General features: G+C 45.8%; 101 protein-coding genes and 3 rRNA genes (2 of these 104 cut by a window edge). 78 read left to right on the forward strand and 26 right to left on the reverse strand.

Features of this window, described 5'->3' with window-relative positions; translation table 11 throughout:
• From BMX69_RS21250 to BMX69_RS21360, 23 genes are all read left to right on the forward strand, one after another.
• On the forward strand, positions 1-32 hold the 3' portion of the coding sequence (locus tag BMX69_RS21250) for a beta-glucoside-specific PTS transporter subunit IIABC (RefSeq protein ID WP_100043449.1). Its footprint begins 1,840 nt before the window's first position; only the last 32 of its 1,872 coding nucleotides appear in the window; its start codon lies off the left edge, out of view; it ends in the stop codon at positions 30-32.
• 21 nt (positions 33-53) lie between these two features.
• Positions 54-1,493: a glycoside hydrolase family 1 protein gene (locus BMX69_RS21255; RefSeq protein WP_100043450.1), complete on the forward strand. Its 1,440-nt coding sequence runs from the start codon at positions 54-56 to the stop codon at positions 1,491-1,493.
• 228 nt (positions 1,494-1,721) lie between these two features.
• Entirely contained in the window at positions 1,722-3,350 is a 1,629-nt protein-coding gene (locus tag BMX69_RS21260) for a response regulator transcription factor (RefSeq protein ID WP_160117893.1), read from the forward strand.
• Positions 3,334-4,773, forward strand: coding sequence for a sensor histidine kinase (locus tag BMX69_RS21265; RefSeq protein ID WP_242941313.1), 1,440 nt, complete (start codon positions 3,334-3,336; stop codon positions 4,771-4,773). The genes BMX69_RS21260 and BMX69_RS21265 overlap by 17 nt, the downstream gene beginning before the upstream one ends.
• Positions 4,774-4,947: 174 nt before the next feature.
• A complete protein-coding gene (locus BMX69_RS21270; RefSeq protein WP_100043452.1) occupies positions 4,948-6,012 on the forward strand; it encodes an ABC transporter substrate-binding protein in 1,065 nt (354 codons plus the stop codon).
• A gap of 153 nt (positions 6,013-6,165) precedes the next feature.
• A complete protein-coding gene (locus tag BMX69_RS21275; protein WP_100043453.1) occupies positions 6,166-7,686 on the forward strand; it encodes a sugar ABC transporter ATP-binding protein in 1,521 nt (506 codons plus the stop codon).
• A complete protein-coding gene (locus BMX69_RS21280; RefSeq protein ID WP_100043454.1) occupies positions 7,679-8,734 on the forward strand; it encodes an ABC transporter permease in 1,056 nt (351 codons plus the stop codon). Before BMX69_RS21275 ends, BMX69_RS21280 begins: the two co-directional genes overlap by 8 nt.
• Positions 8,735-9,748 carry an ABC transporter permease subunit gene (locus BMX69_RS21285; RefSeq protein ID WP_100043455.1) on the forward strand — a complete coding sequence of 338 codons (1,014 nt, stop codon included), beginning with the start codon at positions 8,735-8,737 and terminating at the stop codon, positions 9,746-9,748.
• 238 nt (positions 9,749-9,986) lie between these two features.
• Positions 9,987-11,375, forward strand: a complete 1,389-nt coding sequence (locus BMX69_RS21290) for an MATE family efflux transporter (RefSeq protein ID WP_100043456.1) — start codon at positions 9,987-9,989, stop codon at positions 11,373-11,375.
• A gap of 430 nt (positions 11,376-11,805) precedes the next feature.
• On the forward strand, positions 11,806-14,010 hold the full coding sequence (locus tag BMX69_RS21295; protein WP_100043457.1) for a DNA topoisomerase III: 2,205 nt from the start codon (positions 11,806-11,808) through the stop codon (positions 14,008-14,010).
• 210 nt (positions 14,011-14,220) lie between these two features.
• Entirely contained in the window at positions 14,221-15,195 is a 975-nt protein-coding gene (locus BMX69_RS21300; protein WP_092240895.1) for a LacI family DNA-binding transcriptional regulator, read from the forward strand.
• 48 nt (positions 15,196-15,243) lie between these two features.
• Entirely contained in the window at positions 15,244-16,350 is a 1,107-nt protein-coding gene (locus BMX69_RS21305) for a phosphate/phosphite/phosphonate ABC transporter substrate-binding protein (RefSeq protein ID WP_100043458.1), read from the forward strand.
• 83 nt (positions 16,351-16,433) lie between these two features.
• A complete protein-coding gene (gene phnC / locus BMX69_RS21310) occupies positions 16,434-17,189 on the forward strand; it encodes a phosphonate ABC transporter ATP-binding protein (protein WP_100043459.1) in 756 nt (251 codons plus the stop codon).
• Positions 17,186-18,007: a phosphonate ABC transporter, permease protein PhnE gene (gene phnE, locus BMX69_RS21315; protein WP_100043460.1), complete on the forward strand. Its 822-nt coding sequence runs from the start codon at positions 17,186-17,188 to the stop codon at positions 18,005-18,007. The genes phnC and phnE (BMX69_RS21315) overlap by 4 nt, the downstream gene beginning before the upstream one ends.
• Before the next feature lie 12 nt (positions 18,008-18,019).
• Positions 18,020-18,829, forward strand: coding sequence for a phosphonate ABC transporter, permease protein PhnE (gene phnE / locus BMX69_RS21320; protein ID WP_054790998.1), 810 nt, complete (start codon positions 18,020-18,022; stop codon positions 18,827-18,829).
• A gap of 4 nt (positions 18,830-18,833) precedes the next feature.
• A complete protein-coding gene (locus BMX69_RS21325) occupies positions 18,834-20,351 on the forward strand; it encodes a bifunctional metallophosphatase/5'-nucleotidase (protein WP_100043461.1) in 1,518 nt (505 codons plus the stop codon).
• A gap of 248 nt (positions 20,352-20,599) precedes the next feature.
• On the forward strand, positions 20,600-21,835 hold the full coding sequence (locus tag BMX69_RS21330) for an ammonium transporter (protein ID WP_100043462.1): 1,236 nt from the start codon (positions 20,600-20,602) through the stop codon (positions 21,833-21,835).
• Between the two features lie 19 nt (positions 21,836-21,854).
• Positions 21,855-22,196, forward strand: coding sequence for a P-II family nitrogen regulator (locus BMX69_RS21335; RefSeq protein WP_100043463.1), 342 nt, complete (start codon positions 21,855-21,857; stop codon positions 22,194-22,196).
• A gap of 215 nt (positions 22,197-22,411) precedes the next feature.
• On the forward strand, positions 22,412-22,789 hold the full coding sequence (locus BMX69_RS21340; RefSeq protein ID WP_054790994.1) for a LytR/AlgR family response regulator transcription factor: 378 nt from the start codon (positions 22,412-22,414) through the stop codon (positions 22,787-22,789).
• Positions 22,790-23,038: 249 nt separating this feature from the next.
• Positions 23,039-25,099 carry a DHH family phosphoesterase gene (locus BMX69_RS21345; RefSeq protein WP_100043464.1) on the forward strand — a complete coding sequence of 687 codons (2,061 nt, stop codon included), beginning with the start codon at positions 23,039-23,041 and terminating at the stop codon, positions 25,097-25,099.
• On the forward strand, positions 25,099-25,545 hold the full coding sequence (gene rplI, locus BMX69_RS21350) for a 50S ribosomal protein L9 (protein ID WP_054790993.1): 447 nt from the start codon (positions 25,099-25,101) through the stop codon (positions 25,543-25,545). The genes BMX69_RS21345 and rplI overlap by 1 nt, the downstream gene beginning before the upstream one ends.
• 11 nt (positions 25,546-25,556) lie before the next feature.
• Positions 25,557-26,891: a replicative DNA helicase gene (gene dnaB / locus BMX69_RS21355; RefSeq protein WP_100043465.1), complete on the forward strand. Its 1,335-nt coding sequence runs from the start codon at positions 25,557-25,559 to the stop codon at positions 26,889-26,891.
• 402 nt (positions 26,892-27,293) lie between these two features.
• A complete protein-coding gene (locus BMX69_RS21360; RefSeq protein WP_100043466.1) occupies positions 27,294-27,953 on the forward strand; it encodes a helix-turn-helix domain-containing protein in 660 nt (219 codons plus the stop codon).
• A 106-nt stretch (positions 27,954-28,059) separates the two neighbouring features.
• Here the strand turns inward: BMX69_RS21360 and BMX69_RS21365 are convergent, their stop codons facing one another.
• From BMX69_RS21365 to pflB, 6 genes are all read right to left on the reverse strand, one after another.
• On the reverse strand, positions 28,060-28,773 hold the full coding sequence (locus BMX69_RS21365) for a gamma-glutamyl-gamma-aminobutyrate hydrolase family protein (RefSeq protein WP_054791682.1): 714 nt from the start codon (positions 28,771-28,773) through the stop codon (positions 28,060-28,062).
• A gap of 112 nt (positions 28,774-28,885) precedes the next feature.
• Entirely contained in the window at positions 28,886-29,056 is a 171-nt protein-coding gene (locus BMX69_RS21370; protein ID WP_025231031.1) for a DUF362 domain-containing protein, read from the reverse strand.
• An 89-nt stretch (positions 29,057-29,145) separates the two neighbouring features.
• The gene (pflA, locus tag BMX69_RS21375) at positions 29,146-29,919 is read right to left on the reverse strand and encodes a pyruvate formate-lyase-activating protein (RefSeq protein WP_100043467.1); all 774 of its coding nucleotides are present in this window, start codon (positions 29,917-29,919) and stop codon (positions 29,146-29,148) included.
• 21 nt (positions 29,920-29,940) lie between these two features.
• The gene (gene grcA3, locus BMX69_RS21380; protein WP_025231033.1) at positions 29,941-30,186 is read right to left on the reverse strand and encodes an autonomous glycyl radical cofactor GrcA3; all 246 of its coding nucleotides are present in this window, start codon (positions 30,184-30,186) and stop codon (positions 29,941-29,943) included.
• Between the two features lie 21 nt (positions 30,187-30,207).
• Entirely contained in the window at positions 30,208-30,477 is a 270-nt protein-coding gene (locus BMX69_RS21385) for a hypothetical protein (protein ID WP_054791681.1), read from the reverse strand.
• A gap of 12 nt (positions 30,478-30,489) precedes the next feature.
• Positions 30,490-32,550 (reverse strand): formate C-acetyltransferase, encoded by a 2,061-nt coding sequence (pflB, locus tag BMX69_RS21390; protein ID WP_100043468.1) that lies wholly within the window; start codon positions 32,548-32,550, stop codon positions 30,490-30,492.
• 252 nt (positions 32,551-32,802) lie between these two features.
• Here pflB and BMX69_RS21395 point away from each other — a divergent pair, with 252 nt between their 5' ends.
• A complete protein-coding gene (locus BMX69_RS21395; RefSeq protein ID WP_025231036.1) occupies positions 32,803-33,003 on the forward strand; it encodes a DUF1858 domain-containing protein in 201 nt (66 codons plus the stop codon).
• 80 nt (positions 33,004-33,083) lie between these two features.
• Here BMX69_RS21395 and BMX69_RS21400 read toward each other — a convergent pair whose 3' ends face one another.
• On the reverse strand, positions 33,084-33,956 hold the full coding sequence (locus BMX69_RS21400) for an AraC family transcriptional regulator (RefSeq protein WP_025231037.1): 873 nt from the start codon (positions 33,954-33,956) through the stop codon (positions 33,084-33,086).
• A 124-nt stretch (positions 33,957-34,080) separates the two neighbouring features.
• Positions 34,081-35,403 (reverse strand): alpha-glucosidase/alpha-galactosidase, encoded by a 1,323-nt coding sequence (melA, locus tag BMX69_RS21405; protein WP_100043469.1) that lies wholly within the window; start codon positions 35,401-35,403, stop codon positions 34,081-34,083.
• A 117-nt stretch (positions 35,404-35,520) separates the two neighbouring features.
• On the opposite strand from melA, the gene BMX69_RS21410 reads away from it, so the two are divergent.
• The 12 genes from BMX69_RS21410 to BMX69_RS21465 all read left to right on the forward strand — a co-directional run bounded on the left by BMX69_RS21410 (position 35,521) and on the right by BMX69_RS21465 (position 48,670).
• Positions 35,521-36,318, forward strand: a complete 798-nt coding sequence (locus BMX69_RS21410; RefSeq protein ID WP_242941314.1) for an AraC family transcriptional regulator — start codon at positions 35,521-35,523, stop codon at positions 36,316-36,318.
• 153 nt (positions 36,319-36,471) lie between these two features.
• The gene (locus BMX69_RS21415) at positions 36,472-37,809 is read left to right on the forward strand and encodes an ABC transporter substrate-binding protein (protein WP_100043470.1); all 1,338 of its coding nucleotides are present in this window, start codon (positions 36,472-36,474) and stop codon (positions 37,807-37,809) included.
• 107 nt (positions 37,810-37,916) lie between these two features.
• On the forward strand, positions 37,917-38,822 hold the full coding sequence (locus BMX69_RS21420) for a carbohydrate ABC transporter permease (RefSeq protein WP_100043471.1): 906 nt from the start codon (positions 37,917-37,919) through the stop codon (positions 38,820-38,822).
• 11 nt (positions 38,823-38,833) lie between these two features.
• Positions 38,834-39,664 carry a carbohydrate ABC transporter permease gene (locus BMX69_RS21425; protein ID WP_054791678.1) on the forward strand — a complete coding sequence of 277 codons (831 nt, stop codon included), beginning with the start codon at positions 38,834-38,836 and terminating at the stop codon, positions 39,662-39,664.
• 14 nt (positions 39,665-39,678) lie between these two features.
• On the forward strand, positions 39,679-41,895 hold the full coding sequence (locus tag BMX69_RS21430; RefSeq protein ID WP_100043472.1) for an alpha-galactosidase: 2,217 nt from the start codon (positions 39,679-39,681) through the stop codon (positions 41,893-41,895).
• 162 nt (positions 41,896-42,057) lie between these two features.
• Entirely contained in the window at positions 42,058-42,741 is a 684-nt protein-coding gene (locus BMX69_RS21435) for a helix-turn-helix transcriptional regulator (protein WP_025231044.1), read from the forward strand.
• Positions 42,742-42,943: 202 nt separating this feature from the next.
• Positions 42,944-44,158 (forward strand): dicarboxylate/amino acid:cation symporter, encoded by a 1,215-nt coding sequence (locus tag BMX69_RS21440; RefSeq protein ID WP_054791677.1) that lies wholly within the window; start codon positions 42,944-42,946, stop codon positions 44,156-44,158.
• 27 nt (positions 44,159-44,185) lie between these two features.
• The gene (sdaAB, locus tag BMX69_RS21445) at positions 44,186-44,854 is read left to right on the forward strand and encodes an L-serine ammonia-lyase, iron-sulfur-dependent subunit beta (RefSeq protein WP_100043473.1); all 669 of its coding nucleotides are present in this window, start codon (positions 44,186-44,188) and stop codon (positions 44,852-44,854) included.
• Positions 44,855-44,863: 9 nt separating this feature from the next.
• A complete protein-coding gene (gene sdaAA, locus BMX69_RS21450) occupies positions 44,864-45,742 on the forward strand; it encodes an L-serine ammonia-lyase, iron-sulfur-dependent, subunit alpha (RefSeq protein ID WP_025231047.1) in 879 nt (292 codons plus the stop codon).
• Between the two features lie 156 nt (positions 45,743-45,898).
• Positions 45,899-46,348: a MarR family winged helix-turn-helix transcriptional regulator gene (locus BMX69_RS21455; RefSeq protein WP_025231048.1), complete on the forward strand. Its 450-nt coding sequence runs from the start codon at positions 45,899-45,901 to the stop codon at positions 46,346-46,348.
• 8 nt (positions 46,349-46,356) lie between these two features.
• Positions 46,357-47,745 (forward strand): MATE family efflux transporter, encoded by a 1,389-nt coding sequence (locus tag BMX69_RS21460; protein WP_100043474.1) that lies wholly within the window; start codon positions 46,357-46,359, stop codon positions 47,743-47,745.
• A 34-nt stretch (positions 47,746-47,779) separates the two neighbouring features.
• Positions 47,780-48,670 (forward strand): alpha/beta hydrolase fold domain-containing protein, encoded by an 891-nt coding sequence (locus BMX69_RS21465; protein ID WP_100043475.1) that lies wholly within the window; start codon positions 47,780-47,782, stop codon positions 48,668-48,670.
• A 76-nt stretch (positions 48,671-48,746) separates the two neighbouring features.
• Here BMX69_RS21465 and BMX69_RS21470 read toward each other — a convergent pair whose 3' ends face one another.
• The 3 genes from BMX69_RS21470 to BMX69_RS21480 form a co-directional block, all read right to left on the reverse strand.
• A complete protein-coding gene (locus BMX69_RS21470; protein WP_025231051.1) occupies positions 48,747-49,466 on the reverse strand; it encodes an adaptor protein MecA in 720 nt (239 codons plus the stop codon).
• A 341-nt stretch (positions 49,467-49,807) separates the two neighbouring features.
• Entirely contained in the window at positions 49,808-50,287 is a 480-nt protein-coding gene (locus tag BMX69_RS21475) for a GNAT family N-acetyltransferase (protein WP_100043476.1), read from the reverse strand.
• Positions 50,288-50,388: 101 nt separating this feature from the next.
• The gene (locus BMX69_RS21480; protein WP_100043477.1) at positions 50,389-50,790 is read right to left on the reverse strand and encodes a pyridoxamine 5'-phosphate oxidase family protein; all 402 of its coding nucleotides are present in this window, start codon (positions 50,788-50,790) and stop codon (positions 50,389-50,391) included.
• Positions 50,791-50,926: 136 nt separating this feature from the next.
• On the opposite strand from BMX69_RS21480, the gene BMX69_RS21485 reads away from it, so the two are divergent.
• The 11 genes from BMX69_RS21485 to BMX69_RS21525 all read left to right on the forward strand — a co-directional run bounded on the left by BMX69_RS21485 (position 50,927) and on the right by BMX69_RS21525 (position 59,798).
• On the forward strand, positions 50,927-51,277 hold the full coding sequence (locus BMX69_RS21485) for a winged helix-turn-helix transcriptional regulator (protein WP_054791675.1): 351 nt from the start codon (positions 50,927-50,929) through the stop codon (positions 51,275-51,277).
• A 69-nt stretch (positions 51,278-51,346) separates the two neighbouring features.
• Positions 51,347-52,825 carry a serine/threonine protein kinase gene (locus BMX69_RS21490; protein ID WP_408610317.1) on the forward strand — a complete coding sequence of 493 codons (1,479 nt, stop codon included), beginning with the start codon at positions 51,347-51,349 and terminating at the stop codon, positions 52,823-52,825.
• 7 nt (positions 52,826-52,832) lie between these two features.
• Positions 52,833-53,447 (forward strand): hypothetical protein, encoded by a 615-nt coding sequence (locus BMX69_RS21495; RefSeq protein ID WP_100043479.1) that lies wholly within the window; start codon positions 52,833-52,835, stop codon positions 53,445-53,447.
• 88 nt (positions 53,448-53,535) lie between these two features.
• Entirely contained in the window at positions 53,536-53,781 is a 246-nt protein-coding gene (locus BMX69_RS21500) for a hypothetical protein (protein WP_100043917.1), read from the forward strand.
• A gap of 235 nt (positions 53,782-54,016) precedes the next feature.
• Positions 54,017-55,678: a glycosyl hydrolase family 18 protein gene (locus BMX69_RS21505; protein WP_100043480.1), complete on the forward strand. Its 1,662-nt coding sequence runs from the start codon at positions 54,017-54,019 to the stop codon at positions 55,676-55,678.
• Between the two features lie 34 nt (positions 55,679-55,712).
• Positions 55,713-57,140: a metallophosphoesterase gene (locus BMX69_RS21510; RefSeq protein WP_054791686.1), complete on the forward strand. Its 1,428-nt coding sequence runs from the start codon at positions 55,713-55,715 to the stop codon at positions 57,138-57,140.
• Between the two features lie 61 nt (positions 57,141-57,201).
• The gene (locus BMX69_RS21515) at positions 57,202-57,915 is read left to right on the forward strand and encodes an N-acetylmuramoyl-L-alanine amidase (protein WP_330387519.1); all 714 of its coding nucleotides are present in this window, start codon (positions 57,202-57,204) and stop codon (positions 57,913-57,915) included.
• A gap of 51 nt (positions 57,916-57,966) precedes the next feature.
• Positions 57,967-58,113, forward strand: coding sequence for a hypothetical protein (locus BMX69_RS24250; RefSeq protein ID WP_157724445.1), 147 nt, complete (start codon positions 57,967-57,969; stop codon positions 58,111-58,113).
• A gap of 110 nt (positions 58,114-58,223) precedes the next feature.
• A complete protein-coding gene (locus BMX69_RS24845) occupies positions 58,224-58,526 on the forward strand; it encodes a hypothetical protein (RefSeq protein ID WP_054791672.1) in 303 nt (100 codons plus the stop codon).
• 78 nt (positions 58,527-58,604) lie between these two features.
• Entirely contained in the window at positions 58,605-59,399 is a 795-nt protein-coding gene (locus BMX69_RS21520) for a sulfite exporter TauE/SafE family protein (RefSeq protein WP_054791685.1), read from the forward strand.
• A 72-nt stretch (positions 59,400-59,471) separates the two neighbouring features.
• Positions 59,472-59,798, forward strand: coding sequence for a TSUP family transporter (locus BMX69_RS21525; RefSeq protein ID WP_100043481.1), 327 nt, complete (start codon positions 59,472-59,474; stop codon positions 59,796-59,798).
• A gap of 93 nt (positions 59,799-59,891) precedes the next feature.
• Here BMX69_RS21525 and BMX69_RS21530 read toward each other — a convergent pair whose 3' ends face one another.
• Genes BMX69_RS21530 through BMX69_RS21550 form a run of 5 tightly spaced genes read right to left on the reverse strand, consistent with a single transcriptional unit; the run spans position 59,892 to position 64,846 of the window.
• On the reverse strand, positions 59,892-60,731 hold the full coding sequence (locus BMX69_RS21530) for a sugar phosphate isomerase/epimerase family protein (protein WP_054791670.1): 840 nt from the start codon (positions 60,729-60,731) through the stop codon (positions 59,892-59,894).
• A 24-nt stretch (positions 60,732-60,755) separates the two neighbouring features.
• Positions 60,756-61,583, reverse strand: coding sequence for a carbohydrate ABC transporter permease (locus tag BMX69_RS21535; protein ID WP_100043482.1), 828 nt, complete (start codon positions 61,581-61,583; stop codon positions 60,756-60,758).
• Positions 61,583-62,545: a carbohydrate ABC transporter permease gene (locus BMX69_RS21540; protein ID WP_242941315.1), complete on the reverse strand. Its 963-nt coding sequence runs from the start codon at positions 62,543-62,545 to the stop codon at positions 61,583-61,585. The genes BMX69_RS21535 and BMX69_RS21540 overlap by 1 nt, the downstream gene beginning before the upstream one ends.
• The gene (locus BMX69_RS21545; protein WP_100043483.1) at positions 62,524-63,786 is read right to left on the reverse strand and encodes an ABC transporter substrate-binding protein; all 1,263 of its coding nucleotides are present in this window, start codon (positions 63,784-63,786) and stop codon (positions 62,524-62,526) included. The genes BMX69_RS21540 and BMX69_RS21545 overlap by 22 nt, the downstream gene beginning before the upstream one ends.
• A 34-nt stretch (positions 63,787-63,820) precedes the next feature.
• A complete protein-coding gene (locus BMX69_RS21550; RefSeq protein ID WP_054791669.1) occupies positions 63,821-64,846 on the reverse strand; it encodes a Gfo/Idh/MocA family protein in 1,026 nt (341 codons plus the stop codon).
• Positions 64,847-65,479: 633 nt separating this feature from the next.
• On the opposite strand from BMX69_RS21550, the gene BMX69_RS21555 reads away from it, so the two are divergent.
• From BMX69_RS21555 to BMX69_RS21565, 3 genes are all read left to right on the forward strand, one after another.
• The gene (locus BMX69_RS21555; RefSeq protein WP_025231067.1) at positions 65,480-66,676 is read left to right on the forward strand and encodes an ROK family transcriptional regulator; all 1,197 of its coding nucleotides are present in this window, start codon (positions 65,480-65,482) and stop codon (positions 66,674-66,676) included.
• Positions 66,677-66,723: 47 nt separating this feature from the next.
• The gene (locus tag BMX69_RS21560; protein WP_100043484.1) at positions 66,724-67,782 is read left to right on the forward strand and encodes a Gfo/Idh/MocA family protein; all 1,059 of its coding nucleotides are present in this window, start codon (positions 66,724-66,726) and stop codon (positions 67,780-67,782) included.
• Positions 67,783-68,148: 366 nt separating this feature from the next.
• On the forward strand, positions 68,149-69,282 hold the full coding sequence (locus BMX69_RS21565; protein WP_166433220.1) for a methyl-accepting chemotaxis protein: 1,134 nt from the start codon (positions 68,149-68,151) through the stop codon (positions 69,280-69,282).
• Positions 69,283-69,381: 99 nt separating this feature from the next.
• Here BMX69_RS21565 and asnA read toward each other — a convergent pair whose 3' ends face one another.
• Positions 69,382-70,389, reverse strand: coding sequence for an aspartate--ammonia ligase (gene asnA / locus BMX69_RS21570; RefSeq protein ID WP_100043486.1), 1,008 nt, complete (start codon positions 70,387-70,389; stop codon positions 69,382-69,384).
• Between the two features lie 180 nt (positions 70,390-70,569).
• On the opposite strand from asnA, the gene BMX69_RS21575 reads away from it, so the two are divergent.
• The 10 genes from BMX69_RS21575 (at position 70,570) to BMX69_RS21625 (ending at position 79,928) form a co-directional block, all read left to right on the forward strand.
• Positions 70,570-71,658, forward strand: coding sequence for an L-threonylcarbamoyladenylate synthase (locus BMX69_RS21575; protein WP_100043487.1), 1,089 nt, complete (start codon positions 70,570-70,572; stop codon positions 71,656-71,658).
• A gap of 129 nt (positions 71,659-71,787) precedes the next feature.
• Entirely contained in the window at positions 71,788-72,282 is a 495-nt protein-coding gene (locus tag BMX69_RS21580; protein WP_054791666.1) for a deoxycytidylate deaminase, read from the forward strand.
• A 1-nt stretch (position 72,283) separates the two neighbouring features.
• Entirely contained in the window at positions 72,284-74,044 is a 1,761-nt protein-coding gene (locus BMX69_RS21585) for a B12-binding domain-containing radical SAM protein (RefSeq protein ID WP_054791665.1), read from the forward strand.
• Positions 74,044-74,721: an endonuclease III gene (gene nth / locus BMX69_RS21590; protein ID WP_054791664.1), complete on the forward strand. Its 678-nt coding sequence runs from the start codon at positions 74,044-74,046 to the stop codon at positions 74,719-74,721. Before BMX69_RS21585 ends, nth begins: the two co-directional genes overlap by 1 nt.
• 1 nt (position 74,722) lies before the next feature.
• Positions 74,723-75,430: a 3'-5' exonuclease gene (locus BMX69_RS21595; protein WP_100043488.1), complete on the forward strand. Its 708-nt coding sequence runs from the start codon at positions 74,723-74,725 to the stop codon at positions 75,428-75,430.
• Between the two features lie 185 nt (positions 75,431-75,615).
• Positions 75,616-77,106: a VanW family protein gene (locus BMX69_RS21605; protein ID WP_054791683.1), complete on the forward strand. Its 1,491-nt coding sequence runs from the start codon at positions 75,616-75,618 to the stop codon at positions 77,104-77,106.
• Between the two features lie 18 nt (positions 77,107-77,124).
• On the forward strand, positions 77,125-77,709 hold the full coding sequence (locus BMX69_RS21610) for an AIR synthase-related protein (protein WP_100043489.1): 585 nt from the start codon (positions 77,125-77,127) through the stop codon (positions 77,707-77,709).
• Between the two features lie 73 nt (positions 77,710-77,782).
• Entirely contained in the window at positions 77,783-78,265 is a 483-nt protein-coding gene (locus BMX69_RS21615; protein WP_025231079.1) for an Lrp/AsnC family transcriptional regulator, read from the forward strand.
• Positions 78,262-79,431: an aminotransferase class I/II-fold pyridoxal phosphate-dependent enzyme gene (locus BMX69_RS21620; RefSeq protein ID WP_100043490.1), complete on the forward strand. Its 1,170-nt coding sequence runs from the start codon at positions 78,262-78,264 to the stop codon at positions 79,429-79,431. Before BMX69_RS21615 ends, BMX69_RS21620 begins: the two co-directional genes overlap by 4 nt.
• Positions 79,432-79,436: 5 nt before the next feature.
• Positions 79,437-79,928 carry a tRNA (cytidine(34)-2'-O)-methyltransferase gene (locus BMX69_RS21625; protein ID WP_054791663.1) on the forward strand — a complete coding sequence of 164 codons (492 nt, stop codon included), beginning with the start codon at positions 79,437-79,439 and terminating at the stop codon, positions 79,926-79,928.
• Between the two features lie 92 nt (positions 79,929-80,020).
• Here the strand turns inward: BMX69_RS21625 and BMX69_RS21630 are convergent, their stop codons facing one another.
• The gene (locus BMX69_RS21630) at positions 80,021-81,427 is read right to left on the reverse strand and encodes a sensor histidine kinase (RefSeq protein WP_100043491.1); all 1,407 of its coding nucleotides are present in this window, start codon (positions 81,425-81,427) and stop codon (positions 80,021-80,023) included.
• A 310-nt stretch (positions 81,428-81,737) separates the two neighbouring features.
• Here BMX69_RS21630 and BMX69_RS21635 point away from each other — a divergent pair, with 310 nt between their 5' ends.
• Positions 81,738-81,920 carry a hypothetical protein gene (locus tag BMX69_RS21635; RefSeq protein ID WP_054791662.1) on the forward strand — a complete coding sequence of 61 codons (183 nt, stop codon included), beginning with the start codon at positions 81,738-81,740 and terminating at the stop codon, positions 81,918-81,920.
• 98 nt (positions 81,921-82,018) lie between these two features.
• Here the strand turns inward: BMX69_RS21635 and BMX69_RS21640 are convergent, their stop codons facing one another.
• Positions 82,019-82,729, reverse strand: coding sequence for a response regulator transcription factor (locus BMX69_RS21640; RefSeq protein WP_100043492.1), 711 nt, complete (start codon positions 82,727-82,729; stop codon positions 82,019-82,021).
• Between the two features lie 89 nt (positions 82,730-82,818).
• Complete coding sequence (locus BMX69_RS21645; RefSeq protein ID WP_100043493.1) at positions 82,819-85,209, reverse strand: endonuclease MutS2; 2,391 nt, start codon at positions 85,207-85,209, stop codon at positions 82,819-82,821.
• A 259-nt stretch (positions 85,210-85,468) separates the two neighbouring features.
• Between BMX69_RS21645 and BMX69_RS21650 the strand changes: the two genes are divergently transcribed.
• From BMX69_RS21650 to nagA, 5 genes are all read left to right on the forward strand, one after another.
• The gene (locus tag BMX69_RS21650) at positions 85,469-86,776 is read left to right on the forward strand and encodes a S1C family serine protease (RefSeq protein WP_100043494.1); all 1,308 of its coding nucleotides are present in this window, start codon (positions 85,469-85,471) and stop codon (positions 86,774-86,776) included.
• 48 nt (positions 86,777-86,824) lie between these two features.
• Positions 86,825-87,769: a 3'-5' exoribonuclease YhaM family protein gene (locus BMX69_RS21655; RefSeq protein WP_054791661.1), complete on the forward strand. Its 945-nt coding sequence runs from the start codon at positions 86,825-86,827 to the stop codon at positions 87,767-87,769.
• 337 nt (positions 87,770-88,106) lie between these two features.
• Complete coding sequence (locus tag BMX69_RS21660) at positions 88,107-88,820, forward strand: response regulator transcription factor (protein ID WP_025231087.1); 714 nt, start codon at positions 88,107-88,109, stop codon at positions 88,818-88,820.
• Positions 88,792-91,056 carry a sensor histidine kinase gene (locus BMX69_RS21665; protein ID WP_100043495.1) on the forward strand — a complete coding sequence of 755 codons (2,265 nt, stop codon included), beginning with the start codon at positions 88,792-88,794 and terminating at the stop codon, positions 91,054-91,056. The genes BMX69_RS21660 and BMX69_RS21665 overlap by 29 nt, the downstream gene beginning before the upstream one ends.
• Before the next feature lie 154 nt (positions 91,057-91,210).
• Positions 91,211-92,350, forward strand: coding sequence for an N-acetylglucosamine-6-phosphate deacetylase (gene nagA, locus BMX69_RS21670; protein ID WP_100043496.1), 1,140 nt, complete (start codon positions 91,211-91,213; stop codon positions 92,348-92,350).
• Positions 92,351-92,543: 193 nt separating this feature from the next.
• Here the strand turns inward: nagA and phoU are convergent, their stop codons facing one another.
• From phoU to BMX69_RS21695, 5 genes are all read right to left on the reverse strand, one after another.
• Positions 92,544-93,206 (reverse strand): phosphate signaling complex protein PhoU, encoded by a 663-nt coding sequence (gene phoU / locus BMX69_RS21675; protein WP_025231090.1) that lies wholly within the window; start codon positions 93,204-93,206, stop codon positions 92,544-92,546.
• Positions 93,207-93,241: 35 nt separating this feature from the next.
• Positions 93,242-94,006, reverse strand: a complete 765-nt coding sequence (gene pstB, locus BMX69_RS21680) for a phosphate ABC transporter ATP-binding protein PstB (RefSeq protein WP_054791660.1) — start codon at positions 94,004-94,006, stop codon at positions 93,242-93,244.
• On the reverse strand, positions 94,003-94,911 hold the full coding sequence (gene pstA / locus BMX69_RS21685; RefSeq protein ID WP_054791659.1) for a phosphate ABC transporter permease PstA: 909 nt from the start codon (positions 94,909-94,911) through the stop codon (positions 94,003-94,005). The genes pstB and pstA overlap by 4 nt, the downstream gene beginning before the upstream one ends.
• A complete protein-coding gene (gene pstC, locus BMX69_RS21690; RefSeq protein ID WP_054791658.1) occupies positions 94,901-95,839 on the reverse strand; it encodes a phosphate ABC transporter permease subunit PstC in 939 nt (312 codons plus the stop codon). Before pstC ends, pstA begins: the two co-directional genes overlap by 11 nt.
• 97 nt (positions 95,840-95,936) lie before the next feature.
• Positions 95,937-96,857 carry a phosphate ABC transporter substrate-binding protein gene (locus BMX69_RS21695; protein WP_054791657.1) on the reverse strand — a complete coding sequence of 307 codons (921 nt, stop codon included), beginning with the start codon at positions 96,855-96,857 and terminating at the stop codon, positions 95,937-95,939.
• A 386-nt stretch (positions 96,858-97,243) separates the two neighbouring features.
• On the opposite strand from BMX69_RS21695, the gene BMX69_RS21700 reads away from it, so the two are divergent.
• The 6 genes from BMX69_RS21700 to BMX69_RS21725 all read left to right on the forward strand — a co-directional run bounded on the left by BMX69_RS21700 (position 97,244) and on the right by BMX69_RS21725 (position 106,463).
• On the forward strand, positions 97,244-98,812 hold the full coding sequence (locus BMX69_RS21700) for a plasmid pRiA4b ORF-3 family protein (protein ID WP_100043497.1): 1,569 nt from the start codon (positions 97,244-97,246) through the stop codon (positions 98,810-98,812).
• Between the two features lie 483 nt (positions 98,813-99,295).
• Positions 99,296-100,827 (forward strand): 16S ribosomal RNA (locus tag BMX69_RS21705).
• Positions 100,828-101,025: 198 nt separating this feature from the next.
• A 5S ribosomal RNA gene (gene rrf / locus BMX69_RS21710) occupies positions 101,026-101,143 on the forward strand.
• 467 nt (positions 101,144-101,610) lie between these two features.
• Positions 101,611-104,502 (forward strand): 23S ribosomal RNA (locus BMX69_RS21715).
• The 16S, 23S and 5S rRNA genes sit together here, the layout of an rRNA operon.
• A 376-nt stretch (positions 104,503-104,878) precedes the next feature.
• Positions 104,879-105,376, forward strand: coding sequence for a low molecular weight protein-tyrosine-phosphatase (locus BMX69_RS21720; protein WP_054791875.1), 498 nt, complete (start codon positions 104,879-104,881; stop codon positions 105,374-105,376).
• Positions 105,377-105,392: 16 nt separating this feature from the next.
• The gene (locus tag BMX69_RS21725; protein WP_100043498.1) at positions 105,393-106,463 is read left to right on the forward strand and encodes a Gfo/Idh/MocA family protein; all 1,071 of its coding nucleotides are present in this window, start codon (positions 105,393-105,395) and stop codon (positions 106,461-106,463) included.
• Between the two features lie 63 nt (positions 106,464-106,526).
• Here the strand turns inward: BMX69_RS21725 and BMX69_RS21730 are convergent, their stop codons facing one another.
• Positions 106,527-107,750: an HD-GYP domain-containing protein gene (locus BMX69_RS21730; protein WP_147297042.1), complete on the reverse strand. Its 1,224-nt coding sequence runs from the start codon at positions 107,748-107,750 to the stop codon at positions 106,527-106,529.
• Positions 107,751-107,859: 109 nt separating this feature from the next.
• Between BMX69_RS21730 and BMX69_RS21735 the strand changes: the two genes are divergently transcribed.
• The 6 genes from BMX69_RS21735 to BMX69_RS21760 all read left to right on the forward strand — a co-directional run.
• Positions 107,860-108,741 carry an AraC family transcriptional regulator gene (locus BMX69_RS21735; protein ID WP_100043500.1) on the forward strand — a complete coding sequence of 294 codons (882 nt, stop codon included), beginning with the start codon at positions 107,860-107,862 and terminating at the stop codon, positions 108,739-108,741.
• Between the two features lie 212 nt (positions 108,742-108,953).
• Positions 108,954-111,113, forward strand: a complete 2,160-nt coding sequence (locus BMX69_RS21740) for a glycoside hydrolase family 3 C-terminal domain-containing protein (protein ID WP_054791907.1) — start codon at positions 108,954-108,956, stop codon at positions 111,111-111,113.
• Positions 111,114-111,488: 375 nt separating this feature from the next.
• Positions 111,489-111,761, forward strand: coding sequence for a sporulation transcriptional regulator SpoIIID (gene spoIIID, locus BMX69_RS21745; RefSeq protein WP_013271108.1), 273 nt, complete (start codon positions 111,489-111,491; stop codon positions 111,759-111,761).
• Positions 111,762-112,298: 537 nt separating this feature from the next.
• Positions 112,299-113,771, forward strand: a complete 1,473-nt coding sequence (locus BMX69_RS21750) for an aminotransferase class I/II-fold pyridoxal phosphate-dependent enzyme (RefSeq protein ID WP_100043501.1) — start codon at positions 112,299-112,301, stop codon at positions 113,769-113,771.
• 6 nt (positions 113,772-113,777) lie between these two features.
• Positions 113,778-114,635 carry a polyamine aminopropyltransferase gene (speE, locus tag BMX69_RS21755; protein WP_025231119.1) on the forward strand — a complete coding sequence of 286 codons (858 nt, stop codon included), beginning with the start codon at positions 113,778-113,780 and terminating at the stop codon, positions 114,633-114,635.
• A protein-coding gene (locus BMX69_RS21760) for a saccharopine dehydrogenase family protein (protein WP_054791880.1) crosses the window boundary here: on the forward strand, positions 114,632-115,343 show its 5' portion. It continues 557 nt past the right edge of the window; only the first 712 of its 1,269 coding nucleotides appear in the window; its start codon is at positions 114,632-114,634; the stop codon falls past the right edge of the window. The genes speE and BMX69_RS21760 overlap by 4 nt, the downstream gene beginning before the upstream one ends.

Raw genomic sequence — 115,343 nt, forward strand, 5'->3', positions numbered from 1 at the left:
AGGTTGGAGAGAAGCTGTTAACAATTGTTTAATCATTTTGAAAGAGGTGCCAAATGTCTGTATTTGCTGAAGATTTTTTATGGGGAGGCGCGGTGGCGGCTAACCAGTGTGAGGGCGCATGGAATGAGGCGGGCAAGGGAATCGCAGATCCTGATGTATGTACGGGAGGTTCCCATGCAAGATCCAAACGGATCACCCGGACCATCGAGCCGGATACATGTTACCCAAGCCATGAAGCCATTGATTTTTACCATCATTATAAAGAAGATATTGCCCTGTTTGCGGAGATGGGTTTTAAGGTATTCCGTTTTTCCATTGCCTGGACCAGAATTTTCCCTACGGGCATGGAAGAGGAGCCGAATGAGGCTGGTCTGGAATTCTATGACAGGGTAATCGAAGAGTGCTTAAACCATGGAATGGAACCGCTGATCACCATTTCCCATTACGAGATGCCCTTTGCCCTTACGGAAAAGTACAATGGCTGGGCTTCCAGAGAGTGCATCGGACTGTATGTTAAATATGCGGAAACGTTGTTCAAACGCTATAAGGGAAAGGTGAAATACTGGCTGACCTTTAATGAGATCAATGCAGGGACAATGCCCATGGGCGGTTTCCTTTCCTTAGGCATTTTAAATGAGGGAACAACGGATTTTACAAACCAGACGGATATTCCAAATCTCCGGTTCCAGGGTCTTCATCATCAGTTTGTGGCCAGCGCCCAGGCGGTTAAGGCCGGACATGAGATTGACCCGGACTGTAAGATCGGCTGTATGCTCTGTTATATTACGACTTATCCTTTGACCTGCAATCCGGATGATATTTTAGAAGCCCAGAGACGGAATCAGATTTTAAACCAGTTCTGCGGCGATGTGCAGGTTAGGGGAGAATATCCCAGCTTTATGAACCGTTATTTCAGGGAAAACGGGATTTCCATACAGATGGAGCCGGGAGACTTGGAAACCATAAAAGAGGGGTGTGTGGATTATTATACCTTCAGTTATTATATGTCCAACTGTGCTACCGCTACGCCGGAACAGGCAAGCACCTCCGGCAACTTAATGGGAGGAGCGAAAAATCCTTATCTGGAATCCAGCGACTGGGGCTGGCAGATCGATCCTAAGGGACTTCGTTATACGCTGAATGAGCTTTACGGACGTTACCGCATTCCTCTGATGGTGGTGGAAAACGGCCTGGGTGCTTATGATAAGAAGGAAGAGGACGGAAGCATCAGGGACGATTACCGCATCGATTATTTAAGGAAACACATTGAGCAGATGAAGGAAGCCGTTGAGGATGGTGTGGATCTGATGGGGTATACCCCTTGGGGCTGCATTGATCTGGTCAGTGCTTCCACCGGAGAAATGGCAAAGCGCTACGGTTTTATCTACGTAGAAAAATATGATGATGGATCCGGAGATTTATCCAGAAGGAAAAAGAAATCCTTTGAATGGTATAAAAAGGTAATTGAAACCAACGGGGAAGAACTGGATTAAAAGAACAGGGATGTTTTCCTTGCTGTATGAAGAGGTAAAATAAGGAAGAGGACATTTTAAGTTTCTGTATGAATCAGGAACTTTAAGATGTCCTCTTTTTGTGGTACTATGATTTTAGTATATTTTTTTACGATTGAAAATACAGGTACTGAAATTATTCTCTTATATTTCTTTTTTAGATTTTATATAATCTACTCATGAATGTGGGGCATACAGGGGGGATCTGACATGGTTAAAATTTTTCTTGCTGAGGATGAAAAAATAGTCCGTGAGGGAATTAAAAATGGTATTCCGTGGGAAAGATACGGATTTGAGTTTGCAGGGGAAGCACCGGATGGGGAGCTGGCATATCCATTGATCCTAAAGGCAAAGCCAGATATCCTGCTTACTGACATCCGAATGCCCTTTATGGATGGGCTTGAGCTGGCTGAGATGGTAAAGAGAGAACTTCCGGACCTTCGCATCATGTTTTTCAGCGGATATGATGACTTTGAATACGCAAAGCGGGCCATAAAGATCGGTGCAGCGGATTACCTTCTTAAGCCTGTCAGCAGCAGCCAGCTGCTAGAGGCTCTGGAGCGCATGAGCGAAGCCATTATCCAGGAGAAAAGCGAAAGAGGGTATAAACTGGAGTTTCTAAAGCAACAGGAAGAAAGTAAGCGGATGGAGCGGGACCGGCTGTTTGATACCATTGTATCAGGAAACTTAAGCCTTCAGGAGATCCTTATTAAGGGTCGGGAACACAGTCTGTCCTTAAGCGCTCCGGTATATAATCTGATTTTGTTTCAGGCGAGGGTTTCCGGCAGCCAGGAACAGTTTACGGACCAGGTTGTTATGTTTGATGAAATGATAAAGGACCGGTTTGAGAACAGGGCAGAGGTCATCGTATTTAACCGCTTAACAGAAGGGTATGCATTTCTGGTCATGGGAAATGACTGGGAAGATCTTGATAGAAAGGCGGCTGCCTGCTCTAAGCTTTTGGTCCGCCTTGTGGAGTCCTGTCCGGGCATGGAGTATTTCGGAGGAATCGGTGTTCCGGTATGCAGGCTCGGTGAGCTCAGAACCTGCTTTAAGGCGGCAAGCCGGGCCTATGCCTGCCGGTACATGCTGGAATACAACCAGCTTCTTACGGCAGAAGCGGCTGTCCGGCTTCATGACGATTCAGGAACCATCAGCCTGGAAGGGATGGACATAACCAAACTTAGCCGGGATATTGTTCCTAATTTCCTTAAAAACGGTTCAATTTCAGAGGTGAAGTATTTTCTGGAAGAATATTTAGAGGCTTGCGGGAATAATTTTAAGTCCTTAATCTTCCGGCAGTATTTGCTGATGGATGTTTATCTTGCTGTCATCGGTTTTGTCACTCAGCTTGGTTTTGAGCCGGAACAGGTCTTAAAGGAATTTGGGGATGGGAAGGCCTTAAAGCCTTGTGTGGGATCTGAAGAAGTGGCGGTAAAGTACGCCAGGGAGATCCTTACAAAAGCCATTACCCTTCGCACCACCTGTTCCCAGAAAAAGTACCGCCTGGTTCTTGATAAATCCAGGGATTACATTGAACGTCACTATAAGGATGAGGACATTTCTTTAAATGTGGTGGCCTCCAGCGTGAATATAAGCCCCAATTACTTCAGCACCATATTCAGCCAGGAGATGGGGATCACCTTTGTGGAATATTTAACAAAGGTCCGTATGGAAGCGGCAAAGGAGCTGCTTCTTAAGACAGACCTTCGGGCCTCGGAAATCGGATATCAGGTGGGGTATAAAGATCCCCATTATTTCAGCTACATATTTAAAAAGACTCATGGAATTACGCCGAAAGCATTCCGGTCAGGAGGCAGAAATGATGCAAAAACGTGATTCGATCAAAGCAAAATTACAATCCATGCAGGCAATCGTATTTATCCCGGTCATTATTATGATTGGGATATTGCTGTATATGATGGAATGGCAGAACGAACAGTATAGGCAAAGCATCCGGAACTTAACGATGGCTACGGAGTTTAATTTTGACTTTAAATCCAACATTGATTATAAGATGTACCGCATTGTCATAGGAGCGGACACCTTTGATTCGTTAAATCCCTATGAGGAACTGGAAAATTCCCGGAGGCTGTTTGAACAGTTAAAGGATTCCACGCCTCAGGAGAACAGCAAAAAGGGACTGGATGGGATCATCATTCTCATCGGCATTCTGGAAAAAAGGATTGAAGACATCCGTACCAGCAATATCATCGGTGATTATGACCGGAATATGGAGCGCCTGGATAAGGATATTTACATAATCACTGAGCTCATTCAGGAAACCATGTCCGATTATATTTACAATGAAACAAAGACCTTAGAATCTACACGCTTAAAGCTGGATTCCCAGACAAAGAGGGTCATTGCCTCATGCATCGTGGTTTCCGCTTATATCATCGTGTTTTTAATCGTTTCTTTTTCTTCCTTTGGAAAGAAGATTACAAAACCCATTGAGGAACTGTGTCAATATACCATGGTGCTTGCAAACGGCAGCCTAAAGGTCCATGCGCCCAAAAGTAATATACGGGAGATTCAGATGCTAAGCGACCAGTATGATCACATGGTGATCCGAATCGGGGAGCTGATTGATCACATCAAGGAAGAACAGGAGCTAAAGAGAAAAACCGAATTAAAGCTTTTACAGGCTCAGATCAATCCTCATTTTCTTTATAATACCCTGGATACAATTGTCTGGCTGGCAGAGGGGAAACGTCATCAGGAGGTAGTGGACATGATCACGGCCCTTTCTTCCTTTCTGCGGATGGGGCTTAATAATGGAAGGGATTTTATCACCATCAGGGGAGAGGCTGAACATGTAAAGAGCTATCTTCAGATCCAGCATTTCCGCTATGAGGATATATTGGATTATGAGATCGATTTTAAGGAGCAGATCATGGAATTCTCTACGTTGAAACTGACTCTGCAGCCTATTGTGGAGAATGCCCTTTACCATGGAATTAAGAATTGCAGGAAAAAGGGCTTTCTAAAGATCAGCGGCTGGCAGGAGGAAGAGGACATTCTGTTAAAAGTGGAGGATAACGGCATCGGGATGAAGCCGGAGGAGCTTGAAAAAATGCAGAGACTGGTGCGGAACGGCGGAGAGGACTTAGGGTTGCGGGAAGGATTTGGAATCGCCAATGTGGCAGAGAGGATCCGGCTCAATTTCGGCGAAACCTATGGGCTTTCCATCGAAAGCGAGTATGGGGTTGGAACCTCTGTTACAGTCAGGATCCCGGCTTCTATAAAGGGGAACAGATAAAAAATCAACCTTTTTTCCGAAAAAATCCAACTTAGTTTTTAAATGAACGGAAAAGGTGTAAGAAACTCAACCGTTTACAAAAGATATTGCATTGAGAAGAGAGCCTGAAACCGTTATGATACTGGTAGTCACTAAGAGAAGATAACACGATCTATCATTTTGGAGGGAACGGATATGAAGAAAAGATTACTGGGCATGATGACGGCGGCTGCCATGACTGCAGCTATGGTTTTATCTGGATGCAGCGGTTCCCAGACTGCGGCAACCACCGGGGCTCCGGCCAGCGGGGAAACAAAAACAGAGGCAGCCAAGACAGAGGCAGCCAAGGCAGAGGAAAAAAAGGATCTGCTTGTGGTAGGTTTTTCCCAGGTAGGAGCAGAATCTGACTGGAGAACAGCCAACACCGAATCCATGAAATCCACGTTTACAGAAGCAAACGGGTACAAGCTGATATTTGATGATGCGCAGCAGAAGCAGGAAAACCAGTTAAAGGCAGTCCGCAACTTTATCCAGCAGGATGTGGACTATATTGTGATCGCACCGGTTACGGAAACGGGCTGGGATACGGTTTTACAGGAAGCAAAGGATGCGGGGATCCCGGTCATCATCGTTGACCGTATGATTGATGTCTCTGACGATTCCCTCTATACTGCATGGGTTGGCTCCAATTTCCTTCAGGAAGGCTATGATGCAGTGGCATGGCTAGATGAGTACTTAAAGAATAATAACCGTACGGACGATGACATCAACATCGTGACCCTGCAGGGAACCATCGGTTCTTCTGCCCAGATCGGACGTACCGACGGTGTGGAAGAAAAGATGAAAGATCATCCCAAGTGGAAGATGTTAGAGCGCCAGACAGGAGAATTTACTCAGGCAAAGGGACAGGAGGTAATGGAATCCTTCCTTAAGACCTATAGTGATATTGACGTAGTGATCGCTGAAAATGACAACATGGCTTTTGGAGCCATTGACGCCATCAAGGCAGCAGGAAAGACCTGCGGGCCAAAGGGCGATATCATCATCATTTCCTTTGACGCGGTTGCGGCTGCTTTTGATTCCATGATTGCCGGTGATATGAATGTATCCGTAGAATGTAACCCGCTTCATGGCCCTCGCGTGGCTGAAATCATTCAGAAGCTGGAAAAGGGTGAAAGCGTGGATAAGATCGCCTATGTACAGGAAGGAGTATATCCGGCTGATACGGCGGCTCAGGAAAAACCAAAGAGGGCCTATTGATCCACGGGGCTTCATAGCCGTAAACAGAAGTGAATCTGGATAAACAGGTGCAGGGGAATGGAGGACGGAGGTTTAAAGTCCTCCGCTCCGCACCTTTTTTGATCCCTGAATTTGCCGGTTTAAGCAGGACGGGGAAAAAAAGGAAGGGATTCTATGCCCAATGAAATCGTATTAGCCATGCGAAGTATATCAAAAACATTTCCAGGCGTGCAGGCCCTTGATCGTGTAGACTTTACATTAAGAAGAGGAGAGATCCATGCGCTGATGGGGGAGAACGGAGCCGGAAAGTCCACCCTTATTAAAGTCCTGACAGGTGTGGAAGAGTTTGAATCAGGAGAAATTACCATTGCCGGGTTTAAGGGGAATATGATCAACCATTCTCCCCAGGAGGCCCAGGCTCATGGGATCAGCACGGTCTACCAGGAGGTTAATCTCTGCCCCAATTTATCTGTGGCGGAAAATTTATTCATCGGCAGGGAGCCGAAGCGGGCAGGCATCATCGACTGGAAAACCATGAATAAGAAGGCGAAAGATCTGATGGAGAGTCTGGATATTCATATTGACGTGACAAGGGCCCTGGAGAATTACTCCATCGCTTTGCAGCAGATGTTTGCCATCGCCAGAGCCGTGGATATGTCTGCAAAGGTTTTGATTCTTGACGAACCCACTTCTTCCCTGGATGACAATGAGGTGGAGAAGCTGTTTCATCTGATGAACCGCCTCAAATCGGAAGGTGTGGGAATCATCTTTGTCACTCATTTCCTGGAACAGGTATATGAGGTTTGCGATAAGATCACCGTTCTTAGAAACGGGGCTCTGGTAGGAGAGTATGAAACGGAAAAGCTGCCCAGAGTACAGCTGGTAGCAATGATGATGGGAAAAGATTTTGACGATCTGGCTGCCATTAAAAAAGGAGGAGAGGCGGAGGAACGGTCCGGAGAATTGGTGATCGATGCACAGGGAATCGGAAAACAGGGAACCATAAAGCCTTACGATCTTAAGATCCGTAAAGGGGAAGTAATCGGTCTTACCGGGCTTTTAGGATCCGGCCGCTCGGAGCTGGCAAGGAGCCTTTACGGAGCGGATAAGCCGGACAGCGGGGTACTGAAGGTAAAAGGCCGGCCGGTTTCGGTGGCGGCGCCCCTTGACGCCATGAAGGCTGGTATGGCCTACCTTCCGGAAAACCGGAAGGAGGAAGGGATCGTGGCGGATCTGTCGGTACGGGACAATTTGATCCTTGCGCTTCAGGCAAAGAAGGGAATGTTCCAGCCCTTCGGTAGAAAAGAGCAGGAGGAGCTTGCTGATAAGTATATAGAGCTTTTACAGATAAAGACGGCTAACAGGGAGACTCCTATTAAAAGCTTAAGCGGTGGAAACCAGCAGAAAGTAATCTTAGGAAGATGGCTCCTCACGGATCCGGATTTTCTCATATTGGATGAACCCACCAGAGGGATCGATGTCGGTACCAAGACAGAGATCCAGAAATTGGTGGTAAAGCTTTCAGAGGAGGGCAAGTCCGTAATGTTTATTTCCTCAGAAGTGGAAGAAATGCTGCGTACCTGCAGCCGTATGGCCGTACTCCGGGATGGACAGAAGGTGGGGGAACTGGAAGAAGGAGAGCTTGACCAGAATAACATTATGAAGGCGATTGCAGGAGGTGGGGGAGATGAATAAACTGATCATGTTTGTGAAAAAACTGACAGGAACCCGCTTGTTCCTGCCTCTGTTCTGCCTTGTTCTGGTGCTGTTGTCAAACCTTATTAAAACACCTACTTTTTTTCAGGTGACGTTAAAAAACGGTGTTTTATACGGATATATTATCGATGTGATCAACCGGGCCAGTGATCTGGTGATCCTGTCTGTGGGAATGACCTTGGTTGTGGCGGCTTCCGGTGGGACGGATATTTCCGTGGGAGCGGTCATGTCTGTGGCGGGAGCCGTCTGCTGCTATATCCTGGCAGGCGGACTGCAGACCGTGAATGAGTTTCAGAATCCCTATCTATTAGGTGTGTTGGCAGCCGTTTTTGCAGGAATGTTGTGCGGCTGCTTTAATGGGTTCCTGGTGGCGAAGATGAAGATCCAGCCTATGGTAGCGACCTTGATCCTGTTTACGGCAGGGCGGGGTATGGCACAGCTGATCACCAGAGGGCAGATTACCTACATCCGGGTGGAGTCCTATAAAATGCTGGGAGCCAGCATTCCAGGGATTCCTGTTCCGACTCCCGTATTCGTGGCGCTGCTGGTGGTGATCCTTACCTATGTTCTGCTTAAAAAAACCACGTTGGGACTTTATATCCAGACGGTAGGAATTAACTCCAGGGCTTCCAGGCTCATGGGGATCAAGTCTTCCAGGATCATCTTTCTGTCCTATGTATTCTGCGGACTTTGCGCCGGTGTATCCGGCCTGGTGGCATCTTCGAGAATCTATTCGGCAGACGCCAACAACATCGGGCTTAATCTGGAGCTAGATGCGATCCTTGCGGTAGCATTAGGGGGAAACAGCCTGGGAGGTGGTAAATTTTCCCTCCTTGGCAGTGTCATCGGTGCTTACACCATTCAGGCCTTAAGCACCACCTTATATGCTATGGGGGTCTCTCCGGACCAGATTCCGGTTTATAAGGCAATCGTCGTGGTGATCATCGTTGCTCTTCAGTCAACGGAGCTTAAAAAAATGGCGAAAAGATTCCAATCAGGCCATGAAGCGGGAAAGAAGGTGGCATAAATGAAGAACAAAGGAAAGAGAGATGGAAAGGTATTCCTGCTTATGATCACCATTGCCCTTTTTGTGACAATGTACATAGCCGGAATCATAATCTTTAATGGCAAAGGCTTTGCAAAGCCCCAGGTATTTTTAAACCTTTTTATTTCCAATGCCGGCCTGATCGTGATAGCGGCTGGCATGACCATGGTCATGATCACTGGGGGGATTGATATTTCCGTTGGATCTGTGGTGGCCCTTACCTGCATGATGCTGGCCTGGATGATGGAAGTAAAGGGAATCGGGGCTGTTCCGGCCCTTTTGACTGTTCTGGTCATGGGCATCTTCTTTGGCCTGGTCCAGGGATTTTTTATTGCCTACTTAAAAATACAGCCCTTTATCGTGACCCTGGCGGGAATGTTCTTTGCCAGAGGCATGACGGCCATCATCAGTCAGGAAATGATCAGTGTAAAGAATGAGCTGTTTTTAAAATGGGCGAAGAGTAAAATCAATTTGACCTTTCTTGGCGGAACCGTAAATAAAAAGGGTGTGGTAAACTATCCCTTTCTTTATCCAAGCGTTATCATCGCCCTGGCGGTACTGGTGCTGGTCTTTGTGGTATTAAAATATACGAAGTTCGGGCGGACGATTTACGCGGTGGGCGGAAATGAGCAGTCCGCACTGATGATGGGGCTAAATGTAAAGCGTACGAAGCTTTTTGTGTATGTCATTAACGGCTTCTTATGTGCATTAGGCGGGTTTTTATTCTGTTTAAATACCTGTGCGGGCTTTGTGGAGCAGGCCAAGGGGTTTGAGATGGAAGCCATCGCATCGGCGGTTATCGGTGGGACACTGCTGTCCGGAGGTGTGGGAAATGTATTTGGAAGTCTGTTTGGGGTTTTAATAAAGGGAACCATAGAGACATTCATCACCTTCCAGGGGACGCTTTCCTCCTGGTGGACGAAGATCACCATTGCTGCACTTCTGGCATTTTTTATTCTTCTTCAAAGCCTGTTTGCCAAGGCAAAGGAGAAGTAAGATCTGGAAGAGAAAGATATGGGTAGACGCCAGCCGCTGCCTGACGGGATAGAGCCGCCGGACAGCGGCTTTTGCCTGTTGATTTTCCTCTTTCCCTTTCAGTGAAAAAACCGGGTAAAAGAAGCGGAATTAGTTGACATAGGCCTTGTTCCATATTAAAGTTATGATACTCTGCGTAAGGCAGAAAATCCACGTTATGGAGGTATAACAGAAAAGCGCGCTTTTACTGGAAGAACTTATGAAAAAATTTATCGGAAATAAGGCGTTTTACAGAATGGTGCTGACAATCGCCATTCCCATTATGGTTCAAAACGGGATCACCAACTTTGTCAGCCTGCTGGATAATATAATGGTGGGTATGGTAGGAACAGAGCAGATGTCCGGCGTGGCAATTGTGAACCAGCTGATCTTTGTCTTTAACATCAGTATTTTTGGAATCATATCGGGAGCAGGTATTTTCGGCGCCCAGTTCTTTGGCTGCGGAAGGCATGACGGAGTGCGTCATACATTCCGGTTTAAAATCATCTGCTGCGCGCTTCTTTCTGCGGTTGCGGTGGCCGTGTTTTTCTTCTTTGGAGAGGATATGATCGCCATGTATCTCCACGGAGAAGGGAACGATGCGGAGCTTGCGACAGCGCTGATGCATGGAAGACAGTATATGCTGGTCATGCTGATTGGTTTGGTACCCTTTGCGATTGAGCAGGCTTATGTCAGTACCTTGAGGGAATGCGGAGAAACGGTAGTTCCCATGAAAGCCGGAATTGTGGCAGTCCTTGTAAATCTTGTGTTTAATTATATCCTGATCTTTGGAAAGCTGGGAGCCCCGGTCCTTGGTGTCGTTGGAGCGGCAATTGCAACCGTTATGGCCAGATTCGTAGAAGCAACGATTATAATTACCTGGACCCATAAGAATGTGAAAAAGAATCCGTTTATTACAGGAGCTTATAAGAGCTTTTATATACCGGCGGGCCTTGTGAGGAATATCTTTGTGAAGGGGACACCTCTCATCGTAAATGAAGCCCTTTGGGCAGCGGGGGTGGCTACCCTGATGCAGTGCTATTCTGTGAGAGGACTGACTGCGGTGGCAGGCCTTAATATATCCGCCACCATAGGAAATGTATTTAATGTGGTTTACTTAGCCTTAGGAAGCGCGGTCTCCATTATCGTGGGACAGCTTTTGGGAGCCGGAAAGATGGAGGAAGCCAGGGAAACGGACACGAAGCTGATCGCATTTTCCGTTGGTTCCTGTGTGATTATGGGAGCCCTTTTGGCGGTCTCAGCCCCCCTGTTCCCCATGATCTACAACACCACGGACGAGGTCAGAAGTCTGGCAGTCCGGTTTATCCGCATACTGGCCTTTTGCATGCCTATGAGTGCGTTCATGAATGTAGCATATTTTACCCTGCGTTCCGGCGGAAAGACGATGATCACTTTTTTATTTGACAGCGTATTCATGTGGGTAGTCAGCATACCGGTAGCCTATACCTTAAGCCGGTATACTTCTATTCCTATCGTACCGTTATATTTCATGTGCCAGATGGTGGAGATCATTAAATGCATCGTTGGCTTTGTGCTGGTGAAAAAGGGCGTGTGGATCCATAACATCGTATTGGGGCAGGAAGATTAAAACATACATAATAATAAGAAGGAGCAGAGGCTTCATGCCTTGCTCCTGTTCTATGGGCTCCTCTTATGGAAGTCAGAAGAAAAACTGAAGACGGATATAAATTATATAAAAGGAATTGTTGAAGCCATGGAACAGCAGGAAGCATGAAGATAAAAAATCTTTTCAAGAAACCTCTTGTATTTTAGATTAGTTTATGCTAATATACATGTAGTTAGCTACAACTAACTACATGTGAATATTCTATACATCAGACGAACCCTCTGATGATACCTTCAATTGACCCGTGAGGGATCATGACTCCTCCAATAAAGCCGTTTCTGTTACCGCATGACAGGGCCGGCTTTTTTGGCACGCTCTGATATCATGTAGAAGTTGTAATAACCAGGACTATACGATATAATTGGGAGAGACTTGAGTTTGGAGGAATTACATGAAAGCTTTAATCATAGCGGAAAAACCGTCAGTGGCCAGGGACATTGCCCGGGTCCTTCACTGCAATAAGAACAACAATGGAGTAATCGAAGGGGGAAATTATGTGGTCACCTGGGGACTTGGTCATCTGGTCACATTGGCTGACCCTGAAGATTATGATCCCAAATATAAGGAATGGAAGATAGAGGACCTTCCCATGATGCCGGACCAGTTCCGGCTTGAAGTCATCAAACAGACCGGAAAGCAGTACCGTGTGGTAAAATCCCAGATCCACCGGGCAGATGTGGGAGAAATCATCATTGCCACTGATGCCGGACGGGAAGGGGAGCTTGTAGCCAGGCTGATCCTGGAAAAGGCGGGGAATAAGAAGCCGATAAAAAGGCTCTGGATCTCTTCTGTTACGGACAAGGCCATTAAGGAAGGCTTTGCAAAGTTAAAAAATGGCCATGATTACGATAACTTATACGATGCCGCCATGTGCCGTGCCGAAGCGGACTGGCTGGTAGGTATCAATGCAACCAGGGCGCTGACCTGCAAATACAACGCCAGCTTAAGCTGCGGCCGTGTGCAGACTCCTACCCTTGCCATCATCGCAAGGAGAGAAGAGGAGATCAAAAATTTTGTTCCCAAACCTTACTACGGCATTACGGCCAAATGTACGAACCCGGCACTTTCCTTTACCTGGCGGGATGAGAAGTCAAAGAGCTTCCGTTCCTTTGACAAGGACCGGGTGGAAGCCCTTTTAGGTAAAATGAAAGCCCAGGGCGAGGGTGTGGTCACAGAGGTGAAAAGTGTTCCGAAGAAGAAGGAATCTCCCCAGCTTTATGATCTGACGGAACTTCAGAGGGAAGCCAACCGAAGGTTTAACTATTCTGCAAAAGAGACGTTAAATATCATGCAGAGGCTTTATGAAAACCACAAGGTCCTTACTTACCCCAGAACAGATTCCAGGTATCTAAGCTCGGATATCGTTCCATCCATTAAGGAAAGGCTGGAGGCCTGCGGCGTTGGGCCGTACCGGAAACTGGCCGGAAGGCTGGTGAACCAGAGGATCCAGGCAGCTCCTTCCTTTGTGAACGACAAGAAGGTGACGGATCACCATGCCATCATTCCTACGGAACAGTTTGTTCAGCTGGACCACATGACCATTGATGAGCGGAAAATCTATGATCTGGTGGTCCGCAGATTCTTAGCGGTACTGTATCCTCCTTTTGAATATGAACAGACAGAGATTACCCTGGATTTAGGGGGAGAAACTCTGGCAGCCAGGGGAAAAACCGTAAAGGCACTGGGCTGGAAGGAAGTTTATGAAACCCAGGATGAGGAAGACGAGGAACAGGAATTAAAGGAACAGAATCTTCCTGTTATGAAAAAGGGGGACCGGCTTGCTAAGCTGACGGTTGCCATGACCGAAGGAAAGACAAAGCCACCGTCACCCTTTCAGGAAGCAACCCTCCTTACCGCTATGGAAAATCCGGTATCTTATATGGAAACAAAAGACCGTGACATGGCAAGGACCCTGGGGGAAACAGGGGGACTTGGGACCGTGGCCACAAGGGCAGATATCATTGAAAAGCTGTTTTCCGGCTTTCTTCTGGAACGGCGCGGAAAGGACATCTATTTGACCTCCAAGGCCAAACAGCTGCTTACCCTTGTACCGGAGGATCTAAAGAAACCGGAGCTGACAGCGGAATGGGAGATGAGGCTTTCTGAAATTGCCGGTGGAAAATTAAAACGGGCCGCGTTTATGAAGGATATCAGGCAGTATTCCGGGGAGTTGATCCATCAGATCAGGGCCGGAGAAGGCAGCTTTAACCATGATAACCTGACCAATCACAAATGCCCGGTCTGCGGCAAGCGGATGCTGGCAGTCAAAGGAAAAAACAGCGAGATGCTGGTCTGCCAGGACAGGGAGTGCGGGCACCGGGAGACAGTTTCCAGAACCAGTAATGCAAGATGCCCGGTATGCCATAAGAAGCTGGAGCTTAAGGGGAAAGGGGACGGACAAATCTTTGTCTGCAAATGCGGCTACAAGGAAAAGCTTTCTTCCTTTAAGGAACGGCGTGCAAAGGAAGGCGCCGGGGTATCCAAAAAAGATGTGGCAAAGTATATGAACCAGCAGAAAAAGGAAGGGGATATGCCCATTAATTCAGCCTTTGCAGACGCTTTTGCAAAGCTGAATCTGGGAGGGAAAGAGGATTAACCTCTTCGTTGAAAGTCCTGGTCACGGCCTGGACAAAGGGAGGCCGTGACAAAGGATCATGTGGTATAGGAAAAGGATGTCTCAAGTCAGACATCCTTTTTGTGAATCCCGGATCAAAATCAAGTAAAAATTTAGTAAAATTTTACTTTACTTATTGACGCTGACAGAAACTGCAATTATAATGAAAATTGGAAGGTGAGGATATAGATTATGGCTACAATAAAAGAAATTTCGCAGCTTGCGGATGTATCCATTGCAACGGTATCAAGGGTATTAAACCAGGATGATACCATTGTGGTAAGTCCGGAAGTGAAAAAAAGGATATTCAGAATTGCCCACGAGTTAAAATATGTCCCACCCAGGAGGCGTCATGCACAGAAAGAAAGAGGAATTGTCATAGGAGTAGCTGACTGGCATATTATCCGGAAAGACCGGACCAACATCAGGCTTTCTTCCCTGGACTTAATCGTAAAGTCCATGTCAGGTAAAAATGATGTGCGGTTTGTGCGGCTGGATAAAAATCAGCCTGGACAGTACGACGGTATCATGGCCTTCGGTGTTTTTTCCGAGGAAGAGATGGAGTTTCTGCGTATGCAGAGTTTTGCCATCGTATTCATCAATTCGGATCCAAAGGATTATGAGTATGACAGCATTGTCATGGACTTTAATAAGGGAATCCATGAAATGCTGGACTATCTTATGGATCAGAAAAAATACTGCAGCGTCGGCTATATCGGAGGAATTTATGAAGAAGGCCAGGTAAGAATCGGTTACCGGAGACTGGAAGGAATCCGGGGAGCTTTTATGCAGAGAGGCTTTTATGAGGAAGGGAATTTTTACATAGGCGATATCAGCAGGGAAAGCGGTTATCATCTGGCAAAGCAGGCAATCCAGTCAGGCCGTCTGCCGGAAGCGGTGCTCTTAGGAAGCGAAGAGGTGGCGGAAGGGGCATTGGAAGCCTTTCAGGATGCAGGTCTTCGTGTGCCAAAGGATGTGGCTGTGGTCATCTATAAAGACATTGAGACCCTGGAATCCAAATGGCCCTCGTACACCAAGGTCCGGATGTTTCCTGATATCGTGTGGCAGACAGCCATCAAGCTTCTGCTGGAACAGATCCAGGAAGGCCGTAAGGACAATATGACAATTTTTCTCCCGACAAAGCTAGAGGTAGGGGACAGTGCGTGATAACTCATAATCCCAAGAACCGATGAATCACACAAAAAGGAGAGCAGTATGAAAAAAACAGTTTCTGTATTAATGGCAGCAGCACTTTGTGCAGCAATGATCGGCGGATGTTCTGGCGGCAGCCAAACAGGAGCCACAACCGCAGCAGGGACCGAGGCAGCGTCTTCTGCAGAAGGAGAAACCACAAAGGCGGAGACAAAAGCTGAGAACAAGAAGGTTGACAAACTGAATGTATACTTTGTTCCTTCCAGGGAGCCGCAGGAGATCGTAACCGCCACAGAGCCTTTAAAAGAGATGCTGAAGTCAGAGCTGGGAAAAGAAGGCTATGATATCGGTGAAGTAGTAATTACGGTTGGAACCAGCTATGAAGCGGTTGGAGAGGCTCTTTCCGCAGGTACTGCAGATATCGGTCTGATTCCTGGAGGAACTTACGTCCTTTATGATGATGGTGCAGAAGTGATTCTTACGGCCACCAGGGATGCATTAAGCAAAAATTTCGATTCCGCAAAGGACTGGAATGACGGCAAGGCAACCGAGGGAACCACTGATCAGGCAACTTCCTACCGCGCGCTTATTATTGCAGGACCTTCTGAAAAGGGAAAAGCGTTGGCAGATAAGGTAAACAAGGGCGAAGCATTGACCTTTGAGGATTTAGACGGAGCAAACTGGAGCGTTATGTCATCCTCTTCACCGGCAGGATACATTTATCCCTCCTTATGGCTTCAGGATAATTTCCAGAAGAATATTTTAAATCTTTCCCACGCAGTTCAGTCTGATTCCTATGGAAGCGCATTTGCAAGACTTGCTTCCGGACAGGTGGATGTTCTCTGTACCTATGCGGACGCCCGCAGGGATTATGAGGAGAAATGGAAATCTGAATACGGAAGAGCCGGCTCCATCTGGGAAGAAACAGGTGTAATCGGTGTGACTCCTCCTATTTTCAATGATACGGTCAGCGTGAGCAAGACCTCCAAAATCATGGATGATGCGTTTATAAAGGCAATTCAGAACGCATTTATCAACATTGGCAACACGGAAGAGGGCAAGAAAGTCATTGCCATCTACAGCCACAATGGTTATAAGCCTGCACAGAGTTCTGATTATGACAATGAACGTGCGGCACAGAAGATGATTAAGGAATTAAATGCGAAATAAATAATACACACAGGCTGCGGAGGCGTCGTAAACGGAAAACATTTGCGGCGCCTCCGCACTTTATCCTGGGAAATGAGGAAAATATGATTGAATTTAATCAGGTGGGCAAAAAGTACCCCAATGGCTTTCATGCCTTAAAAGATGTAAACTTAAAGATTGAGCAGGGGGAATTTGTAGCGATCATTGGCCTTTCCGGTGCCGGAAAATCTACCCTTCTCCGTACCATTAACCGCATGCATGATATTACGGAAGGCAGCCTGACCGTAGATGGAACCGATGTGATGCAGTTAAAGGGAAAGGAGTTAAGGCGCTTTCGCCGCAAAATCGGCATGATCTTCCAGTCCTTTAACCTGGTGACCAGAACCCTGGTCATTAATAATGTTCTTATGTCAAAGGTACCGGAACTGCCGTTTTTAAAGGCCTTATTCGGCATTTATCCAAAGGAGGATAAGCTTGGAGCCTTAGAGGCACTTGACAAGGTGGGAATCCTTGATAAGGCGTTTGTCCGTGCGGATCAGCTGTCAGGAGGCCAGCAGCAGAGGGTTGCGCTTGCAAGGACCCTGGCTCAGAATCCCCAGATCATCCTGGCAGATGAGCCGGTGGCTTCCCTTGACCCGGTTACAGCAAAACAGGTTATGGGAGATTTTTTAAGGATCAATAAGGAAATGAACATTACCATCCTGTTAAACATTCATCATGTGGATCTGGCGCTTCAGTATGCAAGCCGCGTAGTAGGCATACGCGCAGGTCAGATCGTATACGATGGCCCGGCCTCCGAAGTTACCCAGGATATTTTAGATGAAATATATGAAGGAAAAGAAGAGGAGGCGGCAGGATGAGTTTATATGACAAGATATTTCCGCCCAGGAAAATCGTATTGTCCAGCGGAAAGACCGTCTTTCGGCCGGCTTCCAGGTTTCCTCTGATCGCTTTGATCCTGGTATTTTTAACCGCGCTTTCCGTGAAAATCACCGGCTTTGACATGAGGGTCTTGCTGGAAAGGGGAAACCAGTTCTTTGTTATATTGGGAATGATGGTTCCTCCGGCATTTTCCTATAGCTCTCAGGTGTGGAAGCCCTTATTTGACACCATTAAGATGTCGCTTCTGGGAACCGTGGTTGGCGCGGTGCTGGTCGTTCCCTTTGCAATGGCTGCTTCCACCAACATCATAAAAAGCACTACAGTCGTCAGTGCCATGAGATTGTTCTTAAGCATTGTAAGGACACTTCCCACTCTGGTAACCGCTCTGATCGCCACTTATGTGTTCGGCCTTGGCACCCTGGCAGGAACTACGGCCATTACCGTTTTCACCTTTGCCTATATGGGTAAGATTTTATATGAAGAGATCGAAACTGCCGATATGGGAGCCTTTGAGGCTATGGAAGCTATAGGAGCCACCAAGGTCCGGGCCTTTGTGAGCGCCATTATTCCCCAGGTACTTCCTTCCTATATATCCAATGGATTGTTTTGTTTTGAAGGAAATGTCCGCTATGCAGCGATTTTAGGCTACGTGGGCGCAGGCGGCCTTGGGCTGATTTTAAATGAGAAGTTAGGCTGGAGAGAATACCCCAGTGTGGGCATGATTCTTATCATGCTGTTTGTTGCCGTATTTTTAATTGAGTCGGTGAGCCGTTACTGCCGCCGGAAACTGGTGTAGGAGGGCCGACTGATGAATAAACAGATTGAAAAAGCATATGAAGAACGCCCAAGAAACACAGTATACCGGATAACCGTGTCCGTGGTTATCCTGGCCCTCATTCTATGGTCCGGTTCTGCCGTGGATTTTTCAGGAAGCGGACTTGGAGGACTTAAGATAGCCGGAAATATTTTAAACGGGATTATTCACCCGGATAGGAAACTGCTGTTTAATCTGACCGTACAGGGAGTTCCGTACCTTCTTTTGGAAACGGTCTGCATTGCATTTTTAGGAACCATTGTGGGGGCATTTCTTGCCATTCCATTATCCTTTTTATCCGCTTCCAATTTGATGCCGGCTCCCATAGCCTATTTGAGCCGTTTGGTGATTATGGCGGTGAGGACCATTCCGGCCTTTGTATATGGCCTTATGTTCATCCGCGTCAGCGGACCCGGTGCTTTTACCGGCCTTTTAACCATGTCCGTCTGCTCCATCGGCATGGTATCCAAAATGTATATTGAAGCCATTGAGGATCTGGACACCAGGATTCTGGAATCCTTAGATGCCTGCGGCTGCAATACGTTCCAGAAAATCCGGTATGGAATCCTGCCCCAGCTGATTCCCAATTTTGCATCTACGGTTATCTACCGGTTTGATATTAACTTAAGGGATGCAACGGTTCTGGGACTGGTGGGAGCCGGAGGAATAGGAGCGCCCCTGATCTTTGCCATGAATGCCTACCGGTGGAATGAGGCGGGAGCTATTCTGGTCGGCCTTGTGGTTTTAGTTCTTATCGTGGAATACATATCCACCAAAATACGCGTGAAGCTGGCCAGGGGGTGATCAGTTGGAGAAACAGGCAAGAATTTATTACACCTCGGATGTGCACGGATACCTGTTCCCCACCTCTTACGGAGACAGAGAAGAACGGCCCATGGGACTTTTAAACTGTATCTCCAACTTTCAAAAAGATGGAAATACTCTTGTATTTGACGGAGGGGATACGCTGCAGGGGGCGCCCTTTGCCACCTATATCACGTCCCGGAAGGAAGCTGTCCCTGGAATAAATCCCATAGCAAGGGTATACAATGAGGCAGGTTACGATGCCGTTGTTCCGGGAAATCATGATTTTAATTTTGGCTATGAGTGTCTTTCTGAATACGTTCAGGCGCTTAAAGGAATCTGTCTCTGTGCCAATGCCAGAGACTTAGAGGGAAAGGCACAGATATCGAGGAGCCATATCTTTACGCTGGAAAATGGGCTTCGCCTGGGAGTGACCGGTGTTGTGACGGATTATGTTAACGTGTGGGAGCAGCCGGAGCATTTAGAGAAGATCCACATTACCGATGCGTTTGAAGCGGCGGCAGAAGAGCTGCAAAATTTAAAAAGCCAGGCAGATGTCACCGTTTGCATCTATCACGGCGGCTATGAATGTGATCTTGATAATGGAATGGTTTTAAGTACATCAGGAGAAAATGTGGGCTGCCGCATTTTAAAGGAGCTGGATTACGACATCCTTTTGACTGCCCACCAGCACATGTCAGTTCCTGGAAGAGATTTATTCGGAACCCATACCCTGCAGCTGGCTCCTAATGCCGCACAGTATGCCTGCCTGGATATCAGGCTTGATAACGGGAAGGTTTCGGTGAAATCTTCCATATGCCCTGCAGGGGAGGTTCATGGGAAAGAGCCTTACGAGTCTCTGCTTCCTCTGGAGGAAGCGGTACAGGAATGGCTGGATGCGGACATCGGCCGCTTAAGGGAGCCGGTTCCGGAAAAGAGCAAGCTTGATATGGCCCTCTATGGGTCGCCCATCGCAGATTTTTTCAATCAGGTCCAGCTTAGCTATACGGGAGCGGATATCTCCTGCGTTGGCCTGGGAAATTCGCCTATCAGCCTGCCGGATCATGTGACGATGCGGGATCTGGTGTGGGTCTACCCGTTTTCCAATACCCTTGTGGTCCTTGAGGTAAAGGAAGAGTTTCTTAAAAAGGCTTTGGAGCGCTGCGCTGAATATTTTACTTTAAAAGATGGGAATATTGAGATATCAGACGTGTTCTTAAAGCCTAAAGTGGAGCATTATAATTATGATTATTTTTCCGGGATCACCTTTGAATTGGACTTAAAAGAGTCAGTGGGAAACCGGGTGAAGAAGATCCTGTATAAAGGAGAACCTCTTGCCGGCCGCACCTTAAGCCTTTGCATGAGCGATTACCGGGCCAGCGGCACCGGAGGTTATGAGGTATACAGGGAATGCCGGGTTATAAAACGCATTGGAACAGAGGTTCCGCAGATGGCTCTGGAGTATTTGCGTAAGCATTCTGTGGTGGAGATTGTTAATAACGGCGGGCTGGTTCTGCTATAATAGCAATCCCAGGTCTTTAAAATCAATGAAAATGAAAGAATTAAATTCATTTTTTAAATCAGTAAATTTATAAAATAAGTTTATCCGGCCGTTCTTCGTAAATTTCTTGACAAAGAACTGCTCTTGCTTTAGTCTAGCCCTATACCGGAGACGGCAGAAAACTTCAAGGCAACGAAGCCATAACATTGTGCATTGGCACAACGAGTTATGGCTTCATTTTTTTGAATCTAAAAGGAGGAGCTGCAATTATGGATCATGGAGATTTGGCCTGGCTTTTGATCAGCTCGGCCCTGGTTTTTATTATGACGCCGGGGCTGGCATTTTTTTACGGAGGTCTGGTAAAACGCAAAAATGTTATTAATATGATGATGTCATCAGCCATCATCATGGGAGTCGGATCTGTTATGTGGGTTTTGGTCGGCTTTTCCCTGTCTTTCAGCGGTGACCTGGGAGGAGTCATCGGTGATTTAAGATGGGCCGGCCTCAATTTCAACACCTTTACGGACACAACCCTGCCTTATCCCAACACCTTGGCCTTTGCCATATTTCAGATGATGTTTGCCATCATCGCCCCGGCTCTGATCACGGGAGCCATTGCGGAGCGGATGAAGTTTGCTTCCCTCGTTCTTTTTATGGTGCTCTGGTCATTGATCGTTTATTATCCCCTGGCTCATATGGTATGGGGAGGAGGCTATTTATTCCGGATCGGTTCTGTTGATTTTGCAGGAGGAAATGTAGTACATATCAGCTCCGGCGTCAGTGCGCTGGTACTTTCCATTCTCCTTGGCAAACGAAAGAACTTAGGAAAAGCGCCATACCATCCTCACAATATCCCCTTCGTATTTCTGGGGGCTTCCCTGCTCTGGTTTGGCTGGTTTGGTTTTAACGGAGGCAGTGCCCTGGAGGCAAACGAGCTGGCAGCCCACGCATTTATGACGACTAACACTGCAGCGGCCTCTGCCCTCCTTTCCTGGGTACTGGTGGAGGTTATAAAGAACGGAAAGCCAACCCTAGTGGGCGCTTCCACCGGTCTGGTCATCGGCCTGGTGGCCATAACTCCCGGCGCCGGCTTTGTACCGGTCTGGGCGGCAATCATTATCGGAGGACTTGTCAGCCCTATTTGTTATTTTTTTATCGATTATGTGAAATCCAGATTTGGCTATGATGATGCCTTAGATGTATTCGGATGCCACGGGATCGGTGGTATCTGGGGCGGGATTGCCACCGGAATATTTGGGAAAACCAGCATTAATCCGGGGGCGGCCTGGAACGGCCTTGCATTTGGTGAAGCCGCTCTTTTCCTCCGCCAGTTGGCGGCCATTGGGATCACCATTGTGATTGCCGTCATAGGAACTCTGATCGCTGCGAGGCTCACTTCACTTGTTACGAAAGGGATTAAGGTTTCAAAGAAAGAGGAAGCTCTCGGACTTGATATCTCGGAGCATGGAGAAACCGCTTATCCCGCATTTAACGGAATGGATTAAGAGAAAGGAGGGCCGCCATATGAAAAAAATAGAAGCATATATCCGTCCGGAGAAACTGGAGGAAATTAAGGAAGTCATAGATAAGCTTAACTTAAATGGCTTAAGCGTCATGCAGGTCATGGGCTGCGGAAACCAGAAGGGCTGGACGGAGTTTGTCCGGGGTGTTGAAGTGGATTATAACTTTCTCACAAAAATCAAAATCGAGACGGTAGTGCCGGATGAACAGGCGGAGGCTGTTGCCTCCTGTATCGCAGACAGGGCTTATACCGGAGAATTTGGCGATGGGAAGATATTTATATCCGATGTACAAGATGCCATCAGGATCCGCACCGGAGAGAGAGGAGTTGACGCGGTCAAATAAGGAAGATCCTTCTATCTGCCTTGCTTCTGATAAATGAGAGGCAGGGCAGTTATTTTGCCAAAATATACATTTACTCATGTCGAAAAGCTTTGTCGAGGTATCAAAAACCGACGCAAAGGTCATAATTTATATTGTCCCCGTTGAAAGAATATTCATTTTTAAGTATAATAGTATTATTACATTCAATGAAAAAGAGATAAAACCATGGAGGAATTATGAACATCAGAGTTGTAGTAGTGGATAACTCAGAGGAATTATTAATCAAGCTGACTCGTATTTTAAAGGAAATAGACGGAATTGAGCTGTGCGGAAGCTTCAATGATGCCATTACTGCCATGCAATATGTGAGAGAAAATCCGGTAGATATGGTGTTTTCGGATGTGGTCATGCCGGACATCAGCGGAATTACTCTCGCAGCTAAGCTTTATGAACTTCCGGCCCCACCGGAGGTAGTGCTTCTTTCCGGCATTCCCGGCTTTTCGCTGGAAGCCTGGAAGATACGTGCTTTTGGCTTTATTATAAAGCCTTATACAAAAACGCAGATTATTAAAATGATTGATCAATATAGAATGAATAAAAGAGTAGTCGTATAAAGTACGTAGAACATAGCAGGCGGTGATTTTTGCCTTCACATGGCAGGATAAGTCTGGGATATAATGGTTAAACAGTCAAAAGGGGTTTTTGCGTTTTCTGTAACGCAAAAACCCTTAAAAAATCATTTCAAATCTACGGAAAGCCTTGTATTTCCTTACTTTTTGTAATTTAATGGACGAACCCAGATGACTATGATATAATGATAAGACAGTGAAAAAGAGAACCCTTTTTTCCATAAGGAGAAAGATATGAAAGAAAAGTTCAAAATAAAGGGACAGCTAAGGACGTATATGCAGTGGCCGCTTTATCTAAGCGCACTGCTGATCGCCGCCAATACGGTGATCGGCGCTGCCAGTACAAAGGCGGGCATTATAATGGCAGTTTTTACGCTATTGTATGTTGGTATAGCAGTCTGGCTTTATACTTACAGAAGGAGACTTCTGATGAGCGGCCTTGTGGAATTTTCTGCGGAATATTCCTGGATGCAGAAGCAGCTTCTTACTGATCTGGAACTTCCGTATGCAATGGCGGATGTAGACGGAAGGATTTTCTGGGGGAATACAGCGTTTTCAGAGGTACTGGGGGAAGAAAAGCCTCTAAAAGTCGCAAAAAAGAACCTCATGACTATTTTTCCGGAGATTACGAAGGAAGTGTTAAAGCTTAACGATGGAATGGCCGTTTTGCATGCCGCACGCAATGAAAGGAAATACCAGATCCGCTTAAAACCTGTCTTTATGAAAGATTCACCGGAAGCGATTATTTCAACCGTTGAAGTGGAGGCTGCCGGACAGATGCTCGTGGCAGTCTATCTTTTTGATGAAACGGAGATTCTCTCCTATAAACAGATGGTAGATGATCAGAAAATGGTGGCCGGTCTTATTTATCTGGATAATTATGATGAGGCGTTAGAGAGTGTGGAAGAAGTGCGCCGTTCTCTGCTTACAGCCCTCATTGACCGGAAGATCACGAAGTACATCTCCAATATGAACGGAATCGTTAAGAAGCTGGAGAAAGATAAATATTTTATTTCCATAAAACAGTCCTATATTACTGAACTGAAAGAAAACCGTTTTTCGATTCTGGAGGAAGTGAAAACCGTCAATATCGGCAATGAGATGGCAGTGACATTGAGCATTGGCCTTGGTATGAACGGGGATAGCTATTCCAGAAATTACGAGTTCGCAAGAATCGCTATTGATATGGCCCTTGGACGGGGCGGTGACCAGGCGGTGATAAAGGATGGCGAACGGATCCAGTATTTCGGAGGCAAGGCCCAGCAGGTAGAGAAGACTACCCGCGTGAAGGCCCGTGTAAAGGCTCACGCCCTCAGAGAGCTGATGGAAACAAAGGACCGGCTGCTTATTATGGGGCACCGTTTAACGGATATTGATGCCTTTGGCGCTGCAGTCGGAATATACCGCATTGCCACGGCCATGGATAAGAAGGCCCATATCATTATTAATGAAGTGACGACCTCGGTACGCCCGATTCTAGATCGTTTTGTGGGGAATCCCGATTACCCGGAGGATTTATTCCTGACCGGATCCAAGGCAGCAGAGCTTGTAGATGCCAATACTCTGTTGGTGGTGGTGGATGTAAACCGTCCCAGTATCACCGATGCCCCGGAGCTATTGCGTCTTGTTAAGACTATTGTGGTCCTGGACCATCACAGGCAGAGCAGTGAGATTATTGACAATGCGGTCCTGTCCTATGTAGAGCCGTATGCTTCCTCCTCCTGTGAGATGGTAGCGGAGGTGCTGCAATACATTGCAGACGGAATTAAGATCAAATCGGCGGAAGCAGATGCCCTGTATGCAGGGATCGTCATTGATACCAATAATTTCACCAATCAAACGGGGGTCAGGACCTTTGAAGCAGCAGCTTTCTTAAGAAGAAACGGCGCGGATGTGGTCCGTGTGCGGAAGATGTTCCGCGATGACCTGGAAGATTACAAGGCAAAGGCAGAGGCTGTCCGTGAGGCGGAGATTTTCGAAGGCTGCTTTGCCATCAGCGTGTGTTCCTCGGAAGGAATCGGAAGCCCTACGGTTGTAGGAGCTCAGGCAGCCAATGAGCTGCTTGACATAGCCGGGATCAAGGCCTCCATTGTAATGACAGATTATAATCATGCGGTGTATATAAGCGCCCGTTCCATAGATGAAGTCAATGTACAGGTCATGATGGAAAAACTGGGCGGCGGCGGACACCGTACCATCGCAGGCGCACAGCTTGCAGGAGTCAGCATTGAAGAAGCCAAAACCCGCGTAAAAGCGGTTATAAAAGAGATGTTAGAGAAGGGAGACATATCATAATGGAAATTGTATTATTAGAAGACGTAAAGGCATTGGGCAAGAAGGGACAGATCGTTAAGGTTAACGACGGATATGCAAGAAATTTCATTCTCCCTAAAAAGCTGGGAATTGAGGCAACGGCTAAGAATTTAAATGACTTAAAGCTTCAGAAGGCCAATGAGGCCAGGATCGCAGCGGAACAGCTGGAGGCAGCAAAGGAGCTTGGAGCCAAGCTTTCAGAAGCAGCTATCACCTTATCCATTCGTGCAGGAGAGGGCGGAAGAGCCTTTGGCTCCGTATCAGGAAAGGAAATTTCCGCTGCCATTAAGAGCCAGCTGGGATATGACATTGATAAAAAGAAGCTGGTTCTTCCTGAACCACTTAAGACCTTTGGTTCCCATGAGGTTCCAATCAAGCTTCATAAAGATGTAACTGCAAAACTGAATGTTAAGGTAGTGGAAAGCTAGGAGGCATGAACATGGATGATGCCCTGATCAAACGGGTACTCCCTCACAGCATCGAGGCAGAGCAATCTGTCATCGGTTCCATGCTGATGGACCGGGATGCAATCATCACGGCTTCCGAGATCGTTACAGCAGGAGATTTTTACCAGCACCAGTATGGCATCATGTTTGAGGCCATGCTGGAGCTTTTTAATGAGAACTTACCGGTGGATTTGGTGACTCTTCAAAACCGTTTAAAGGTAAAAGATGTTCCTCCCGAAGTTTCAAGTCTTGATTTTGTCAGGGATATCATCACCACAGTCCCTACATCCGCCAATATAAAGTCCTATGCAAATATTGTCCGTGAAAAAGCGGTTTTAAGGCGGCTTATTAAGGCAAATGAAGAAATAGCCAACACCTGCTACGCAGGAAAGGAACCCTTAGAAACCATTATGGCTGTCACGGAAAAGACCATATTTGATCTGCTTCAGAACCGCAGCTCCGGAGATTTCGTACCCATCCGCCAGGTTGCCATGAATGTTCTGGAAAAAATCGAAGAAGCTTCCAAAAACCAGGGAACGGTAACCGGAATCCCCACAGGCTTTATTGACTTGGATTATAAGACCTCCGGTCTGCAGCCTTCCGATTTCGTCCTCATCGCCGCCCGTCCTTCCATGGGAAAGACGGCATTTGTACTGAACCTGGTAGACCATATCGCTGTAAAAAAAGGCCTGCCCTGTATGGTATTCAGCCTGGAGATGTCCAAGGAACAGCTGGTAAACCGTATGCTGGCCATGGAATCCAATGTAGATTCCCAGAAGCTCAGAACCGGAACCTTATCCGATTCCGACTGGGATGCTGTGGTAGAGGGAATCGGAGTTATCGGCAATTCCAAGCTGATCATAGACGATACCCCAGGAATCTCAATCGGAGAACTGCGTTCCAAATGCCGTAAGATGAAGCTGGAATACGGTCTTAGCGTAGTCATCATCGATTACCTTCAGTTGATGAGCGGAAGCGGAAAAGGCGGAGACAACCGCCAGCAGGAGATCTCAGAAATTTCCAGATCCCTAAAAGCCCTGGCAAGAGAGATGAACGCCCCTGTAATCGCCTTATCCCAGCTAAGCCGTGCCTGCGAAACAAGACCCGACCACCGCCCCATGCTATCCGACCTCCGAGAATCCGGAGCCATCGAGCAGGATGCCGACGTGGTTATGTTCTTATACCGTGATGATTATTATAATAAAGATACGGATATGCCTAATATTGCGGAAGTAATAATTGCAAAACAGAGAAACGGTCCGATCGGAACGATTAATCTGGTCTGGAGACCGGAGTATACGAAGTTTGCAAACATGGCCAAGCAATGAGCAGGATAGAAAAAGAGAGTCCCCTGGCCCCGGAAAAGCAAGTATTTTTGTTTTTCCGGGGCCAGGGGACTCTCTTTTTCTATGGGGCGAACGCCCCCCATCTGGGAGAATGGATTCGAACCTCGAATCCATTCTCCCAGATGGCTCCTGCGGCCCCACTAAATTCCCCCCCTTCTCCCAGATGGCTCCTGCGGCCCCGCTAAATTCCCCCCCTTCCCCCAGATGGCTCCTGCACCCCCGCCATTTCTCTTTTCCCCCCCATCCATTTACTCCCCCCCTCTAAAAATTTTCTCAAATCCCTCAAAAAACTTCCAATTCCCATTCATAATCCATCCGAAGTCCGCATATGATATAAATAGTAAGGTTATGAAAACTTAACGAACCAAAGGAGAGGATATAGCTATGGCTGAGATACATTACTTAATATCGGATGCATCGAAGAAGGTCGATGTGGAGTCTCATGTCCTTAGATACTGGGAGGACGAGCTGGAGTTAAAGATTCCCAGAAATGAGATGGGGCACCGGTATTACACTGAAGCACACATCCGTTTATTCAAGCAGATCAAGGACTTAAAGGACAAGGGGTATCAGTTAAAGGCCATTAAGACAGCGCTTGACAAGGTTATTGAGGAGGGCAGAGACCCCGTCATACCAGATGAGTTACTGGAAGGACAGGTAGCTCAGGAATTAAAAGAGAGTGCAATATCTGGCACTGATGATGGGACAGGCCTGGACGTACATAACACGGCGCAGATTTCCATTGCCCAGGAGAAAATGGAGCAGTTTCAGGAGATCATGAACCATATCATTGGACGGGCTTTAGAGGTAAATAATGAGCAGTTAAGCCAGGATGTCAGCTGCTTGGTCAATGACAAGGTCATTAAGGAAATGGAATATTTATTGAATTTAAAAGAAGAAAAAGAAGAGGAGCGGTTCAAACAGCTGGACGAGCTTATGCGTTCGTATCAAAAGGACAACAAAGGGCGTGCAGAAGCTGCTGCTTCTAAGATTCCATTTTTTAACCGAAAAAAGAAGTTCGGGCGAAATGGAAAAAAGTTATAAAACCACACTACTTTCAGATAAATAGAGCCATCAAACAGGCTCTGGCAAGGAAATCCGCAGCTGCCGGTGAAAGTGGAAACTGCGGATTTTTTATGCTAACAGGTTATTATTCTTTACAAGCATTTACAAAAGTCTGAAACAGTCGGAACGCTTCTCCATTCTTTTCCCACAGATATTCCGGATGCCATTGAACCCCGATAAAAAAGGGATAGTCTGTCATTTCCAGTGCCTCGATCAAATGGTCTGGAGAGTAGGCGGAAGCAATAAGTCCGGGAGCAAGATCCCTGACGGCCTGATGGTGCATGCTGTTGACCTTTATCGAAGAGCTTTCTGATATACGGGCAAGGAGGCTGCCCTCGTTTAAAGCAACCGTATGGCACGGCATATCATAACTAAATGGTTGGGAATGGGCCAGAGGAAAATCACGTGTTACCTGGGAGGGGATATCCTGCCAGATGTTTCCTCCAAGAGCGATGTTTAGAACCTGGATTCCCCGGCAGATCCCAAGGACCGGTTTCCGAAGTTCCATAATCATAGGGAGCAGGGAAATCTCCATCTGGTCCCTGGCTGCGGACACATTGCCGCAGTGAGCCTGTGTCTCTTCCCCAAAAAGGAAGGGGTGCACATCAGGACCGCCTGTGAACAGAAATCCATCCATATCCTTTGACAGCTGCTTTAAATCTTCTTCTGAGGCATCTAAGGGCATCACGACTGGGATTGCTCCCGCAGCTTTTAATGCCCGCATATAAGTAGGACGTGCCTTAACATCACCGCTTTCAATATCGTGGGCGGGGGTCAGGCCGATCAGTGGCTTTCTCATATTAGAAATGTCCTTTCCTTTATCCGGTTAATTCATTCATATGCAGATATAAAGAACGTGTTGATATAACAAAATGCCTCTTCCTTTCGGAAGAGGCATTTATGTATCATAATTATGCTTCAGAAATAGCTCCTGTTGGACATACGCCCTCACAAGCGCCACAATCGATACATGCATCAGCATCAATAACAAACTGAGAATCACCCTGGCTAATAGCGCTTACTGGGCATTCACCTTCACAGCTTCCGCAGCTAACGCAAGCGTCACTAATAACTCGTGCCATGATAAATTACCTCCTTATATTATATAGATTTTTCTATATTTTATACTATAAATCAGAAATATTCAAGTAGTAAATGGTACAATTATTGTTTAATTTTGGGAGCAATACCGATCAGGGATTCCTGTGCGTACATCCCTGATTCCGCTTAAGATTATCTTCTTGGCGGCAACGGCACCATCCTTTGACATGGGGGGAATATCCTTTAAGGGATATTCCATACCCATGCTCTCGTATTTTACCTTTCCCATGTCGTGATAAGGCAGGACATCAAGGGCCTTCACATTCTTAAGCCCGCCGATAAAACGCCCCAGCCTGTATAGATCAGGGGTCTCATCCGTGATCTGCGGCACTGCCACATGACGGATCCACACCGGGATATCCCGGTCGCTTAAACACTGGGCAAAATCCAGAATGTTTTCATTGGAATGACCTGTAAGTGTTTTGTGCTTTGTATCAACAATTTGCTTGATGTCCAGCATGACAAGATCGGTAGAGTCCAAAAGCCGGTCTATTTTCTTCCTGTAATCCGGGTCATTCCTGTGAAACGTGACACCTGAAGTATCCAGGCAGGTATGGATGCTCTTCTTTCCTGCGGCTTCAAAAAGCTCAGTCACAAAATCCAGCTGCATAAGAGGCTCTCCGCCGGTGGCCGTGATGCCTCCGCCCCGGTAAAAATTCCGGGACGACTCATACTGCTTTAATAGTTCTTCTACCGTCATTGCCGTGCCGCCCGCCATCTTCCAGGTGTCCGGATTATGGCAATATTGGCAGCGCATGGGACAGCCTTGTAAAAAAATCACCATACGCACACCCGGTCCGTCAACGGTACCGAAGCTTTCAATGGAATGGATATATCCTGTCATACAGATCGCCTTCTTTGCTTATTACATATTGTTGTGGAACGTACGGGAGATTACCTCATCCTGCTGTTCCTTTGTCAGCTTGATAAAATTCACCGCATAACCGGATACGCGCACGGTAAGCTGGGGATAACTTTCCGGATGCTTCTGAGCGTCTAATAAGGTATCACGGGTGAATACATTAACATTTAAGTGATGTCCGCCTTCTTCTACATAGCCATCTAATAAATTAACAAGGTTATTGATTTGAGATTCGCTGATATTTGCCATTTTATAATCCTCCTATTGTATTTAATAAGTGTCTTCCATAAACAGCCGGTTGCTTTCCGGGTCTTCATCTTCTGTATCCAAGGCCTGGAATAAAGTGGGCACTCTGCAGGCGGAATTTCCGTCTGCACAATCCGTGGAGTTTGTGGTAGTAACTGATTTAGCCATTGTTTCATCGGTACTTACAGTACCGTCTTCTGATACGCGGATGTTCATATGTCCGCCGCTTCCAGCCATGAACTGGTCAAGCATGGAGACGATATCGTCAATCTGTTTCTCCTTTGGATCTGCCATAATAACCACTCCTTATTTCTGGTCTTCGCTGAGAGCCAGCTCTAAATCCACCTCTAAATCTCCTGTGAAGATCTGATCTTCTTTGCCAAGGGCTCCCGGTACGATAGAGAATGTATTGGAGATCCCATCCTGGGCATCTCTGAACGGAAGCTTTGCAACCGATGCCAGGGAAGCGACAGCACCGTGAGTATCTCTAAGGTGCATTGGGTTTGCGCCAGGCGCAAAGGCTTCACCCTTCTTACGTCCGTCAGGAGTTGCTCCTGTATTCTTACCATATACTACGTTGGAAGTGATTGTTAAGATTGAGGTGGTTGGAATGCCGCCGCGGTAAGTGTGGTTTCCTTTTACATAGTTCATAAAGGTGTGAACCAGTTCGTTTGCGATCATGTCTACCCGGTCATCGTTATTGCCGTATTTGGGGAAGTCGCCTTCTACGATATAATCGGTTACGATTCCGTTTTCATCCCGTACGGTTTTAACCTTGGCATATTTGATGGCGGATAAGGAGTCAGCCACTACGGAAAGTCCGGCAATACCGGTTGCGAACCAACGGGTTACCTTTTTATCGTGAAGAGCCATCTGAATACGCTCATAGCTGTATTTGTCATGCATATAGTGAATGACGTTCAAGGTGTTTACATAAACCCTTGCAAGCCAGTTCATCATATCCTTATAGGCAGCCATAACCTCTTCATAATCCAGGTACTCGGAAGTGATGGGGCGGTATTTGGGGCCGACCTGTTTTTTGGTGACTTCATCAATGCCGCCGTTAATAGCATATAACAGGCATTTTGCAAGATTGGCCCTTGCGCCGAAGTTCTGCATTTCCTTACCAACCCTCATGGAAGATACGCAGCAGGCAATGGCATAATCATCTCCATGTGTCACTCTCATCAGGTCATCGTTCTCATACTGAATGGAAGAGGATTCAATGGAAGTCCTTGCGCAGAAGCGCTTAAAGTTTTCCGGAAGCTTTGTAGACCAGAGCACGGTTAAGTTTGGCTCAGGAGCTGTTCCCAGATTCGTAAGGGTGTGGAGGTAGCGGAAGGAAGTCTTGGTCACCAGATGGCGTCCGTCGATGCCGACTCCTCCGATGGATTCTGTTACCCAGGTAGGATCGCCGGAGAACAGCTCATTGTATTCCGGAGTACGGGCGAATTTTACCAGACGAAGCTTCATGATGAAATGATCCACGAACTCCTGAATCTGCTCTTCGGTAAAGGTTCCATCTTCTAAATCTCTCTGTGCATAAACATCAATAAAGGTGGAGGTGCGGCCTAAGGACATGGCTGCTCCGTTTTGTTCCTTGACAGCGGCAAGGTAGGCAAAGTACAGCCACTGGATCGCCTCTTCTACGTTGGCTGCCGGTTTTGAAATATCAAAGCCATAGATGCTTCCCAGCTCCTTTAATTCCTTAAGGGCACGGATCTGCTCAGAAAGCTCTTCTCTTTCCCGGATCACGTCAGAATACATGGTAGTACGTGTTGTATCCTTCTGCTCTTCCTTATCTGCGATCAGGCGGTCAATGCCGTAAAGGGCCACCCGGCGGTAATCTCCGATGATGCGGCCGCGGCCATAGGCATCCGGAAGGCCTGTGATGATGTGGTTGGAACGGCAGTCACGCATTTCCTGGGTATAAGCATCAAAAACGCCTGCATTGTGTGTCTTTCTGTGAATCGTAAAAAATTTCTTAACTTCAGGATCAATGGTATAACCATTATCCGCGCAGGCCTTCTCTGCCATACGGATACCGCCGTAAGGCTGTAAGGAACGCTTAAAAGGCTTATCAGTCTGAAAGCCTACGATTGTTTCTTTGTCTTTATCTAAATATCCCGGTCCGTGGGAAGTGATGGTGGAAATGTTCTTTGTATCCATATCCAGCACGCCGCCGGCCTCCCGCTCCTGTTTGGATAAATCCATAACCTGCGCCCAAAGAGCGTTTGTTGCTGTGGTAGGTCCGGCAAGAAAGGAATCATCGCCGTCATAAGGAGTGTAATTTTTCTGTATAAAGTCCCTGACGTTGATCTCCCGTTCCCAAACACCGCCCGTGAAAGCTCTCCATTCTGTTCTCATAGTATTGTTCCTCCGTAAAATCTGCTGTATAAGTGTCAATTATAAATGAGTGCCGTCAAAGATTATAATTCATACAACCTTTGTATGAATACATTATATATGAATACTGTATACAATGTCAAGACTACTTGTTGAGAAAAATTTGTCAAAAAGAAGTCGGAAGGAAAAAAAGGAATTTAGTCCTTGCTAATAAGGAAGAAAAGTATTATATTATAAAGACAGTAAATACAATTTTTTAAGGAGGAACACAAGATGCAGATCCAGAAGGATATGTTAATAGGAGCATTGCTTGAAATGGACGAGAACATTGCACCTATGTTAATGCGCGCAGGTATGCATTGCCTCGGCTGTCCGGCATCTCAGGGTGAGTCCCTGGAGGAAGCCTGCCAGGTTCATGGAATAGACTGTGATGTACTGGTTTCCCAGATTAACGAAGTGTTAGCAGAAGTATAGAATATATTACGATATGACAGGAGGCAGTCCTTAAGGACCAGCCTCCTGTTTTTTGTGCGGGCAGCGAGCCGGCGGGTTTCTTATGACTGCCGTTTTTCTTCCCTGTAATGCTTCGGGCTGACGCCGAATTCCTGTTTAAAGATCTTGGAAAAGGTTAAAGGGTTATGATATCCGATGTCTGTGGCAATTTCCTGAATGGATAAGGATGTGGTGGCAAGCTGATTGGCGGCAATGTTAAGCCGGTACCTCATTAAGTATTCCTGAGGAGAAACGTGAAGCTGCTTTTTGAATATTGTAGTCAAATAGGAACGGTTGATCCCGATGTAGTCTGCGATGTCCTGGACCTTGATACTGTCGTAGTTCAGCTTAATATACTGAAGGGCATAATCTACATAAGTATCGATGGAATAGTCGTACTGGTTCTTCTTAATGGTTCTTATGGTATTCTGCATTTCGATCAGGGTGGACAATATCTCGTATAGGTATCCCACCCGCTTGATTTCATTGGCAAAGGTCAGTTCGCTGGTATCCAGTATTTTGTGTATCATGGGAAGATAAAGCTGATTGGGAATCTGGGAATGGATGGCAGGGAGCTGCGGGGATATGCCCGCATAGCTTAAATAAGCCTCTGCCATCTCTCCGTCAAAGGTAATCCACATGTACTCCCAGGGATTTTTAAGATCCGCATTGTAAAGAACGGGATGTCCCTTGGGAATGAGAAAGATGTCATCGGTTTTTATATCATACCGTTTCCCATTAATTTCCAGAGAGCCTGCGCCGCCCAGCACAAAGTGAAGGTGATATTCATTTGGAATCTTGTGATCGTAGGTGTATCCCGGAGGACACTGCTGGATCCCGCAGTGGACCAGGTACAGATCATTGGTCTGCCGTTTAATGTTCCTTAAGCAGCGGAACCCGGCAACATTTTTATAAGTCGTTTGTTTTTCGCTCAAAGATATACCCCCTCAAAATGGTGAAAGACCCTGTCAGACGATCCGCTTTTTTTAGGATGTTTGATAGGGTCAAGTATACAGGCATTATAGGCAACTTGTAAATAATGATTCCTGGGAGTTTCTTTTACTGGTACATTTTCATGTAATCCCCATGGGCTGCAATGAGTTCATCCACCATGGCACGGATATCTTTTATGTTAAGCTCGGCAGCAGTGTGAGGATCCAGCATGGCAGCCTGGTAAATGGTTTTCTTATCCCTGTTACGGGCGGCTTCTATGGTAAGAAGCTGGGGATTTATGTTTGTCATGTTCATGGCCGCAAGCTGGGTGGGAAGGGGGCCTACATGGCATGGAGTGATTCCGCTTCCGTCTACCAGACAGGGAACTTCTACGCAGGCATCGGCAGGGAGGTTATCAATAAGCCCCTGGTTTAAGACACTTGCCCCGATCTTGTAAGGCTTATTGGTCAGAATTGCTTCCATAATATAGGAGGCGTATTCATGGGAACGCACATGGGTGATCTGTCCGTTGTTAAGAATAGAGTTCTTTTCTTCTTCCCACTCATTGATCTGCTTGATGCAGCGCCGCGGGTATTCATCTAAAGGGATCTGGAATTCTTCGATCATTTCCGGGTATTTGGATTTTATGAACAACGGATTGTATTCTGCATTGTGTTCACTGGATTCCGTACAGTAATAGTCTAACTGGTTGATGTATTCAAAGCGTACCATATCCTTATGTTTTTCTGTCTGGTTTTTCCAGGAGGCCTTCTGACGGATCATGGGGTAAAGGTCGTTTCCATCTCTGTCATGGAGCTTTAAGAGCCAGGCCATATGGTTAATTCCTGCAATTAATTCTGTTCGCCCTTCCAGCTTATCTTCCATATCAAGGCCCTTTAATAAGGTTTCTGAGCATACCTGGACGCTGTGGCATAAACCAATGGTTTTAATGGATGTGTAACGCTGCATGTAACCAGTTAAGATAGCCATGGGATTGGTATAATTTAAGAAGTAGGCATCCGGACAAACCTCCTCCATGTCTCTGGCAAAATCCTCCATGACCGGAATGGTCCTTAAGCCCCGCATAATTCCGCCGATCCCCAGGGTATCCGCAATGGTTTGTTTTAAGCCGTATTTTTTAGGGATTTCAAAGTCTGTAATCGTACAGGGATCATAACCGCCCACCTGAATGGCGTTCACTACAAAGGTGGCACCGGATAAGGCCTCCTTCCGGTTTTCCACTCCCAGATAAGTTTTGATATCAGCCCGTCCTTCATTCACATTTTTGTTGATTGCATTCAGAATAAGCTCCGAATCCGAAAGCCGCACCTGATCAATATCGTAAAGAGCGATCACAGCGTCCTGAAGTATTGGAGTACACATGCAGTCGCCTAAGACATTTCTTGCAAATATCGTGCTCCCTGCCCCCATAAAAGTTATTTTTACCATGTTCCTTCCTCCTTGTTTTCCTTGTCTGTCTGATGAGGATATTGTATAATTGCAGCAGAAAAAAAGATAGGAAGTTTGTTTCATAAAATTGTCATTTTGTTGTATGGAGGGTGAAACATGAATCAATTGGTACGGGGGCTGACCATTTATTACTGCGGTCGTGAACAGTGTGTGTCAGGGCATTTTTTCGGACCTGCGATCCGGAAGCATTACCTGATGCATGTGATACTTAGGGGAAAGGGGATCTACCGGACAGGAGGCGAGGAATATGCCTTAAAAGAAGGAGATGCATTTTTGATCAAACCCCAGGAGGTCACGTATTATCAGGCGGATAAGGAGGAGCCCTGGGAATATGCCTGGGCAGCTTTTGCAGGGACTGAAGCGGAGAGAATGTTAAGCGATTACCGGCAGGAGGAAAATGAATATGTGTACCATTTCGAACACGGAGAGGAATGGCGAGACTATATGGACCGGCTGGTGACCGTCTTTGAAAGCGGGGAACACAGTATGGATGAGACAGCAGGGTATCTTTATCTGCTGTTTTCCCGGTTCCCAAAACGCAGCAAGGAAGTGGGAGAGTATGAGCAGAGCTATCTGTCCAGGGCGGAAACATATATACGCCATAATTACAGCTACCCCATTCAGATCGGAGATGTGGCAAAATATGTAGGAATCGACAGGACCTATCTGTACCGGCTTTTTATGAAATATAAGGGCATTTCTCCGAAGCAGTATTTAACAGCCTACCGGATCATGGAGGCTAAGCGCCTATTAGAGGATACGGGCCTTAGTATAACGGAAACCGGTTTATCCTGCGGCTTTCATGACGCTTCGGTATTCTGTAAAAGTTTCCTGCAGACAGAGGGGGAGTCTCCGCTCCAGTATCGGAAGAAGATGAGAGAAGAGGTTTGGTAAATATAACAAAACACCATGTACCTATCACATTAGTCTATGTAATATGGATAAAAAATAGTTTATAATCAGGGTTAGGTAAATAAAAATACACAAAAAATGGTTTTAAATTTAGTCTTAACTATATAAACTGACTAATCAAAGGGAGGTAACAAAATGAAACGTAAATGGTGGTTGACAGCGGCAATGGCAGCGGTTATGGCAGCAGCACTGGTTGGCTGCGGAAGCAAGACCCGGAAGGAAACTGCTCCTGCAAGCGCGGGAGAAACAAAGCAGGCGGAGGAAAGCTCCAGTGAGTCAGGAAATACGGCTGCTCAGGGAACTCTGACGGTTGCAATCTGGGACAAGAACCAGGAACCGGGACTTACGGAGATCATGAAGGACTTTACAAATGAAACGGGAATTAAAACACAGATTCAGGTAACTCCATGGGAGCAGTACTGGACCATGCTGGAGGCAGGAGCAACCGGCGGATCTCTTCCCGATGTTTTTTGGATGCATTCCAATGAGATCGCAAGGTATTCCCAATACGAGATGCTCCTGGACTTAACGGACCGGATCAAGGAGAGCAAGAAGCTGGAAATGGATAAATTCCCTAAGGACATTGTGCAGATCTATAATTGGGAAGGTACAAAGCAGTATGCAGTGCCAAAGGATATCGATACCATCGCGCTCTGGTACAACAAAACCATGTTTGATGAAGCAGGAGTCCCTTATCCCGACAAGGATTGGACCTGGGATGATTATGCAGAAGCAGCAAAAAAGCTGACCAAAGCAGATGGAAGCCAGTATGGATTTGCATTAAGGCCCACCAATGACCAGGCAGGCTGGAATAATATCGTTTATGATATGGGCGGTTATGTAATCAGCGATGATAAGAAGTCTTCCGGATTTGACCAGCCGGGAACCATCAAGGCCTTAACGTTTATCACGGATCTGATGAAAGAAGGATATGCGCCTCCATATGAAGTGATGGCGGAGAATACAGAGGAAGCTTTGTTTGAAGCTGGCAAGGTAGCCATGATTACGGCTGGCTCTTGGATGCTTCCGGAGCTTTGCAATAATGATTACGTAAAGGAAAACTGTGACATCGCAGTCCTTCCAAAAGATGCAGCCTCTGGAAAGAGGATCTCCATTTACAATGGACTGGGCTGGGCGGCTTCTGCCAATACCGGCATGCCAGAAGAAGCATGGAAGCTGATTGAATACATGGGATCAAAGGATGCTCAGCAGAAGCAGTCTGACCTTGGAATCGTTATTTCTGCCTATAAAGGGACAACGGATAACTGGATAAAGGCATATCAGGGCTTTAACCTCCAGGCATATTTAGATATGATGAGTGACCTGGTCATCAGGCCATACTCTAAATCAACGGTTGCCTGGAACAATATGAGCTATGAAAAATTAATTGATGCATGGACCGGAGCCAAGAGCGTGGAGGATGTCTGCAAGGACATGGCTCAGGAAATGAATGCCATGCTGGCACAAGAATAGGAGGGGCTGGGGAGGCAGGCTTTTAAAGCGCCTCCCCCTTTTTAACCGAATCAAGTGGTGAAGCGTATTGCGAATATCCGCTTGACAAAGAAATACGGAGGGTCTGCATGAACAGAAAGTCAAAGGTATCAAGGCGGGAGAGAAGTGAATTTTTATGGGGGTGGATGTTTTTACTGCCCACCATGGCAGGGCTTATTATATTAAACATCATCCCTATTTTTCAGACCATTTATCAGAGTTTTTTCAAAACAGGGGCTTTTGGCAAAGGCAATGTATTTATTGGCTTTGACAATTACCGGAAGCTTTTTAGTGATGGGACTGTATGGCAGGCTTTGTGGAACACATGTAAATATGCGGTGGTGGAAGTACCGTTTTCCATTGCGATTGCCCTTGTGTTAGCCGTATTTTTAAATGGAAAAATCCGGGGGCGCTCAATATGGAGGACCATTTATTTCCTGCCAATGGTAGCCGCTCCCGCAGCGGTGGCTATGGTTTGGAGATGGCTTTATAATTCGGAATTCGGACTGTTTAATCATCTGCTTCGCGGGATAGGACTTTCCGGAGTGAACTGGATCTCTAATCCCAATATCGCATTCATCTCTGTGGCCATCGTGGGAATCTGGTCTGTGATCGGTTATAATATGGTACTGTTTTTTGCAGGCCTTCAGGAAATACCCAGAGACTATTATGAGGCGGCGCAGATTGACGGAGCAAACGGGATCAGCCAGTTTTTTACGATTACACTGCCCTTAATATCACCCACCATGTTTTTTGTGACCGTGACCAGAGTCATAGGGGCCATGCAGGTGTTTGACAGCATCTATATGATGATGGGAAGAAGCAACCCGGCGCTTGTAAAGACCCAGTCCCTGGTGTACCTTTTCTATAAATATTCGTTTATAGAAGGAAACAAGGGATACGGCTCTTCCATTGTCATGCTGCTTCTTATGGTAATCCTTCTGATCACAATGATTCAGATGATTTGTCAGAAAAAATGGGTGAACTACAGCTAGGGAGGAGAATTATGGATAAGAGTAGAAAAATTAAATCAGCCATCGTTTACTTCATTCTTATAATCGGGTCTGTCATTATGCTGGTCCCCTTTTTGTGGATGTTTTTAACGGCCTTTAAAAGTACATCGGAAGCAACTCAGATGAATCCGTTCATCATTTTTCCTACGGTATGGAGAAAGGAAGCATTTTTATCTATCATAAGCAAAATGAACTTTTTAAGGCTGTACTGGAATACGCTGCTGCTTATTGTAGAACGGGTCATTTGCGCGGTGCTTACTGCAACCATGGCAGGATATGCTTTTGGACGCCTTCACTTTAAGGGAAAGAATCTGGCCTTTTCCCTGGTTTTGTTTCAGATGATGGTGCCATCCCAGATCTTTATTATTCCTCAATACTTAATGGTGAGTAAGCTGGGAATGTTAAATACCTCCTTTGGCCTGCTTTTTCCGGGTCTCGTGACAGCCTTTGGAACCTTCTTGTTAAGGCAGGCTTATATGGGGCTTCCCTCTTCCTTAGAGGAGGCGGCCAGGCTTGACGGCTGCAATATCGGCCAGACCTTTCTTTATGTAATGGCCCCCCTTACAAAATCCTCCATGGTGGCTCTGGGTATCTTTACCGCGCTGTTTGGATTTAAGGAGCTGATGTGGCCTCTGGTGGTCAACACAGAGCAAAATACCATGCCCCTGTCTGCCGCCCTTGCAAAGCTGCAGGGACAGTTTGAAACAAATTATCCGGAGCTTATGGCAGCATCCCTACTAGCCTGTATCCCCATGATTGTCATTTATCTGATATTCCAGAAACAGTTTATAGAAGGAATTGCTACATCCGGAGGAAAATTATAAAAGGAGTATGAATTATGTCTATCATTTATCATGAACAAGCGAAACACTTCCACCTGTATAACCAGTCCATGAGTTATATCATTCAGATCATGGCCAATGGCCAACTGGGAAATCTGTACTATGGGAAACGGATTACAGACAGGGAGTCCTATGCATATCTCCTTGAGACAGGAGAGCGCGCCCATGCCGCCATAAGCTGTCCGGAGCCGGTCAGCTTATGTCTCCAATATACGAAGCAGGAATATCCTGCTTATGGAACAGGGGATTACCGGTATGGTGCCTGCATCGTCAGGCAGGAGAATGGCAGCAGGATCACAAACTTTACTTATGCGTCCCACCGTATCTTTGAGGGGAAGCACTCCATAGAGCCTCTTCCTGCCACCTACGTGGAAGAGGAGAGGGAGGCTGCCACCCTGGAGATCACCCTTCATGATGATGTGATGGATACGGATCTGGTTCTTTCCTATACGATCTATGAAGAGATGCCGGTCCTTACAAGGCATGCCCGTTTTGACCACCATGGCAAGGAGGAAATCATCCTCTTAACGGCTATGAGCGGAGCTGTTGACCTTCCGGATTGTGATTATGAGATGATTCAGCTTTCCGGGGCATGGTCCAGGGAACGGTATTTGAAGAGGCGTTCCCTGGAACAGGGAATACAGTCCATCTACAGCATGAGAGGGATCAGCAGCGCAGAGCACAACCCATTCCTGGCACTTGTAAGAAAAGAGACTACGGAGAACAGCGGCCAGGTATATGGCTTCAGCCTTGTGTACAGCGGCAGCTTCTTAGGACAGGTAGAAGTCTGCACCCATGATACCACCCGGGTGCTCATGGGAATTCATCCGGATACCTTTGAATGGCCTTTAAAAGCGGGGGAATCTTTCCAGACTCCGGAGCTTGTGATGGTTTATTCGGAGCAGGGGCTTTCTTTTATGAGCCAGATCTTCCACCGGTTATACAGGACCCGGCTTGCGAGAGGGTATTGGAGAGACAGGGAAAGACCGGTGCTTTTGAACAACTGGGAAGCAACCTATATGGATTTTAACGAAGAAAAGATTCTCGCAATTGCTAAAAAGGCGAAGGAAACGGGCGTGGAGCTGTTTGTTCTAGATGACGGCTGGTTTGGCGAACGAAGTGATGACCACAGGGGCCTGGGAGACTGGCAAGTGAACCGGAATAAACTGCCGGAAGGAATTTCCGGACTTTCTGAGAAGGTGGAAGCCCTGGGCTTAAAATTCGGTCTGTGGATCGAGCCGGAGATGGTCAATAAAGACAGCCGGTTTTACGAGGCCCATCCGGACTGGATCCTGTCCGCTCCCGGCCGCTATGAAACGCCAAGCAGAAATCAGCATGTCCTTGATTTTTCAAGAAAGGAAATTGTTGATGCGGTTTACGGCATGTTAAAGGACATTATTGCCAATGCAAGAATCTCCTATATCAAGTGGGACATGAACCGGTACCTGACGGAATGCTACTCCAGAGGAACCTCCCCCGACGGGCAGGGAATGGTGATGCATAAATTTATCCTGGGAGTCTATGACTTATATACCCGGCTCACCAGGGACTTCCCGGAGATCCTGTTTGAATCCTGCGCCAGCGGAGGGGCCAGGTTTGACCCTGGAATGCTGTACTTTGCTCCCCAGGCATGGTGCAGTGACAATACGGATGCCATGGACCGGCTAAAGATCCAGTACGGGACTACCATGGTTTATCCCATATCCAGCATCGGAGCCCATGTCTCTGCGGTTCCCAACCATCAGATTCACAGAATAACGCCTTTGGATTCCAGGGGAAATGCAGCGATTTTCGGGGCTTTTGGATATGAACTGGATTTGAATCATTTGTCTTCCGAGGAAATAGAGACGGTAAAGCAGCAGATTGCATGCTATAAGAAGTACCGGAAACTTTTACACCAGGGAACGTTTTACCGGCTAAAAAGTCCATTTGAAGGAAATGATACGGCATGGATGGCAGTATCAGAAGATTTGGAACAGGCAATCGCCGCTTATTATCAGGTTTTGAATCCGGCCAATGCAGGCTGGCTGCGGTTAAAGCTCCAGGGGCTTTGTGAGGATATGCTTTATAAAGTTTCCCTGCCGGGAGAGACCGGGGAATACTACGGAAGCGAGCTTATGTACGCCGGTATTCCCATTGACAGAAGCCGCCTTTTTAGAGAATCAGGGGATTTTGCCTCTTTCCTCATCTTTATTAATAAGAAATCAGAATAAAGAAAAAAGTCCGGGCAGGCATTGTCTGGACTTTTTTAATGTAATAAATTACATTACTGTTAAGTAATCTGCCTTTTTATTGAAAAATATTTTACAGCATGCTATAATTCCTAAAAATAATGCATGATTCCTTAAAAAAAATGAATGTAGGGGATGAATACAATGAAGGATTATAATGTACACTTGACACTGATTGACCGAATTATACTGGAATCCTATAAGATCATGATGGAAGGGCTTGCTGATTATCTGGGGGGAGGCTATGAGATGGTGCTTCATAGTCTGGAGGATACGGAGCATTCCGTCATTAAGATCATCAATGGACACCACACAGGACGTACGGAAGGAATGCCGATTACAGACCTGGCCCTTCAGATGCTGGAAGAAATTGAAAAGGATGGCGACAAAAGCTACATCTCCTATTTTACCAAGAACAAAAAAGGAGAACCATTAAAATCCTCTACCATTGTGGTACGGGGGGAGGAAAAACGAATCATCGGCCTTTTATGTATCAATTTTTATTTGAATACAGGTTTTTCTGAGATCCTGACCAGCTATATCCCCGCAATATCTACTCATTCCCTGGTTAAAACTGAAACCTTTGCTAAAAATGTGGATGAATTGATTTTCAGCAAAGTCCAGGAGGTCCGGAAAACGGTATTGGCAGATGAAGGGATACTTCCGTCTCTTAAAAATAAGGAAATCATTAATTCCCTGCATCAACAGGGGGTTTTTACCATGAAAGATGCGGTTGTAAAGGTAGCCGACTATCTGGGAATATCTAAAAACACCGTGTATATGCACATTCGGAATGTAGGAGTAACTACAGAAAAAAAGAACGAATAAACATTAATACAGTGAAATGGGTTGATAATGAAAAACACTGCAGGTTTTTGTGAAAAATAACAAAAAACCTGCAGATTTTTTTGTTTATTTGTTAGAAGAACATAATAATATTGCAATTAAAAAGTATCTATGGTAAAATAAATTACATCATATAAATGAATACAATAAAATTTATTTTATTGTATGAAAGGAAGGTATTGATATGGAGGAAAGTAAAAAGAGTAAGAAGGGGCTAGGATTGGTACCAAGGCTGATTATTGCAATTATCATTGGTATTTTAATTGGAATGTATTGCCCCAGTTTTGTAACTTCAATATTAATTACCGTATCAGATTTGTTTAAACAGTTTTTAATGTTTATCATTCCTCTTATGGTGGTGGCTTTTGTTACTATGGGAATTGCGGACCTGTCTCAGGGAGCCGGAAAGCTGCTGGCATTTACCGCAGCGATTTCCTATGCTTCCACGCTGCTGGCAGGAAGCGCATCTTATGTTGTAGCCAGTACATTTTTCCCTTCTTTTGTGAATGAAGAAGTTGTTGCAAAAGTTGCATCTGCAAGTGACAAGGCGATCAGCGGATATTTTTCCCTGGAGATCACACCGCTGCTTGAAACAACAGCAGCTGTTGTACTGGCCTTTGTACTGGGAGTATGCATCAGCACCATGAGGGGCAAAGAGATCGGAGATGCCCTGTATAATGTGTTCAAAGAGTTTTCCGAGATTATTACTAAGGTACTGGGCCGGGTGATCATTCCGCTTCTTCCTTTATATATCTGCGGAACCTTTGCCAAGATGACTTATCAGGGAACTACCTTTGCGATTATGTCAGTGCTTTGGAAGGTTTTTGTGATCGTGATATTGCTTCATTTAATCTATCTGCTAGCGGCCTTTACCTTTGCAGGTATATTGACAAAAAGAAATCCGCTTACCATGTTAAAGAACCAGATACCCGGCTATCTGACTGCGATTGGTACCCAGTCTTCTGCGGCTACCATTCCGGTTAATATTAAATGTGCCGAAAGCAATGGTATCTCAGAAGAAATCCGTAACTTCGTAATTCCGCTGTGCGCTAATATTCATATGGCAGGTTCTATAATCACAATTACCTGCTGTGTGACTGCAACCCTGCTTATTTACGGCATGCCTCATGGATTCCTTACCCTGTTCCCGTTTATCTGTGTGCTGGGAGTAGCCTTGGTTGCATCTCCTGGAGCTCCGGGAGGCTCTATCTTTACGGCGACTCCATTCTTCCCGATTGCAGGAATACCAGCAGTAGGAGATATTGCCAGCCTTCTTCAGGCAATGTATATTGCACAGGACAGCTTTGGAACAGCATGTAACGTATCCGGAGATAATGCGATCAGCGCGCTGGTTGATATGTATTACCATAAATATATTAAGAAAGATAACAAAGGCTAAGGTGATTGCGAAAGGAGAAGGCTGATTATGCCGTCTATCAGTATTTTCGAGGTAATCGGCCCTAATATGGTAGGGCCATCCAGTTCCCATACTGCGGGTGCTGTGGCAATTGCTCTTCTGGTTAAAAAAATGTTCAACGAACCCATTCGCGAAGTGGAGTTTGTTTTGTACGGTTCTTTTGCAAAGACCTACAAAGGCCATGGAACCGACCGTGCGCTTCTTGGCGGCATCCTGGGGTTTGAGACTTATGATTTAAGAATTAAGAATTCCTTCCAGTTAGCTGATGAATGCGGGATAAAGTATTCCTTCCAGGTGGATGAAAAAGAAACAGAAGTTCATCCAAACACAGTAGAGATACATGTGTCTGGAGAAAAGGGCGGAACGATATCGGTCCGCGGTGTCTCCCTAGGAGGCGGTAAAGTTAAAATTATCAGGATCAACGGCATTGATGTAGACTTTACCGGGGAATATTCCACACTGGTTATACGCCACCTGGACTATCCCGGCATGGTGGCCTATATTGCCACCAGTTTAAGTGAACGCAATGTAAATATTGCTTTCATGCGCCTGTTCCGGGAACAAAAAGGGGCGACTGCTTATTCTGTGGTGGAATCTGATGAGGAAATCCCACAGGAATTGCTGGATAAGCTGCGGCAGCACCCCAAAGTAGAAGATGTTATGCTTATACAGGTTTAGGAGGCTTTTATGGACTTTATATCAGGAAGTGAATTGTTGAAATTGTGTGAGGAAAATCACTGCCGGATTTCAGAAGTGATGCGGAAACGGGAAGCCAGTGAGTTCGGTGCCGATCCGGAGGAAACCATAAGCCGGATGAAAGAAGCTTACCGGATCATGAAGGAAGCATGTCATAAACCCTTAGATGAGCCGGTGGCTTCCATCGGCGGATTGATCGGGGGAGAAGCTGCAAAGGTTCGGAACCGAAGGCGATCAGGAAAATCCATATGCGGAAGCATGCTGTCTAAGGCAATTACCTATTCACTGGCTGTTCTGGAAGTAAATGCTTCCATGGGCCTTATAGTAGCGGCGCCCACGGCAGGAAGTTCCGGAGTTCTGCCTGGACTGCTGCTTGCTTTGGAAGAAGAATTTTCCTTAGATCACGAACAGATCATTGATGGCCTTTTTACAGCAAGTGCGGTGGGCTATCTGATTATGCGGAATGCTACCGTGGCTGGAGCACAGGCCGGCTGTCAGGCTGAGGTTGGCGCTGCTTCTGCAATGGCTGCGGCGGCGGCAACGGAAATCATGGGCGGAACGCCAAAGCAGTGCATGGATGCGGCTTCCTCAGCAATCGTGAATCTCTTAGGGCTGGTCTGTGATCCGGTAGCCGGTCTGGTGGAATATCCCTGCCAGAGCCGTAATGTTCTTGGAGCTTCCAATGCACTGGTATGTGCAGAAATGGCATTATCAGGAGTAGAGCAGTTCATACCATTTGATCAGACGGTAGACACCATGATGATGGTGGGGCGTTCGATCCCATTTGAATTAAGGGAAACTTCCCTTGGCGGCTGCGCGGCTACGGAAGCTGCCTGCAGGAAAACCTGTGAGATTTTTAAAACAAAGTAACAAGTAATAATGACAGGCGGTACCGGTTTTGTGAAACCGGTATCGCTTTTTAATGCATGAATAAAAAAAAGTTGCGAATGCAACCACTTTATGTTATGCTGTTTATCATCCTAAAATAAGATGAAATGCCGTCCGAAAGGCTTGGAGGTGGAAATCATGTGCGAGCACAAGGAAATCGGGAAATATATCTCGATTATCCAGAGACTTAATAATACGTATTTTGCAAATCAATTATCTACTTATCAGATAGGCTGTGGACAACAGTTTTTTTTATTGCAGATTTTTAAAAAACCTGGTATGAGTCTGCATGAGCTGGCTTCTTTTGGACATTACGATAAGGCCACTGCCACCCGCGCGGTTAAGAAGCTGGAAGAAGAAGGATATGTTGTGACGGAAATGGCACAGGAGGATAAACGCATCCGGAGGATTTACGTCACAGACAAAGCGGCAGCTGTCGTGGGAAAGACCTTGGAGAGCGTAAATGAATGGGCGGATATTATATTAAAAGGGTTTACCAAAGAGGAACGTGATGCAGCAGAGCAAATGCTTATTCGCATGGCTTGCAATGCCCTAGATCACATCGTGGAACAGAAGGGAAAGGAATAGAATACTTTATGGAACAAAACAGGATAAAACAGGGGGAAAATCCCCTGGGATATAAACCAGTGGGGCATTTGCTGCTTCAGTTTGCGCTTCCGTCAATAGTCTCCATGCTGGTAAATTCGGTTTACAATATTGTTGACCAGATCTTTATCGGCCAGGGCGTTGGGTATCTGGGAAATGCGGCAACCACCATTGCATTTCCCATTGTCACCATCATTTTAGCCATATCGACTCTCCTGGGAGCAGGGGGAAGCGCCTATGCTGCCATTAAGCTGGGGGAAAAAAATGAGGAAGAGGCGGATAAGACCCTTGGAACCGTTTTCCTGATGACCCTGGCAGCCAGCATTGCAGTTATGGCGATAGGATTCCCGCTTATGACTCCTATGTTAAAGATTTTTGGAGCGACTGCCAATACCATGGAGTATGCAAGGCAGTACACTTCTATCATATTACTGGGCACACCCTTTAACATGCTCTCCGTAGTACTGAGCAATATGGCCAGGACAGACGGGAGTCCTGCCTTATCCATGTATGCCATTTTAATCGGTGCTGCTTTAAATACCATACTGGATCCGATTTATATTTTTGTATTTCATTGGGGCGTGACCGGAGCGGCCATTGCCACCATTACCTCTCAGATCATTTCCGCAGTTGTGCTGGTCCTGTATTTTGTGTACAAAGGAAAGCATATGCGCCTTAATAAAAATAGTTTACGCATTGATTTTAATATCTGCAGGCTGGCCCTGCCTCTTGGGATCTCAAGCGGAATCACCCAGATGGCATCTACCGTTTTGCAGGTTGTCATGAACAATTCCCTGGTGTATTATGGAAATAAGACGGCCATTGGCGGCGATGTGGCCTTAAGTGCTATGGGTGTTGTAAATAAGATCGGCATGATCCTGATCTCCATCTGTGTTGGGATCGGCATCGGCTCCCAGCCGATTCTCGGATTTAATAAGGGAGCGAATCAGCCAAAGCGTGTGAGGAAGACTTATCTTTCGGCGGCTGCGGCGGCAACCGCAGTTGCCCTTACGGGATGGCTTGCCTGTCAGTTGTTCCCAAGGCAGATTTTAAGTCTGTTTGGGACAGAGGATGTGCAGTTCACCCAGTTTGCCATCCGCTGCCTGAAGGTGTATATGCTTGGAATCTTTTCGGCCGGATTCCAGGTTGTGACAACCAGCTATTTCCAGTCAACGGGACAACCCTTAAAGGCTTCCATTTTATCCATGCTGCGCCAGCTTGTGTTATTGATCCCGCTGATTCTTATCCTTCCTCTTTCTTTTGGTCTGGAAGGAATCCTCTATGCAGGGCCTGTGGCGGATATTACCTCAATGATCATTGTCAGCCAGTTTGTTCTGCATGAACTGAAAAAGTTAAACAGATTATGCAAAGACTCGTAATATGCGGAATAAAGGGAAAGGAGATGTGAAAATCATGAGCTTGAAGACGGAGATGGCAAGATTTACTGCAGGGCTAAAAAAGGCGGACAAAAAGATGGCCCTTGAACTGGAACAGCCGCCCAGAGGAACGGGGGCGCTGACCCAGGAACAATTTACAAAAAAGGTACGGGTAAAAACCTGGAACATCGACGGTTTTCCCGGAGTCACCATAAACGGAAGTTATTCAAAGACTGCCCATATCCTCATGCTGCCGGGAGGGGCCTATACCCTGGAGCCATCAGAGCGTTACAGGGAAATGGCAGAGTATTTTGCCGTAGAAGAGCAGGTAAAGGTGACCATACCTTCCTGCCCTCTGGCCCCGGAGTATACGGCGTTAGATGTCCACCGGTATCTGGTCCGGGTTTACAGCTGGCTTTTGGCAGAATATCCGGAAGATGAGTTTTTTCTTTTTGGGGATTTTTCCGGCGGTGGTCTGGCTCTCTCGTTATTACAGGAACTGCGGGACATGGGGAATCTGCCTATGCCGGTGAGAACTGCCGTGGTTTCTCCGTGGCTGGATATTGCTCTTAACAATCCGAAGATAAAGATCATGAAAAAAACGGATCCTATCCTTCCTGTAGAAGCGTTAAAAGAAGCCGGAGCCCGCTACTGCGGTCCTTTGGAACCGGATCACCCCTTTGTCTCACCACTTTATGGAAACTGGGATCAGCTGGGACAGATCCTGATATTTTCCGGCACAGATGAAATTCTTACACCGGACTGCGAGCTTCTGGCTGAAAAGGCGGGAAAATTTAAAGGAACGAAAATCATTTATAAAAAAGGGGCTAAGATGTTACATAACTGGATATTGATTCCGAGCAAGGAGACAGATGCCACTTTGGAATTGATTTTTGCATTCTTTCTGGAAGAAGCTTTGGGATTTTAAAAATGAGGCTCGGCCCTTTTAAGGGGCCGAACCTCATTTTTGATTTGTGATGAAGTACTATGAACAAAGGAACGGATTAAAGTTTGGCAAGAGACTGAAGGGCGTGACCTTCAATCAGCACCTCGTAATGTTCCCTGTAGTACGCTTCGGAGGCGTAGTCCTGGTGAATCTTGGAACCATATTCCGCAAGCAGGTTGCAGACACGGCTGAAATCCAGAGACTTGTCAGGAGTGTTCCTGATCACCAGATAATACTGTCTGGTATCAGGTTTTTTATATAATGTATTCTCGCCATCGTAAACCTGCCCGATGGTCCTTGCAGCATCAGATATCTGGTCCAGACTTTGAAAACAATAGATTCGTATCGAGGAAGCGCTTGATTGCTCTTTTGGCTCTTCGGCCTCCGGTTCTTCTTTCTTGTCAAGCCCTAACAGGTTTAACAGTCCGTCGGCGCCTTCCAAAAGTTCGCTTGCCAGGTCTCCTGGCATGGAATCCAAGTCTTCGTCGGCTGATGGTGAAAATTTGGCAAACCTTGTATCTAATTCTTCCGGATCTTCGATTTTTGTGATTACTAACATCACACTTTCGTTGGACAATGGAATTGCTTCTACCATGAGAGGAATGTCTTCTGCTTCGAATCCCACTTCGTTAGAGGCTTTCTGAATCATCTCGCGGAACAGGTTGCGGGCTTTTTCACTGCCATAGGCAAGCTCGCCTAAATTTAAGTTTCTGACGCTTAAATCAAAGCTGGTAAGCGTACAGCGAATTTGATTTTCGTTAATACGTTCTATCTTCATAGGATCACTTCCTGTTCTTTTTAAAATGGTGAATGAATGTTTACATACTTCCTCAACATAACTATACTATATAATATAGCGAAAAAGCAATTACTATGTGAAAAAATTTATATAATTTTAAGGTTTGAATGCTAATAACCGGGAATCCTATTTGCTTATTGGAATTTCCCGGTTTTATTTTTTTGATATGATGAAAATATAATATTGTTTTACTTGATTTCTTCGTTATCTTCGTAAGGTGATTTAGAAGAAAATGTAATTACCATTAGTTGTTATGTAAAAATAATGTAATAAAACAAATTTCCAAGTTTGCATTAAATAGGAATTTTATTTTGTTCTTATTAGCTGAATATATACTTCATTGGAGTAAACCGTATTCCATTTACAAGTTGTTCGGTGTCTGTATCCATAAATCCCAGTTTATGATATATCTCGACTGCGTAGGGTGATGAATTAACCGTCATTTCCTGATTAACACCTTCTTCCTTGAAAAAAGATGTTATGGTGCTTAATAATTCCCGCCCAATTCCTTGCCGGTGATGTTCTTTATCTACAAACAAAAGTGAAATATGACATGGTTGTCTGGTTGCAGCCACTCCCACGATGTTCTCACCGCTGAAACAACCCCAGAAGAGCATCTCGTTTTTATTGATTTTTTGTTCAATAGAATTCAAATCTATAAATTTCTTGAACTCCTGAATGCCTTCTTCTGAATAATCCGGAGCTTCAAATTCCAGAAAGACCTGCCAAACCAAGTCCAGTGCACCATGTTTCTTTATGGAATCTATATTCATTTGGGTTACAATATAATCCTTAATCATAATGATACCACCTCGCAAATTAGTGTATTACCTCTGATCTTGATTAGATTATAACAGAAAGATACCATAGGTGAAAGTAGGTAGTTCATTGGTGTTTGCGGTTAAATGGTATAGGTTTTTGGGCCATCCGTAAAGCTGAAGGTTTCCACTTCCTCTACGTCAATGTAGAAAAGTTCAAAGACGGGATTGTCAGGTGCATTGTACAGGCCCTTTATGCCGGGATTCTCGTCCAGTGCACGAGTTTTTAAAGAAAGATCGTTGACAAAGACGGCCTTACCGTTTACTGATACCACCGGCGTAAAGTTAGCTGGGTAGGTGCAGAAAGAAACATTGGGGTTGGCCTTAATCTGTTCGTAGACCGGTTTTTTGTTGCTGGTGCAGAAATATACTTTGTTGCCGTCTGTAAACAGGTATTGGAATACCCGGGTTTTACCCTTGCTGCCATCCTGTGTTGCCAGGACGCCGTTGGGGTTCTCCTTCAAAACAGCTGCATAATCAATCATGACTGATCCTCCATTCTTATTGGCAAATTGTATTTTGTCTTGCTTTATGCTATAATTATAGTGCGCACAGATCAATGTACAAGTACGATTTTTTAGTATAGTTAGTATCTAATAGGATAGTAATGGAGGATTTATTATGAATAATGAAAGTGAAAAAAAAGATCTGTTCGGTATTTGTCCTTATTTTACCTCTCAAAAGGTATTGAGCGGGAAATGGGCGCTGCTGATTCTTCACTATCTGGAAGAGAAGACACTTCGGTTTAAGGAGTTAGAGCGTGCACTGGCTCCCATTACTCAGGCTACACTGACAAAACAGTTACGTAATCTGGAAGAACATGGTCTGATTACCCGTACGGTTTACAATACCATCCCGCCCAAAGTGGAATACTCTTTGAGTGAATTGGGCCATCAATTTAAACCGGTGTTGGATAGTTTGGAAAAATGGGGAGAGTTATACATTGCTCACATGGAAAGAAAAGACTTCTAGGAAGTTTTGGGTTTCCGTAAAAAAATAGTTGAAAAAACAAATAGAATATATTAGAATATACCCCAAGAGATGATATTGGACAGACAAAAGGAGGTGGTTTTCGTAAGCGCCGTTCTGTTTGGAAAATATCAGCTATACGGCATCTTGGGAACCGGCCGGGCAGGGACAGTTTTTCTGGCGGTTCATCTGGGGCTTGAGGAATACCGGGCAATCAAGCGGGTACCCAAAAGCTTTCTGAAATTCGAACGTCTAAGGCATGAAGCGCTTGTTCTTAAGGAACTTCGCCATCCTGGAATTCCCATTATTTATGATGTAGAGGAAGACGAATTTTATAGTTATTTAATCGAAGAGTATCTGGAAGGAGATTCTTTATTTGACCTTGTGAAAAAACAGGGCTATCTATCGCGGGAACTGGCTATCTCATATGGAATCCAGTTGACCAGCATCATCAGTTACCTGCATCTCGCAGGACCAAACCCCATATTACATTTGGATTTACAGCCGAAAAACCTGTTATTGTGTCATGACATCGTTAAACTGATTGACTTTGAACTTGCCGCGTCCGTGGATGATGCAAATATGCACGGAGAGCGGTATGGAACCGTGGGATGTGCGGCGCCGGAGCAGTATTCAAAGGATGGAGTATTGGATGAACGAACAGATATATATGCCATTGGTGCTATCATCCATTTTCTTTTTACAGGAGAATTTCCTAAACTGCCCTATAAACCGGCTTCATCAATGGATGCCGATCTGGCTGCCGTCATAAACCGGTGTATGAAAAAGGGAAAAGAAGAACGGTTTTCATCAGCACAGGAGCTGGGTGAGAGGCTTGGACAGCTTAAAAACATGGGAACGGCTGCAAACGACCGTCTACAATCGTCATCTCTTACAATTGCTCTTGCAGGGAGCAAATCAGGGGCCGGAACGACTCATATTGGAATCGGCCTGTCTGTCTATCTTAGAAATCACGGATATCCCAATTTATTTGAAGAAAAAAATGATTCCGGCATGGGCACCGGGCTTGGTGATCATGCAGCCGCAAAGCGGGACCAGTATGGCCTGATGAGGTACCGGGGTTTTATTTGGAGACCCTATTACGGGCCGGTAGTGAAATTAAAAGAGCCGCCTTATCAAATTCGTATCCTGGATTACGGGAAAAATGTGGAACAGGCACTGAGGGGCAGCCCAGATGCTTTGATACTGGTATGCGACGGCAGCAGCTGGAGCAGAAACAGTGCCTATTTCTCTGCGGAATATGTAGGGAAAGGCCATAGTTCCTATGGGATTGTTTATAATCATGCAGCCAGGACAACCAGGATAAGGCTGCCTGAAGGGGCAGCCCCTTCCCGATGCATTAAGGCCCCTTATTTTCCGGCCCCTTTTGAGACAAATGCGGAAACAGAAGACTTTTACAAGACTCTGCTGGAAGAGATTTTAGAAATAAAAAGCATAAGGAAAAGAGGAAAAGGAAGATATAGAAGACAAATTAGCGATTGGTTTTCTCAAATGATTTCGGGCAAAAACTGCACCATAGAAAAAGGATAAAAGCCTTATGAATAGAACGGTAAAAAAGGTGTGGAAGCTTTCACGCTCCGGTAAAATGCCGGTCAATCAGGAGATCATTGGGATCATCGGAACCGGAAGAGGAGTGGGGGTGACCCATTTTACGGTTATGACAGCAGGATATCTGGGAGGAGTCTTAAGAAAGCGGTGTGCGGTTTTGGAATGGAACAGCCATGGGGATTTCCGGAATATGAGAAAGCTGTGCGCAAAGGAACAGTCTCAGGCCGGATGTTTTCATATACTGGAAGCGGATTATTATGAAAGAGCGGGGATTGATACGCTGTTATTGTGCAAAAAGTCCGGTTACCAGGCAGTGATTGTGGATTACGGAACCGTAAGGGGCAATCTGGAAGAATTTTTAAGATGCGACAGGCAATTTGTTCTCGGGAGCTTAAGCGAGTGGCAGATGGAAACGTTTCTGGAGTTTGAGAGTAAGGGGAAAAAAGCGGAAAAGAGCTGGAAGACGCTCGTATCGTTTGGAAGCGAGGAAGCCAGAAGGAATGCGGAAAAGAGGCTTAACACACCCATCTATCGAATTCCGGTTTCAGTAGACGTATTTGCTGTCACCGGTGAAATCATAGGCTTTTATCAGCAGTTTTTTTAAATACGGGGGAGGAATTATGTCACGGCAAAACCCTTGTGGTTCTCCCCCGGCCTATGTAACAAATGAGAAACAGACGGGGGATATGCAGATGAGAACAGAAGATGCCAGGGAAAGGAACGGGCAGGCAGAGAAAGGTCAGTATCTGGCAGGGCTTAAAAAATACCGGGATCAGGGAATCGCCATCATTATCGATGGAGAAGAACTGCCGGAGAAAGACTGGAATAAAATATTTGAAATAAGGGAGGATGATAGTTTTTATATGGCCGATTTTGTTCCTGACGGAGAGACCGGAAAACTGCGGGAAATAAGATTTGACCGGGTTTATTACCGGTAAATACTGGATCGTGCCAAAAGGGACGCATGCGGGATGCCATCTTCAGCCTTAAGCTGGCTGCTTCAGTGCGTCAGGGCGGGAATAGGGGATATGTAATGTAATGAAAATGTAAATTCCAAAAAATAAGAATTGTGATATAATGGGCAAAAGAGAGCGAAGATAAGTTTGCTCACGATATAATCCAAAAGATAGTATAGGCATAAGACGATACGATCCATTAGCAGGAGGAAAACAGATGAAGAAGAAAGCAGCGCCGGTTCTTGCGACGCTAGGATTGATTTTGTTAGTGACCGCCATATTTTCAGGGGTGTGGTTTCTGGAACGGTATATTCCCTCAAAGGAACAGGCAGATATAGCCGGACTGCTGGGAGTAAAGGGAGATGAAGTGGCCCTTTATCTCAATGAGGATCTGCAGGAGGCAAAAGGGCTTTACCTGCAGGAACAAACCTATCTCCCGATTGAGTGGGTGAATGATATGTTAAATGAGCGGTTTTACTGGGACAGCAATGAAAATCTTCTTGTGTATGCCCTGCCGGACTCCATTGTCTATGCGGATCATTCCACGGTCGGAACGTCTGGGAAACCCCTGATCTGGGTAAATGAGAACGGGGTTTATTTGTCCGTCGGACTGGTGGCAAATTATACGGATATCCGCGTGACTGCCTATGACAGCGCTGAGCATAAGAGGATTTTTATTAATAACAACTGGGATGCCCAGCAAAAGGCAGTGGTTTCCGAAAAGGGAAATGTCAGGGTAAAAGGCGGAGTGAAAAGTCCCATTGTGACATGGATTTCTCCCGGAAGCCAGGTCACTGTTCTGGAATCTATGGCTAGGTGGGATAAGGTGCGGACGGAAGACGGATTTGTAGGCTATGTGGAACGCAAACGGCTGGGGGAAGTGACCAGTGAGGTTCTTAAAAGTACTTTTGCAGCGCCGGTTTACACGAATGTTTCCATGGAAGAACCGGTTTGCCTTGCCTGGCACCAGATGACAACCCTTGAAGGAAATGGTTCTTTTGACAGCGTGATCGCCAATACAAAAGGGGTCAATGTCATATCTCCGACCTGGTTTGAGCTTACGGACAATGAAGGAAACTTCCGGTCCCTGGCTCAGGAGGATTATGTAAAGAAAGCTCATGATAAGGGTTTAAAAGTCTGGGCCCTCATCAATAATTTCAGCCCTGATGTAAATACGGAGATCCTGATGTCAAAGACCTCCATCAGACGGAAGCTGATTGATGCCCTTATGTCGGAAGTGGATCGTTACGGCCTTGACGGGATTAATCTGGACTTTGAGGGAATCAAGGAAGCAGCAGGGGTCCATTATGTACAGTTCATACGGGAGCTTTCCATACCATGCCGTGAGAAGGGGATCGTCTTATCCGTGGATAATTATGTTCCGGCTCCCGGCAATCAGTTCTATAACCGAAAAGAGCAGGGGATCGTGGCTGATTACGTGATTATTATGGGATATGATGAACATTATGCAGGCGGGGACGCCGGTTCTGTGGCTTCCATTCAATATGTGGAAAACGGGATCAGGGATACCCTGGCCCAGGTGCCAAAGGAAAAGGTGATCAATGGAATCCCCCTCTATACAAGGGTGTGGACCGAAGGACCTGATGGAAAGGTTACCTCTTCCTCTTTGGGCATTGCCCGCGCAAAAGATTGGGTCAGTGAAAATCAAGTGGAATTATACTGGCAGGAGGAATTGGGCCAGTATTACGGAGAATTGCAGTCAAAGGAAGGGCTTAAAAAGCTGTGGCTGGAAGAAGAACGGTCCATAGGACTTAAGATGGATCTAATAAAACAGTATGGCCTGGCAGGTGTGGCTTGCTGGAAGCTGGGATTTGAACCGTCAGACTTGTGGGATGAAATCCGGCTTGATAAAAAGTAAACGAAAGACGCGTAAGAGACAGAAAGGTCAGGTTATGAGAAACAGGATCGTATTGGCAGCATTGCTGGGCGTGGCGTGTATGCTGGCAGGGTGTTCGCTCAAGGGAACAGAGCCGGAAAGCACCAGCGCAGAGAGTACTTCTCCGCAAGAGACAGAAACAACGAGGACGGAACCGACGACCATTGAAGAATTCCCCCAAACTTCGGAGGATCCGGCTTCACAGCCTCCTGAAGAAGCCTTTGACAATGGCTGCAAGATCATTGTAGCTACGGATATTCATTATTTAGCCAGGGACTTGACGGATTTTCAGAAGGGGTTCCAATACAGTATAGACCATGGTGACGGCAAGGTGATGCAATACATCTGGGAGATAACGGATGCTTTTGTGGAAGAGGTTAAAAAGGAACGGCCCGATCTGGTGATCTTAAGCGGAGATCTGACCTATGAAGGCGAAAAGGAAAGCCATGAAGAATTTGCCGAAAAGCTTGGTAAAATTGAAGAAGCCGGTATCCCCGTGATCGTTATTCCTGGAAACCATGATATCAATAATTCTAAGGCAGCTCAATTTGTGGGAGATACCTTTCTGGGGGCGGAAAATGTGACTTCAGATGAATTCGAGGAGATCTACCAGGACTTCGGATACAATGAGGCGGTCAGCCGGGACCCTGCTTCCTTAAGCTATGTTTATCAGGTAAATGATTATACCAGAGCCTTAATGCTTGATACATGCCAGTATGAACCGAGAAATCTGGTTGGAGGAATGATCCGGGATGATACATATGACTGGATTGAGGAGCAGATGGAGGAAGCCTGGAATCTGGGGATGAATATGATTCCGGTAGGCCATCATAACCTTCTTGATGAAAGTGAAGTATACTTACAGGACTGCACCATTGAACACAGTGAACAGCTTATTGACCAGCTGGAAAGCTGGGAGGTCCCCTTGTTTTTAAGCGGTCACCTTCATGTGCAGCACTATATGAGGTCCAGAAACGACTCCGGGATCTATGAGATCGTTACCAGTTCCTTATCCACGCCGCCTTGCCAGTATGGGATCTTATATTATGGAGACGACGGGAGTTTCCGCTATCATACAAAGCCGCTGGATATGAAGGAATGGGCAAAAAAGACGGGAAGCACTGATAAAAATCTTTTGAACTTCGATGAATTTGGGAAAAAGTTTTTAAGCAAGGTATTTTACAATCAGGCTCAGGATGAGTTTAAGAGGCTTGATACATTAAAGGGATTGACCAAAACTCAGAAGGAACAGATGGCAAAGGTCTATGCGGAGCTTAACGAAGCCTGTTATGCAGGAACCGTTACAGACATCCGGGATAAAGCCAAAGCGAAGGCCGGCTACAAGCTGTGGGAAGAGGAAGGGTATCCCAGCATCCTGGCTCAATATCTGGAATGGATTACGAACGATGGGACAAGGGACTATAATGCATTGAGCTCAGAATAACAGGAAAGTCGCAGGGAGCAGTTCTTTTTTATTTCACTAAAAGATATAATTCATTAAGAAGATGAATCAGGTAGAAAATGTGAAATTTAAGAAGTGGGAACCCCTTATGGCACTGGTTTTGCTGGTGCTGGTATATGTAATATCAAGTCAGGCTGGAAAGATGACGGCGGGGGTCAAGGCAAAGGCCGAAAAAGAAAGGCCAGTCGTCGTCATAGATGCGGGACATGGAGGAAATGATCCGGGAAAGATCGGAATTGACGGAACCCTGGAAAAGGATATAAATTTGCAGATAGCATACCGGTTAAAAAAGTATCTGGAAGCTTCTGACGTGAAAGTGGTTCTGACCAGAGAAGATGACAATGGATTGTATACGGAAAAGGACAGCAGAAAAAAGATGGCGGATATGAGCAAGCGCTGTGAGATCATCAATGATGAAAGCCCGTCACTTACCGTCAGCATCCACCAGAACAGCTATCATGAGGAATACGTATACGGAGGACAGGTATTTTACTATAAAAAGTCGGATAAGGGAAAAGAGCTGGCAGAAATTTTACAGAGCCGGTTTGATTATGTGCTGGGCGAGAAAAATACCAGACTGGCAAAACCCAACGATAACTACTATCTTCTTTTACATGTGCGGACCCCGATCGTAATCGTGGAATGCGGTTTTTTGACCAACTGGAAGGAATCAGCTCTTTTGAATAACACGGATTACCAGGACCGGGTTGCCTGGACGATCCACATGGGGGTCATGGAATATTTGAATACGAGGTAAGGAAAGTACATACAATCTTGTTAATCGAATGAAGCGTATTGGGAGAAATCTATGAAAAACCGTCCGGCACCGGGCGGTTTTTCATGTTTGACAAGTCGTCAAAACCCAGATAAAAAGCCTTTTAAGAAAATTTGGCTGCAGCAGGTCAAAGGAGATTGTCTCTATTATCAGGGAATTAAATTTGTCCCATTTATTTGAGGAGCAAACGTTTGGTTAAATAAATTGGAATTTTTAGTCGAATTATGATATGATAAAAATATATCGTATGAAAAAAGTGGCGGTCTGAAGAATGAGAAAGGGGAAATTTTATGAAAACGTTATTCAGAAAAGGGCGGTTTTATGTAAACGGCTCCTTCGCTTTGGGAGACTTGCTGGCAGAGGATGGAGTAATACGGGATATATCAGAAGTTCACAACGGGGATGCAGCCGTTGTTTATGATATGGAAGGAAAGCTGGTGGTTCCGGGATTTATCGATATACATACCCACGGAGCCGCAGGCGTTGATGTGAACAAGGCTACAGCGGAGGATTATGAAACAATCTACCGCTTTTTTGCCGCCCAGGGTCAACGGCCTGGCTGGGGTCGGTGTAGCGAACCTGGTGGTACTTGATGAAGCATGCAAGGTTCTTAAGACATATGTACATGGAAGAGAATGCCGCTGATACCGGCGAGGAAGGATTTTGATAAAATGAGCGGTTATTTGTATGGATTGTTTCTATTGATCAGTTTTGGCGCATCCATTGCAGGCGCCATCTGCGGAATTGGCGGAGGCGTTATCATAAAGCCCACATTAGATGCATTTGGGGTATTAAGCGTATCTGCGATCAGCTTTCTGTCAGGTAGCACTGTGCTAGCAATGACCTGTTATTCTGTAATCAAAGGGAAAATGAGCGGAGAGTCTCTGGTGGATATGAAGACGGGGACGCCTCTTGCCATAGGGGCTGCCATAGGAGGAGTTGTGGGAAAGTCCATGTTCCAGGCAGTTTCTTCCTTGTTTGCAGACAAGGACATGGTGGGGGCTGTTCAGGCGGCCTGTCTCCTGGTGATCACTCTGGGAACGCTGATCTATACGATTAAAAAGGACAGGATCCATACTCATCATGTGACCAATCCGGTCATTTGCGTGCTGATCGGACTGGTTCTTGGGATCCTTTCTTCATTTTTGGGAATTGGAGGGGGCCCTATCAATCTGGTGGTGCTGTTTTTCTTTTTTTCCATGGATACGAAGGCAGCCGCCCAGAATTCCCTTTACATTATCCTGTTTTCCCAGATCACAGGACTTTTGAATTCCCTGGTAACAGGGACGGTCCCGGAATTCTCCATCTGGCTTTTGGTCCTTATGGTGATAGGAGGGATCTTAGGCGGGATGAGCGGCAGGGTGATCAATAAAAAAATTGATGAAATGGTAGTGGATAAGCTGTTCCTGTTTTTGATGGTAGTCATTATTGGAATTAATATATATAATATTTATCAATTTATGTAAACCTTCAGGGCTGTTGCGGATACGGTTCGCTTCAGCTCTTTTTGCTGCACGGAATCAGGAAAGGTGACTTTGATGATAGGAATATTGGTTGTGGCTTTTTCCGCTCTTCTTGGAGGTCTTGTCCAGGCGGTAACAGGTTTTGGAGGGGCGATCATCATTTTGATTTTTCTTCCCCTCCTCCTGTCCATGAATGCGGCTCCTGCTTTAAGTGATGTGATTACCATGATCCTGTCCTTTTCTATGTTCTGGCGGTACCGGGAGTCGGTAAGTTATAATGACATGCAGAATGCGGCACTAATCGGATTTATCGGACAGTTTATCGGTTATTACATTGCTGAGAAAAAGGGCATTGACGCGGATCAGCCAAGACATTTGTCACAGGCGATTGTGATTCAGTGATTTTTGAAATTTTCTAAGAGATACAGGAGTCCATAAAAAGAGCTGCCCATGGCTGATTATCATCAGACATCGGGCAGCTCTTTTCCTGTAAATCTATTCTTCCTTTATCAGTTGTTCCAGGAGATTTTTAGCCATGAGAATATCCTTTTTTTGCTCTTCGCCGGATATCTCCCGTTCTATGGTAATATCTCCCGCATATCCTATTTCTTTCAGCTTTGCCACAAAGGCGGGGTAATTCACTTTTCCCTCACCAAGAGGAACCTCTTCACCAAGCATATGACCGTCCGTAGGATATTTTCCATCCTTTCCGTGAATTCCCATCACGTATTCCCCGAATACTTCCAGGGCGTCTACGGGGTTGGCTTTGCCGTACATGATTAAATTGGCAGGGTCCAGGTTGATTCCCACATTGCCTTTTCCTGCATCCTTTTCGATATCCTGTATGGCTCTTTTTAATGTGACCGGGGTTTCCTGGCCTGTTTCAAAAAGGAAATTCTGCTGATTCTTTTTACACTGTTTTACCAGCGCTTTTAAGCATGTCAGGACGCCCTGGTAATGGGGATCGTAGGGATTTTCCGGCATGTAGCCCACATGGGTTGCCACATCCCGAACATGGATCATGGCAGCAAAATCAATCCCTTTTTCCAGCATCTTCATTCTCTCAAAACGGAATGCCTCGGGCACAAGACCCAGGGTAAGCTGACCGTCATAGAAATCCCATACTCTTGGGCCTTCCCATCCGCACCAGAAGGCGGTAATATCCACTTTGTGACGGCTTACTGCGGCATTTACCTTATCTGCAGTTTTCTCATTCATCAATTTCTGGTCCCAGCACACCAGCTGGCAGCTTTCCATACCCATAGAGCGAAGCTCCGCAAATTTACCTTCCACGTCCGTATCCTGAAATAGTTCAACTAAACTTCCGATTCTCATAGGAAATACCTCTCTTTCTTTTTATCAGCCCTTAACAGCCCCGGCCGTAATGCCTCCCACAATATGCTTCTGCATGAAAACAAAGAAGATCAGGCTTGGGGCCATGGACATCACAATTCCCGGAAGGGCGTGTTCCCAGTCCGCCGATTGGGCGGAAAACTGCATATAAAGCGCATTCTGGATGTTCATTGCCCGTGCATTTCCTCCGACGATCAACTGGTTGGTGATGATATCATTCCATGTAGCAAGAGTGTCCAGAACCACGACTGTTGTCAGGATGGGCTTTAGCAGCGGGAGAACAATGGTAAAATAGGTCCTTACCTTGGAAGCACCGTCAATACAGGCGCATTCCTCCAGCTCAATGGGAACATTTTTTACAAACCCATGAATCATATAGACTGCCAGGGGCATACACAGCCCTGTACTTACCAGGATATATCCGATCTTATTCCCTGTCATGCCAAGACTTGCCACCAGCCTGGTCAAAGTGATCATGTAGGACTGGAAGGGCACCATCATTGGCATGATAATAAGTGCAAAGCACACCGCGGACAATCTGCCCTTTGTCCTTGCCAGTTTATAGGCTGCCATAGGTGCCAGCAGCGCGATCACGCATACTGTGCATGCCGTATACAGCAGGGTATTGCTGATGAGCATCGGAAATCGGAATTTCGTCCATGTTTCCATGTACATGTTAAGACTCCAGCTCTCAGGAAGGGCCAGGAACTTTTGAAGTATGTCGTTATAAGGTTTAAAAGAATTAATAAATATCAGAAGCAGAGGCATCAGCCAGAACACAGAACAGATAAACACAATAACGGAAAGCACGCTGATTTTTTTTATTTTTTTCATTACGCCTCTATCTCCTTACCCTTAGTTACCTTAAGCTGTACTGCAGTGATCAAAAGCACGAAGACTACAAATACCAGTGACTTTGCGGTAGCCATTCCGTAACGGTTGTTAAAAAATGCTTCCTTATAGATGTTGTATGCCACGGAAATGGTGGAATTGGCCGGTCCGCCCTTGGTAAACACCATGATGACATCAAACAGTTTAAATGAGAATGTCAGGGATGTAAGCATACAGATGGAAACTGCAGGCATGATCAAGGGAATGGTCACCCTTCTTAACACCTGGAATTTGTTGGCTCCGTCTATTTTGGCGGCTTCGATCAGTTCCCTTGGTACGGAAATGATGCCGGCAATATAATTCACCATATAGAATCCCAGATTCTGCCACACGGTCATAATCACGACTACGAAAAATGCAAGCTTCGATGATCCCAGCCAGCTCCAGTGAAACACCTCCCAGCCGGTTGCCTGATACAGAGCCTCAAACCCGGGACCGAGGATGAATTTCCAGATCAGGCTGATGGCCGTCAGGCTTATGATATAAGGTATGTAATAAAATGCCCGCCCCACGCCCCGGCTTTTCTTTTCCTCCGCCATGACCAGGGCAACAGTCAGGGATATAATGTTTACCGCCACTACAAAAAACACCGAGAACTTTAGTGTAAATGCAGCGCTTTTCCAAAAAAGTGCATCGTTTGAGAATATATTAACAAAGTTCTGAAGTCCCACGAATTTCATGTCCTTACTGATCCCATTCCAGTCAAAGACCGAGTAGTACAGGTTCATCAGAAACGGTACATCTGTAGAAAACAGTACAAACGCCACCGCTGGAAATACAAACAATGCGAATATCAATAAATCTTTTGCTTTTTCTTTGTTTTTCACTTTCATGCCTCCTGGGTTTCCGTTTCCGTCAGGCTCCGGTTTCTCAAACTGAGGGTTCAGTTTTTCTGGGTCGGCCATCCCTTCTGGAACTCCTCTGTCACCTGCTGCGCTGTCATATCGCCTATCATATACGCCTGCATTGCAGGACCAACGATATCAGAATATCCCGTAGGCGCAATGGTGTGGATCCAGCCGTTTGTCTTTCCATTTTCCACGTATGATGACGCATCATTGGCAAGAGCGCCCTTAACTTCCATGGTTGTCTTAGCTCCCGGTACGCCTCCTACGCCGTCACACATCCATTTCTGGCCTTCCTCCGATGTGAGGATATACTCCAGATATTCCTTTGCCAGATCCAAATGCTTGGAATCCTTGTTCACGATATAGGTCCAGTTACAGGAAGACAGCAGTGTGGCATCTTCCGGATTATCACTTACCGGACAGGGAAGGAATGCCAGACGGGCATCGGGGTTAAAGGAATCCAGGGTAGACTGGCACCAGTCGCCCATATGGATAATGGCTGCCTCTCCGTTTGCCAGCATGTTTTCGCTTGTTTCCCAGTCGATTTCAAGTGGTTTATCAGGACCATATTTCACAGCAAGATCCAGGAGACGGAAGAGATTCTGGAAATTCTTCATATCCTTAAAGGCAAGATCGCCGCTGTTTAATTTATCCACGACTCCCTTTGCATCCAGGGACTTATCCATTATAAAATGAGTGGAAAGGTGATGAAGGACCCATGTTTCCTTTGCTGCCAAAGCAAAAGGTGTGATCCCGGCTGCAGACAGCTTTTCGCAGGCTGCCTCAAGCTCATCCATGGTATCCGGAAGTTCTGTGATCCCGGCTTTTTCAAACAGCTCAATGTTATAGATCAGGCCCAAATTCTCATAGGTCCATGGAAGTGACATGATGTTTCCGTCCCCGTCTTTTCCCGTTTCCAGGGCAGCTTCCTTGAATTTGCCTAATACTTCTTTATCCTCTGTCCAGTTATAAGCATATTCGTTATATTTCTGGGCTGCCGTACCGGATTCCACATCAAATACATCCGGGATATCTCCTGAATTCACGCGGGACTGAAGCAGCGTACTGCTGTCGTTTGCAGCGTGCTGTACTTCGATTTTAACGCCAGGGTGGGCCTCTTCGAATTTTTTAGCCATCTCTGCATACTCTTCAAGGCCGTATGCATGGGCGTCAAATACCTTTAAGGTGATTTCTTCCGCCGTTTTTGCCTGATCCTTTGAGACGCTTCCGCTGCATGCTGTAAGGCTGGGAACAGCCAATGCCGTTGTCATCAGGATAGCCAATGCTCTCTTCATCATAATTTTTCCTCCTAAAATATGAAAATTTTAATTGTTACCTTTTCGTTACATACTCCTTTGCCCGCTTCCATTCCCTGATCGCCTGGCGTACAGACTGAATGCCTTCCTCCAGAGGGGCGACTTCAACTGGTTTTCCTTCCTGGAGACATTGGATGAAATATTTTATTTCCGTATAATAAGGGCCCAGATTGGATATGTTGATTCCGGCAGAGTCATCGTTTACGTCATACTCCCGGTGGAGCCTCGGATGCTCGATTCTGCCGTCATTTTTATAAATAGTCAGAGGCGTTTCCTCACGTCCCTTAAATACGACACTGGCTTCCTCAAAGCATGCATGGAAGCTGGCTTCAAAAGGAAGAGAGGAGCTTATGTCCCATATTCCTTCCGTTATGGCAAAAACCTTGCCGAATTCATAGGCGGTAAAGATCTGGTTGATCATGCCGCTGGAAAAGGCAGTGGCCCTTACATCAAAGGAATCCGGTTCTCCCAGCATATACCGGAGGAAATCTAAGTCATGTACGTGGAGGTCCAGTACAACGGACCCGCTTTTCCCCTCCTCGTGGAACCAGTCCTCATATCCCCAGGCGGCATCTCCGCTGACTCTCTGCATAGTGATGGATTTAAGCGCTCCAAACCTTCCGGTATCGTAGCACTCTTTTAAGTACCGGTATTCATCAAAGGATCTCACCACCTGTCCTACCATTACCTGAACCCCATTTCTTTTCTGGGCGTCCATAAGCTTTTCGGCCTCTTCCTCTGTCAGGCATACAGGCTTCTCGACAAATACATTCATTCCCTTATCCATAGCTGCCAGAGCATGCTCCGTATGGAGATAACTTGGGAGGCAGATATGGACGCTGTCCAGGGATTCCGTCTCCAGCAGCTCCATACCAGTTTTATACTGCCTGGCATTGGGCCATTGTATTGCGGCCTTTTCCAGAAATTCCGGCCTGCAGTCTGCCAGGGCCGTCACTTCTACATTCATTTTCGTTGACAACGCCTTTAACGATAGGTTATGAGTTGTGCCCATTCCTCCACATCCGATCAGTCCTAATTTCATATCATCATCCTCTTTCATTAGTTTGTACAGTGACCTTACTAATATAATTTAAAATTAAAAGCCATTAGGATAAAGTTGTTGTATTCTGGCTTTTGATATCTAAGAATTATATTAATTTGTTGAAAATACAATAGCATTAAGCGACACATATGTCAATATATTTTTTTGATTCATATAAAATAAATGTAATTAGTGATATTTATTTAGAAAATTAATTCATTATTTTATGAAACATTCATATAAAATAGATATTGGTCATATCAAGTTTCAATTTATTTATACTAATTTGCTTATTTTCCATAGATAAGACCTCTTTTTATATAGCTTTTCTCGGGAATGAGGCTTTTCTGCGTATTTTTCCTGGAATTATTGCAACTATCTATATTTTATGATACATTATTTGATAAGGTTACTTTACTAAATATTTGTTAAGGAGGTGGGGTGCAGCTTCTGATGCAGCAGATCATGAGAAGGGGAAAGGTGTTTCAGTTGTGAAATACGCCTAAAAGTCAGAAAAGGGCTTTGCCTAAGGAGAAGCGGAATTGCCATATGTGTGGTTTTCCAGAACTTCATGGGGCCAGAGACAGTTCGATCAGTAATTTATCATAACAAGCAAAGGACAGGCAGGAAATTATGAAACTTGTAAACCAACAGTTAATTAAAAATACAAATCTAAAGCAATTGTACAATTCCATTTACCGAAACCCAGGGATCTCAAGAGCGCAGCTCTCCAAAGATTCTCACTTAAGTAAAACTGCAGTTTCCTCCCTGGTGGATGAACTGATTGCGCGCAAATTTGTATACGATTCCGGTGCCAGTGACAGTACGAATGTGGGCCGTAAGCCCAACAGTTTGTTGCTTCGTGCGGAACAGTATTATGTGGCTGTTTTCTTACTGGAGGAGAAGAGACTCAATGCGGCCCTGGTGGACATCACCGGTACCTCTTCCTTTTGTGAGCAGGTGGATGTCCCTTCCCTTGACAGCTACATTCTTCTGTGCCAGGAATACATCCATCAGACTGTGCTGCAGCAGATAGACAGGGAACAGTTCCTGGGGATTTGCGTGGTGGTTCCCGCAATGATAGATCCTGACAAGCGGGAAATATTCGCTACAACACTGAACCTTCCGGAAAAAGACTTTGTAGGCCAGCTCCAGCACGCATTCTCCGGTTTTCCGGTAGCACTTTTAAATGATACGGCCTGCTTTGCTTATGCGGAAAAGGTTTATACTCAGATTACGGAAAAGGATTTCGCATTTATTAACTTCGGGAAAGGGATCGGCGCTACCTTATTCATCCATAATGAGATGCTGGGCCGTGCTTCTGCTTCCTACACCCAGTTCGGTCATTATTCCATTGACCCTAAGGGAGAGCTTTGTTCCTGCGGGAACCGGGGATGCCTGGAGTTAATGATCGGGGAAGCGTCCTTAAAAGACCGTATTTCTAAAGCAGGAGGAAGTCCGGCTTTCAGGAGATCATCGAACGTTACCTATGGGGATCTTGGCCAGGCCAGTGTATATGGAGATATGGTTTCCTGCAAAGTAGTGCGGGATATCGCTGATGAATTTTCCATGGCTTTGTGCAATTTGATCTGTATGGTGCATCCAAAGCTGATAATTATCGGAGGTAAGGGAAAAGACCTTGGGCCTTTATTTCTCCAGGAAATCCAGGAATGTCTGGGCACTATGGGATTTCGCCGCATGGTGAACTCCGTCAGCGTCAGGTACAGCCTTCTGGATTCCAGTGCCCTTTATAATGGCGCAATGAAATATTTCTTTGATATCCATTACAATTTTACTCAGGATATGGCCGGAAGCTTTTTTATCGGCTGATGGGGTTTTCCGGCTATGTTGTTTTCTTATGAAACGGAGGTACGCCAATGGAAAAGTTAAGAGCTGCAATTATGGGCTGCGGAAGAATCTCTTCCTGTTATGAAGATGCCTTTCGCAGACTTTCGGATTATGTAGAGTTAGTATGTGCTATCGATATTGACGAAGATAAGGCTAAAGCTTTTGGGGAAAAATTCAACTGCCATTACAGTAGGGATCTGGAGTCCGCGCTGCAATACCGGATTGAAATAATACATCTGTGCCTTCCCCATTATCTGCACCCGGTCATGGCTGTAAAAGCCATGGAGGCTGGAATACATGTGCTTACTGAAAAGCCCATTGCTATTTCCCTGCAGGATGCTGACCGGATGATGGAAGTACAGAAGCTTACCGGGAAAAAGCTGGGTGTCATTTTCCAGACCAGATACACAAAAAGTGTGGAGAAGTTAAAACAGCTGATTAGTGAAGGATATTTTGGAAAGATTTTATCTGCCCGGTCTTATCTCACCTGGAACCGTCCTGCCTCTTATTATGAGGGATGCGACTGGAAAGGAACCTGGGATAAGGAGGGGGGCGGCGTCCTGATTGACCAGGCCATTCACAGCATGGACCGTGTCCGTTACATGTTGGGCAGTGACATTGAATGGATTGAAGGAAGCGTTCACAACCACTGTCATGAAATGGTGCATGTGGAGGATGCCGCAGAAGCGGCCATAAGATTTAAAAACGGCTGTATCTACAGCCTTTATGCCTGCAATTCCTATGCTTCCGATGCGCCCATTACCATAGAACTCCAGGGGGAAAAGGGACGCTGCGGTCTGATACAGGATATGGGCTTTTATGAATCGGATGGCTGCTATACAGAAATAAGAAATACCTATGAGACCACAAACGTCGGGCCGGATTACTGGGGAAGCAGCCACCATCTTCAGATCAGGGACTTTTATGAATCGATTCTGCAGGATGGACCTGTAGCTGTAGACGGATCGGAAGGCAGGAAGACTTTGGAGATGGTTAAGGGAATCTATTTATCTTCTTTGGAAAAAAGGCGTATTTATCTGCCGTTTGAGGATGTGTATTATGAGGATTTAAATACGCAGAAGATATGAAATACATACGTTCATTTGCTTTGCTCTGCAAATGATTCACTACCCGTACCGGGATTATGATTATGTACCAGTTGGAATAAGCACCTGTCCAGTCTGCGCCCCGTCCATCATGCATATAGATAAATTTATATAGATAAATATCGTAATTTTACTAAAATTATGCTGGAAACTGTCGATATAAACTATAGGTATAAAAACAAATTAAGGGGTGCAGCTCATATGGAAATACGGGGTAAACAGGAAAGACAGAATTCAATTGCTCTTAGCAAAAGGCTGGCAATAGGATTCGGTATAGTGAACGTCATAACAATTTTAATATCTTTGATAAGCCTTTTCACCATTTACAGATTACATTCTATAAACAATATGTCAACAGGATTTTTTGCGCTTTCTTCGGCCGCAATATTTTTGCTTACCATTTTATCTGCTGTTTCAAGCTTCATAATATGCAGAGTCTTAAACAAAAGCATTGTGCGCCCTCTTAAAATTCTCAACAATATTGCACGGCAGCTGTCTGTGGGAGATGCAAGCGCAAACGTGCGGGTCCTCACAAAGGATGAAGTGGGAGAATTGATGGAATCCTTCAAGGCGATGGTGGAAAACACCAGGAGACAGGCTCATACAGCCGAAGCAATAGCCCGCGGAGATCTGACTGTGGATGTAAAAGTTAATTCGGAAAAGGATGTCCTCGGCATTGCATTAAGCAGTATCGTAGAGAAAAACAATCACATTCTGTCTCAAATATGCAATACGTCGGGACAGGTTTTAAGTGGGGCCGGCCAAATATCGGAAGCAAGCATACGTCTGTCAGAAGGGGCAGGCCATCAGGCAGGATCCCTTCAGGAGCTGGCTGCTGCTGTAACGGAGGTAAAAAACCGGATCGGCTTAAGTACAGATCATGCGGCCATGGCCATGACCTGTGCAAATGAGGTCAGACATGGAGCCGTGGATGGCAACAGGCACATGGAGGATATGCTGAAAGCCATGGATGAGATCAACCTGTCCTCATCAAATATCTCAAAGGTAATTAAGGCGATCGAGGACATCGCCTTCCAGACAAACTTACTGTCATTAAACGCTTCGGTAGAGGCCGCAAGGGCGGGCCAGTACGGAAAAGGTTTTGCGGTTGTGGCGGATGAGGTGCGTAGTCTTGCGGCCCGTTCGGCAAAAGCCGCAAAGGAAACCGCAGACATGATAGAAAGTTCTATACAGAGAGCAGAGCATGGCATGAAGATCGCAAAGACCACTGCAGACGCTTTTAACAGAATTGTGGGTGGGATAGAGCAGGTCGCCGAATTGGCGGAAAAAATTGCCGGTGCATCGTCGGAGCAAGCTTCCGGTATCGCCCGCATAAACGATGAAATCAGCCAGGTATCCAATGCAGTGCAGGTAAATTCGGCAGCGTCTGAGGAAAGTACTGCTGCAACGGCTGAGCTGTACAAGCAGGCGGAAGCGCTGAAGGTAATGGTGCAGACCTTCAAGCTGAAAACACCCTGTTAAAGAGAACTGCCCACTAACTCTGACATTAGCTACATAGAAAAGGGGTGTTGTTCAACCGCATGCGATTGAACAACACCCCTTTTTATTTATCCGGTTGGCCTACAGAAGAACGATGTTATGTTTTCTGCATTCTTCCCGCATTTCCTTTGGCCAGATGCTGGCCTGAACTTCTCCCACATGAGCCCTGTCCAGAAGAAGCATGCAAAGACGGGATTGTCCGATTCCGCCTCCGATGGTATAGGGCAGTTCTCCGTTTAACAGCATTTTATGGTAAGGCAGGTTTTTCCTGTCTTCGCATCCAGCCTTTTCCAACTGGTTTGCCAGGGATTCTTCATCCACCCGTATGCCCATGCTGGAGATTTCCAGGGCGCAGTTTAAATTCTCAAACCAGAACAGAATGTCCCCGTTTAACTGCCAGTCATCATAGTCAGGTGCTCTTCCGTCATGGGGCTTTCCGCTCCCAAGCTTGTCCCCGATCTTCATGAGAAAGACGCAGCCGTATTCCTTTGTGATTAAGTTTTCCCGTTCCTTTGGGGTTTTGTCCGGATAACGGTCCTCCAGCTCCTGGGATGTGATAAAGGTGATATCCTCTGGCAGATGCTTTACGGCATGGGGGTATTTGTACCAGACCTCATGCTGCATGTGCTTGATGATCTTAAAGATGGTTCGGACGGTTTCCTTTAAGGTTTCCTCATTCCGCTCCTCTTTGGTAATAACCTTTTCCCAGTCCCATTGGTCTACATAACAGGAGTGGAGGTTGTCTAAGTCCTCGTCTCTACGGATGGCGTTCATGTTGGTATAAAGGCCTTCGCCGGGCAGAAAGCCATATTCATGAAGGGCCATGCGCTTCCATTTGGCAAGGGAGTGAACAACTTCTACGGTTTCGTCCGGAATGCCGGCGATATCAAACCGTACCGGGCGCTCCACGCCGCTTAAATCATCGTTTAATCCGCTGCTGCGCTCTACAAATAGGGGGGCTGAGATTCGTTCCAGAGTCATTTCCTTACCAAGCTCTTTTTGAAACGTATCTCTAATGTATTTAATGGCCTCCTGGGTCTCCCGTACAGAGAGTTTGGGGTCATAGTTTTCCGGTATGATGATTTCCATGTGGTATTCCTCCCAAATAAAATGTTTTTATTATGGTATCATTAATATGAAAATCGTGCAACCATTGTTTTATCCTGAGTAACAGGAAGGAAAGCTTTTGGCAGGCAGCAAAAAAGTTGCATGGAAACTGGGCCTGTGATATGATTAATGGAAGTTATTAAAAGAAAAGAGCAGAGTAATATGAAGACAGAACGAATTATAATAGAAGATAAAGAACAGCCGGAGGAAGAACTGTTAAAGAAGCCTGCGGAAATATTAAGAAACGGCGGTCTGGTGGCGTTTCCAACGGAAACCGTATACGGTCTTGGAGCCAATGCCTTAAACGAAGAGGCAGCGGGGAAAATTTATGCGGCAAAGGGCAGGCCCTCGGATAACCCGCTGATCGCCCATATAGCAGATTTTGATGATCTGCCTCCCCTGGTAACTGTCATACCCGAAGCAGGAAGACGGCTGATGGAAGCGTTTTGGCCGGGTCCTTTGACCCTTATTTTCCCGAAAAGCGATCTGGTTCCCTATGGGACTACCGGAGGACTTGATACGGTGGCAGTGCGCATGCCTGCCGATCCGGTAGCCAATGCTCTCATTCGTTTGGCCGGGGTGCCGGTGGCAGCGCCAAGTGCCAATACCTCCGGACGGCCAAGTCCCACTACTGCTGATCATGTATGGCAGGATATGAATGGAAAGATTGATATGATCGTAGACGGAGGGGCCGTAGGAATCGGAGTGGAATCCACGATCATCGATGTATCAGGGGACGAGCCGGTGATTTTAAGGCCGGGTGCCATAACACAGGAAATGGCTTTTTCTGTTCTTGGACAAGAGGTCCCTCTTGACCCTGCCATTGTTTCAGGGCCGATGAAAGCGGATGTGAGGCCAAAGGCCCCTGGTATGAAATATAAGCATTATGCGCCAAAAGCAGACTTAACTCTGGTAGAGGGCGAAACAGAGAATGTAATACGGACTATAAAACGGCTGGCAGAAGAAAAGCTTTCCAAAGGGTTTCGTGTGGGGATCATCTGTACCGAAGAAACGAAAGAGAGATATCCTGATGGAATGGTAAGAAGCATGGGATTACGTGCCAGGGAGGAGACCATTGCCCATAACCTTTACGGAGTACTGAGGGAATTTGATGATCTGGACGCGGATTTTATTTTTTCTGAAAGCTTCTCCAGAGATCATTTGGGACAGGCTATTATGAACCGGTTGACCAAGGCGGCAGGATACCATATTTTAAATGCAGGCTGTAAAGAAGACTGTGTTCATGATTAAGGAGAAAAGCGGATTGCGGATATCCGCTTTTCCAATTCAAAGGAGGAAATACCCTTAGGGTATCCCTGTACACCCGATGAAGCGGGGTGGGCCCTGCCCATAAAGCATGGGCAAGAAGGAGGATAAGAAATGGCGGGAAAAAGAGAAGATTATATTACATGGGATGAATATTTTATGGGAGTAGCGGCTCTTTCCGCAAGGCGATCCAAGGATCCCAGCACCCAGGTGGGAGCCTGCATCGTAAGCCAGGATAATAAGATTTTATCCATGGGTTACAATGGGTTTCCCATGGGCTGCTCGGATGATGAATTTCCGTGGGACAAGGAAGATGAGCAGGCAGATCCTTACAATGCCAAATATTTCTATTCCACCCACAGTGAATTAAATGCTATCCTTAACTACAGAGGGGGCAGCTTAGAAGGCAGCAAGCTTTATGTTACTCTGTTCCCCTGCAACGAATGTGCGAAGGCCATCATACAGGCCGGAATTAAAACCATTGTTTACGGTTCGGACAAGTATGACGGTACTCCTGCAGTCAATGCTTCCAAGCGGATGCTCAATGCAGCAGGGGTCCGGTATTACCAGTATCAGCCGACTGGAAGAAAGATAGAGATCGAGGTTTGAGATGAAATTTTTGCTGGTGGCGCTCAACGCCAAATATATCCATTCCAATCCCGCTGTTTACAGCTTAAAGGCCTATGCGAAAGCCCATGTAAGAGAACCGGAACTGGAGGATGGAAGGTTTCAGATTGAAACTTTAGAATACACCATTAACAATCAGCCCGATGAAATCTTAAAGGATATTTTCTTAAGGAAACCGGATGCCATTGGGTTTTCCTGTTACATCTGGAACTTTTCCTATGTATTAGAGCTGATCCGGGACCTTCCGAAAGTTCTCCCTCATGTGGAGATCTGGCTGGGAGGTCCCGAGGTGTCTTATGACGCCCCTGAAATCCTTTGCCGGGAGCAATCCGTTTATGGGGTCATGATGGGGGAAGGAGAGGAAACCTTTTCTGAAGTGGTGCGATGCTATCTGGAGCGGTTCAGGGGAAACCTTAATGGCAGGAATTCTTCTTTTCAGGCGATAGACGGTACCGCCGTAAGAGATGAGGAAGGAAATGTTACAATGAATCCGCGAAGGACAGCGGTGGACATGAACTCTATTCCCTTCTTCTATAAAGATCTAAAGAATTTTGAGAACCGTATCATTTACTATGAAAGCAGCCGCGGCTGTCCTTTTTCCTGCAGTTATTGCCTCTCTTCCCTGGATAAGTCCGTGAGGCTTCGCGATAGTACCCTGGTTATAAAGGAGCTTAATGTGTTCCTTGAAAACCGGGTTCCCCAGGTGAAATTTGTGGACAGGACCTTTAACTGCAGCAGAAAGCATACCATGGAGATCTGGCGCCATATCATAGAACATGATAACGGGGTGACTAATTTTCATTTCGAGATATCCGCGGATCTTTTAAACGAGGAGGAACTTGAGCTTATGTCCCGTATGAGGCCGGGACTGATCCAGCTTGAGATCGGAGTCCAGAGCACCAACCAGTCAACCATTAAGGAAATCCGCAGGACCATGGATTTGAAGCGATTAAAGAAAAGGGTTGACAAAATCAACAGCTTTGGAAATATCCATCAGCATCTTGACCTGATCGCCGGACTTCCGGGAGAAGATTACCAAAGCTTTCGTAATTCCTTTAATGAGGTATATGAGATGAAGCCGGAACAGCTTCAGCTTGGATTTTTAAAGGTGTTAAAAGGTTCCTATCTGTGGGAGAAGGCGGGGGAATACGGGGTTCAGTTTAAGGAGAAGGCACCCTACGAGGTGCTTTCAACCAAATGGATCGACTACGGCGGGATTCTGAAGCTGAAGGCTTTGGAGGAAATGCTGGAGGTCTACGGAAACAGCGGACAGTTCCGGACGACCTTAGATGAACTTCTTAAAGAGTTTGAAACGCCTTTTGATATGTTTGAGACCCTGGCTGAATATTATGATAAGCAGGGGTACTTAAAAATCAGCCATAACCGAATGGCCCGGTATGAGATCCTGGAAGGATTCCTATACAGCCTGGTACCGGAAAAACGTTCCCTGTACCGGGATCTTCTGGTGTATGATCTTTACCTGAGGGAAAATTTAAAGAGCCGGCCTGTTTTTGCGGCAGACCAGGAACCATTTAAGGACCAGGTAAGGGCATTTTTTGAGGCAGAGGCAGCAGGTTTCCGGTATTTGAAGGAAGGTTATGATGGTTATGAGGCCAGACAGCTCATTAAGATGGCTCATGTGGAGGTATTCCGGGACGGAAGGGCAGTTCTTTTTGATTATAAAAAACGGGATGCCCTGTCTCATAATGCAGCTGCTTATGAAATCGGTGTATGGAGGAAATAATGGCAAAGAGAGAGACAAAAGCAGAACGTCAGGCCAGGGTATTAAAAGTGCTTGAGGCCCTTGACAGGGAATATGGAACTTCATATGTATGCTATTTAAACCACGAAAATCCATGGCAGCTTTTAATAGCGGTCATTTTAAGCGCACAGTGCACCGATGCCAGGGTAAACATGGTGACACCGGACTTGTTCAGGAAGTATGATTCACCAGAGAAATTTGCACAGGCAGATTTAAAGGAATTGGAGAAAGATATCCATTCTCTAGGATTTTATCATATGAAAGCGAAGAACATCATATCCTGCTGTCAGGACCTGGTGGAAAAATTCGGAGGTGAGGTTCCCCGGACAATGGAGGAACTGACCTCTCTTGCAGGAGTGGGTCGTAAAACAGCCAATGTTATCCGGGGAAACATTTACCATGAGCCAAGCATTGTAGTAGATACTCACGTAAAGCGGATCTCCAGAAAGCTGGGCTTTGCAAAGGAAGAGGATCCGGAGAAAATAGAGTATGAGCTGATGAAGGTACTTCCAAAAGAGCACTGGATCTTATGGAATATTCAGATCATTACCCTTGGCAGATCCATTTGTATTGCAAGAAATCCGAAGTGCAGCCAGTGCTTTTTGAAAAAGCTTTGTCCCAGCGCCGGACTGGAACCAAGTCAGAAGAGGGAGGATTAATGTGGTATTATCCTATATTGCCGTAGATTTGGAAACCACCGGTCTTGACCCAAAGCAGGATAAGATCATTGAAATCGGAGCGGTGAAGGTTATAGAGGGGCAGGTTACAGAGAACTACGAAACCTTTGTTAATCCTTACAGGAAGCTGGAGCCTAAGGTAGGTATGCTCACCGGCATTACCAACCGCCAGTTAGAGGCTTCCCGGGGAATTGGAGAGGTGATTGGCGGTTTTTTGGATTTTGCAGGAGATTTACCGATACTGGGACATCACGTAATATTTGATTACAGTTTTTTAAAGCGTGCGGCAATCAATGAGGGCTATGAATTTGAGCGTCAGGGAATCGACACCCTAAAGCTTGCACGAAGATTTATGCCCCCTGATGAGAAGAAAAATTTAACAGCAGCCTGCGTATATTTTGGGATCGTTCAAACCTTAAGCCACCGGGCGCTTGCAGATGCAATGGCAGCCCAAAAGCTTTATCAGGAATTGGCAGATCGGTATGAGAAGGAATCGCCGGAAGCCTTTGGCCCTCAGGCTTTGATTTATAAGGTGAAAAAAGAGCAGCCGGCCTCAAAAAGGCAAAAAGAACACTTGCAGGATTTATTAAAATATCATAAAATAGTTTTATCTGTGCAAACAGAATATTTGTCCAGAAATGAAATATCAAGAATCACGGATAAAATCATAGCACAGTATGGAAGAATATAAGAGAGGTGATACGATATGATTAACTTCAATAATAAAAACAACAGAAAATTTTTATCAGTAGTTTTGATCCTAGTAGTTATTTTACTGATTGCTGCTATGGTGCTTCCTATGATGCTTCAGTTTCTATAAGCGACCCAGGAGGTGTATTGGCAGCGTACAGGCACAGCAGAGTATGAGGAATGATTATGAAAAAGAAAACTTTGTCCATGAGCCTGGCAGCAATCGTAATTGCAGCGGGAATTGGATTTCTTTCTCCCGCATATGCCATGGCTGATACTCTTCCGGATGGAATATATGTGGGAGAATATAATCTGGGGGGTATGACAGAAGAAGAAGCCAGTCAAAAGATACAGAGCCTGGTAAATGAAATGGAAAACCAAAAGATAACATTGATCGTTGACGGACAGCCGGTGGAAACCATAGCAAAAGATCTTGGCTTCCATTGGAGCAATCCGGAGGCTGTGTCCCAGGCCGCATCTTCCTGGCAGGGAGGCAACCTGATCAAACGGTATCTGAATAAGAAGGATATTGAACAAAACCATGTGATCATCCCTCTGGAAACAGCCCTTGATGATGGAAGTGTGGCGTCATTTGTGGCAGAAAAGTGTGCACAGGGAGTAATGGAGCCAAAGAATGCGACCATTGTCCGTGACAAGGGAGTATTTGTCGTGACTCCATCTGCCATTGGAAAAACCGTTGATGTGGCGGCTACAAAGCAGGCTTTAGATGCTGCTCTTGCCAATGGACTTAAGGAGCCGGTAACAGCCACCGCAGTGGTTGTAGAGGTAAAGCCTGCAATTACCACGGATGATTTGATAACCATAAAGGATGTGCTTGGAACCTTTTCCACCAGCTTCTCTTCCAGTGGTGCTTCCAGATCCAAGAATCTGCAGGTGGGCGCAGGTAAGATCAACGGCCACGTGCTGATGCCGGGGGAAACTCTGTCTGGCTATGAGTGCATGCATCCCTTTACCGTAGAAAACGGCTATGCAACGGCATCAGCCTATGAGAATGGCCAGGTAGTAGACAGCATTGGCGGAGGCGTCTGCCAGATTGCTACCACCATTTACAATGCCGTGCTCAGGGCAGAACTGGAAGTTGCCCAGAGGCAGAACCACTCCATGATAGTTGGTTATGTAAAACCCTCTGAAGATGCAGCCATAGCCGGTACGTATAAGGACATTAAATTTACCAACAATTACAGCACGCCCATTTTTGTTGAGGGCTATACTTCCGGAAAGACCCTTACCTTTACCATCTATGGGAAAGAAACCAGACCTGCAAACAGGACCTTTGATTTTGTTTCTGAGACCTTGAGTGTAACGGATCCGGGTGCGCCAAAGGAGATCGTGGATCCAACCATGCCTCCTGGAAGCAGAAGCCAAGTCCAGTCTGCACATAAGGGGATGAAGTCCAGGCTGTGGAAGGTTGTATATGTAGATGGTGTTGAGCAGAGCCGGGAGATCCTTCATACGGATACCTATAATCCATCAAAGGCTATTATAAAGGTCGGGCCGGCCGCTCCTGCGGTTGCTGTACCGGCTGAAACTCCTGGAATTCCCGTAGAAACACCGCCGGTTGTGACCCCGGAGGACACAGTACCTGCAGATACCGGGAACGCAGTACAGGAAGGACCCCAGATACCGGAAGATGCCTCGTTAGAGGCAGGACCGTAAGCGCTGGCAGGTAAGCATATGAGACGGATCGAAAGGGAGAATACCGGAACCGTAAGGCCCGGGCAGGATCTTGTTATTGCAGGATATGCCGGGCTGTCCGGAACGGTGGAAACCGTAAAAAATAAACAGGAAGAATTATATCAATGGTTTTCCAGAGACTATGTAGAACGGATATTGGAATCCGGGAACATGGAACTGGAAGGAGATTTGGAAAAGTGGAAGGAATTCGGTGCATCTGAATGTGAACCGGCAGGTGAGGGCGGAGTTTTAAAGGCTCTTTGGGATTTATCCGGCGCTTATATGACGGGGATCCGTTTTTCCCTTCTCAGGATTCCGGTGAAACAGGAAACCATCGAAATTTGTGAGCGGTACGATTTAAACCCGTACCGCCTTTTCTCGGCAGGCTGCCTGCTTTTTTCGGCTGATAACGGAGGAGATCTGGTACAAGCTTTAAAAGAGCAGGGAATCCATGCAGCTGTGATCGGGAAAGTAACCGGAGGTATCAAACGGATCATTGACCACGGGGAAAGCGTCGGCTATCTTGACCGGCCCACAGAGGATGAACTTTATAAGGTTTTATGTCCAAAAAGCGTGGACAAATAATAAGGAACGCCCTGCGGGCATACCTCTATGTCCAAAGAGCGTGGACAAATAAAAGGAAATCAGGAGGCAGGATATGAGAGAAAAAATATTGGCAATAATTGAAAAAAACAGCAGGATCGATTTAAAGGATCTGGCGATTCTTTTAGGGGAAAATGAGGCCGCCATTGCCAATGAAATCGCTGAAATGGAAAAAGAGCATATCATATGCGGCTACCACACCCTGATTAACTGGGATAATACCAGCGATGAAAAAGTTATGGCTCTGATTGAGGTTAAGGTCACTCCCCAGAGAGGTATGGGTTTTGACAAGATCGCGGAGCGCATTTATCAGTACAGCGAGGTAAATGCCGTTTATCTCATGTCCGGTGCTTTTGACTTTACGGTTTTTATAGAAGGGAAGACTATGAGGCAGGTAGCACAATTTGTATCGGAGAAGCTGTCTCCCATGGAATCGGTGCTAAGCACGGCGACTCATTTTGTCTTAAAGAAATATAAAGACCATGGAACCGTTCTTGCTGAAGGGACAACCGATGAAAGGATGTTGATTACGCCGTGAGAAATCCATTATCAGATCGGATCGTAGAGATCCAGCCTTCGGGAATCCGTAAATTTTTTGATATAGTAAGTGAAATGAAGGATGCAATTTCCCTTGGAGTAGGGGAACCTGATTTTGACACGCCCTGGCATATCCGGGAGGAGGGGATTTATTCCCTGGAAAAAGGCCGTACGTTTTATACCTCCAATGCAGGTCTGAAAGAATTAAAGCTGGAGATATGCAGTTATTTAAGCCGGCGCTTCGCGGTTACATATGATCCTGACCACGAAGTAATGGTGACGGTAGGCGGAAGTGAGGCCATTGATATTGCCCTCCGCGCCATGTTAAATCCCGGGGATGAAGTTTTAATCCCTCAGCCCAGCTACGTTTCCTATGTTCCCTGCACCATTCTGGCAAATGGCGTTCCGGTCATCATTGACCTGGAAGCAAAGGACCAGTTTAAGCTGACAAGTGAAAAGCTGCTGGAGAAGATCACCTCAAAGACCAAGGTATTGGTTCTTCCATTCCCCAATAACCCTACGGGAGCGGTTATGAAGGCGGAGGAGCTGGAGGAGATCGCTAAAATTGTTATAGAGAAGGATCTGTTTGTGATTTCGGATGAGATTTATGCGGAACTTACCTACGGAAGCGACCATACTACCATTGCTGCATTTCCCGGAATGAAGGACCGGACCGTACTCATTAACGGCTTTTCAAAATCCTATGCCATGACCGGCTGGCGCCTTGGCTATGCTGCGGCTCCGAGAGTGATACTGGAGCAGATGTTAAAGATCCATCAGTTTGCCATTATGTGTGCGCCGACCACCAGCCAGTATGCAGCAGTGGCAGCCCTGCGTGACGGAGACAAGGACGTTCAGGTGATGAGGGAATCCTATGACCAGAGGCGCCGTTATCTGATCCACGCATTTAAAGAAATGGGAATGGAGTGTTTTGAACCTCACGGTGCATTTTATACCTTCCCATCTGTCAAACGGTTTGGAATGACATCTGATGAGTTTGCTACCAGGCTCCTTCGGGAAGAAAAGGTAGCGGTAGTACCAGGTACGGCTTTTGGAGATTGTGGAGAAGGATATCTTCGTATTTCCTATGCATACTCTCTGAAGAATCTTAAGGAAGCCTTAGGCCGTATGGACCGATTTGTCAAGAAGCTGGATGGAAAGGCGTAAGAGGAATGAATATTGTATTATTGGAACCAGAGATGCCGGCCAACACCGGAAATATCGGCCGGACCTGTGTGGCTACGGGAACGAAGCTGCATCTGATTGAGCCTCTGGGATTTAAACTGAATGATAAACTGATTAAACGGGCCGGTCTGGATTACTGGGACAAGCTTGATGTAACGGTATACAGCGATTATCAGGATTTTCTGAACCGGAACCCAGCAAAGATCTACATGGCCACCACAAAGGGACTTCATGTCTATTCTGATGTAGAGTATGAACCGGACTGCTTTCTCATGTTTGGAAAGGAAAGTGCCGGGATTCCGGAAGAGATCCTTTTGGAGAATCAGGAACAGTGTATCAGAATCCCTATGTGGGGTGATATCAGGTCTTTAAATTTATCCAACTCTGTATCGATTGTGCTTTATGAGGCGTTGAGACAGAATGGATTCGAACGCATGACCATGACGGGTGAGCTTCATCATCTTCAGTGGAAGGAATAATAAACACCGGTACAGAATTTTCCGCGTTTGCCTGGAAAAAACTGTACCGGTGTTTTTTACTTATCTAATGCTGATCAGGATTATTGAACATGCTATGGAGCTCCGGCCTTAGGCAGGCTGAAGATGAACTCCGATCCGACCCCTTCCGTGCTGACCACATCAATATTTTCTCCGTGGGACTGGATGATCTCCCTGACAATGGCAAGACCAAGTCCGGTGCCCTTCTTATCTTTTCCTCTGGATAAGTCCGATTTATAGAACCGATCCCAGATCTTTTTTAAACTTTCCTTTGGAATGCCGATTCCCGTATCTTTAATGGATACAAAGATTTTCTCATACTTTACTGAAGCCTGGATGCAGATGGTGGAATCTGCATGGCTGAATTTTATGGCGTTATCTATCAGATTATAGAGTACCTGCTGTATCTTCCCAAGGTCCGCATAAACCATCTGAATGCTTTCAGAAAAGGTTAGATCAAAGGTGATGTTTTTATCACTGCATGTTCCTTCAAAAGAAGCTGCCGTATCCTTGATGACCCGGTTGATGTCAAAGCTGGCGCGGTTTAAATATCCCTTGCAGTCCAGAGAATTAAGGGTCAGCATTCCCTGGGTCAGCTTGTTTAACCGTTCTGTTTCTGAAATAACCCTGTTTAAATATTTCTCATGCATCTCCGGCGGTATGGTTCCGTCAAGGATGGCTTCCAGATAACCCTTAATGGAGGTTAATGGAGAGCGGAAGTCATGGGAAACGTTGGCGATAAAGGTTTTCTGATATTCCTCCATCTTCCCCAATTCAGCGGACATATAGTTAAGCGTAGCGGCCAGATAGCCCATTTCATCCCTTGTATTTACCTCAATATGGTGGGCTAAGTTCCCCTGGGCGTATTCGTTTGCTCCTGCCGTGATTTTTTTTAGAGGAAAATAAACATTCCTGGTAAAAACCAGGAGGATAATCAGGGAGAGGCCAAACACTACCGCTGATGTGACATAAACGATGTTTAAGATCCCGTCCCTCTCCATTTTCAAAGAGGATAGCGGAAGGTGGATCACCACATAGCCATACGTGTTATAGTTCCCTGTAATGGGCGCATGGACGCTTAAGACATCATAGGAGAATTGATGATAGTAATCGCCGATGGTGTAGGACTTGTTGCCCATTGAGGTGGGGTCAAAGTTTTCGATGACCTGTCCCTGCTTGTCTGACTGTGCACTATCGGATACCACCTTACCCTGCCGGTCAACAATCCAAATCTGTGCATGAAGATAATTGCCTTCTTTCACCAGCTCCGGATAGGAGGAGGTCAGCTTCATGTCCTTGCCTTGGTACATGCCGCTGTAGGAGGAAGCGATCTGATTGGCTTCGCCATACAAGGCTTCGGAACGGCGGCCAAGAAGATATTGGTCTGTGATTTCAGAAGAAAAGGTAGCAATGGTAACAAATCCGAGGAGGCCGAACAGCAGATAGCCCAGGACGAATTTATAATAGAGAGAATGTGTCATCTAGTGTTTCACCTCAAAATCAAAGCACTCCATATGGAGGCCGTATTTATGCATATCAGAGAGGTACAATTTTATTATCTGGCTGTTATTTGACTGCTTCATAATACTACTCCATCTTATTAATTTTTGCATCCAGGAAATAGAAATGATTGATATCACCTAGACGTAATTAAATTTAGTATACATCTTTTCAGTAATTAAGTCACTTCTTATTTTCTCCATATATGATTTTTGTAATCGGTTTCATATATAAGATTGCAGTTGATTAATTTTTCGGCTAATCGTCCATACTATTACAGAGGTGATTAACATGAAGAAGAACAAGGAATATCAGGAATATCAGGATTACCAGGATTATCAGGATTATGAAGAAGACGTGGCGGAGGAAGTAAATACTTTCAACAACCACTGGGGAACAGGGCATTTTCTGGGACCGAACACACTGAGATATAAAGAAAACAGAGATGTTTACGAGGAAAAGGACAGCGAATAGCTGTCCTTTTCTTTTATAACTTTTAAAATTATTTCAAGAAAGTGGCGGCCAAAACCATCTCTTTTTGGATTGTGATGGTCAGTGGGCGAATAACCACCTTATCTCTTTACTTCGAATTTATAGCCGATTCCCCAAACCGTAGTCAGGGCCCAGCCTGCATGATCCTTGATTTTTTCACGGAGCCGTTTGATATGGACATCTACGGTTCTGGTATCACCGATGTATTCATATCCCCAGATGTGGTCCAAAAGCTGCTCTCTTGTAAACACCTGGTTTGGTGAGGCTGCAAGGAAATAAAGAAGCTCCAGTTCCTTGGGCGGCATCTCGATGGAATGCCCCATATAGATAACAGAATAATTCGTCAGATTGACAATGAGGTCCGGATATTCCACATAATCGCCCTGATGATCCGTGTGAAGAGCGGCAGGAACAGGGTTCGTCTGGTAACGTCTTAATACGGCCTTTACACGTGCCACCAGTTCCTTGGAATCAAAAGGTTTGATCATATAGTCGTCGGCGCCCAGTTCCAGGCCCAGAACCTTGTCAAAGACCTCTCCCTTGGCGGACAGCATGATGATGGGGACCTGGGAGGAGGAACGCATCTCCCGGCAGACCTGGTAGCCGTCCATACCGGGAAGCATCAGGTCTAAAAGCACAAGGTGGGGACGGAACTCAGGAAATACCCGGAGTGCCTCCTCTCCGTCGCCTACGATTTCTGTTTCATAGCATTCTTTTAACAAATAGAGGGAAATTAATTCCGCGATGTTGCTGTCATCGTCTACAATCAATATCCGCTGTTTTTCTGCCATAATGGCCCCCTTTCTCAAATGATTCACGCAAAGACAGCGAGCCAGGAGAATATGCCCGCATATCCATTTGGCGGCTGCAACGAAGTGTTTTACTTAAATGAAACAATGGTTACGCCGGAATCCCCTTCGCCAAAGGCGCCAAGCCGGAATTCCTTCACATACTTTAACTTCTTTAAGTGCTTGTGCACCGCATTTTTTAAGGCTCCCGTTCCACGGCCATGTACCACACGCACCTGGGGAAGGTGGGCCAGATAGGCATCATCCAAGTATTTGTCCAGCTGGGGAATGGCTTCATCCGTTGTCATCCCGATCAGGTTAATCTCCGGAGAGATGGTAAAGGATTTGGACATACGTGTAGAACTGCTTCCGCTTCCTGATTTTCGGGAACCGCCAGAGGCGGGAGTGGAAACAGACTCCTCGTGGAGAAGCTCTAAGTCCGAAAGGTTGACCAAAGAACGGAGAATTCCCATCTGTACATACAGATCGCCTTTTGCATTGGGAAGAGAGTTTACAGTCCCGTTTAAGTTCATGCTTAAGACCTTTACACCGTCTCCCAGCTTCAGCTTTTTGGGATCGATCTTCTTTCCTGGCTGCTTTTTCTCGTTTTTCAGGGAGAGGGAAGAATCCACATCCTGAAGCTTGCTTCTTAACTTGCTCCGCTGTTCTTCCAGCTCCTTACTTACGCCGGAGTCTGCGGCCAGCTTGTTAATGTTCCGTATGGTCTGGTCTGCCGTATCCTTGGCATCCCGGAGGATCTTCTGTGCTTCCTCTTTGGCTGCCCGTATCATCTGATCCCGGCGTTCATCAAGCCGTTCTTCCTTCTGGGTCAGACGGGCTTTTAGCTGTTCTACCTCCTGCTTATAGGAGGCGATCTGGATCCGTTCCTTTTCAATGGTAACGCGGTTTTGTTCCAGATGGGTCAAAAGGTCTTCGAAGGTTTCATCCTTTGCCTCAAGGTTGGTTTTCGCATCTTCAATGATATAATCCGGAAGTCCCAGCTTTTTTGAAATGGCAAAGGCGTTACTCTTACCAGGCACGCCGATTAAAAGGCGGTAGGTGGGTCTTAGGGTCTCTACATTAAACTCGCAGCAGGCATTTTCCACGCCTGGGGTTGTGAGTGCGAATACCTTTAGCTCACTGTAATGGGTGGTGGCCATGGTGCGGCATTTCATATTATGGAGAAATGACAGGATGGAGATGGCGAGGGCCGCTCCTTCCGTTGGATCGGTTCCAGCTCCAAGCTCATCAAACAGGCAGAGAGAATTGCTGTCTGCCTGGCCCAGGATCTGGACAATGTTGGTCATATGGGCGGAAAAAGTACTTAAGCTCTGCTCAATGCTCTGTTCATCTCCGATATCTGCAAACACTTCATCAAACACTGCCAGCTGGGAACCGTCAAATGCCGGTATATGAAGGCCGGACTGTCCCATGAGGGTAAATAAGCCCACTGTCTTTAAGGAAACTGTTTTTCCTCCGGTATTTGGTCCGGTTACAATTAACAGATCAAAGTCCCGGCCCAGATGGATGCTGATGGGAACCACCTTGGCTGGGTCAAGCAGGGGATGGCGTCCATCCTTAATGTTTATGATCCTCTTTGTATTAAATTCCGGTTGGCTTGCATTGTAATGTTTGGATAAGGCTGCTTTTGCAAAAATAAAATCCAGCTTGGTCAGAATCTCAAAATTTGTTTCCAGCTCCTCAAGATAGGGAGCCAGCTGGTTGCTTAAATCGGCCAGGATCATTTCGATTTCTTTCTGTTCCTGGATTTCCAGGGCCCTTAAATCATTATTAAGCTTCACGATAGCCATTGGTTCGATAAAAAGTGTGGAACCTGTGGAGGACTGGTCGTGAACCATGCCTGACACCTGGGATTTATGCTCGGATTTCACCGGGAGACAGTATCGTCCATCCCTCATGGTGATCACCGCATCCTGTAGATAAGTCCGGTTGGAGTTTAATATAGAATTTAACTGGGTATGGATCTTATCATTAATAGAACGCATGGAGCGCCTTACATGATGAAGTCCCGGGCTGGCGTCATCGCTGACCTCCTCTTCGGAGAGGATGCAGCGTTTGATTTCCGTGTTGACCGGGGTTAATGGTTCCAGCATACGGAAGAATTCTTCCAGTGAGTCATCCGGCAGCTCAGAGTCCTCATGGCGTCCGTAGGCTTTCGCCCGGGCTGAGGCGGTTAGAAGGGAACTGATGGAAAGAATCTCCACAATTCCCAGAGCGCTTCCAACGTCCAGACGTTTTATGGATGGCCGGATGTCTTTTACGCCTCCAAAAGAGATGCCGCCTTTCTGGCGCACTCTGGTGGCGGCATCGGTCGTCTCGCACTGGGATCTCACGATCTCCTGGTAGTCCGTTGATGGTACCAGATTCCGGCACAGCGCCTTGCCTGAATCGCTGGAAGCGTATTCTGCAAGCTGTGCGATGATTTTATGATATTCTAAAGTTTTTAATGCTTTCTGATTCATATATTATTCCTTGTTTATTCTGCTTTCTCTGCATTGTGGTCCGGTGATGATGGTATCTGTTACAGTATAGCATATATGGGACAAAAACTGCAATCCTCAGGTTGTTTTTCCTCCTATGGAGATAATTATAATGTTTCTTGATTTCTGGAAATTATTCCTAAGGTTTCCGGATGGAGTCTCTGTTTATGTAGGTTTTTCTTGCATTAAAGGGAGAACAACCTTATAATAGTATTTAGGTCTTCTGCGAAGGAGGGTTAGTATGCCGGAAAATAACGGGCCAGATGATAGAAAGACGGAGCCTCGTCAGTTTATCAATGAAAAGATAGTGAGACAGCCCATGTCAAAAAGGGATATGTTAAAAAGGGCCTTGGGCCTTTTTACAACTGCGGTTATTTTCGGAATTATTGCAGCTGTTACATTTACCGTATCCCGACCTGTAGCTGAGCGATTTTTTGCTAAGGGGTCCACCAGTGAAAGTGTTCCTGTGACCATACCAAAGGATGATCCTGAAACTGTGCCTTCCGAGGCTGAGACCGGATCTGTAGCTGAGACAGAACCGATTGAGGATATTTTAAAATCTGCTATGGAGAAATATCCATTTTCAGTGGATGATTTAAATACTCTTTATGGAAGCCTAAGGACTCTTGTTCAAAAAGCGGACAAGGGAATCGTAACGGTCCATTCAGTGAAAACACAGACAGACTGGTTTAATAACCCTGTGGAAAACTCCAGCCTTTTTTCCGGAGTGGTTATTGCTTCTGCAAATCAGGAGCTCCTGGTGCTGACACCGGATGGAGCAGTGGAGGATGCGGAGGCGATTCGTGTGGCATTTTCAGACGGAACGGAAGTCCAGGGAACCATTAAGCAGACCGATAAGCTTTCCGGAATGGCCATCGTAAGCGTTTCCACGGCCGATCTTGGAAGGGCTTTGTTAGAGGAGATTAAGGCTATCGAGCTGGGAAATTCCTATTCTGTGAAGCAGGGTGATCTGGTTTTGGCCATTGGCGGCCCTGCCGGCATGGTCCATTCCACTGGATACGGATTTATATCGTATATAACGAAAAATGTACAAATTACCGATGGCATGACACGCATCCTGTATTCCGATGTGAAGGGAAATGCCGGAACTGGCACGTTCCTTATGAACACGTCGGGGCAGATCATCGGCTGGGTAACGGATGAACATAAGAATGACAGCAATAAGGATATGACAGCGGCTATGGCCATATCCGATTATAAGAGCATTTTGGGAAAAATGAGCAATGGGGCGGCATTCCCATACTTTGGGATCAAAGGACAGGAAGTAAGTGCTGTCATGAATAGCAACGGTATGCCTCTTGGGGTATATGTGGTTGATGTGAATGCAGACAGCCCTGCCTATAATGCCGGGATCCAGTGCGGCGATATCATAAGGTCCATGGGAAAGGAAACCATTGTTACCATGAAGGACTTTCAGTCAGTGCTTGAAAACTCCAATCCAGGAGATGTGATTCCTGTGAGTGTTTCCCGCTATGGAAGGGAAGAATATAAAGAGATACAGTATCAGGTAACCATTGGAGCCAGGTAATTGTCCTGGCTTCCGTGTTGCCTGGGGTTAAGAATGTGGAGGAAAACAATGAAGTATGTAGAAACATTCCGTGAGGGAATTCATGTATCAGATGTGTATTTATGCAAAAATAAGCAGATTGCCCTTACGAAGTCAGGAAAAGAATATGGAAACCTGATTCTTCAGGATAAGACCGGAACAGTAGATGCCAAGATCTGGGACTTAGGCTCTCCGGGAATCGGGAACTTTGAAACTCTGGATTATGTATACATAGATGCAGATGTGACCGTTTTCCAGAATTCCAACCAGTTGAATATCAAGCGGATCCGGAAAGCGGATGAGGGAGAATTTGTTCCGGGTGATTATCTTCCGGTTTCCTCTAAAAATATCGGACTTATGTACGAGGAGTTTCTGGGCTTTATCCGGACAATTAAGAATCCTCATTTAAGAAAGCTCTCGGAAAGCTTTTTTGTGGAAGATGCCGCTTTTGCCAAGGCATTTCAGTTCCACTCTGCGGCAAAAAGTGTTCACCACGGCTTTGTGGGAGGACTTTTGGAGCATACCTTAAGTGTTGTGAAGCTGTGTGATTATTACGCCGGCTACTATCCGTACATTAACCGGGATTTGCTTTTAACCGCAGCCATGTTTCATGACATTGGAAAAACCAGGGAACTTTCCACATTCCCGGAAAACGACTATACCGATGACGGGCAGCTTTTGGGCCACATCATCATTGGAACGGAAATGGTGGGAGAGAGAATCCGGTCGATGGAAGGCTTTCCGGAAAAGACGGCTTCCGAACTGAAGCACTGCATTCTGGCCCATCACGGGGAGCTGGAATATGGTTCTCCAAAGAAACCGGCTTTAATCGAGGCGCTGGCGTTAAATTTTGCAGATAATACGGATGCCAAGATGGAGACAATGATCGAGGTGTTAAAGGGTGCAGGAGATAATAACGGATGGCTGGGATATAACCGGTTGATGGAAAGCAATTTACGGAAGACATCCGAATAATATGGGAAAGGCGCATCAGTGATTTTGGAAATCCTGATGGGCCTTTTTCTTTTTGCAAAAATGATTATGAAAGAAGTGGAAGGAAATTTTAGAATTTCTTTCGTTTTCTGTGCCCCTCCATTTAAGATTGCTTTCGTATCCTTTAATTAAAGTAAAAAGAGCGAAAATGTGGTATCATAAATGTGGATACTGCTGACAGCGGGTCCAAATCACATATCAGGCAGCACCCTATGGGGATACCTTTTTGCCAAATAAAACGGGCAGGAATGGGAAACGCCTCACAGGCATACCTCTATGTCCGGAAAGAATGGACAGAAAAGGGGAAAGGAGAGAGAACATGGAAGCAAACCACATCTTATTGGTAGAGGATGATAAAGAGATCAGAGAGGGAATTGAGATATATTTAAGGAGCCAGGGATACGAGGTGTTCCAGGCGGCAGACGGTGTGGAAGGTCTTAAGGTGTTGGAGCGGGAAGAGATTCATCTGGCGATTGTGGATGTGATGATGCCCAGAATGGATGGCATTACTATGACCGTGAAATTAAGAGAGACCCATGATTTCCCTGTGATCATCTTATCGGCAAAGTCTGAGGAAGTGGATAAAATCATGGGGCTTAATATCGGCGCTGATGATTATGTTTCTAAGCCGTTTACTCCCATGGAACTGTTAGCAAGGGTGAATTCCCAGCTCAGGCGTTATAAAAAATATATGGATATGCTGGAAGCAAAGGAGCAGAGGGAGAAAAGCAATGTTTATTCCATCGGTGGGCTGGAGCTTAATGAGGATACGGTGGAAGTGACCGTTGACGAAAAACCGGCGAAACTGACTCCCATTGAATTTAAGATACTGGCTCTTCTTATGAAAAATCCGGGAAGGGTATTCTCCGCAGAAGAGATTTATGAACGGGTCTGGAATGAACGGGCCATTAACACGGATACGATCATGGTTCATGTAAGGAAAATCCGGGAAAAGATCGAGATCAACCCGAAGGAGCCGAAATATTTAAAGGTGGTGTGGGGCGTTGGATATAAAATTGAAAAACAGGCATAGGATCAGCATAATTCTTGCGGTGATCGTAGTTTTATCGGCTGCATCTGTCATGGTGGGGCTTTATCCGTTTTTTAAAAATGAATCAGCCAGATATGAGGAGCCTGTTTATGAACAGGATACATTCCTTAACCATCTGGTTCTGGGCAATTATGTGCTTTATCTGGAGCAGGCCCAGTATGAACAGGGCAGTGTTATTTCTCCCTTTCAGTTTTATTTCCCTCTGGCAGAGGAAGAATTAAGGAACAGCATGAACAGTCAGGCGGCGGCTTCGGAAGGAGAAACGGAGATCATAACAGGAGAGGATACCATTACTGTTGCCGGAGAAGAATCCAATGAATCGCCTGCCCAGGAGGATCGCAATGAGTATTTAAAGGATCTTCGCCAAAGCTGTATCCAGGAATACGAATCCTGGAGCCGGAATTTTAACGGTATTAGAAATTACATGGACTATCAGATCCTTGATGCGAGCGGCAGCGTTTTGGCAGATCATGCGGGAGGCCGTTCCATTGGAGGAAGCGGTGAATATAAGTTCAAGGCTGTGCTTCGGTATGATGATCTTGGGCGGATGGAAACCGGGGCTGTAAGCGGAGATAATACGGTCAGGCTCTTAAATACCCTGGGAACCCTGGGGAATAAGGACCCCATGAGTGATCACTATTGGGACCAGTACCGATACGAGACGGATTTAAAGCTGAAAAACCCGAGAAATGTTACCTTTGCCTATGGGATGAGGGCCCAGCAGATTGCGGCATATGAAGAGGATAGAGAAACCGTCTGGAGCTCCTATAATTATTCGGGCAGCGTTTCCAGGATCTTTATGGGTCTGATCTGCGCCGTAGCGATTGCAGCCTTTTTCTTTTCCTGTTTTGACCCGGATTTTCCGGAGTACAGCAGGATTTTACGAACGCCTTTTGAGATCGTCGCAGGAGTCGGCTGCGCTGCCGTATTATTCGGAACAGGACTTACAAATCTTGTGGCAATAACGAACCGGGGAGATTTGTACGACGCACTTATGCGGGCCAATTTCCTGCCTCTGGTGGCGGGGATCATGATAAAGCTTTGGAATTTAATGTGGTGGTCCATCCCCTTTGCAATCGTTTACTGGGCGGTTTTATGTGTGCGTGACGTCATACACATCGGTCTGAAGCGTTACCTTTACGAACGGACCTTGTGCGGCTGGTTTTGGCAATGGATGAAAAATACTTGCCGTAGAATTTATTTGTTTGTAGGGAATATCAACCTGCAGGAACGTTCGGACCGGACTATTTTCCGGATTGTGGGAGTGAACTTTATTATTCTCTCTGTTCTTTGCAGCCTGTGGTTTTTTGGAATTGGCGCTTTGATCCTCTATTCGATTATTTTATTTATTGTGATGAGGAAATATTATAAGGATTTAAGTGACAAATATCAGATTCTTTTAAGGGCGACAAACCAGATTGCTGAAGGGAATTTAGAGGTTGCCATAGAAGAAGACTTAAGCGTATTTGAGCCTTTTAAGAAAGAGATACAGAAGATACAAAGCGGGTTTAAGGTTGCTGTGGGGGAAGAGGTGAAAAGCCAGAAGCTTAAGACAGATTTGATCAGCAATATGTCACATGATCTGAAAACGCCTTTGACGGCTATTATTACTTATGTAAACTTGCTGCGGGATGATCATGTGACGCCGGAGCAGAGGAAGGCTTATATTGACATACTGGAACAGAAGTCGATGCGTTTGAAAGCGCTTATTGAGGACTTGTTTGAAATCAGTAAGGCAAACAGTAATAATGTAACACTTAATTTAGAGGATGTAGATATTGTCAGCCTGTTAAAAGAGGTGAGTTTAGAGGTTAGTGATAAAATTGAGGAATCTACCATTGATTTCAGGTGGAACCTGCCGGATGAAAAGATTGTTTTGCCTTTGGATAGCCAGAAGACTTATCGGATATTTGATAATTTGTTAACGAATATTATAAAATATGCAATGCCTCATACCCGGGCTTATATTGATATGAAGAAGGAAGGGGGTTATGTGGTCACTACATTAAAGAATGTTTCGGCTGCAGAGCTTACTTTTAATCCGGATGAAATAACCGAACGGTTTGTCAGAGGAGACCAGGCACGGAATACGGAGGGCTCCGGCCTTGGAATGGCGATTGCGAAAAGCTTTGTGGAGCTGCAAAACGGCAGACTTCAAATTGAAGTGGAGGCAGATTTATTCCGGGTGATTATACGGTGGCCGATTTCTCAGGATTAGTTGATGCATGCAAAAGGAGGAAACTATTCCTAAACTTCTTGAAAACAGGGGAGGAACTGTTTATACTATAGATAAACGTACCAGTGTAACGGCGGGTGAGCTTATTAATACGTTCGTAAGCTGGGGAGAAAATTAGGAAAGAGAGGTTACGGTTATGATAATACAGAGCAGACGGGTCTGGATTGCTGGACAGTTCATCCCGGCACAGCTTCAGGTGGAAGATGAAAAGATTAAGGCAGTCCTTGATTATGGCGAGATGGCGGCAGATCAGGATTTCGGGGATGACAGGATTATTCCGGGATTTATTGATATTCATACCCATGGAGCTTATGGTTATGATACCAACGATGGAGAACCGGAAGGATTACGGGAATGGATGAGACGGATACCGGAGGAGGGAGTGACTTCTATCCTTCCGACTACTGTGACCCAGATGCCGGATGTGCTGACAAAGGCAGTTGAAAATGTGGCAGCTGTTGTGGAAGGCGGATATGAAGGGGCAGAGATTCTTGGAATTCATTTTGAAGGGCCTTATCTGGATATGAAGTATAAGGGAGCCCAGCCGCCGGAGGCAATCGCTACTGCTTCTGTTGAGCAGTTTAAAGAGTATCAGGAAGCGGCTAAGGGTTTGATTAAATATATTACGCTTGCACCGGAGCATGATGAGGGATTCGCCCTGACAAGGTATTGTAAGGATACCGGAGTGGTGGTCAGCATGGGACATTCGTCCGCTACCTATGAGCAGGCGCTTATGGGGATCGCAAATGGGGCGACTTCTATGACTCATGTGTATAATGGCATGACACCTTATCATCACAGGAATCCGGGGCTGGTAGGTGCTGCTTTCAGGGTGAGGGATATTTATGGCGAAATCATTTGTGATGGGTGCCATTCTCATTTGGCGGCGCTTAATAATTATTATGCGATAAAGGGAAGGGATCATGCGATTATGATTACGGATTCTCTTTGTCCAAAGCATTGCCCTGTTGGTATGGATTTTCAGCTGGGCGGTCATAGCATTGAGATTAGGGAGAATGGCCTTGCTTATTTGAAAGGGACGGATACGATCTCTGGCAGTACGCTTAAGGCGAATATAGGGTTAAAGATACTGGTGGAAGAGGCTATGGTTCCTTTTGATTCGGCACTGAATTCTTGTACGATTAATCCGGCTAAGTGTCTGGGAGTTGATGATAGGAAGGGTAGACTCGTTGCGGGTTATGATGCGGATTTTGTTGTTCTTCGGGATGACTATGATGTGGTTCAGACTTATTGCAGAGGGGGAGCGATGTTGTAGGATGAGGAGATGGGGGGAGTAAAAGATTGAGTTTGATTGTGTGGCCCGCTGGTCCGCAGTGCTCAAGCTCGAATCCGCTGCGCTCCTTCTCGCTTGACGGCTGTCGCCGTATGTCCTCAAAATCAAAAGAGCCCATAAGAATGCTTGCATTCTTATGGGCTCTTCCGCTTTTGAGGACGCACTGCTCGTAGCTTTACAATATCCGTACATTCTTCAGAGCTCCGGTTTTTGAAAACTCTGTCCATTCACAAACATTTACGGCATGATCCCCTATGCGCTCTAAATATTTTGCAACCATTAATAAATCAATGCACTGATCGATATGCTCGTTGGAATGCTTTAACAAATCAACTACATCATTCTTCACCTTATCGAATAATTCATCAACCACGTCATCCTGCTTTTCAATCTGCTTTGCAGTCTCCAAATCCTGGTTGATAAAGGCTTCGATGGAGCTGCGGACCATTTCGCGGGCGGCGGAGGCCATGGATGGGATGTGGCGGACTACATGGTAAACGTGTTCGCCTTTTATGCGTAGGATGAGTTCGGCGATGTCGGAAGCGTGATCGCCGATACGCTCTAAGTCCGTAACTACCTTTAGTGCGCTGGAAACTACTCTTAAGTCTCCGGCGACAGGCTGCTGGCGTAAGATGATGGAGAGGCAGCGGGCCTCGATGGAACGCTCTAGGTCGTTGATGGTGCGGTCTCCTTTTATGATATCCTCTGCTTTTTCAAAGTCCTGGTCTTCAAATGCCACAAAGCACTGTTCAATGGAGGTTTCAACCATTCGCCCCATTTCTTTTATGTCATGGTTTAAGAGGCTTAACTCATGCTCATAATTAACTCTCGTTGTCATTGTTTGTTCTCCTTTATTGTTCTATATAAAATGAATCAGCCGAAGCGTCCTGTGATATAGTCTTCGGTTCTTTTGTCCTTAGGGGCAGTGAACAGCTCGGTTGTGGGAGCGTATTCCACCACCTCTCCTACAAGGAAAAAGGCGGTATTATCTGCGATTCGGGTTGCCTGCTGCATGTTGTGGGTAACGATTGCAACTGTGTACTTTTCTTTCAGCTCATCCATCAGGTCTTCGATTTTCAGAGTTGAGATAGGGTCTAAGGCCGAGGTGGGCTCATCCATAAGCAGTACCTCCGGCTCTACTGCCAGGGCGCGGGCGATACAAAGGCGCTGCTGCTGGCCGCCGGATAGTCCTAGGGCTGATTTTTTTAAACGATCAGACACCTCATCCCAGAGAGCGGCCCCTTTTAAGCTTCTTTCCACTATATCGTCAAGTTCGGATTTATTCTTTATACCATGGATTCTTGGACCGTAGGCTACATTGTCATAGATACTCATTGGAAACGGGTTTGGCTGCTGAAATACCATGCCGATTTTTTTGCGTAAAAGAGTGGTGTCGACACGCGGATCATAGATGTTTTCATCATCTAAAAGAACCTCCCCTTCTATTTTTACGCTTGGAACCAGGTCATTCATTCGGTTTAATGTTTTTAAGTAGGTAGATTTTCCGCAGCCGGAAGGGCCGATAAAGGCCGTAATTTTATTTGTGAAGAGATTTAAGCTTACATCCTTTAGAGCGTGATTCGTTCCGTAATATAGATTTAAATGGTTGGTTGAAATTTTTACTGTATTGGTATTCACGATTCTTTGACCTCCGTATTGAATTTATGAGACAGATATTTTGCAAGTCCGTTTATTGCCAGTACGATAACCAGAAGGACAACGGCAATTCCGAAGGCCTGGCCGTATTTGGCCTTTTGCATGCATAAGTACAACTGAATCGTCAGGGTACCGCCTGATTCAAATATTTTCCCGAAGAAGTCCTTTGGAAGGAGGTAGCCGCTTCCTGCCGTAAAGAGAAGGGCAGCGGACTCTCCCACGATACGGCCGATGGCCAGGATGATTCCTGTCACAATGCCTGGCATGGCGCTGGGAAGCAGAATGGTCCGGATCATATACCATTTGGTTGCACCGATGCCCAGTGCACCAGAGCGGTAGCTTTCCGGAACGGTTTTTAAGGCTTCCTGAGTGGTTCTTGTAATAAGGGGAAGAACCATGATGGATAAGGTTAATGCACCGGTGAGGATGGAATAGCCAAGGCCCAGGGTGTTCCCAAAAAATACATAACCAAAGAGTCCGAAGATAATGGAGGGGATACCTGCCAGGGTCTCTGTGGTGAATTCGATGATTCGTACCGCCTTTCCCCCCTTTGCATATTCATTTAAGTAAATGGCTGCGCCAACGCCCAGGGGAGTGGCGATTAACAGGGTAATGACAACGACATATAAGGTGTTAACAATATTCCCGACGATACCAAAGGTTCCTTTAATGGTACTTGGTACAGTGGTCAGAAATTCCAGGCTGATTTCGGGAACACCGCGAACAAACACATAGCCCATGATTCCGATCAGGACCATAATGGAGATGGAAGCGCATAAGTAAATAAGAACCGTTAAGAAAGAATCGGAGATCCGGTTTTTCCGGTTATAAATGCTATGTGTTACTGCAGAATCTTTTTGAACAGGAATAACGATATCATTTGTCATGGCTTTCCTCTCCTTTCTTTAACAGGTTGTTAAGGCTAATGTTAATGAGCATGATAAAAGCAAACAGGACAAGACCTATGGTAAAAAGCACCTGTTTGTGGAGCCCGGCGGAATAAGACATCTCTGATACGATCGCAGTAGTAAGGAAACGGACTGAATGAAAGGGAAGAGGCATATTTACCGAACTTCCGGACACAAGGCTGATGGCCATTGCTTCACCGATGGCCCGGCCTGTTCCAAGGACTATTGCGGTAATGATACCGGACTTTGCTGCCGGAAGGACCGCGCTAAAAATCGTCTGGATCTTGGTAGCTCCAAGAGCCAGGGAGGCACTCCTAAGGTGCTGCGGAACAGCACGGAGCGCTGATTCGCTGATGTTGATAACCGTGGGAAGAATCATTAAGGCCAGCACTAAAACAGCGGAGATCAGATTCGCACCTCCGGTAAACTGGTGGGTGGTGGATCCTGCAAATATTTTTAACTCTATTTTATACATTAAAGGGTTTAAAATCAAGATACCAAGCAAACCATAAATAACAGAAGGAATACCGGCTAACAGCTCTACTGCCGGGCGCACGATATTGGTTAACCTTTCAGGGGCTACTTCAGCCAGGAAAACGGCAGTCATAACGCCAATGGGAACGCCGATCAGGATTGCCAGAGCAGTTCCTATGATAGAGGTCAGAATGACATAGAGGATACCAAAGCTTGGTGTAGCGGCTGCCGGCATCCAGATGGTTCCGAACAGAATATCCAGAATCCCCACCTTAAAAAGTGCCGGCGTACCGCTTATGATCATGTACAGAGTGATAGAGGCCACAGCTAAAACGGCAAAGAAGCCACAGACAGTAAAGATTACTTCTGCAGCATGCTCAACACCTGATTTACTTCCGTGGCCACCAAATATGGAATAAGACTTTGGTCGCATATAACAGCTCCTTTCAAAACGGGGACGTAGCATAATCATCCGGCTGCGCCCCCTGTAAATATTATCGTTATGCAGTATAAGAAGAAATTCTTTTCAATTAGTTTGCTGGGATTAAACCAACGGCTTTTACTAAATCTTTTCCTTCATCAGAATAGATATAGTCAAACAATGCCTTCACCAGATCGCTCTGCTCAGAGATCTCTCCTTTTGTAGCCATAACGAATGGACGGCTTAAGAAGTAGGAACCTGCCTTGATATTTTCTGGAGTTGGATCTATACTTTCCAGCTTCATGGTCTTAACGGAATCATCAAGAACGTCTAAGGAAACATAGCCAATGGAGCCTGGAGTGGAAGCGGCCTTTGCCATAACTGCACCGGTGCTGTCCAGCTCATTGCTGTATTTGCATGCATCTTCCAGCTTTAACAGTTCTTCAAAAGCAGTTCTTGTACCGGAACCTGCCTCACGTCCAATCACAACAATTGGCTGATCGGCTCCGCCTAATTCCTTCCAGTTGGTAGTTGTTCCGTTGTAAATATTGATCAGTTGGTCTTTTGTTAAATTGTCAACGGTATTGGCCGGATCAGAGACAACGGCAATACCATCGATTGCAACGATATTTTCAGCAACACCTTTTGCTTTTTCTTCATCCTTTAAATTACGGGAAGAGTTACCGATATCCGCAGAACCATTGGTAACTGCTTCGATTCCTGCGCCAGAACCTACAAATTCGGCCTGTACAGTAACGCTCGGATATTTTTCCATAAAAACTTCACTTAAAGCGGTTGCGAATTTCTCCATAGAGGTAGAACCAACCATGCTGATAGAACCCTTTAAATTAGAAGCTGTATCTTCTTTTGCGGTTGTCTCGTTAGCGGTTGTCCCACTTGTTGTGCCAGCCTCGGTTTTGGTATCAGGAGCCTGTGTCTCAGCATTATTGCTGCCGCAGCCAGCTAAAGTTCCCATTGTAAGAACTGCCATTCCAGCTAATGCAAGAGTCTTAATAATATTTTTTTTCATATTTACTTTCTCCTCTTTTCTCTTTAAAATTGCTTTCGCTTACATCATGGAGTATATCAGCCGTAAAACTTTTCTGATATCATATTTTAGTATAGAAAATGTAAATGTTGTGTAAAGCATTCCAGCGCTCTTTTTTCTTATTAATAGTATCTGCAGAATGAAAGAATGAAATTCCTTTATTATGGAAAAGAAGCAAAGACAGTATTGAAAAAGCTGTCATAATTACACAAAACAGCCTTTCGTTTGCAAAAATTAACGGGATGGACTGGACAGAGTGGGAGGAAATATGGTAAATTGGAACGTGCGCTTATTTTATAGTAGAAACATAAAAAATATTCCGTAATTTAAGAACGGATACAAAGGATACGAGACAGGAGGGCGTTTTCATGGGAGCATATCAACTGAAAGTCACGATCAAAGGCAGCAAGCCGCCGATTTGGAGAAGGGTTCTGGTACCACAAGGGATAACCTTTGGAAAGCTGCACCAGATGATTCAGACAGCATTCTGCTGGTCCGATGAGCACCTGTATGAATTTGAATTCCGTTCTGAAGGGGTTCGGGTAGTTCCAGGTAAAGAGAATTGGTCCCCCAAATTTCAATACCTTTTAAGTGATGAAACCATTGACAGCCTGGTGTCTGGTACCAGCAAATTTACATATACCTATGGCATCGACAAAAACTGGGAATTAAACATTCAGGTAGAAGATGCAGATTCTGATTATAAGGAAAGCTGGGGACAGGTTATAAAATTCAAAGGAGACTGCGTTCCGGAAAACTGCGGAGGCATCGCCGGGTATTATGAACTTCTGGAATCGGGTTCAAATGATCTGAAAGAATATGACATGTCTGCTGTCAATAAATGTCTGAACCAGGGTTCTGATGCTGCAACGGAGGAAGTTCATATAGCAGAAGTTTATGATTGTTATGATAAAGGCAGCATCCTTGAGATTGCAAAAAGACATGGTATGAACGGGCTTTCTAAATTAAAAAAGGAAGAACTTGTGGAACGTACGATCGCTCACATTCTGGATCCGAAGGTAATGAGCAGCTATTTTCTTTGCGCCCGCAATTCAGAAATTAATTTATTTGAACAGTTGTCATCAGATGATTTTCAGGTACCATCTTTTGAAATGGAAGAAATGGACTTTCTATATGCAGGAGGCTATGTAACTGCAGGACCTGACAATCGTTTTATGGTTGCAGAAGAGGTATTAAAAGCATATGAATCGGTAAATACACCAGAATTTAAGGAAGAGCGTGAGCGCCTCAGTAAAATCGGAGACTATCTCTGTGCGGCAAATTCCCTGTATGCAGTCACTCCGCCACAGGTTCTGTTGGAAACCTTTAATAAATATGAAGATAAGAAGCTTTCCTTGGAAGATCTGTTACATGCCTATGAACTTCTCCAATCATACCGTCCTTCGGTAAGATTCATTGACGGAAACTTTGTGGATGGGGCGCTGGCAGAGCAGAATGGCGTTGAAGAATTTAAGCAGATGCAAAAAAAAGTTCCTTATTATATCCCTACCCAGATGGAAATCCGTTTTATGGCGGATAATGAGGGCTTTTTAATGACTGGAGAATTAGGTCTGCTGAGCAAATTTTTAACTGATGAAATGAACGTTCCGGATGAAAGGATTCCATATTTACTGCGTCAGGTGCAGGCGGAGATCAGTATGGGCGGACAGCTTCAGGAGGTTGTAGATGGAATAGAGGCTACCGGGATCATTTTTGAATCGGAAGAGCACTTGGAAAGGTTCACAAGCATTATTACAGATGTATGGAACCATACCAGAATGGTGTTAAACAGAGGCCACAAGCCCTATGAAATGGTAATGAAGGGTCTGGAGACAGCATCTGCCCAGCGTAAAAACCCTCCAAAAATCTATCCAAACGATCCCTGTTCCTGCGGAAGCGGTAAAAAATATAAGAAATGCTGTGGCAAAAGAGGCTAGTAATCATAGCCAGGGGTTCAGACCTTTTCTGAGGGCCGGACCCCGTTTTAATTATATCAAATGTTATAAAAATCATGTTTTTCCAGAAAAACAAAATAATTAAAAATAATTGTTGACTTTTGTCAAATGCTTTGGTATGATATAACTCGCCGCTGAAAACGGCGGCAAATTTTCTACAAAACACATCGGTGAGCGATGAAAAAAGTTTTTAAGAAAATGAAAAAAATGGTTGACAAAAACAACCGAACATGATAAACTTTAAAAGTTGCTGCTGAGACAGCGGCACGAAATAAAGCACTTTGAAAACAGAAGATTGAACAGTATGTAAAACCCTGAAAATTCTAATAAAACAAGTCATGTTTGATGGCTTTGAATGAGAAAATTTCAGAACGAATACAAGCAATTGTATACGAACCAAACAACAAGTAAAACGGGAAATAAATTAGCTAGTTAGTTGATTTTGACCCCGGATTGAACACCATTTAATTTGAGAGTTCGATCCTGGCTCAGGATGAACGCTGGCGGCGTGCTTAACACATGCAAGTCGAGCGAAGCGATTTCATGGAAGTCTTCGGACGGAATTGAAATTGACTTAGCGGCGGACGGGTGAGTAACGCGTGGGTAACCTGCCTCATACAGGGGGATAACAGTCGGAAACGACTGCTAATACCGCATAAGCACACAGTGCCGCATGGTACGGTGTGAAAAACTCCGGTGGTATGAGATGGACCCGCGTCTGATTAGGTAGTTGGTGAGGTAACGGCCCACCAAGCCGACGATCAGTAGCCGACCTGAGAGGGTGACCGGCCACATTGGGACTGAGACACGGCCCAAACTCCTACGGGAGGCAGCAGTGGGGAATATTGGACAATGGGGGAAACCCTGATCCAGCGACGCCGCGTGAGTGAAGAAGTATTTCGGTATGTAAAGCTCTATCAGCAGGGAAGAAAATGACGGTACCTGACTAAGAAGCCCCGGCTAACTACGTGCCAGCAGCCGCGGTAATACGTAGGGGGCAAGCGTTATCCGGATTTACTGGGTGTAAAGGGAGCGTAGACGGCACTGCAAGTCTGGAGTGAAAGCCCGGGGCTCAACCCCGGGACTGCTTTGGAAACTGTGGTGCTGGAGTGCAGGAGAGGTAAGTGGAATTCCTAGTGTAGCGGTGAAATGCGTAGATATTAGGAGGAACACCAGTGGCGAAGGCGGCTTACTGGACTGTAACTGACGTTGAGGCTCGAAAGCGTGGGGAGCAAACAGGATTAGATACCCTGGTAGTCCACGCCGTAAACGATGAATACTAGGTGTTGGGGAGCAAAGCTCTTCGGTGCCGCCGCTAACGCAATAAGTATTCCACCTGGGGAGTACGTTCGCAAGAATGAAACTCAAAGGAATTGACGGGGACCCGCACAAGCGGTGGAGCATGTGGTTTAATTCGAAGCAACGCGAAGAACCTTACCAAGTCTTGACATCGGAATGACCGGGATGTAACGATCCCTTCCCTTCGGGGCATTCCAGACAGGTGGTGCATGGTTGTCGTCAGCTCGTGTCGTGAGATGTTGGGTTAAGTCCCGCAACGAGCGCAACCCTTATCCTTAGTAGCCAGCAGGTAGAGCTGGGCACTCTGGGGAGACTGCCAGGGATAACCTGGAGGAAGGTGGGGATGACGTCAAATCATCATGCCCCTTATGATTTGGGCTACACACGTGCTACAATGGCGTAAACAAAGGGAAGCAAAGGAGCGATCTGGAGCAAACCCCAAAAATAACGTCTCAGTTCGGATTGTAGTCTGCAACTCGACTACATGAAGCTGGAATCGCTAGTAATCGCGGATCAGAATGCCGCGGTGAATACGTTCCCGGGTCTTGTACACACCGCCCGTCACACCATGGGAGTTGGTAACGCCCGAAGTCAGTGACCCAACCGTAAGGAGGGAGCTGCCGAAGGCGGGACTGATAACTGGGGTGAAGTCGTAACAAGGTAGCCGTATCGGAAGGTGCGGCTGGATCACCTCCTTTCTAAGGAAGAAGAAGTAAGGGTTTTATATACTGTTGAGTCTTATGTTTCAAAGTTTCGTAATGTGTAACCTTGCGAACAAGTTCGCTCGGTCGCGGCTGTGCCGCTTATACAACAGAATACAAATGTGCTTATGAAAGCAAGCTTTCAACACACATTTCCATTCCGTTGTGCACGTATTACTAGTAAGACACGAAATTTCTGGTGCCGATGCGCTTAGGGGAGACACCCGTTCCCATCCCGAACACGATGGTTAAGACTTAAGCGGCCGATGGTACTATGCTGGAAACGGCATGGGAGAGCAGGTGGGTGCCAGATTACTTTAAAAAAATTCACTCTAGCGAGTGTTTTATATAGAACGGACATGTTCCAATGGGCGGAGGGAAAAGCGAAGCCTGTGTTAAAGAATGTGTTAACCTGATTCAGCAGGGCAGTGCTGTTTTATATAGCTGGTTTTTACCAGTGATTCGTGGGTTCGAGTCCATCGAGCAAGCGAATGACTGATAAACTTCAGTCAGGTGATGCCAAAAGAAAGTATTTATTGCTTTTGATGACATCGTGTATGTACCTTGAAAACCACATATTGAAATATATCTAGATAGAGTTTTTATATGTTAAAGTATAAAGACGACATCAAGACATCCGAGGTGTTACATCGAACGATGTAACCAAACAAAACTCGTTAAAGTAACCGTAACGTACGGTGAAATAACAAACCTAAGACCAGAGATACAACGCTATGTATCTTAGATTAGTAACCCGCACCCGCAGGTGAACATCGAATTGGTTAAGCTAATAAGAGCGCAGGGTGGATGCCTTGGCACTAAGAGCCGATGAAAGACGTGATAAGCTGCGAAAAGCTTCGGGGAGGAGCAAATATCCTTTGATCCGGAGATATCTGAATGGGGAAACCCAACTGAGCAAACCTCAGTTGTCGTATGGTGAATACATAGCCATACGTCGGGAACCCGGGGAACTGAAACATCTAAGTACCCGGAGGAAAAGAAAGAAAACTCGATTTCCAAAGTAGCGGCGAGCGAAATGGAAGGAGCCTAAACCAGTATGCGTGCATACTGGGGTTATGGACTGCAATAAGTGAGACGATTTGTTACCAGAACGGTCCTGGAAAGACCGGCCATAGAAAGTGAAAGCCTTGTATGGGAAAACAATAGTCAGCGAGCAGGATCCAAAGTACCACGAGACACGAGAAACCTTGTGGGAATTCGGGGGGACCACCCCCCAAGGCTAAATACTACTTAGTGACCGATAGCGCATAGTACTGTGAAGGAAAGGTGAAAAGGACCCCGGGAGGGGAGTGAAAGAGAACCTGAAACCCTGTGTTTACAAGCTGTGGAACCACGTTTAAGGTGGAACCGCGTACTTTTTGTAGAACGGTCCGGCGAGTTACCGTTACTGGCAAGGTTAAGCACTTAAGGTGTGGAGCCGAAGGGAAACCAAGTCTTAATAGGGCGTAGAGTCAGTAAAGGTAGACCCGAAACCGGGTGATCTACCCATGTCCAGGTTGAAGTTTCCGTAAAAGGAAATGGAGGACCGAACGCACATCCGTTGAAAAGGGTGGCGATGAGGTGTGGGTAGGGGAGAAATTCCAATCGAACCCGGAGATAGCTGGTTCTCCTCGAAATAGCTTTAGGGCTAGCCTCGTATTAGTCTGCCGGAGGTAGAGCACTGAATTTCCTAGGGGGCGTCAAAGCTTACCAAAGAATATCAAACTCCGAATGCCGGCCAGATGATGTACGGGAGTCAGACTGCACGAGATAAGTTGGGTAGTCAAAAGGGAAAGAGCCCAGACCACCAGCTAAGGTCCCAAAGTGCGTGTTAAGTGGAAAAGGATGTGGGATTTCACAGACAACTAGGATGTTGGCTTAGAAGCAGCCACACATTCAAAGAGTGCGTAATAGCTCACTAGTCGAGAGGTCCTGCGCCGAAAATGTCCGGGGCTAAAACACGACACCGAAGCTGTGGAATGTATATTTATATACATTGGTAGAGGAGCATTCTTAACGCACAGAAGCATTACCGTAAGGAGATGTGGAGTGTTAAGAAGAGAGAATGCCGGAATGAGTAGCGAGATGGAGGTGAGAATCCTCCAGGCCGAATATCTAAGGTTTCCAGAGTAAAGCTGATCTGCTCTGGGTAAGTCGGGGCCTAAGGCGAGGTCGAAAGACGTAGTCGATGGACAACAGGTTGAAATTCCTGTACCGCATATTATCAGAACTGTGGGGACACAGAACCGAAGAAGAACCCGGGAATGAAAAGACCGGGGCAAGCACTGGACTGGCTGGAATGGCAAATCCACCCAGCAACAGGAAGGTGTGACGCGTACCGAACATAAGTAGGGAAGTCTTCGTAGGGGCTGTCAAGAAAAGCCGCTATTGTGTAATATGTGCCCGTACCGTAAACCGACACAGGTGGATGAGGAGAGAATCCTAAGGCCGGCGGGAGAAGCATTGTTAAGGAACTCGGCAAAATGACCCCGTAACTTCGGGATAAGGGGTGCCTGGGAAACCAGGCCGCAGAGAATAGGCTCAAGCAACTGTTTAGCAAAAACACAGGTCTATGCAAAACCGAAAGGTGAGGTATATGGGCTGACGCCTGCCCGGTGCTGGAAGGTTACGAGGAGGGGTTAGCGGCAACGCGAAGCTCTGAATTTAAGCCCCAGTAAACGGCGGCCGTAACTATAACGGTCCTAAGGTAGCGAAATTCCTTGTCGGGTAAGTTCCGACCCGCACGAAAGGCGTAATGATTTGAGCGCTGTCTCAACAATGCACCCGGTGAAATTGAAGTACCAGTGAAGATGCTGGTTACCTGCGCCAGGACGGAAAGACCCCATGGAGCTTTACTCCAGCTTGATACTGGGATTCGGTACTGCATGTACAGGATAGGTGGGAGGCTAAGAAGATAGGACGCCAGTCTTATCAGAGCCGATGTTGGGATACCACCCTTGCGGTATTGGATTTCTAACCTGCAGCCATGACCTGGCTGGGGGACAATGTCAGGCGGGGAGTTTGACTGGGGCGGTCGCCTCCGAAAGGGTATCGGAGGCGCTCAAAGGTTCCCTCAGAATGGACGGAAACCATTCGAAGAGTGCAAAGGCATAAGGGAGCTTGACTGCGACACCGACGGGTGGAGCAGGTAGGAAACTAGGACTTAGTGATCCGGTGGTATAAAGTGGGATTGCCATCGCTCAACGGATAAAAGCTACCCTGGGGATAACAGGCTTATCACTCCCAAGAGTTCACATCGACGGAGTGGTTTGGCACCTCGATGTCGGCTCATCGCATCCTGGGGCTGTAGTAGGTCCCAAGGGTTGGGCTGTTCGCCCATTAAAGCGGTACGCGAGCTGGGTTCAGAACGTCGTGAGACAGTTCGGTCCCTATCCGGCGTGGGCGTAGGATATTTGAGAGGAGCTGTCCTTAGTACGAGAGGACCGGGATGGACTGACCTCTGGTGTATCTGTTGGCTATCAAAGCCATGGCAGAGTAGCCAAGTCGGGAAGGGATAAACGCTGAAGGCATCTAAGCGTGAAGCCCCCCTCAAGATGAGATATCCCATCGCAAGAGTAAGACCCCTTGAAGACGACGAGGTAGATAGGGCAGAGGTGGAAGCATGGCAACATGTGCAGCTGACTGTCACTAATAGGTCGAGGGCTTAACCAGGTTGGTTTAGGTAAGAGGAAAGAACGGATGAAAATAGATATGTAGCAATGTGTGGTTTTGAGGGTATATGCAACAGGTTATAGTGCATAGAACAGAATTAATGCGTAAATCCAGGTATGGGTTTGCGCTTTTTTTGTTTTATAAATTTTTAAAGAATTAAGGAGTTGTATGAGATGAAGAGATCATGTTATATACCTCCCTTTCGGAGATGGACCACCCAGAAGTAGGAACTGCCTGTATTAATTATACAAAATGGCAGACGGTTATAGAGCTGTATTAAAAAGCAGGATTAAAAAGCAGGATTAAAAGCAATACTTGTTCAAAGTAAAAATTTATAGTAAACTTTAACTATTAAAATAAAACGGAGATACGACGTATGACTAACCAATACCAGAATACCATCAACCTCTTATTTGTGTGTCATGGGAATATATGCAGATCTCCCATGGCGGAGTTTGTTATGAAGGATATGATAGAAAAGGAGCACTTAGGCAATCGCTTCTATGTAGCATCAGCAGCCACAAGTACGGAAGAAATCGGGAATCCGGTACACCGTGGGACAAGAGAAAAGCTTAGGAAATATGGAATATCCACAGATGGAAAATATGCGGTGCAGTTATCCAGGAAGGATTATGACAAATACGATTACCTCATTGGAATGGAACAGCGGAATGTGACAAATATGCTTAGAATCCTGGGCGGGGACCCGGAAGGAAAGGTAAAGCGCCTTTTGGACTATTCCTCTGATCCAAGGGATATTGCAGACCCGTGGTATACCGGGGATTTTGACCGTACCTTTGATGATGTGAATGAAGGATGTAAAGCACTTCTGACCTTCATTTTGGAGCAGGAAACGGAAGGGAAATACAGATAACAAGGGGGAATTATTTATGAAACCACTTAGATTTGTCGTCATAGGCTCCGGCTGGAGGTCCCTGTTCTATGCCAGGATAGCCAAAGCTTATCCGGATTGCTTTCATCTGGCAGCATTCCTTTGCCGGTCAAAAGAAAAGGCGCAGTGGCTGCTGGAAGAAACCGGAATAAAGGCTGTGACAAGCCCAGAGGAATGCCGGTCAGAAAACCCGGATTTTGTAGTGGTTGCTGTAAACAAGGATGCTATATTTCAGGTGACAAGGGAATGGGCGCTGAAAGGATATCCGGTGCTTAGTGAGACACCGGCTGCCATGGAATTAGAAGATTTACAGGAGCTTTGGCGTCTTCATACCCAGGAAGGCGCCAGGATACAGGTGGCAGAGCAGTATTTTGAATATCCGGTCTTTCATGCGGCTATTGAGATCGCAAAACGGGGATATCTTGGTGATCCGTATATGGTTAATATCTCCGCAGTTCATGACTACCATGGAGCCAGCTTAATCCGGCGGTTATTAGGAACCGGTTTGGAGAACATGAAAGTGTATGGAAAGAAATATGTGTATCCGGTAGTGGAAACGGATTCCAGGCAAGGATTTATTGAAGACGGCAGGATGAGTGATAGAGAACGGGTCAGGCTGACCTTTGAATTTGAAGGGGGAAAAACAGCTTTTTATGATTTTAATGGCATACAGTATCATTCCAGAATCAGGAGCCGCCATTTAAATGTTCAGGGAGCGAGAGGGGAACTGGATGACTGGACGCTTCGCTGTGTAGGAGAAGACAGCCGGTCCAGGGAATATCAGATTATAAAAGAACCTTTTGAAACAGGAAATGGAATCAAAGAAATTTACATGGGACAGGAATTGCTTTACAGGAATCCGTTTTATGAGTTAGGTAAAGCAAATGGACTTCCACAGGATGAAACGGCCATAGGAACCCTTATGCTTGGAATGAGGCGGTTTATTGAGGAAGGCTTTGAGGTTTATCCTCTTTCAGAGGGGCTTCAGGATGCCTATGTAAGAATACTTATGGAGCAGGCTCTTAAAAGCGGTCAGATGGTGGAATCTAAAACCCAGGTTTGGAGCTGATGATAAGGGGCGGGTTTTTCTATAGATTAAAAAGCCCGTCCCAAGTTGATGGGCGATAAGGATTCAACATTCATCATCATCAATGATAGTGAGATTAAATAATTCGCAGGATAAGTCCACATCTATGCCTGCCTTTTGAGGAGGACTGATGAAGCGGATAATGGGGCGCAGAGAAAATCCCGGCGTGTTATCCTTTACAACTGCTGAACTTCCGTCACTAAGGTGGACAATGGTACCGATGGGGTATGCGGAAACACAATGAAGGAAAGCTGTCAGCAGTTCCGGATCAAAATGAGTGTTGGAACAGCTGGTTAAATAGTCAAAAATCCGTCTGGGAGACCAGGCTTTCCGGTATGGCCTGGTGGAATTAAGAGCGTCATACACATCAGCAATAGCCAGGATCCGGGCATAAAGGGGGATATCCTTGCCTGAAAGGCCAAAAGGATATCCGGTTCCGTCAAATTTTTCGTGATGGGTCTGAACCCCCTGCAATACTGCTTGGGAGATCACGATGTGGTCGCCCAGCTTTTTATAGGAAAGGCTGGGATGCTGCTTCATGATTTCAAATTCTTCGCTGGTTAAGGGACCAGGTTTGTTGGTAATATCAATTGGAATATCTGTTTTCCCGATGTCATGAAGAAGTCCGCAAAGTGCCAGGTCATTTAAATTGGAAATGGAAAGTCCGATGTACTTTCCCAATAAAACGCTTAAAATACCTACATAAAGGCTATGGGAATAGGTATACCCATCATAATCCCTGATATCTATCATCTGAAAGAGATACTTGTCCTTGTTTAAAACATTCATAACAACGGACTCGGCCACTTTAGCAATCTCCTCGTAAACCTGTCTGCTGGATTGAAAGGTAAATTTTTTTAAACTCTGGTCAAAGACATCGCGGATGCTTGTCAGCATTTTGGTCTTTAACTCCGGTTCCACAAAATCCTCGGGTTCAATGCCTTGCGTAATCGCTGTGCAGATATAAGCCCCTTGTACTCCGATGGTTTTCATGCGGCCAATCATACGTTCACTCAACTTGCAGCCGGTTACCGCAAAAGGAAGCATTGGGTTTATTCCCGGGATGTTTCGGGCTAATTCCATACCTTCAGTCAATTTCTCTATAGGAAGATAAATCAATTCTTTCACCTCAACAGACCAAAACGCAGTCTCTTCTTTCTGTTCCTTAAAATACCTTTTTATGTTAAAGTTGGAAATATATGCACAATGACACATTAAATTATAGTGTGAATTAACCAATGCGTCAATGGAAATTTTAATTTTAAACACTAGTATGGCAGAGAAAAATCAGGCAATATTTTATGCAAATATTCTTTAATCTTTACAAATCAAGAAAATTCGGATTGGTTCAGGAATTGACATAGAGAAGGGGTATTTTATGATAGAAATTTTAAATGGAATTCATGAGACCATTCATTATGAATGCTCACTGGGACTTCGGCTTTATCATAATAAAAATTTTGAAGATTATCCGGAGCATTGGCATGGAGGAATTGAAATGATCATGCCGACAAAGGGGGGATACGAGGTGATCGTAGGGGAGGAACATTTTTCCCTTGAAACAGAAGATATCATTCTGATCCACTCCGGCGTGATTCATTCATTAAGGGCACCCTCTCTGGGAGAACGCTATATATTGCAGTTTGATGCTGCCCTTCTTTACCATTTAAAGGAGATGGAAACCCTGCTGCACATAATTCCCCCGGTCATATACTTAAAAAAGAAGGACAGAGATTCCCTTCATGGGTCTATTAAAAAGAAGCTTGATAAGATCATTGAGGAATATCAGGGAAACAGCGGATTCCGGGAAGCCTCCATTTATGCGGCCCTTATTGAGATCTATGTGGAATTAGGGCGAAATAAGGTATGCCTTAATGGAGCCGGCAGGCAGATCCATACTATGAGGCAGCAGGAATATTTTGAAGCTGTTATGAATGCCAGTACCTATATCAACCAGCACTTCATGGAAAATCTGACATTGGGGGAAGTGGCCAGGATCAGCGGATTTTCCAAATATCACTTTACCCGGATCTTTAAACAGTATATGAATATGACTTTTTATGAATATTTAAACTCCAAACGGGTGAAAAAAGCGGAGGAGCTTTTGTATAATACCAGGGAAATGAGCATTACGGATGTTGCTATGGGTTCCGGCTTTTCATCCATGAGCGCTTTTAACCGCACTTTTAAAATGATAAAGCGCTGTTCACCAAGCGATTACAGGAAGATCAGACAGCAGATGTATGAATCAGAAGAATAAAAACAAAGGGAAGTTTACAGTTCCTCTTATGGGAATACCGGGTTTATGGGTATTTCTGTGAGAGGATTTTTTATCGAAAAAGCAATATATGCGCCATTAGAAGCAAGAAGTGGGATGCCTGATCTGCTTTGAAATGCTATGATGGAATCATGGAAAAAAAGTCAAGGAAATGTCAGGATATAAGATGAAAAAGAAAGGATAAGGTGAATTCCATGAATGAGGATAAGCGTAAGGAATACCGAAAAAAAGCAAAAGAATTAGTTTCAAAAATGACTCTGGAGGAGAAGGTTTCACAGACCGTACACAGTGCGGCGGCGATTCCAAGACTGGGAATAAAGGGTTATAACTGGTGGAATGAGGGACTTCATGGTGTGGCCAGGGCCGGTGTTGCTACGGTGTTTCCCCAGGCCATCGGACTGGCTGCAAGCTTTGATGAGGAGCTGCTTTATGAAGTGGCTGATACAGTTTCCACAGAGGCAAGGGCAAAGTTTCATATGCAGCAGAAATACGGAGATACGGATATTTATAAAGGACTTACGTTCTGGGCTCCTAATGTCAATATTTTTAGAGATCCCCGCTGGGGAAGAGGACATGAGACATACGGAGAGGATCCATATTTGACTTCACGTATGGGGGTTCGTTTTATTGAGGGGCTGCAGGGAGATGACGAAGATTATTTAAAGACCGCAGCCTGCGCCAAACACTTTGCAGTCCACTCAGGTCCGGAGGATGAGCGACATTCCTTTAATGCTGTAGTGACAAAGCAAGATATGTTTGAAACCTATTTGCCGGCGTTTGAGGCCTGTGTAAAGGAAGGAAAGGTAGAGGCAGTTATGGGAGCCTATAACCGGACCAATGGGGAACCCTGCTGCGGAAGCAAGACCCTGCTTAAGGATATTTTGAGGACGAACTGGGGATTTGAAGGGCATGTAACCTCAGATTGCTGGGCAGTAAAAGATTTTCATGAACATCACGGAGTTACAGGTTCCGCTCTGGAATCTGTTGCTATGGCAATGGAAAACGGGTGTGATCTAAATTGCGGAAGCCTGTTTTTATATCTTACGGAGGCAGTGAACCGGGGGTTAGTGTCTGAAGAACGGTTAAATGAAGCAGTTGAGAATCTGATGATGACCAGACTGAAGCTTGGACTGTTTGAAGAGCCGGAAGCTGTGGAATACAATAAAATTACTTATGAGGACAATGATACCAGAGAGCATAAGGAGCTGAATTTTAAAGCTTCCAGAAAAACCTTTGTTTTACTTAAAAATGAGGGGAATATACTCCCTCTTAATAAGAGCAGCTTGAAAACCATTGGAATCATCGGACCCAACAGCGATAACCGAAAGGCACTGATAGGAAATTATGAGGGTACCGCTTCCAGGTATTATACGATTTCCGAAGGAATCCAGGATTACGTTGGAGAAGACGTCCGTGTTATGGTCTCAGAAGGATGCCATTTATGTAAACCGAGGGTAAGCGGCCTGGGTCAGGAGAACGACCGGTCATCAGAGGTTCGTGGAGTGTGTGAAGCCAGTGATGTGATCATTGCCTGCATGGGTCTTGATTCCAGTCTGGAAGGAGAAGAGGGTGACGAAGGGAATGAATATGCCAGCGGGGATAAGCCCAATTTGTCCCTTCCAGGATTACAGAAACAAGTGCTTGAGGAGATTTATAAGAGCGGGAAGCCTGTGGTTTTAGTACTTTTATCAGGAAGCGCCCTTGATGTGTCCTGGGCAGATGCCCATATTCCTGCCATCCTGGAAGGATGGTACCCGGGAGCTGAAGGAGGCCGTGCTCTGGCTGCCGTGCTGTTCGGTGATTATGCACCGGAAGGAAAGCTTCCCGTTACCTTTTACAGGAGTACAGAGGAGCTTCCGGCCTTTACGGATTATTCCATGAAGGGCAGGACCTACCGATATATGGAGCAGGAAGCTCTCTATCCCTTTGGCTATGGACTTTCCTACACGGATTTTTCCGTAAGGGATGTGTCCTTAAGCCATGACCGGATAGGGGCAGGAGATACCTTAACCATAAAAGCAGTGTTAAAGAATGAGGGGCATAAGAAGGGGGCAGAAACCCTGCAGGTATATGTGAAATCCTGTGCGCCTCAGACACCCAATGCTCAGCTTAAGGCACTTTTAAAGGCAGAGCTGGAGCCAGGGGAGGAAAGAGAATTGCAGGTGATGCTTTCCGACAAAGCCTTTGCCTTAAGAGATGAACAAGGAGATCTGGTAATGGAAGCAGGAACGTACAACGTGTATGTGGGAACCCAGCAGCCTGATAAACGAAGCCGGGAGCTTACAGGGAAAGTACCGGAATGCATGACCGTATCCATAGATCAGCGTACCGTCCTGGAAAAATGCTGCATATAAAAAGCGGCAGAAGACCCAAATCTGAGGTACATATGGCTGTTACAAAATGAAGGAATATGGAAGTTTTTTATGAAAAGTTGTATAGCGCTGTCTGCAGGCTTAAAAAGTCTGAGACAGCGCTTTTTGGTTGCAAACAACAGAAATAATATAAAAAAATGAACGGAGTATTTCCGCTGCAAAGGGAAAACCGTGGCAAAATTACTTAAAAAAATTATTTGGTGCTAGAAGAATTTTATGAAATTCTGCAAAGCGGCACGACTGAAAAAACGGATTAAAGGTCTTTAAAAATTTCATCTGTAATCAGAGGGGATAACCATTCATACTTGCTACTCCTCCTGCATAAGTATGTAAAAACGTCCTAGCAGGGGGATTTTCTTGAAGGAATATATTGAAGAACGCGCGGTTGCGATCGCCAACTACATCATAGACTATCATGCGACCGTGAGGCAGACAGCGAAGAAATTTGGGATTTCCAAATCTACGGTACATAAAGATGTTACGGACCGTTTGGAACACATTAATCCGTCCCTGGCAGCCCGGGCCAGGGTAATCCTTGATATTAACAAATCCGAGCGTCATATAAGAGGCGGCCTAGCCACCAAAGAGAAATACCAGCATCGCCTTCAGATGTGCAGCAAAAAGAATTGATAAGACAAAAAAGTGAAGAACAGCCGCTGATGGGAATAATAAAGATTCCCATCAGCGGCTGTTTTCAAAAAATGTTAAATTTTTTATTGACATGAAGCTGTAAAATATGTTATTCTTTACCCCGATATGAAGAGACATTATCGTTTTCATACAAATATTGACCACTTCGTAAGAAGTTAAGCCCAGACGGACAGGCGGGTCAGCTGCCGAGCGTGGGAAACCACATTATTGATTGAGTTAAAAGCTCAAATTTTATAAGTTGATTACTTTATAATCCGTGCGAATGCACATCACTTGTGAAACGATCAATAATAGCAGGGACAACATATTTGCTATGTAGACTCGAAAACGATAATTGTCATGAATAAAAGACGGGCAAAATGCCCCTACTTGAACTATCATTCATGAAATTGCAGGCAGGTGATGAATAATCACCTGCCTTTTTGCTATGAAAAATCTGCGCCAATTAGGCGACACTTACGTTTCAGCGACAAAAGAGGGAGAAATATTCCCGTAACAAGGAGAGGTAAGAGCCATATGAACAAAGAAGATCAGATGAGGGCGCCTATTTGCGAAGCTCTTGAAACATTTCAAAAAAAGAGGGTAGTACCCTTTGATGTGCCGGGCCATAAACGGGGAAGGGGAAATCCGGAGCTTGCCCGCCTTTTAGGGGAACGGTGCGTCGGACTTGATGTAAATTCCATGAAGCCTCTTGATAATCTATGCCATCCGGTGTCAGTGATCCGGGACGCGGAACGGCTGACAGCAGATGCTTTTGGGGCAGCAGATGCATTTTTGATGGTGGGAGGAACCACGTCGGCTGTACAGAGCATGATCCTGTCTGTCTGCAAAGCAGGGGATAAGATCATTCTTCCAAGAAATGTCCATAGAAGTGCCTTAAATGCTCTGGTATTGTGCGGGGCGGTTCCTATTTATGTAAACCCGGAGGTGAACAGCATGCTGGGCATTTCCCTTGGCATGGAGATCGGCCAGGTGGAAAAGGCAATTATGGAAAATCCCGATGCAGTGGCAGTATTTGTTAACAATCCCACCTATTACGGAATCTGTTCTGATATCCGCTCCATTGTCCGGCTGGCCCATGCCCACGGGATGAAGGTTCTGGCTGATGAAGCCCATGGCACCCATCTCTATTTTGGAAAGGGTCTTCCGGTTTCCGCCATGGAAGCGGGCGCGGATATGTCGGCGGTCTCCATGCACAAGTCAGGAGGAAGTCTGACACAAAGCTCCCTTCTCCTTTTAAACAAAGGAGTGAACGGGGATTACGTACGTCAGATCATAAACTTAACCCAGACCACCAGCGCCTCTTACCTGCTTTTGTCAAGCCTTGACATATCAAGAAGGAACCTTGCTCTGCGGGGAGAGGAATCCTTTGCAAAGGTGGTGGAAATGGCGGAATATGCCAGGGGAGAGATCAATTCCATCGGCGGTTACTATGCGTATGGAAGGGATCTGATCAATGGAACCAGCATTTTTGATTACGATGTGACTAAGCTTTCTGTTTATACCCTGGGAAATGGGCTGGCAGGAATTGAGGTCTACGATCTCCTTCGGGATGAATATGATATCCAGATCGAATTCGGGGATATCTGCAACCTCCTTGCCTACATTTCCATCGGCGACCGGATTCAGGATATTGAACGTCTGGTAGGAGCACTGGCAGATATTGAGCGCCTTTACAAAAAGGATAGGACGGGAATGCTCTCAGGAGAATACATTGCCCCTAAAGTGGCAGTATCACCTCAGAAAGCATTTTATTCCCAAAAGGTATCCGTACCGGTAGGGGAATCAGCAGGAAGGATAAGCGGGGAGTTTGTCATGTGCTATCCTCCGGGTATTCCTATCCTGGCGCCGGGAGAGATGATTACGGAAGAGATCGTGGAGTACATCATTTACGCCAGGGAAATGGGCTGTTCCATGCAGGGAACCGAGGATCCGGCAGTAGAACGGCTGATGGTATTAAAGGAGCAGGTTCAAGAAGGGGAGAGGTAGGAAACAATGGAGATATGGTTTTCAAAATTTCACACTTCCAATGTGAAGCTTTCGGTGCGGATCGATAAACAGCTTTTTTCCGGTGAAAGTGAATACCAGAGAATTGACGTGTTTGAATCCCAGGAATTTGGAAAGTTTGTGTCTTTGGATGGAGACATTGTTTTTTCAGAAAAAGATGAGTTTATTTACGATGAAATGGTTACCCATGTTCCCATGGCAGTCCATCCAAATGTGAAGGATGTGCTTATCATCGGCGGAGGCGACGGAGGGGTGGCCAAGGAACTTTTACAGTACCCGTTTATTCAGTCCATCGATGTGGTTGAGACGGATAAACTGTTTGTAGATGTATGCCGTGATATCTTTCCTGAAGTATCTTGCGGGCTTTCTGATCCCAGGGTAAAGGTGTATTATGATGACGGGCTCCGTTTCTTAAGAAGCAAAAAAGAGGAATATGACCTTATCATCAATGATTCCACGGATCCTTTCGGACATACAGAGGGGCTTTTTACCAAGGAATTTTACGGCAGCTGCTATAAGGCGCTGCGAAGCGATGGCATCATGGTCTACCAGCATGGAAGTCCTTTTTATGATGAGGATGAGGCGGCGTGCAGGAGCATGCACCGGAAGGTATTCCGTTCCTTCCCCATAAGCCGTGTTTATCAGGCCCATATTCCCACCTGCCCGTCGGGCTACTGGCTGTTTGGGTTTGCTTCGAAAAAGTATCATCCCATCAATGATTTTAAGCCAGAACTATGGAATCAATTAAAAATTGAAACCTGGTACTATACAACAAATCTTCATACAGGCGCTTTCATGCTGCCTAAATACGTGGAAGATTTACTGAAAGAGGAGGAAAAGGAATGAGCAGATTATTGATTATCGGTTGTGGAGGGGTTGCCTCTGTGGCAATCCGGAAATGCTGTCAGAACAGTGAGGTGTTTACTGACATTTGTATCGCAAGCAGGACAAAGGAGAAATGCGATGCCTTAAAGGATAAGCTTGCGGGGACAACAAAAACAAGAATTGAGACAGCTAAGGTTGATGCGGATCACGTGGAAGAGGTAATTGCCCTCATAAAGGATTATAAGCCGGATGCCGTATTAAATGTGGCTCTGCCCTATCAGGATTTAACCATTATGGATGCATGTCTTGCAGCAGGGGTTGATTACATTGATACCGCTAACTACGAGTCTGAGAATACGGATGATCCGGAGTGGAAAGCGATCTATGAGAAGCGTTGTGAAGAGCTTGGCTTTACCGCCCTTTTTGATTATTCCTGGCAGTGGGATTACAAGGAGCGCTTTGAGAATGCAGGCATTACCGCATTGCTTGGAAGCGGGTTCGATCCTGGAGTTACCAGTGTGTTTTCTGCTTATGCCTTAAAACACTATTTTGACGAAATTCATACCATTGATATTTTAGACTGTAACGGAGGCGATCATGGGTATCCCTTTGCAACCAACTTTAACCCTGAAATCAATTTAAGGGAGGTATCCTCCAACGGTTCCTATTGGGAGGATGGCCGCTGGATCGAGACAGAGCCAATGGAGATTAAATCCAAATATAATTTCC

The sequence above is a fragment of the Lacrimispora sphenoides JCM 1415 genome, assembly GCF_900105615.1.
In the GTDB taxonomy this organism is placed as follows: Bacteria; Bacillota; Clostridia; order Lachnospirales; family Lachnospiraceae; genus Lacrimispora; species Lacrimispora sphenoides.

Bases quoted from the DNA above. Each gene is read 5' to 3' on its own strand.
- BMX69_RS21425 (WP_054791678.1), top strand. From the start codon at position 38,834: ATGGATAAGAGTAGAAAAATTAAATCAGCCATCGTTTACTTCATTCTT.
- phnC (WP_100043459.1), top strand. From the start codon at position 16,434: ATGATTGAATTTAATCAGGTGGGCAAAAAGTACCCCAATGGCTTTCAT.
- BMX69_RS21415 (WP_100043470.1), top strand. From the start codon at position 36,472: ATGAAACGTAAATGGTGGTTGACAGCGGCAATGGCAGCGGTTATGGCA.
- BMX69_RS21505 (WP_100043480.1), top strand. From the start codon at position 54,017: ATGAAGAAGAAAGCAGCGCCGGTTCTTGCGACGCTAGGATTGATTTTG.
- BMX69_RS21580 (WP_054791666.1), top strand. From the start codon at position 71,788: ATGGCGGGAAAAAGAGAAGATTATATTACATGGGATGAATATTTTATG.
- BMX69_RS21305 (WP_100043458.1), top strand. From the start codon at position 15,244: ATGAAAAAAACAGTTTCTGTATTAATGGCAGCAGCACTTTGTGCAGCA.
- BMX69_RS21750 (WP_100043501.1), top strand. From the start codon at position 112,299: ATGAACAAAGAAGATCAGATGAGGGCGCCTATTTGCGAAGCTCTTGAA.
- sdaAB (WP_100043473.1), top strand. From the start codon at position 44,186: ATGCCGTCTATCAGTATTTTCGAGGTAATCGGCCCTAATATGGTAGGG.
- BMX69_RS21370 (WP_025231031.1), bottom strand. From the start codon at position 29,056: ATGGCACGAGTTATTAGTGACGCTTGCGTTAGCTGCGGAAGCTGTGAA.
- BMX69_RS21510 (WP_054791686.1), top strand. From the start codon at position 55,713: ATGAGAAACAGGATCGTATTGGCAGCATTGCTGGGCGTGGCGTGTATG.
- BMX69_RS21365 (WP_054791682.1), bottom strand. From the start codon at position 28,773: ATGAGAAAGCCACTGATCGGCCTGACCCCCGCCCACGATATTGAAAGC.
- BMX69_RS21585 (WP_054791665.1), top strand. From the start codon at position 72,284: ATGAAATTTTTGCTGGTGGCGCTCAACGCCAAATATATCCATTCCAAT.
- BMX69_RS21385 (WP_054791681.1), bottom strand. From the start codon at position 30,477: ATGGCAGATCCAAAGGAGAAACAGATTGACGATATCGTCTCCATGCTT.
- BMX69_RS21300 (WP_092240895.1), top strand. From the start codon at position 14,221: ATGGCTACAATAAAAGAAATTTCGCAGCTTGCGGATGTATCCATTGCA.
- BMX69_RS21565 (WP_166433220.1), top strand. From the start codon at position 68,149: ATGTCAACAGGATTTTTTGCGCTTTCTTCGGCCGCAATATTTTTGCTT.
- BMX69_RS21720 (WP_054791875.1), top strand. From the start codon at position 104,879: ATGACTAACCAATACCAGAATACCATCAACCTCTTATTTGTGTGTCAT.
- BMX69_RS21655 (WP_054791661.1), top strand. From the start codon at position 86,825: ATGAAGTATGTAGAAACATTCCGTGAGGGAATTCATGTATCAGATGTG.
- grcA3 (WP_025231033.1), bottom strand. From the start codon at position 30,186: ATGGCAAATATCAGCGAATCTCAAATCAATAACCTTGTTAATTTATTA.
- BMX69_RS21495 (WP_100043479.1), top strand. From the start codon at position 52,833: ATGAATAGAACGGTAAAAAAGGTGTGGAAGCTTTCACGCTCCGGTAAA.
- BMX69_RS21335 (WP_100043463.1), top strand. From the start codon at position 21,855: ATGAAAAAAATAGAAGCATATATCCGTCCGGAGAAACTGGAGGAAATT.
- BMX69_RS21635 (WP_054791662.1), top strand. From the start codon at position 81,738: ATGAAGAAGAACAAGGAATATCAGGAATATCAGGATTACCAGGATTAT.
- BMX69_RS21480 (WP_100043477.1), bottom strand. From the start codon at position 50,790: ATGATTGATTATGCAGCTGTTTTGAAGGAGAACCCCAACGGCGTCCTG.
- BMX69_RS21725 (WP_100043498.1), top strand. From the start codon at position 105,393: ATGAAACCACTTAGATTTGTCGTCATAGGCTCCGGCTGGAGGTCCCTG.
- speE (WP_025231119.1), top strand. From the start codon at position 113,778: ATGGAGATATGGTTTTCAAAATTTCACACTTCCAATGTGAAGCTTTCG.
- phnE (WP_054790998.1), top strand. From the start codon at position 18,020: ATGAATAAACAGATTGAAAAAGCATATGAAGAACGCCCAAGAAACACA.
- BMX69_RS21575 (WP_100043487.1), top strand. From the start codon at position 70,570: ATGAAGACAGAACGAATTATAATAGAAGATAAAGAACAGCCGGAGGAA.
- BMX69_RS21540 (WP_242941315.1), bottom strand. From the start codon at position 62,545: ATGGCCGACCCAGAAAAACTGAACCCTCAGTTTGAGAAACCGGAGCCT.
- BMX69_RS21395 (WP_025231036.1), top strand. From the start codon at position 32,803: ATGCAGATCCAGAAGGATATGTTAATAGGAGCATTGCTTGAAATGGAC.
- rplI (WP_054790993.1), top strand. From the start codon at position 25,099: ATGGAAATTGTATTATTAGAAGACGTAAAGGCATTGGGCAAGAAGGGA.
- BMX69_RS21455 (WP_025231048.1), top strand. From the start codon at position 45,899: ATGTGCGAGCACAAGGAAATCGGGAAATATATCTCGATTATCCAGAGA.
- BMX69_RS21270 (WP_100043452.1), top strand. From the start codon at position 4,948: ATGAAGAAAAGATTACTGGGCATGATGACGGCGGCTGCCATGACTGCA.
- BMX69_RS21345 (WP_100043464.1), top strand. From the start codon at position 23,039: ATGAAAGAAAAGTTCAAAATAAAGGGACAGCTAAGGACGTATATGCAG.
- BMX69_RS21500 (WP_100043917.1), top strand. From the start codon at position 53,536: ATGAGAACAGAAGATGCCAGGGAAAGGAACGGGCAGGCAGAGAAAGGT.
- BMX69_RS21610 (WP_100043489.1), top strand. From the start codon at position 77,125: ATGAGACGGATCGAAAGGGAGAATACCGGAACCGTAAGGCCCGGGCAG.
- BMX69_RS21525 (WP_100043481.1), top strand. From the start codon at position 59,472: ATGATAGGAATATTGGTTGTGGCTTTTTCCGCTCTTCTTGGAGGTCTT.
- BMX69_RS21475 (WP_100043476.1), bottom strand. From the start codon at position 50,287: ATGATTAAGGATTATATTGTAACCCAAATGAATATAGATTCCATAAAG.
- BMX69_RS21430 (WP_100043472.1), top strand. From the start codon at position 39,679: ATGTCTATCATTTATCATGAACAAGCGAAACACTTCCACCTGTATAAC.
- phnE (WP_100043460.1), top strand. From the start codon at position 17,186: ATGAGTTTATATGACAAGATATTTCCGCCCAGGAAAATCGTATTGTCC.
- BMX69_RS21530 (WP_054791670.1), bottom strand. From the start codon at position 60,731: ATGAGAATCGGAAGTTTAGTTGAACTATTTCAGGATACGGACGTGGAA.
- BMX69_RS21255 (WP_100043450.1), top strand. From the start codon at position 54: ATGTCTGTATTTGCTGAAGATTTTTTATGGGGAGGCGCGGTGGCGGCT.
- pstC (WP_054791658.1), bottom strand. From the start codon at position 95,839: ATGCGACCAAAGTCTTATTCCATATTTGGTGGCCACGGAAGTAAATCA.
- BMX69_RS24845 (WP_054791672.1), top strand. From the start codon at position 58,224: ATGAAAACGTTATTCAGAAAAGGGCGGTTTTATGTAAACGGCTCCTTC.
- phoU (WP_025231090.1), bottom strand. From the start codon at position 93,206: ATGACAACGAGAGTTAATTATGAGCATGAGTTAAGCCTCTTAAACCAT.
- BMX69_RS21295 (WP_100043457.1), top strand. From the start codon at position 11,806: ATGAAAGCTTTAATCATAGCGGAAAAACCGTCAGTGGCCAGGGACATT.
- BMX69_RS24250 (WP_157724445.1), top strand. From the start codon at position 57,967: ATGAAAAACCGTCCGGCACCGGGCGGTTTTTCATGTTTGACAAGTCGT.
- melA (WP_100043469.1), bottom strand. From the start codon at position 35,403: ATGGTAAAAATAACTTTTATGGGGGCAGGGAGCACGATATTTGCAAGA.
- BMX69_RS21420 (WP_100043471.1), top strand. From the start codon at position 37,917: ATGAACAGAAAGTCAAAGGTATCAAGGCGGGAGAGAAGTGAATTTTTA.
- BMX69_RS21260 (WP_160117893.1), top strand. From the start codon at position 1,722: ATGGTTAAAATTTTTCTTGCTGAGGATGAAAAAATAGTCCGTGAGGGA.
- BMX69_RS21465 (WP_100043475.1), top strand. From the start codon at position 47,780: ATGAGCTTGAAGACGGAGATGGCAAGATTTACTGCAGGGCTAAAAAAG.
- BMX69_RS21435 (WP_025231044.1), top strand. From the start codon at position 42,058: ATGAAGGATTATAATGTACACTTGACACTGATTGACCGAATTATACTG.
- pflB (WP_100043468.1), bottom strand. From the start codon at position 32,550: ATGAGAACAGAATGGAGAGCTTTCACGGGCGGTGTTTGGGAACGGGAG.
- BMX69_RS21410 (WP_242941314.1), top strand. From the start codon at position 35,521: ATGAATCAATTGGTACGGGGGCTGACCATTTATTACTGCGGTCGTGAA.
- BMX69_RS21440 (WP_054791677.1), top strand. From the start codon at position 42,944: ATGGAGGAAAGTAAAAAGAGTAAGAAGGGGCTAGGATTGGTACCAAGG.
- BMX69_RS21520 (WP_054791685.1), top strand. From the start codon at position 58,605: ATGAGCGGTTATTTGTATGGATTGTTTCTATTGATCAGTTTTGGCGCA.
- BMX69_RS21625 (WP_054791663.1), top strand. From the start codon at position 79,437: ATGAATATTGTATTATTGGAACCAGAGATGCCGGCCAACACCGGAAAT.
- BMX69_RS21605 (WP_054791683.1), top strand. From the start codon at position 75,616: ATGAAAAAGAAAACTTTGTCCATGAGCCTGGCAGCAATCGTAATTGCA.
- pstA (WP_054791659.1), bottom strand. From the start codon at position 94,911: ATGACAAATGATATCGTTATTCCTGTTCAAAAAGATTCTGCAGTAACA.
- BMX69_RS21290 (WP_100043456.1), top strand. From the start codon at position 9,987: ATGAAAAAATTTATCGGAAATAAGGCGTTTTACAGAATGGTGCTGACA.
- BMX69_RS21555 (WP_025231067.1), top strand. From the start codon at position 65,480: ATGAAACTTGTAAACCAACAGTTAATTAAAAATACAAATCTAAAGCAA.
- BMX69_RS21485 (WP_054791675.1), top strand. From the start codon at position 50,927: ATGAATAATGAAAGTGAAAAAAAAGATCTGTTCGGTATTTGTCCTTAT.
- BMX69_RS21535 (WP_100043482.1), bottom strand. From the start codon at position 61,583: ATGAAAAAAATAAAAAAAATCAGCGTGCTTTCCGTTATTGTGTTTATC.
- BMX69_RS21735 (WP_100043500.1), top strand. From the start codon at position 107,860: ATGATAGAAATTTTAAATGGAATTCATGAGACCATTCATTATGAATGC.
- BMX69_RS21330 (WP_100043462.1), top strand. From the start codon at position 20,600: ATGGATCATGGAGATTTGGCCTGGCTTTTGATCAGCTCGGCCCTGGTT.
- BMX69_RS21460 (WP_100043474.1), top strand. From the start codon at position 46,357: ATGGAACAAAACAGGATAAAACAGGGGGAAAATCCCCTGGGATATAAA.
- dnaB (WP_100043465.1), top strand. From the start codon at position 25,557: ATGGATGATGCCCTGATCAAACGGGTACTCCCTCACAGCATCGAGGCA.
- BMX69_RS21650 (WP_100043494.1), top strand. From the start codon at position 85,469: ATGCCGGAAAATAACGGGCCAGATGATAGAAAGACGGAGCCTCGTCAG.
- BMX69_RS21515 (WP_330387519.1), top strand. From the start codon at position 57,202: ATGAATCAGGTAGAAAATGTGAAATTTAAGAAGTGGGAACCCCTTATG.
- BMX69_RS21265 (WP_242941313.1), top strand. From the start codon at position 3,334: ATGATGCAAAAACGTGATTCGATCAAAGCAAAATTACAATCCATGCAG.
- BMX69_RS21740 (WP_054791907.1), top strand. From the start codon at position 108,954: ATGAATGAGGATAAGCGTAAGGAATACCGAAAAAAAGCAAAAGAATTA.
- BMX69_RS21545 (WP_100043483.1), bottom strand. From the start codon at position 63,786: ATGATGAAGAGAGCATTGGCTATCCTGATGACAACGGCATTGGCTGTT.
- pflA (WP_100043467.1), bottom strand. From the start codon at position 29,919: ATGACAGGATATATCCATTCCATTGAAAGCTTCGGTACCGTTGACGGA.
- BMX69_RS21660 (WP_025231087.1), top strand. From the start codon at position 88,107: ATGGAAGCAAACCACATCTTATTGGTAGAGGATGATAAAGAGATCAGA.
- BMX69_RS21360 (WP_100043466.1), top strand. From the start codon at position 27,294: ATGGCTGAGATACATTACTTAATATCGGATGCATCGAAGAAGGTCGAT.
- nagA (WP_100043496.1), top strand. From the start codon at position 91,211: ATGATAATACAGAGCAGACGGGTCTGGATTGCTGGACAGTTCATCCCG.
- BMX69_RS21640 (WP_100043492.1), bottom strand. From the start codon at position 82,729: ATGGCAGAAAAACAGCGGATATTGATTGTAGACGATGACAGCAACATC.
- BMX69_RS21340 (WP_054790994.1), top strand. From the start codon at position 22,412: ATGAACATCAGAGTTGTAGTAGTGGATAACTCAGAGGAATTATTAATC.
- nth (WP_054791664.1), top strand. From the start codon at position 74,044: ATGGCAAAGAGAGAGACAAAAGCAGAACGTCAGGCCAGGGTATTAAAA.
- BMX69_RS21490 (WP_408610317.1), top strand. From the start codon at position 51,347: ATGATATTGGACAGACAAAAGGAGGTGGTTTTCGTAAGCGCCGTTCTG.
- BMX69_RS21700 (WP_100043497.1), top strand. From the start codon at position 97,244: ATGGGAGCATATCAACTGAAAGTCACGATCAAAGGCAGCAAGCCGCCG.
- BMX69_RS21275 (WP_100043453.1), top strand. From the start codon at position 6,166: ATGCCCAATGAAATCGTATTAGCCATGCGAAGTATATCAAAAACATTT.
- BMX69_RS21550 (WP_054791669.1), bottom strand. From the start codon at position 64,846: ATGAAATTAGGACTGATCGGATGTGGAGGAATGGGCACAACTCATAAC.
- BMX69_RS21615 (WP_025231079.1), top strand. From the start codon at position 77,783: ATGAGAGAAAAAATATTGGCAATAATTGAAAAAAACAGCAGGATCGAT.
- BMX69_RS21645 (WP_100043493.1), bottom strand. From the start codon at position 85,209: ATGAATCAGAAAGCATTAAAAACTTTAGAATATCATAAAATCATCGCA.
- sdaAA (WP_025231047.1), top strand. From the start codon at position 44,864: ATGGACTTTATATCAGGAAGTGAATTGTTGAAATTGTGTGAGGAAAAT.
- asnA (WP_100043486.1), bottom strand. From the start codon at position 70,389: ATGGAAATCATCATACCGGAAAACTATGACCCCAAACTCTCTGTACGG.
- BMX69_RS21470 (WP_025231051.1), bottom strand. From the start codon at position 49,466: ATGAAGATAGAACGTATTAACGAAAATCAAATTCGCTGTACGCTTACC.
- BMX69_RS21695 (WP_054791657.1), bottom strand. From the start codon at position 96,857: ATGAAAAAAAATATTATTAAGACTCTTGCATTAGCTGGAATGGCAGTT.
- BMX69_RS21560 (WP_100043484.1), top strand. From the start codon at position 66,724: ATGGAAAAGTTAAGAGCTGCAATTATGGGCTGCGGAAGAATCTCTTCC.
- BMX69_RS21285 (WP_100043455.1), top strand. From the start codon at position 8,735: ATGAAGAACAAAGGAAAGAGAGATGGAAAGGTATTCCTGCTTATGATC.
- BMX69_RS21280 (WP_100043454.1), top strand. From the start codon at position 7,679: ATGAATAAACTGATCATGTTTGTGAAAAAACTGACAGGAACCCGCTTG.
- BMX69_RS21630 (WP_100043491.1), bottom strand. From the start codon at position 81,427: ATGACACATTCTCTCTATTATAAATTCGTCCTGGGCTATCTGCTGTTC.